Here is a 115,343-nt window from a genome sequence, read left to right as displayed (position 1 = left end):
TATAAGTTTCGAATGTTCGGATTCCACGTTCACAGAGCATGACATTCGGATTGCCGCCGGCAAGAATATACTCCGCTGCATTCAGGAATTCATCATAGGTTGCACTGAAACCTCTTTTCAGCAGAACCGGCTTGCCGCAGGTGCCCAGTTTCCGAAGCAGATCGAAATTTTGCATATTGCGGGTTCCCACTTGCAGGATATCGGCGTACTCCGCACAAATATCCACGTATTCGGGCGTCATAACCTCCGTAATCGTCAACAGGCCATGTTTTTGCCCGGCTTCCGCCATCATGATCAAACCTTCGACGCCAACGCCCTGGAAGCTGTATGGACCCGTGCGAGGCTTAAACGCGCCGCCTCTAAGCACTTGTCCGCCTGCTGCCTTAACCAGCTGTGCAATCTCGTCAATCTGCTGTGCGGATTCCACGGCGCATGGACCACCCATAACGACCAGATTGCCGCCGCCAATCTTGGTGCCTTTAATATCAATGACGGTATCATCCGGATGGAAATCACGACTCGCAAGCTTGTAGGACTTGGAAATTTTAACTACATTCTCTACGCCCTTCATTTGGCGAAGATGCTCCGCAAGCTTCGGGTTTACGCTGCCGATCAGCCCGATCACGGTACGATCCGCCCCCTTGGATACATGAGCCTGGAGTCCTTCCTTCTCAATCTCGCTTACAATATGCTGAACTTGTTCCTCTGATATTTGATTGGATGTAATAACGATCATAATAAAACCTTCTTTCTGAATATATTCCATTTTATTGTTTGATAGTCGCTTTCGCGCTTGTTCGCTTTTAAGCTTTTATGCTTTTAATCAATAAAGTAAATATACAGAAAATATCTCCCCTCGTCAAGCCCATTCTTGAAGCCTGAACGATCGGGAGATATAGACCACCTGTTACATCAATGTTTTGCTGCGTCCTTCGGCTACGGTTCGCTTCACGAGAGGGATCACAATTCTTACCGTCGTCCCAATACCGGCACGGCTGAATAATGTAACCCCGTATTCGCTGCCATAATGAAGTTTGATTCGTTGATCCACATTCCGAATGCCATATCCGGCATTCGTCAGATCCTGGCCGCCTGTATTGTCCAGAACTCTGCCGGGCGGGAACCCGACGCCATTATCGATAATTTTAAATTCCAGAACATTTTCCAGCACTCTGGCGGTAATTCGTACATGTATATAATCCCCGGTCCAGGCATGCTCAAGCACATTCTCAATAAACGGCTGCAAAATCAATTTCACGGTTTCATACCGGACCACTTCCGGCTCATAATCATAAGTAACCTGCATTCGTTCGTCGTATTTAATCTTTTGAATATCTACATAAGCCTGAGCCTGTTCCAATTCATTCTTCACAGAAATGATATTCCGGCCATCATTAAGAGACAGGCGATAAAACTTCGCCAAGTCCATCACCATGCGCTGCAGCTTATCCAGCATTCCAAACCGCGCCAGGCGGCTAATGGAGGATAAGGTGTTGTACAGGAAATGTGGATTAATCTGCGCATGCAGCGATTCCAGTTCCGCTTCTTTTTTCTGAAGGTCGGCCAGATACACCTCATTAATCAGCTTGCCGATATTGCTGCCCATATCATTCAGAGCGGAAGCGATATGTGTAAACTCATCGTTTCCCTTGAACTGAGCCCGTTTATGAAATGCACCTTCCTGAAAAGAATCCAGAACAGAGACGATTTTGGATACGCGTAAGCTGAAGTACTTGGATATCACGATGCTGACTATAAAAAATATAGCAATGCAAATGAGGCAAATAAGCAGGGTGAGGTTCCGGATTTTCACCGTATCTTTCTCCACGATTTCTGCAGGAACGACAGCGATAAGATTCCAGCCGAGCACGGGAATCGGCTTACGAATAAGCAAATCTCCATTATTGCGCAGCTCGTTCTCCTTAAACACGGTTGTCTGTACCCCGCCTGAAGAAAGAATGACTCTGCCTTGCGAATCCGACAAATACAACGCTGTCCCATCACCAATTTTGTTATAATCCATGCTTTCGAACATATCTTCAAGACTGACATTGATTCGCACGAATCCAATCTCCTGCAGCTGTATAGAACTGATATCTATCAGCCTGCGCAAGAGTGAAATGCGACCGTTGCCCGCATCATTTTCAACCTGCTTCCATTCCAGCGTCGATCCATAGTTTTCCTCTTGGGGATAGAGCTTGTACCAGGTCTTATCCACAAGACGCTCATACTGATATATATCAAATAAACGCGTGTTGGATTCAAGCGGATCAGAGTAACTATAATTATTATAAATTTCCCTTAACTCTTCATTCCGTAAATAAATAGACAGCCAAATCTTGGAGTTCGCTGTATTAATCGCCGTTTCCAACTTCGGAATCAGGACATTGACCATCGTATCGTAGCTTACCCATGTACTTTCTGAATAACGCAGTCGGTTATTAAAGGACGAGTCAAAGTAGAGCATGTCGGAAACGCGGACGATGTCTTCCATTTTATACGAAATATTATCACTCATTTGGTGCAGGGTACCCTGAATGTTATTATACGTTTGTTCTCTAATCGATTTGATAAATACCTGGTTTGCGATATTTCCTACAAGCAATACCGGTATTATGATGAATACACAGTAAGAAATCATTAATTTGAAGCCAAATGGTATCTTGACCCGGATACGCTCGAATTTCCCCGCCAAACCTAATCACAACCTCATTACAAGCGGTATAGTAGTGTAGTTAAGAGTGTTTACGCCTATACTCCAATGGTGTCATTCCATACATCTCTTTGAATTGACGACTAAAATAGGGCAAATACTGGTAACCTGTTTGAGAAGCCACTTCATATATTTTAAGTTTCGTGCTGACTAATAGATCTCTGGCTCGCTCCATACGAATCTTGATGACATAATCACTAAAATTATAACCGGTTTCTTCCTTAAACAGAACACCTAGATAGTTTGGAGAAAAGGAAAAACGGTTCGCCATATCCCGGAGCGTAATATTCTCGTGAACCCGCTCTCGTATATTATCAATAATCTCCTCAACAAGGCGTCCATTCTTGGACGATTTGCGAAATTTCAATTGCTCCGATATCTCAAAGACTTTCATTCTTAACCACGAGAAAATATCGTCCATCGTTTCAAATTGCAAGAGTACATCGAGGTTTTTCAGTTCGATTCCCAGCATCCGAAACAGGTCTTCATGCATCGTATGCAAATGCGCGTCCAACTTCAATATAATGTATACTCCAAGATTCCGAACCGTAAATTTGGAGCGGATATTAGATGCTAGCAGTTGTATGGCTTCGATTTCATCGTGGATTTTGACGATCTCATAATTCGTCATAGCGGTAAATAAAGAGTCCAGCCTGATATCGAGGCTTTTGGCGTCCTCCCGGTCCTCCGTCGGCACTTCGTTATAAAGTATCCATTTCCCTTTTCCACGAAACATTTTATAGTCAAGGGCACCCTCTGCCATAACGTAGGACGGATGAAGTTCTTCAAGCCGATTCGCAGTCCCTCCCTCACCTACGGTCACGGTAAGGGGATACTCTTGGCCTAGCGCCGTCAGTAATGACTGAATCTCTTCCTTGCCTTTTGTCGTATCCATGAGTACTGCCATCCGCTGATCTGTCACCTTACATATATGCCTGAATCCGCAACTCTCCAGCTGCTTATGCAAACTCGTGAAGTACTGCTCATTTAATCCACTCGGATTCTCGACCTCGTAATGATTGCTCCGCCAGGAGCTGACATCATCCACTTCAAGTAATATCACTCGCACGGGCCAGTTCATCTCATGAAGTTGGTATTCCCGTTTAATAATACCCAGCATGGCACCGTCATAAGGCTTCTGGAGAATTTGCAGCAGATACTGATTTTTGAGAATCGGTACCATCAATTGATAAGCCCGTTCTGTTTCCTTACGGTCATGGAGCCTGTCCAGCTCAATCCGAACTTTTGTCAACTCTTCAATCAACTCTTGGTCCTCCATGGGCTTCAGCACGTAATTACAAGCGTTTAATGCGATTGCCTGTTTAACATAACTGAAATCCTGGTAACCACTCACAAAAATAACCTGTAATTCATCATGTATCTTCAGCGCTTTTTGCGCTAATTCAATACCAGTCATATTGGGCATGCGTACATCCGTCACGAGAATGTCGATATCCTCTCGTTGCAGGACTTCCCATGCTGCAAATCCATTATTGACCGAATCAACCACGGTCATTCCAAGACTCTCCCATGGAATAAAGCTCCTCATGCCCTCTAGGTCCAATATTTCATCGTCAGCCAGCAGCACTTTATAGATGGGTATCCTCTCCCCTAAATTTCGATAAGGGTATGCTGCAGATGCAGCATACCCTTTCGGTTTACGTTATTCTACTTTTGACCATTCATTTGAGCCAAGTTTTCTTGCCATTTCGTTGTTTTGAATGCAAGAAGTTTATCATATCCAGCTGCTTGAGCATCCGCTTCTGCTTTGTCCAAGACAGCCAGCACTTCTGCATCGTCCTTCGCAAACAGCGCCTTCGCTCTAGCTTCAGTGTAGATATCTTCTACACGCTGACGGATAATACCTTCTTCGCTTTCTGGGGCCGGATCAAGATTGATGAATTCCGTTGCATTTGCTTGAGTTTTCCAAGTTATTTCATACTGCCAACGAGTTGACCAGTTACGCTCTTCTTCTGGCAATGTGCTTTCGTATTTCGCTTTTGCTGTATCAATAAATACCGTGTTTCCGTTCCACTGGAGGTTTGTTGTTTCCGCTTGCAACTTACCAAGACCCGCAGCATCCGTAACATATTTCTCAGTAAACTTAGGCGTTATACCATCTTCTTCATATCCATCCCAATATCCGCCTTCCGGTCCCCACATTAACAGTGTTTGACCTTCAGGACCCGTATACCAGTCCAGGAAAGCAAAGATCGCTTCAGGATTTTTTGCGGCTTTCGTAATAACGCTTACGTTCCAACCAAGTTGAGTATAGGTTCCCGGGAAGATTTTATTCTTGTCCAGACCCTCCTTATGAATCGGCCAGATCATGAAATAACCAGCTTCCGGATCTTTGGCAACGAGTTCCGCATGTGCGTTCATTGCATTTTCAGTCGGGCTGGAAGCTGCATATACAGCAACGCGGCCTGTCATTACTTTTTCCTTGAGTTGGTCAGCAGTTTGAGTTAATGCGTCTTGAGATATCAGTTTATCCCGGAACAGCTTCGCTGCATATTGCATCGATTCGCGATATGTTGGATCCGTAAAGATCGAAGTCAGTTTATCACCGTTAGGCACACCACGAATCGTAATCCAACGTGTCATGGCATCCTCTTTGAAAGCAGAGTACAACACATCAATACCTTGCCCTTCAATACCTGGTTCATAAGGAACTACAGAGTTTCCGTATTTCGCCTTGACTGCTTCCAGGTACTTAGCTAAATCGTCCGTTGTTTCCAGCTTAGGCTCGCCAAGCTCTTTATAAATTTTGCTATTGACTACATAACCTGCATTACCGTTCGGTTGACTCGTGTACCAATTAGGGAATTGGTACAGCTTGCCATCCGGGGAACGAAGCATGTTGATTCCCGCCTCGCCCAACCATTCCTTCAAGTTCGGATATTTATCCAAGTAGTCATCATAAGGTACCAGCATGCCGTTCTCTCTCAATTTTTCAACATCCGGTCCCCGCTCCAGCCAAATAACATCAGGGAGCTCGTCGGAGGCAATCATCGTGTTGAATTTTTGTTGAGCATTACCTTGGGAATTGACCGCTTTTACATCGACTTTTTTATTCTCTTTAATCCATTTCGTTGCGGCATCTTCTCCCCATGTTGGCATGGTGTACCAGTCATAGTGACCATAAAAGCTAAAATCAAGCGGTTGCTCGCCAAGTACAAACTTGTCTGATGCTGCTTCTGTTGGCGGTGTGGTGGTTCCATTGTCGCTAGGAGTCGGGTTAGCTGTCTTAGTACCACCGCTGCATGCTGACAGCATTAAAGCCGCTGCTAACAACGCAGTAACCGATGTGGCCAAAGATTTTTTTCTGAGCCTCATTCTCTAATTTCCCCTTTCATAATTCCCCTTGATATTTATGTCTAAAGCTAAGCTTCAAACAACAGGATTGCTTGCCATGCATGTGCTACTCTTTCAACGATCCCACCAGTACTCCCTTAACAAAATGCTTCTGTACAAAAGGGTATACCATGATGATCGGAACGGTAGCGACAATCATTGTAGCCATGGACAAAGATTTCGTGGTCACACTCTGCATTCGAGATAACGCGGCCTGCGATGCCGAGTCCAAATTACTCATCTGTTCAGACATAATGTTGGAATTCAGTATTTGACGCAATATAGTCTGAATGGGCAGCAGTTCTTCTTTATTGATGTAAATACTCGGTAAGAACCATTCATTCCAATGGGATACTGCCGTGAACAAAGACAATGTTGCAATTACCGGACCGGATAGCGGCAGGATAATCTTAAAGAAGATCCCCCAATTGCCCGCCCCGTCAATTTTTGCCGACTCTTCCAAGCCATTAGGCAACCCTGCAAAGAAGGTACGGAATATAATCATGTTCCATACACTTACCAAACCAGGAATGATGAATACCCAGAACGAATCCATCAAGCCCAGACCACGAATCAGCATGAAGCTTGGTATCAAACCACCACCGAAATACATGGTGACTATACACATAATCATGTAATATTTACGACCCATCAGTTCGCGTTTGGTCATTCCATAAGCGAAGATGGAGGTCACTAGAATCGAAGTTATGGTTCCCACGATCGTACGGGCTACCGATATTCCGAAGCCATTCAGCAGGCGTTTATCCTGAAATACGATACCGTAGTTTTCCAAAGTAAACTCCCTCGGCCAAAATGTGACTCCCCCAAGCGATGTATCGGCTCCTGAGTTAAAGGAAACCACAAGAGCGTTCCAAAAAGGATAAAACGTCACAAAAGCCAAAAATGCTAGAAAGATATAAATCATGATCATCATGAAACGATCACCGAATCCTAAGCGCACCAAGTCTAACCGCTCCCTTCATCACCATGTTCGTTTACCATAGACTGTTACCTGATCTGCGTGCAATCACGTTAGCAATTGTCAGAAGCATCACGCTGATTACCGCTTTGAACAAGCCTACAGCCGTTGCATAGGAGAACCTGGAGTTTTCAATACCGATCCGGTAAACATAAGTATCAATTACGTCGGATACCTCTCTTAACACAGGGTTCTTAGCCAAGAGCAAAATATCCTCAAAACCTGCAGTGAGCAGGTTACCTATTGCAAGAATCATAAATATGATAACAACAGGCATGATCGATGGTAATGTAATCGTGAAAATCTGTCTGAATTTGCTCGCACCATCCATATCTGCCGCTTCGTACATGTGAGGATCCACTCCCGCAACTGCGGCCAAGTAAACGATGGAGGAGAATCCGATTTCTTTCCAAACCCCTGTGGTTACCAGGATCGCCCAGAAGTATTCAGGAATGGATAGGAAATTAATCGGTTCTTTAATCAAATTCATTTTTTCCATCAGAATGTTTATGCTTCCGTTATCGGTAGAAAGCAAGGAAACCACAAACCCTGATACGATAACCCAGGATAAGAAATGGGGTAAATAACTGACGGTCTGCACCAATCTCTTGAAGAACAGATGTCGAACTTCATTCAGCATCAACGCAAGCAGGATCGGAGCTGGAAAGCCAATCAGAAACTTGAGTAAGCTGATAACGATGGTGTTTCGCATCACGTTCATAAACTCTGGAGACTCAAAGAACATCCGGAAATGCTTCATTCCTACCCAAGGACTGTCTCCCATGCCTTTGAAGATATTAAAATCCTGAAACGCCATCAGAATACCGTACATCGGTATATAACTGAAAATAAAAATGAGTACGAGAGCGGGAAGTACCATTAACTGAATATCCCACTGTTTAAAAAAGCGAATAAATCCATTGTCTCTCTTCCGTTTTGGAACAGTTTCCTGTTCTACGGATATTTGCGCCATGTCCAACCCCCCGTGTGTTCTATGCCATGAAGTTTACCTGATGTCTAACATTGTAGAATAAACTATCCCATATAAACATTTGCCTATTCAACGAAAAATGATATTATTCAATCGAAAATTAAAACGCTTACAGCGCATGGGATATTTACGGGGGGATGAGAATCCCCAAAAAAGCTCCTTTAACGGGGCAGGTAGTCTAATTCCACCCTGGCGTCTTAATCCCGGACATAGAAAATCCCCTTGCGTCAATAGTGTCAAGTTCATTTCACATGAACAGTTGTTCCACCATTCACTACAAGGGGAGAGTATCCATAAGCTCTATCAACATTTAGCCGAGTGATCATGAAAAATGATACTAATCAATTAAAAACGGCGGAATACACAATTCCAAGCATATGGCCGTCAAATATGACGATGACTGGATAATATTAAGAACACACCTGTATCAACAAAAATACAACGGTTGCGATATGGTCGCAACCGTTGTATTAAAATTCTTACGATTTGCTTTTCACCCGTACAGGCGGAAGCAATTTATTCATATTCACCGTGCGCTTGATCTCCCAGGTTTCCGGCTGATCATGTTCATACTGTTCCAAATAGGCGATGACTTCCTTGGTAATCGGAGTTGGTGTTGACGCCCCTGATGTCACAGCCACTTTGCCTACGCCTTCAAGCCATTCGCGTTTAAGCTCCGTCACATCGCCAATGCGGTGAGCCGGTACGCCGGCTATCTCTTCGGATACCTGTGCAAGACGGTTTGAGTTATTGCTGCGCGGATCCCCGACCACGATGACCAAATCCGCCTGGCCCGCTTGCTCGGCTACCGCCTCCTGCCGAACTTGCGTTGCAAGGCAGATTTCATTATGAATCTCCGCTCCCGGGAATTTATCGAGCAGACTCTTCATGATATGCTTGATATCCCATTGACTCATCGTTGTCTGGTTCGTAATGATGATTCGGGACGAATTGACCTGAAGCTGTTCGATCTCTTCTTCCTTCTCGATCAGATGCACGTGATCCGGTGCGATCCCGATCGCGCCTTCCGGCTCGGGATGTCCCTTCTTCCCGATATAAATGATTTCATACCCGTCCGCTGCCTTCTCCCGAATCAAATCATGGGTTTTCGTAACATCCGGACAAGTTGCGTCGAGCGTGGTTAACCCTTTATCTCGCGCAAGCTTGCGTACTTCGGGAGAGACCCCGTGGGCAGTAAAAATGACGGTGCCGCTCTCCACCTGACTCAGGATTTCCATCCGATTCGGACCGTCCAGGGTAATGATGCCTTCATCCTCAAAGGATTGCGTGACATGACTGTTATGCACAATCATGCCCAATATATAAATAGGCCGAGGAAGATCCAGATTCTGGGCCGCCTGACGTGCCAAGACCATAGCGTCAACGACACCGTAACAGTAACCTCTCGGTGATATTTTCAAGACTTCGATGATCCTCACCTGCTTTCCGTTGTCATACGTAAAGTATCCAGTCTATTATAACCTATTCCAGCGGAGGAGCAAAGACGACGGGCAGCCAGACGATAAAGGTGCTGCCTTCCCCTCTTCGGGTAACAACCTCGACAGAGCCCTTGTGCTCATCAATAATCCATTTGGCGATGGACAGTCCAAGACCGGTTCCGCTCGTGATGCCTCTCGACTGATCAGCACGGTAGAAGCGCTCGAATATAAACGGAACCTCATCCTTATCCATGCCGATCCCCGTATCCGAAATTCGCAGACCGACCTGACCCTTGTACAGGACGACATCCAAGCTGACTTCACCCTCGGGCGTATACTTGAACGCATTCTCGATAAAGATGAACAGCATCTGCTGCAAGTAGTCCTTATTTCCTTCGACATAAACGCCATTCAGGACAGATAGCTCTCCGACATGCCACTCAGCGGTTTTATCAAGGAAATTAGCGCGCCGTGCGACCTCTTCAACCAATGGCTGCAGAGGAACCGGAGCCAGCTCAAAGGTCTGGCCGGTATCGGCCCGTGCCAGAGATAACATATCGTTCACCAGCCGGCTCATCCGCTTCGCTTCATCGGATATATCTCCCACAGCTTCGAACGAGATTTGCTTGATCGTTTCTTCGTCCATATTCGCTCTCTCGCCAGGGGCTTCCGTCCACATCTTCTGGAGGAGATCCACATTCCCCCGGATGGTGGTCAGCGGCGTTCGGAGTTCATGGGAAGCATCTGATACAAACCGGCGCTGTGCCGCATAGGCATCCTCAAGCTCTTTGTAAAAGCTCTCCGTCCTCTCGAGCATCCCGTTAAACGTACCGATCAGTTGCCCGATCTCGTCCTCTGGCCCATCGTATTCGATTCGTACGCTGAGATCGGTTCCCTTCTGGATCTGCTCCGCTGCCTCCGTGACCTTGCCGATCGGTTTCATGGATTTCCGGGCGAGGAACAAGCCTAAAGTTGAAGCAATGACTAGGGTTGCTGCGGATCCCATGATGAGGATGGATTGAAGTCGGTCCAGAGTTTCGTCGATTAACCTTGTGTTGGAACCAATTTGAAGCCATCCGAATAATTTCCTTGAGTTTGTTTCAACAACTGGGGATTCGTATACAAGGAAGGATACCCCATTAAAAGAAAACCGTTTAAACTCTCCGGGTTTAGTCATACTTAACGCTCTTTCTACAGTTGGATTCTCAAATTGCAAACCACTGAACTCCATATTGCCAGATCTCCAGATGGATCCATTATAGAAAGTATAAAGCTGAACGTATAAATCAGCTGCCTCCATATTAAGCGCGGAGGAACGATCCGGTAGAAGCGCAACAGACGAAGACGTGTAACCGATTTTATTCGCTTCCTGTACTAATCGCTGCTTTAACTCCTCATACGTATACAAATGGACAAAGCCATACACCGCCGAGCTGAAAATCAGCAGTGTCACAAATAAAATGCCGGTATACCATGCTGTCAGTCTTAACCGAATGGACATGCTAGTTATCTCCTCTTAAAATATAGCCGGCTCCGCGGATCGTCTGGATCAGCCGTTTACCTCCATGTTCCTCGGTCTTTTGCCGGAGCATGGCGATGTAAACCTCCAGCACGTTGGACTCCCCGCTGTAGTCATAGCCCCATATTTTATCCATGATCAAATCGCGCGACAGCACCCGCTTCGGATTTTGCATAAACAGATGCAGCAGCTCAAATTCCTTGGCGGTGAGCTCCAGTCTTTGCCCGCTGCGAATGACTTCCCTTGCATCGGTATCCATCACGAGATCCTCGAAGGTCAGTCGGTGGTTAGAGCTATCGTCCCCGGTTTTGCGGCGCAGCAAGGCCCGTACGCGGGCAAGCAGCTCCTCCAGCGCGAAGGGTTTGACTAAGTAATCATCCGCTCCGGTATCCAGTCCCTTGACCCGATTCTCCACCTCATCCTTCGCCGTCAGCATCAGCACCGGTGTCGTGCTTCCGCCTTCCCGGAGTCTGCGCAGCGCTTCAAATCCATCGACTTGAGGCATCATGACATCCAGAATGACAACGTCCGGGTCCTCACTCAAAATTACTTTCAAGCCTTCCGCTCCGTTGGACGCGGTCAGGACGTCATAGCCCTCAAACGCAAGTCCCCTGCGCAGCATCGAAATAATCTTCTCATCATCATCTACAATTAATATCCGGGATCGCATAGCGGCATCTCCTCTATCTTCTAGCGTTAAATTTAGTACGACGTTACAATCCCATTATATCGGTCGCCTCAAGGACAAGACAAGCGGAAGGGAACGGTCCCTTCCGCTTGTTGTCACGCCTATCCAGGGTTACGGTTGCTGTTGTTGCTGCTGTTGTTGGGATAGGTCAAACTTATTACGGTCCCCGATCGTCAGCGGCAGATCAATCTTCTTGCCGTTACGAACCACATTCAGCGTAATTTTGTCTCCAACCTTCTTCGATTGTATGAATTCAGTCAGATCCTTCGAGGTCGGATATTTCGTCCCGTCCACGCCCACAATGATGTCATATTGACGCAGGTCCGCTTCATAGGCCGGCGATCGGAATACGACACCGTCAACATAAGAGCCTTCCGTTACGTCGGTGCCCAGGGACTGGGCAATTTGCGGAGTGACCGTTCCCAAGGTTGCCCCTATAAACGGAACCGGCTCTTTCGGAACTTCCTCATTGTTCTTCAGGTATTCCACAACTTCCTTGATCGTGCTGGACGGAATCGCAAATCCGATCCCTTGCGCTTCCGCGCTGACGGCTACGTTCATCCCGATAACCTCGCCCTTCAGATTGAGAAGCGGTCCACCGGAGTTACCCGGATTAATCGAAGCATCGGTTTGCAGAAGATGCTCGTAATTACGCTCAGCTTCGCCGTTCGTTCCTTGAATATCGATCTCGCGTTCCTTCGAGCTAAGTACGCCTGCGGTTACCGTATGTTCAAAACCGTGCGGGTTACCGATGGCAACAAGCCATTCACCGACCTTCAGCGAGTCAGAGTCACCTAGCTGCACCGATGGAAAATCGGCCCCTTCGATTTTCAGAACGGCTAAATCGAGCTCATAGCTGGAACCAAGCAGCTTCGCTTCATAAGGCTTTTTGGTACCCTGTACCGTTACTTGAATCACATCTGCGCCATGGATCACATGCTCATTCGTCAAAATGTATCCCGACTTCTCAAAGATGAAACCCGAGCCGATGCCTGAAGGCTGAAGCTGGGATTCCTGACCTCCGTTGTTGCTGCTTCCACCGTTTCCGCCATTTCCTTCCTGGCTCGATTGACCACCGCCGAAGAAGTACCAGAACGGATCATTCATGTTCGGATTCGTGCTTTGACGATTGCTGCTGTTTACAAGCGTCTCGATCAGCACGACGGCTGGACTCGCCTGATCCACAACAGCCGATACATCTCCTTGACCCGAAGGAATCATGGCCGATGCCGTAGTAGCTCCGCCGTTATCATCAACGTTAGCTGAGGTTTCCTGTGCTGGCTCCGATGAATACGCCGCATCAGGTGTAAACAGGTTCGTGCGGTCAGCGGCAAACATCAGGCTTGAAATAACAAGGACACCAGCCAAAAAGGACAACAGCACCGTCTTCACGGAATTTTTAGGCTTCTGGCTGTAATTCCATTCTTTGTTTCTTTTCATCGAATCCATAGGCCCGCCGCCCCCTTGGCTTCCGGAGGAATGTGACTGCGAGAAACCGGAGGATGGAATCGGTTTAACCGGCTGCGGAGCGGTAACCTCCACTTCCTGCGATTCCCGGCTCTGATATGGTCGCTCTGTCTGCTGATCATCGCGTTCATTGGGTATGGACTGAAACGGTCCGTAAGAATAGTAATAAGACGAATTCTTCGTGGATGCTTCCTCACGTCTCGGTGCTTCATTGTTATTCGACTCGTTGTTCATTCCCTCATCATCCGGATACCCGTAGCGCTTTCTTTGGTCGTCCATAGGTCTACCTCCTATTTAAAATCACTTGCTTCCAAGTGGTTTAATTGATTAACTGTTCTTATTGTGTACTATAAACCTTAATAGTACCTTAAAAACAATTAAAAGGCAGATAAAAAGAAAGCCGGGCGGCGTCAAGGGAATCTGATCCGAATAGAGTCGCTATATTTTGACCCATCCCTTCCGATGGGCATAAATCGCCAATTGCGTGCGGTCTTCCAGTTCACACTTCATCAGCAGATTGCTGACATGGGTTTTAACCGTTTTAATGCTGATATGCAGCTCTTCGCCGATCTCTTTGTTGCTCTTGCCCTCGGCAATGAGCAGCAGCACTTCTTTCTCGCGCTCGGTAAGCCCGGAATCATCGCCGTTCACCATATGTCGGCGGATCCCGCGGGTGAGTGCTTCCGACACGTCTTTGGTCATGACCGGCATACCCCTGAACGCTCCCTGAAGAGCGTAGATGAGTTCGTCAGCCGAAACGGTTTTCAGTACATAACTGACAGCCCCCGCCTCAATGCACTCAACCACAAGCTCATCTTCAAGAAAGCTGGTCAGAATCACAATCTTCTGATCCGGGAACTCGGACATGACCGCACGCGTGGTCTCCGCCCCGTTCATCACCGGCATCATCAGATCCATAAGAATGAGATCAGGCCGGTCTGCCTCATCCCCATTTCTTAGCATATCAACAACCTCTTGGCCGTTAGCTGCCTCTCCGATCACTTCAAATCCCGGATCCAGCGACAAATACGTTTTCAATCCCATACGAACCATATCATGATCATCCGCCAGCAATATCCGAATCGTACCCATAATGATGTTGTCCCCTCTCTACTCCACTGGCTCAGCCAGCTCTTCCTGTTCCTTGCTCTCTTCCGCAGCCGGTCCCTGATTGCCCTCGGCCTCAAACAGCGGAATATTTACACGAACTGTCGTTCCTGCACCCTTTTTGCTTATGATATCGACCTGGCCACCAAGCTTTTCAGCCCGTTCACGCATCGTGGACAGCCCGTATGAGCCCTGCTTGCCTGCCACCTCGTCAAACCCAATCCCGTCGTCACTGATGCTTAAAATAACACGTTTCTGATCCTCACGAAGCGACATGCTGACAAGGCTTGCACCGGCATGTTTCACAATGTTGGCTACGGCTTCCTGGATAATCAGGAACAGCTGATGCTCAATCGCATCGGATACCCCGCCGTAAAGTTCCACATCCTTCATGCCCTTCAGGCCATTTTGGCGGCAGTAATCCGGAAACCACCGTTCGAGTGCCTCCTCCAGGGTTCTTCCTTCCAGTTCAACAGGCCGAAGCTGTGCAATCAGCGCCCGCATCTGCTTCTGTGCCACGTGAGACATCTCAATCAACTGACCGAGCACTTTATCGCCGTGCTCCGGGTTTCTCTTCAGAACCGCCGGAAGCGATGAAGCCGACATATGAATCGCGAACAACTGCTGGCTGACCGTATCATGCAAATCCCTTGCCATCCGGCGTCGTTCCTCAAGCACCGCGGCTTCCGCGGCGATCTCTTTCTCAATGACATCCTGCTCGCCCAGGCGCTGCAGCAGCTTCATCTTCTTCTCCAGCGCTTCCGTCATTCCGTTAAACTCATCATATACTCTGGCAAAAGAACCGTCTTCCATAGCCGGCAGCCGCACGTTCAGATTTCCTTTGGCAACCTGCAGCATGTTCAGATGGAGCAGGTCCAGCGGTCGCTGAATGCGCTGCCCCGCGATGTATCCCGCAATCCCCGTAAACAGAAGTACACCGACCGTGTAATACACCCACAGCCGGTTATCTTCAATATGTATGTAGCCGGATTGGTTTGCTGTATACAGGAAAACAGCAACCCCGGCTCCAATCAACAGAAAGTAAAACAGTATCACCCATTTGGTATTTTTCAATATTCCCATCATAACGGTTATCCTACCCTATTCACTTTGACATCACCGATAAATACGCTGACGGTGATTCGAATTTTCTTGCCCGCTTCCCTGTAATGCGGGCTTTCAAGGCCCGCATTGCTCATAAAGCCGCTGCGGCTTTCCTCCAGCACCTTCATATCGCCAATGAAGGAGTTGGTCGTGACATGAATGCCAACATCCGAATCATTCGGAACGAATACTTTGACATCCCCGATAAACGCCGAGATGTTGATTTTCGTTTCTCCGTAAGGGATTTGAGCTTTGGTCAGATCCAGCACCGTATCACCGATGAACTGGGAGATATTTGTCGGCTTCAGCTGAAAATAATCTTTTCCCATATGCACGTCCCCGATAAAAGAGGACTTGTTCACCGCATCATGGCTGTGCCAAGATTGATGATGATGGTGTTGATGGTGTTGATGTTGGTGCTGTTCATCCTTATAATCCGATCCGTTGCCGTAGCTTTTGCCGTTATCGTCAAAATCCACATGAACTCTGAACTTGCTGCGATCCTGATGCTCCTGGCGCGGGCGCTCCTGCTGCTGTCCCTGCCAGCGGTAACCCTTGCCCTGCTCATGAAAATCCGGTGATCCTAGTTCGCGATCGGGCAGGGTATTCTCAGACTTGTCAGCCTTGTCTGGCTTGCCAAATCTCCGTTCGAATTCTTCATCCAGGGAAGAATCCAGCGGACGCGCTTCAGGCGGATCGGGAATGTCGTAATGGTTGCTACGATGCGAGCTGAAGTCATCCGGACTTGGCGGTGATGGCGGCGGCGTATGAGGTTTCGGTTTGAAAATGACCTGCAAACCAAACCCAATCAGCATAATTGGAATCGCATACTTGATCAGATCGCCAAATGAGAAGTCAATCAAATTCAGGTTTTTTCCAAGAAAATACGATCCGATAATGATCGGCACGACGGAGCCCCATAGTGCCCCTCCACGGGCATAAATTAAGCTTTGCAGCCCGAACCAGATGATGAATACCGGCCAAAAGGTCGAGAATATATAACCAAGGTCCACATGTATCATATCAAGCTGATTTAGAAGAAACACCACACCAATACCGATGAGCAGCAAACCGTTGCTAAGCTGGCTCCATCCTTTTCTACTCATGGTCATCCCCTTGCCTTCCAGTTCTATTTTTTCTTAACTACAGTGTACAACATATTGCGATGAACAGGTTAGCGGCGGTGGAATGAAGTTGATCTCGGTCTAGAGACTGAGTCCATAGATAAAAATGGTAGGAGTGCCATAATAAAAGACCCCCGCTAAAGCGGAGGTCTTATTTTTGCACGAACGGGCGCTGGCATCTACACCTTAACGGTTTGCAGAATGGTCCCCTGGTGTGTTCAGTTCGCCAAACTCAGCATCAAACTTCTCGTTCGGTTTTTTGTAGTTCTCTTGAACTTTGGAATTCCCTTTTGGGTTGCTGGCTATGCTGGTATCTTCAGCAAACTCAGCGTTAAACTTTTCATTCGGCGTTTTAAAGTTTTCTTGTACCTTGTTCTTTTTAGCCACAGTATTCACCTCCCTGTTCATATGCAATACCATCATCCTCTTCAGGGGTTTGGCCCCCGAAAAGTAGTATGTGATGAACAGGGAGGCATTATTCTTAAATGTTTACTGCCAATCTATGCGCCAAAATCACCCTAAATGGCTTCCTCCAGAACGGATGAAGGCAGGAAACGATAGGTTTCGATCGCGGTATCCAGTGTTCTTAGCATTTCCTCCGTGCATTTGCCGCTTCCGGTTTTAATGACCTGTACCTCGACGTCCTTCTTCCCCCACTCCTTGAACACTTGTTTGGTTGTGGAGAAATAAAGATCGATTTTTTGCCCTTTGATCGCTGATCCGATATCCGCTACGATTCCATAACCATAACCCGGTATATAGAGAATACTGCCAAGCGGAAATACATCCGGATCCGCGGCAATCGTTGATAGCGTATTTCGATCCCGCTTCACCTTCACCCCGGAATAGGTGATTCCATATTGAGGATGTCCCGGCTTCTTCCCGGTCGATTCATAACCCGCCGTATAGCCCGTAGCGGTTACCTTCACCGTATGCAGCACCTGGTCCTCCCTAGGCGCAAGCACGGGCATGGATTCGCGTTTCTTGCCAGGTACGCTGGCCTTAGGCCCCGTATCCGGAACATCCAAGTATCTATTCATATCGCTAAAACCTGCTACTCGAAGCGCATAGAAGCGAGACATTTCCACGTAATCGGAGCCTTGAATTTCCCCGGACGGATCATACACATTTCTTAAGTCTGTTGAATCATAGGATTCGCTTAGAATCAGATTATGGGCATCTACTATTGAAGAACCTGCACTGAACAAGACGGCTGATAAAATAAAACCAGCAAAAAACCTCTGCCATTTTTTCCATTGGATCATGTGAGTACCTCCCCCTTACTAGCGAGGGTTCCCACTTCCCAAATAGAATATACGTGATGGCAGAGGTTTGCATGTCCCTTCGTTACTTAAGCTTTATAGAGGTTGTTCAAAAAGTCCGCTTTTGATAAGAAAACCTCTATCGAGGCCACTTCAAGGATGAGCGACCGCGATGGATAGGTAGGTTTTCTTGCGATATAGAATTTCATCAGCTCCACTGATAACTCATAAATTCTATATCTAACACGAAGCGAATCAGGAAGCAGCTCGGCATCGAATCTTGAATTCAGCCGGGCCTTCCGGTGCTCACGTACCCAAAACGTACGCTCCGCTCCTCACTCCCTAGCTTCATCCAACCTTCTCGGTGCTGAAAATCGACCTTTTTGAACATGCACTTAAAGCTAAACTTAAACGACGTGGGTGTTAATCTCTTCACGAAGCTTGAGGATGATCTCGTCGAGCGGCTGGGCACCGATGTCCCCTTCGCCGCGTTTGCGAACGGAAACCGCGCCCGCATTTTTCTCGTTCTCGCCAACGATGAACATGTAAGGAATCTTCTCGAGCTGCGCTTCCCGAATCTTGTAGCCCAGCTTCTCGTTGCGAAGATCCGGCTCTACAGAGATACCGGCGAATTGAAGCTTCTCGGCCACTTCCTTGGCATAATCTTCAAAGGCATTGGAGACCGGAATCACTTTAACCTGTACCGGTGACAGCCACAGCGGCAGCGCACCCGCAAAATTCTCAAGCAAGAACGCAGTGAAGCGTTCCATGGTTCCCAGAATACCGCGGTGGATAACGACCGGACGATGCTTCTGGCCATCGTCGCCGACATATTCCAGCTCAAAGCGCTCAGGCAGCAGGAAGTCGAGCTGAACGGTTGACAGCGTCTCTTCCTTGCCTAGAGCCGTACGGATCTGAACATCGAGCTTCGGACCGTAGAAGGCAGCTTCGCCTTCGGCCTCATAAAACGGCATATCCAGGCTCTCGACGACTTCGCGCAGCATGCGCTGGGACATTTCCCACATTTCATCATTCTGGAAATACTTCTCGGTATCCTGCGGATCCCTGTAAGAAAGACGGAAGCGGTAGTCATGGATGCCAAAGTCCTTGTAGACGGTCATGATCAGCTGAATGACCCGTGCAAACTCTTCCTTGATCTGATCCGGGCGGCAGAAAATATGCGAGTCGTTCAACGTCATCGCGCGCACCCGATGCAAGCCGGTCAGTGCGCCGGACATTTCATAGCGGTGCTGCATGCCAAGCTCAGCAATACGGATCGGCAGATCCCGGTAGCTGTGCATATCGCTCTTATATACCATCATATGGTGAGGACAATTCATCGGACGAAGAACAAGCTCCTCGTTGTCCATCTCCATTTTCGGGAACATATCTTCCTGATAGTGCTCCCAGTGACCGGAGGTTTTGTACAGCTCCACGTTTCCGAGCACAGGCGTGTACACGTGCTGGTACCCGAGGCGCTCTTCCATGTCCACGATATAACGCTCCAGGGTACGGCGCAATTTCGCTCCGTTTGGCAGCCAGATCGGCAGACCTTGTCCAACAAGCTGAGAGAACGTAAACATTTGCAATTCCTTGCCCAGCTTACGATGATCGCGCTTCTTGGCTTCTTCCAGCAGATGAAGATGCTCATCGAGCTGCGCTTTTTTCACAAAGGCCGTACCGTAAACGCGCTGAAGCATTTTGTTCTTGCTGTCGCCGCGCCAGTATGCGCCTGCCACGTTCATTAGCTTGAAGACTTTGATCTTGCCGGTTGAAGGGACATGCGGTCCACGACAGAGATCAAAGAATTCGCCTTGCTCATAGATCGTAATAACGCTATCCTCAGGCAGGGCATTTATCAGTTCCAGCTTGTACGGATCCCCAAGCTCGCCGAAGATGCGCAGCGCTTCCGCACGGCTTACTTCCTTGCGGACAATCGGAAGATTCTCGCCGATAATGCGTTCCATTTCCTTTTCGATCTTTTGCAGGTCCTCCGGATTCAAAGGCTCCTCCAGATCCATGTCATAATAGAAGCCGTCCTCAATGACCGGACCCACGCCCAGCTTTACTTCTTTCGCTCCATACAAACGCTTGGTTGCTTGAGCCAGCAAATGCGCTGTACTATGGCGCATCACTTCAAGCCCTTCGGGTGTATCCTGCGTTACGATTTCGATCAAAGCTCCGTCCTGAAGCGGTGTCGAGAGATCCACGACAATCCCGTCCATTTTTCCCGCGACCGCATTCTTTCTAAGTCCGCTGCTGATTGAAGCAGCCACATCCTCAATACTGCTGCCCGCCTCATACTCCCGTACGGAGCCGTCAGGCAATTTAATGCTAATAGCCACCTTGTATTCCTCCCAAGAAAAAGAATTTCACGTTTCTTCCATATATGAAGGACGCGTTAGTCTCCCCGCGAAGACAGGCATGGACCCCTGAGGTGCTTCGCCTGGACTCAACGAAAGATACCGGAACATGCAAAAAACACCCGTCCCGCGAAGGGACGAGTGTTATACCCGTGGTTCCACCCTAATTCGATCTCTTCATCACCTTATGTACCGGGTACATAAACGATTAAGATCCTTCATCAGCATTGAGTAACGGTCATGAACCGGTGAAGCCTACTCATCCGCATTCATCATGACGTGCGGGTTCGACGACACAGCTACAAAGGGGTAAATCAATGGTGAACCGGAGGAAATTGCAGCCGAGGTTTCCTCTCTCTGAGCGGTCAAATCCAAAATTGATTCATGTCTTTGTCAGAGCTTTTACGTGAATTTATCAGTAATTATAATCCTGACCGCTTCGATGCGTCAAGTCATCATTCGTCCGCTACCGAGAAGCGCGCTGCATTCGGGACAGCTGCAGCATACTTCGGCGCGGTTATCAAAGATGTGGGCCAATGTCACGATGACGGGAAGCTCAGGCTGCCTCGTGTGGATAATCATGCGGGCCGGAGATACCGAAATCAGCGTACTGACCACCATATCTTCAATCTCCATATCCTGGTCCAGCCTTTCCATAACGAGTCCTTCATCCCGAGGGCGTTCAATCGGGCGAAGATTGCCATCCAGCAGCAGGAACTCTTCCTCCCCCTTATGAATGACGTGAACCAGCGGCATTTTGGGCTCCTGAAAATAAACAAAATATTTCAGCAGGCTGACGAACTCCTCGTACTGCTGATCGAGCATAAATTCATCCACTGCATACTCCGCCATCTCGCGGAGCTCCTGTTCATAGGACTGAAGCCGGAAGGTTATAAACCCATCCAGATTAAGCTCTGGCGCCTCGTTCAGGCATTGATATATGCCTTCGGACAGCTTGCGTCTGCGGCTCTGCCAGAAGTCCCCGGACGGGCCATCCTCTTTTTGCAGGAGCATCAAAAACCACTGCAGAATCCGCCCCGCTTCCTCCTCATCATCAAACTCGAATTCCGAGAACATTAACCGTGCAGCAATCTCCTGCTCTTTCTCTTCCATAATATAAGCAGTGACTGCTTCGGCAGTGAGCCGGCGCAGCGTGTCGGCTGATGCGGTCCAAGAGGACAGCGGAAGCTTGCCGGAGCACGTCCAAATCACGCGGTCATCCGAAGCGCTGAATGTGAATTTCAGCTGCTTGCATTGTTTATGTAGCTCTTTCTGCTTGTCTGACAATATACGGTGAAACGCCTTTTTCTCGTCTTCCGTCCGTGTACCGACAGAAATTCTGAACAGTTCCATGGAATCACTCCTTTCGAGTTCCCTTTTCAGTATATGGGGACCCGCTCGGGGATATACGGAACTCCTGCTTGGAAAAACAAGCAAGTCCGGAGAATATCTAATAAATGGCGTGCATACTAAACTATACTTTCTGATATCTGAATATAAAAAGGCGGACCGAGTTGCTCGGCCCGCCTTGCGGATCTTCATGAAGTATAAAATTAGTTCTGCATGACGAAGTCGCGCTCAACGGTGCTGTTATCTTCGAACACGCGCAGAATATCATACCGGGTGTTGCGTTGAGCCGGAATGTTGCCGGTCTCCCGAATCAATTGAATAATCGATTCAATATTGACCTTATACACGGCTCCTGCGGAGGAAACCACGTTCTCCTCCATCATCGTGCTGCCAAAGTCGTTGCAGCCGTAGCTGAGTGACAGCTTGCCGATTTCAGGTCCCATCGTTACCCAGGACGACTGCAGATTCGGAACGTTATCGATCGCTAAGCGACCGATGGCTACCGTCTTCAAGTACGCCTCCGGCGTTTCGCGCTCGCGCTTAAGGTTCGTATTGTCCGGCTGGAACGTAAATGGAATGAAGGCCAGGAAGCCTTTGGAATCATAACCGTTCTGAATGCATTCATCCTGCGCATCACGTACGCGAAGCATATGTAGCGCACGCTCTTCCATCGTTTCGCCCAGACCGATCACCATGGTAGCCGTCGTGTTCATGCCGACTTTATGGGCCGTTTGCATGACATCCATCCACTGGCGCCATGTGCCTTTCAGACGACTGACCTTTTTGCGGATACGATCATCCAAAATCTCGGCGCCGCCGCCAGGCAATGAGTCCAGACCCGCGCTGTGAAGCTCGCGCATCACCTCTTCGAGCGTAAGCCCGGAAATCTCCACCATTTTCATAATTTCCGCCGGGGAGAAGGAATGCATCGTGATGTTAGGGAACCGCTTCTTAATGTTGCGAAGCAGGTCGGTATAATAATTGAAAGGCAAATCCGGATTGACGCCGCCCTGCATCAGAATTTCAGTACCGTTCACATCCTCGGTTTCCTGAATCTTCTGGAAGATTGTTTCATCGGGCAGTACATAGCCCTCGGAAGAGCCGGGTCTGCGATAAAAAGCGCAAAAACGGCAGAATACATCACATATGTTTGTGTAATTGATATTCCGGCCGATAACAAATGTCGTGATAGGATCCGGATGCAGACGCTTTGTCATCACATCCGCCGCATGACCAATTTTCTCAATCTCATCACTTTCAAAAAGCGTTACGGTATCTTCCAGGTTCAAACGCTCACCGCGTAAAGCTTTATCCAATATACGGTTTACCGCACTCATTCTTGCAGCCTCCCTACTTAGAGCAAAATAACAAATCACCAGCAAAACATTTTCTATCTCATCCTACCACAATCCGGCATTAAAAACGACATCCCGTCCGTGACAGGATGCCGAATTCTATGATTTGGCAAATCTTTAGTAACTGGCAGCAAAAGCCCGATCCAGATCAGCAATCAGATCGTCCACATCCTCGAGTCCGACCGAGAAACGGAGCAAGCCATCCGTAATTCCGCGTTCATGCCGAACCTTGTCGCCCATGGCCGCATGCGACATCATTGTCGGATACGACAGGATGCTCTCCACGGCTCCCAGGCTGACCGCTACCAGCGGCAGCTTCACATGGTTCAGCACCTGCTTGGCGCGTTCGCCTGAGCCGACGTCAAAGGAGATGACCGCGCCATAACCGCTCGATTGCTTCTCATGGACTTCACGTCCCGGATGATTCAAGAGGCCAGGGTAGTACACTTGCTCAATGTCGCTTCTCCCTTGCAGCCAGGCCGCCAGCTTGGCCGCGCTTTGCTCGGAGTGGGCCATACGTGTGCTGAGCGTCTTCATGCCGCGCATAAGGAGCCAGGAATCCTGGACCCCAAGCACCGTGCCCAAACCATTTTGCAGCTGCTTCAATCGGTCTCCAAGCTTCTGGGTTCTGGCTACCGCGAGACCTGCCAGCACATCGCTGTGCCCGCCTAGGAATTTGGTCGCGCTGTGGATGACGATATCCACGCCGAATTCAATCGGACGCTGGTAAAACGGCGTCATGAACGTATTATCCAGCAGGGTAAGGAGGCCATGCTCCTTCGCCCAATCCGTCACCGCACCAATGTCGGTAATTTTCAAGGTCGGGTTCGAAGGGGTCTCCATATAGACGGCTTTCGTATTCGGTTTGAGGGCAGCCTTCACCTGATCCAGATCGGTCATGTCGACGAAGGTGCTCTCGATGCCCATACGGCTTAAAATGCTGGTCAGCAGGCGGTAGGTTCCTCCGTACACATCCTCCGTCACGATCATATGATCCCCTGCACTGAGCAGCATGAACGAGCTGGAGATCGCTGCCATACCGGAAGCATAAGCCAAACCGCGTACGCCTCCCTCCAAGAGGGCGATATAATCCTCCAGCGCCTGCCTCGTCGGATTGCCGGAACGGCTGTAATCGTGTTGCGGCGGGTTAAAGATGTCTTCATGATGAAACGTCGAGGCTTGATAGATCGGAACGCTTGAGGCGCCGGTTGCCCGGTCGATTTCTCCGCCGAAATGCAATAGTTTCGTCTCGAAACGGAGTTCTTCTTCGTGTCCCCGTTTAGCTGCTAACTGCTTGGTTTGCGTTTCCAAGCCGGATGGACCTTTATCGGTGCTCATTCTCCCGTGCTCCCTTCCACTTCAGCCATGGCTGCGCTCAGTGCAGCATCCAAATCCGCGATCAGGTCATCCGCATGCTCGATGCCGACCGAGAACCGGAGCAAGCGGTCATCCACGCCGATCGCTTCCCGAATCTCAAGCGGGATGTCCGCATGGGTCTGGACGGCAGGGTATGTCATCAGGGACTCGACGCCCCCCAGGCTTTCTGCGAACGCAATCAGCTTAATGTGCCGCAGCACGGGCTCCACATAGCGGGCGTCCTTCACCTTAAAGGAGAAGATGCCGGTGTTGCCGCTGGATTGACGATTCTGGACGTCATGTCCCGGATGATCCGGCAGGGCAGGATAATACACCTCGCTGATCGCTGGGTGAGTTGTCAAAAACGTTGCCACTGCGGTTGCATTCGTCTCGTGCCGATCCATGCGCAGCGCTAGCGTCTTCATTCCTCTCATCAGCTGATAGGAATCCGTCGGGCTTAACACCGCGCCGATGGAGTTATGAAGGAAAGCCATCTCCTCCGATAGTTCCTTGCCCTTTGTTACGATGATACCTGCCAGCACATCGTTATGTCCTCCCAAATACTTGGTGGCGCTATGTATAACGATGTCCGCCCCAAGCTCAATGGGTCTTTGGAAATACGGAGTCAAAAGCGTATTATCCACAATGCTGATCAGTTTATGGTGCCTTGCCCACGTACAGACGGCTTCGATATCCGTAATCATCATAAGCGGATTGGTCGGCGTTTCGATAAATACAGCCTTCGTGTTCGGCCTTCTTGCCCCTTCCAGCGCATCCAGGTCATTCGTATCCACGTACGTAGCCGTTACGCCGAACTTGGACATAATCCGCTCCAGCAGCCTATACGTCCCTCCATACAGATCCAGCGATACAATCAGATGATCCCCTTGACCGAACAAAGCAAAAATCGTCTGAAGGGCAGCCATGCCCGAGCTGCAAGCAAAGCCGGCATCGCCGGATTCCAGCTCGGCGCAGGCGTCCTCCAGTACCGACCGGGTCGGATTTTTCGTACGGGCGTAGTCAAACCCCGTGCTCTGGCCTAATTTGGGATGGCGGTATGCTGTAGCCTGATAAATCGGAAAATTCACGGCTCCGGTTACCGGTTCTTGCACCGAGCCGATCTGTGCCAGCCGGCTCTCTATATTAAAAGGTTTCTTCTCCATAGACAAACTCTCCTCCCGTACACTGCTATATTTGCGGACCAATATCGTATGGCGTTTCCTGATATACATAGTAATTGAGCCAATTAGTAAATAATAAGTTTGCATGCGCCCGCCATATGGACGGAGGTGTCCTTGTTGGATCATTATTCGGGTAATAGTTGCGCGGCAGCTCGATGTCCATGCCTTTGGCAACGTCCCGGTCATACTCCCACTTCAGAGAGTCTGCATCATACTCGGAATGCCCTGTGGCAAAAATCTGCTTTCCATCCCGGCTTGATACCAAATAAATGCCTGCTTCCTCGGACTCGGACAGGATGACCAAATCGTCAACGCCTGTAATGTCTTCGCGCCGAACTTCCGTATGACGGGAATGCGGAACAAAGAACATTTCGTCAAATCCGCGGAGCAGCTTGGTACATGTTTCATTGATCGTATGCGGAAATACGCCGAAGCATTTTTGCTCGAGGCTGTATTTCGGCACGCCGTAATGATAATAAAGTCCGGCTTGCGATGCCCAGCAGATATGGAGCGTGGAGGTCACATGCGTCTTGGTCCATTCAAAAATTTCAGTAAGCTCATCCCAGTAATTCACTTCTTCAAACTCCAACTGTTCGACCGGAGCTCCTGTAATGATCATGCCGTCAAAACGACGGTTCTTCACTTCTTCAAAGGTTTTGTAGAATGATTTCAGATGCTCAGCGGACGTATTCTTCGAAACGTGCGAACTCGGGTGAAGAAGGACAACATCCACCTGGAGCGGGGAGTTACCGATCAATCGCAGCAACTGGGTTTCCGTCGTTTCCTTGGTTGGCATCAGGTTCAGAATAGCGATCCGCAATGGGCGGATATCCTGATGAAATGCGTGACTCTCATCCATGACAAAAATGTTTTCTCCAGCCAGAACTTCCTTTGCCGGCAAGGCATCCGGAATTTTAATCGGCATCGTGGCTCACTCCTTCGAAATATGAAATGATACATCCATAAAAGCTGTGAGAAAGAGCGTTAGACTGTATAAACGCAAGAAGACCTTTCTCGAAGTAGAGAAAGGTCATCATATACGTATCACAATGCGCCTCTCTCATCTGTCAGACTATACAACGGCTTCGAAGAAGCGTCGTATCTCCTGCAAGAATTAGCACCGTGCGATGTTGCCGCCGGTTGCCGGGTTTCATAGGGCTAGTCCCTCCACCTGCTCTTGATAAGATTTCGCTTTATTCAGTTGTCTTAAATTGTTCGTAATTGATACTTACTTTAAATCATTCCCAATTTTTCGTCAAGAACCTTTTCATAAAGTCCGTCACACTTCACCGAAGGTTTCCATACCCTGTACAAATGGCCCTTGGCTGCACCGGATTTCAACTTGAAAGGTCCTACACCCGGCGTTATACTAGACAAGTGCTGTTTAAAACCGAGTATGAAAGAGGTGACATGGAAGATGGACGGTGACCCGAGCCAGAAACTGGATGCACAAGACGCACAACCGCATAGGATTAAGATCAGCTTACCGGCAGAGGGCGGCGTTATTTTTCATGCGCTTTTTATCGTATTCTAACCTTCCTTGATTATGCCCGTATACCGGTGGGCTGATATCCTGTGCCTTTACTGCTTAACCAAGCAGCTTGTATTTGAAAAAGGAGTGATATCAGATGAAAATCCGGTTGGTCGATTCGGGCGTATTTACCCCTATTGATGACATCGAAATGACGCTGACACCTCCGGCCAGCGGCTTCTACTGGCTGGATGCGGACGTGGATGATTTAGCCGAACTGCAGCCCCTCTTCTCCCTGCATGATCTTGCGGTTGAGGATTGCCTCAGCGAAGAGGAGCAGCGTCCCAAAATTGAAATATACGAGAGCCACTATTTTATCGTCGTGAACAGCATCCGGTTTGACGACGAAGAGATTTTCCTTCGGGCATTGAATGTTTTCCTGGGCAGACATTTTATTATTACGGTGACCAAGCAAAAGATCCACGAGCTTCGCACCGTTAAACCGCTTCTCTGGGAGGATGAAGTCAGCACGCCTGACCGCTTCCTCTATCTCTTGATCGATCTCGTGACGGACAACTATTTCTCCGTTGGGGACCGCATCGAGGCGCGGATTGAAAAGCTGGAGGAAGACATTCTGATGCATACCAAAAAATCCCACCTAAGCGAGATCATCGGTCTGCGAAGCGAGATTCTTTGGTTGAAAAAGGTGCTTGGACCGCAGAAGGAAGTTATCAATACGCTGAACAAAAAAGATCTCCGGCTAATCGATGACCAGCTGCAAAAATATTTCAGCGATATCTATGAAAATGCTGTGAAAATTTCCGAAACATTCGAGACTTATCGGGATCTCATGGGGAACCTTCGAGAGGCTTACCAATCCAGTATCGCCAATCGGGCCAATGAAATCATGCGCGTGTTTACCGCCATTACAACGATCTTCATTCCACTGACGCTGATTACGGGCATTTACGGCATGAACTTTGACAATATGCCTGAGCTTCACTGGGAATATTCTTATTATGTAGTTATAGGCGTCATGATTTCTGCCGGTGCTCTCATGTTTTATCTGTTCCGTAAGAAAGACTGGATATGAAAATACCGAAAGAATCAGGACGGATCTCCTTGCTTACAAGGGAATCCGTCCTGTTTTCGTTAGCTGGAATTAGCCTGCGTTCGCTTTACCAGGTTCTTCTCGCCGGAAGCGAATCCTTATCAGGCGCAGCCGCTCATACAGCTTCTCCGTTCCGCCAATCTCGTCTATCTCTCCATTTCGGGCTTGTCCTTCTCCATATACCCGTTGTAATACGGGTTTAAGAAACGTATCGCCCAGTTCTTCAAAAGCCTTCCATACCGTCGCCTGCTCTGTAGCCGTCATCGTATTCAGCTCAACCTCCAGCAGCTGCTCCGTATCATACCCTTCCTTCTCAAGGCCCTCCAATTCCTCAACCAAATCTCGACGAGATAACGAAGTGCGTTCTTCCAGCTGGGTCAGCGAAGCTCCCTCAGCTATGCCAAGCAGCATCGTACGGCGGATTCGGAAGCGGTCCAGCTCTTGCTTGTATCGCTGCTCCTTCTGCTTATACAGCCAGGACAAGAACACCTCTTCCTGCAGCTCCTTATCAACCCAATCCAGTGGAAAGGTTGTGGTTCGCTCGATTCCTGTCGTGATCTCCAGCCACTCCGCCCCATGCTCTGAAGACTTGCTGATCCCGATTCCCGGAAGCTGCAGCAGCTCTTCCTCATTCTGAGGGATGAAGGCGCTAATCATGCGCAGCACCCGATTGCTGGCAATGAAATAAGGTGCTTTTCTTCCGGAGGCCGCCTTTCTCCTGCGCCAGGCACACAGCTCCGTGTACAGCTCCTCCGAGCCATACAGCTCACTGTAGCACTGCAGCTTCTGCACACCAAGATTCTTGCCTCCAGTCTCTCCCGGTTCGTGGAATACCCCCTCCACAAGCGGCCGGAACCCCTCTCCAAGCTTCTTCGCTAATTGATGTCGGTACACGTACAATAACTCATTCCATGAGTTTCCTTCATACCACTCATCATCGAATACTTCGCCGTCCGCTTCCATGTTCCGCCAACCGAGCCGCCATCCTCCCTCTTCCTCACCGATCCATACTTGAGCAGAACGGAGGTGACCTGACTCATCCGCTCCGCTCATCTGATTCATGAATACAATTTGCATCCCTCGAATACCTCCCGTTTACGCATTCAGCACAACGATGGAACAACGCAAAAAAAGCACCTCTCCTCCGCCGCAGCGACAAAGAAAGGTGCTTCCCGTTCCATACGTTATACTGTTGAATTCATAATACCATAATCTGTAATAAAATCAAACCCATTTTGGCTCACTCTATATAAGAAATAAAGTTAAGCTTGAACGCTCTTGGCCTCATCTACTGCCAGCTTGGCCAACGCCAATGCGCCGCAGAGACCTGCGTTATCGCCGAGCATCGGCGGAACGATGAATTGATCAATCCCGTCATGAAGGCTTGGATGCTGTACATATCCGGCCAGCAGCTCCTGAAGCTTCGTGCGGATCAGCGGGAACAGCTGCTCCTGCTTCATAACGCCTCCGCCCATCACGATTCGCTGAGGGGACAGAATGAGGACATAATTCATCAGCGCTTGTGCCAGATAATAAGCCTCCATCTCCCAAGCCGGATGATCCGGCGTCAATTCCACACCGGGAACTCCCCAACGTTTGCCAAGAGACGGTCCGGCTGCAAGCCCCTCCAGACAGTCTGCATGATAAGGACAGGTCCCTTCATACCGGTCTTCCGGATGGCGGCGCACATAAATATGCCCCATCTCCGGATGAGACAATCCGTGGATCAATTCACCAGCTACCACGGCGCCTGCTCCTACTCCCGTTCCGATGGTGATATACAGACAGCTATCCAGTCCCTGGGCAGCTCCCCATGTATATTCTCCAAGAGCTGCTCCGTTTACATCGGTATCAAACCCTATCGGAATATGAAAACGCTCTTCCAATGCTTTGACAATATTGTAATTGCTCCAATGCGGCTTCGGTGTGGTTGTAATGCAGCCATAAGTCGGGCTGCCCTTCACCGGATCAATCGGTCCGAAAGAACCGACTCCGATCGACTCTATATCCTTATCAGCAAAAAAGTTAAAGACGTTTGCCATGGTTTCTTCCGGGGTTGTTGTCGGGAAGCTCACTCGCTCCACAACCGTTCCATCCTCCATGCCCACGCCGCAAACGAACTTGGTTCCTCCTGCTTCAATTGCTCCAAGTAAACTCATGCTTCTTCCATCCTCTCCACGATGTGCTGTGCCTTGTTCTCTATATAGTTGCTAACAAGCTCTATTCGAAGCATATGTAAACATTGTGCTCCCGTCAAGTCTGCCCGCCTCTTTCTCTGCTTCTGCCCGTTCCTGACGCGGCCAGTAACAGCCATGAGAACAAAATAATGACCGCCGTCCACGCCCACGCCAGCCCGCTCTCGCCATTGCTTACCGCAACGTAAATCGCTGTGGGCAGCGTTTGCGTAACGCCTGGTATATTGCCTGCAACCATCCAGGTTGCCCCAAATTCCCCTAAACCTCTGGCAAAGGCCAGTATGAACGCCGAAATCCCCGCCCTGCGAACAAGCGGCAGCGTAATCCAGCGAAGCACCTGCCATTCGCCGGCTCCAGCCGATCGCGCCGAATCCTCAAGTTCCGGGTCCACGGACTCAAAGCCCACCCGCATGCTCTGATACACAAGTGGAAACGAAACCACTATTGCCGCTATGACCGCGGCACCCCAACTAAAAATGATGGGCCTGGCAAACAGCCATTCGGCAGCTGAGCCTATCCAGCTGTTTCTGCCCAGCATGACAAGCAGAAGAAAGCCAACTACCGTAGGCGGAAGCACGAGCGGAAGCATCAGCAGCGTTTCTACCGCCGTCTTGCCGACAAACGAGCGCCGGGACATCCAGCGCGCTGCTGCTGATCCCAGTATAAATGCAATGATGCTGGACAGCAGTGATGTTTTTATCGACAGCCATACCGGCATCCAGAACATTTCGGTCGTGGTCACGGCGACGCCTCCGCTACCTCAAATCCAGCCTCCGTGAAGATATCCTTGATCTCGGGTTTCCGCATAAATTCAAGGAGCGCCTCAGCCTCCTGCGGATGCTTGGCATTATCGGGAACCGCTGCAGGATATTCGATTGGTTGGTGCTTGTCCGGATCGACCTCAAGCGCAAGCGCTGCCTTGGTGGAACTCTTCAGATCGGTTTTGTACACAAAACCGGCGTCCGCATTCCCCGACTCTACATAAGCCAGAACTTGCGTCACGTCCTTGGCATACACCGCCTTGGATTCTACATCATCCCAAAGGCCTTCATTCTGAAGAGCCTCCTTGGCATATTCTCCGGCCGGTACAGTATCCGGCTGCCCAATGGCCAGAACGCGCACTTCGGGTTTTAATAAATCCGGTAATTGCTTCACGTTCTGTTTGCCGACAGGCTCAATCAGCACCAATGCATTTCGAAACATCAACTGAACCGCATCGGATTGCACGATCCCCTTCTCGACCAATCGATCCATCGGCTCCGTTGCCGCGGATATAAACAAATCTACGGGCGCCCCTTGCTCAAGCTGTTGTCCAAGAGAGCCCGAACCGCCGAAATTATAACGCAGCGTAACATTCGGAAACTCCGTTTCAAATCGTCGTCCGGTCTCTTCCAGACTGTATTTGAGGCTTGCCGCTGCCGAAACCATAACTTCCACCTTCTTCTCGGCCCCTGAGGGCTGTTTAGAGGTATCGGTTGAAGGAGACTGATCGGAGGCACATGCCGATATAAGAAGCAGTGCCCCGAGCAGTAAGCCGGTCAAGATTGATTTTCTTCCGAAATTAAATCGTCTCCACATGACTAGGAAACCACCGCCACCCCAAAAAGATGACCGAGGCTCTTCATCTCAAGCTCCTCCAGTTTGGTTAATGCACGTTCGTGATCCACGCTTAAGCGGCATAGATCCAATTCGCACTCCATGGGAACCTCGCAATGGATTTCGGCCAAAGCCCGGGACAGATGCAGCATTTCCAGATCCGCCTCGATCTTGGTGCGGACCCCTTTGGTCAGTGAATCCAGATTCGCAAGAATGCCTTCCACGGATTCATACTCCTGAATCAGCTTGACTGCCGTTTTCTCGCCAATCCCGCGTACGCCCGGATAATTATCGCTCGTATCTCCCATCAGGCCTTTCACATCGATAACCTGTCTTGGAGAAAGTCCTTTTTCGGTATACAACGTTTCCGGGGTATAGTGCATATAATTGCCGTGTCCCTTTTTCATAATAATGACGGAAGTCGAATCGTTCACGAGCTGAAGCAGATCGTGGTCCCCCGACAGGATCATGACATTCATGCTATCCCCGTACCGTCTGGCCAGCGTACCGATGCAATCATCGGCCTCATAGCCCACGACGCCCAGGTTCGGAATTCCCAGACATTCCGTCACATCGCGCACCAACGAGAACTGCGGAACCAGATCATCCGGCGCTTCCGGACGATTGCCTTTATACGACGCGAACTGCTCTGTACGAAATGTTTTTGAACCCATATCCCAGCAGCACGCCACATGGGTAGGCTGAAATTTATCGATAGCATCCCACATATACCGCAGGAAGCCGTAAATCGCGTTGGTCGGCACACCCGCTTTGGTTCGACGGATATAGCCGCTTGAGGCGGTTGCATAGTAAGCACGAAATAATAAAGCCATCCCGTCTACAAGCATTAAGGATGGTTGTTGATTGGGTATCACAGTCATGATCGCTCCTAACTTTAACTTCTCTGATATAACCTTAAATATACCTTGTCATTATACCATATCCCTATATACACTTGGGCTTGTCATAAGGTATTTCTTTGAATTTCCTATCATTGGCTGTTCATAAGAAAAACGTCTATCGACGTACTTTCTCAGTAGACAGACCGCATTTAGCGGAAGTTTTTCTTGCGATATAGAATTTCATCAGCGCAGCTAGATAACTTATAAATTCTATATCTATAACAAAAACGTCTATCGACGTACTTTCTCAGTAGACAGACCGCATTTAGCGGAAGTTTTTCTTGCGAGATAAGGATGCTAAGCCTCGGATGTTTATACTTTCTTATCTCTTTAAACAAAAGAGCATCCCGGCGGTCGAAAGACCTTGGGATGCTCTACCTTCATCAGCAGAAGAATGTGTAAATGCCGGATATTTGCTTTCAACAATCGGGGTACATCAGCTCTTTTAACCGGCCTTTATTGTGCCTGTCTTTGCCTCCGGCCAAAAAAAGGCCATTCTACTTCTGCCATGAATCCTGATATTGTTCCGCCTTGAAGCCGACGGTCACTTTACTCCCGTCCGTCACGATCGGACGCTTAATCAATCTACCGTTGGACGACAACAGTTCGATCTTCTCCTCATCGGAGAGCCCAGGCAGCTTGTCCTTCAGATTCATTTCCTTGTAGACCTCGCCGCTCGTATTGAAAAATTTCTTCAGCTCCAGGCCGCTCTTGGCGATAAGGTCGGCTAATTCTTCCTTCTGTGGCGGTTGTTCAAAAATATTTTGAAGTTCCAGCTCATGCCCTTCGTTCTGCAGCCATTTGACCGCGTTACGGCATGTCCCGCATTTCGGGTATTGATATACTTTCAGTTTGCTCATTCGATACGTTCTCCTTCTGGTGTTGTAAATGTTAAGTAGATTAGGTGGCAGCTTCTTCCCCAAGCACTGATCTTAGAGACTTCATATCCTCAGGAAGCGGAGCCGTGAATACCATCGTTTCCCCCTCAATCGGGTGAACCAATGTCAGGCTTGCGGCATGCAGCGCCTGCCTGCCCATATAGCGGTCCAGCCCCATGATCGTTGCGGTTTCCAGATCTACTGGCCCGGCGCACACATCGGAAGCAGCCTCCGTCCCGTCTGATAGTAACTCCCGATCGCTGTAAACCGGATGCCTGTACATCTGGTCTCCAATCAATGGACAACCGATGCTAAGCATATGCACCCGAATTTGATGGGTACGGCCCGTTTCCAGCTTTAATTCCACCAAGGATGCCGAAGGGTAAGTCTCGCATACCTTAAACCGCGTAAGCGAAGGATATCCTTCGGGAGTTACGATGCGGCGGTGGGGCTCTAAAGGGTCCCGATCAATCGGACCGTCAATATCGCCCGAGGGCAAAGCAGGCTTGCCATGAACCAATGCTACATACCTCTTGTCAACCGTGCCGGCTATCATTTGTTCGGAAACATGCTGGTGAATATATGCATTCTTCGCGACCACCAACACGCCGGAAGTCTCCTGGTCCAGCCTGTGAACCGCTCTGAACCGGTATTTCCAGCCCTTCTCCTGCCAATAGTGAACGACGCCGTTCGCCAGCGTGTCCGTATAATGCCCATGCGTCGGATGGACAATGATCCCCGCCGGCTTGTTCAGAACAAGCAAATGTTCATCCTCGTACAGAATATGAAGGTTCATCGGCTGGGGCAGCATATCGTCCGATCGTTCCTGCTCCATCCGGATTTCGATCAGATCTCCGGCATGCACGTTAACGCTAATGTATACACGGGTCCCGTTCAGCATGATGCCCTGCTCAGTCAACTTGAGGCGCGACAGCAGCTTACGGGATACCCCCATACGTTTTTGCAAAATGGTCTTAAGCTGCATGCCGTCTTCCTGTGGGGACACGACATAACTGATTGGTGGATAATACAAACTCATGAATTACCGAAACACCTTTCCGCTTCGCTCATATTCGACATCCGGAATCCCGGCGTGCACATTGGCTGCCCGTGCAGTCACAAAAAAATAGTCGGACAATCGGTTCAAATACCGGCGGACCTCCGGATTGATTTCCGTGGTTCGCTGCAGCGAAACGGTCAACCGCTCGGCGCGACGGCATACGGTCCGACATACATGAAGCAGCGAAGACAACGCGCTTCCGCCTGGCAAGATGAAACGCTCAAGCGGAGGGTTCTTCTCCTCGAAAGCATCCAGCCATACCTCCAGATTGTCCACAAGCTCGGCGCTTACCTTGAGTTTATCCTCTCGAGGTCTCGCATAGGCCAGATCCGAGCCGCAATCGAACAGTTCATGCTGGATTCGAACGAGCTGAAGATGCAGCTCCTCAAAGTCGGCTTCCTTGGCCAAAAACACGGCCTGACCGACAAAGCTGTTCAATTCATCAATCGTGCCATACGCTTCTATGCGCGGATCATCCTTGGGCACACGACCGCCAATAATTGAAGTTTCCCCTGCATCTCCCGTTCTCGTATATACCTTCATCACATTATCCTCCATTTCATCGTCCGATCCTTATTCATGAACTCCATATTTCTTAAGATTATAGAATTTATAGTTTCAGCGAAGCTGAGCAATTCTATAATCGCAAGAAAAACTTCCTTTAACCGCGGTCTGTCTTCTGAGAAAGTACGTCGATAGACGTTTTTCTTATTATGCTCAACTATAGCATAATTTCGAATCAGGGTCCCTCTCCGCCGGAATAAGCCCAGGCCAATCATGATTCCGGGACGTTTTTTTTCGTCAGAGAGAATCATTTAAACGCAAACAAGGCTGATCCGTGAGGCATCTAGCCCCAGGAACAGCCTTGTATTATTCAATCAGATCGTATTTTATAGTTTCTTTTTGGGATGGGCCTTCATATATTCGTTGATCTTCAAATCGAGCAAACTGCTGATCTCGATGACAATCTCCGACGTGAAGGACTGCTCTTCCAAAAAAATTTGTTCCATCTTTCGGCGAAGCATGTGAATTTCGTCTTCCAGGGTAATTTCCTGAGGAGTGGATTTGGCTGATTTAATTGACCATTTACCGTGATCATTGTCTTCGGCCGTATAGTCACCACGGTAGTTTGACAATTCATAATCACAAAACACTGGTGATCCCTCCTTGGAAAGTAAAATTCTGCCCCCAAAATAAAATTATAACATATATTTTGCCAATGGAAAGTGATTTTTTTGTTAATTCAAGGAAAAAGTCCAACGATTTCCTTGCCTACTTTATTTTTTCCACAAAATTGCCCATTCTCTCCAAAGCCTCATTCAGTTGGGCAATGGATGTAGCATAAGAGCAGCGGATGAATCCTTCCCCGCCAAGACCGAATGCGGTGCCCGGTACGGCAGCCACCTTCGCCTCGGTCAGCAAGCGCTGGGCAAATTCGTCCGAGCCGAGTCCCGTTGACTTGATGCTCGGGAATGCGTAGAACGCTCCCTGCGGTTCGTGGCAATCCAAACCAATCTCCCGCAGCCCTTGAACCACGAGTCTGCGCCGCTGGTTGTAGGATTCAACCATTCGATCCTTTTCCCCCATGCCGTTGCGCAATGCTTCGAGTGCGGCGACTTGCCCCATTGCGGGTGCACACATGACCGTATACTGGTGGATTTTCAGCATGGCGCCGATCAGATCCGAATGGGCACACACATACCCCATACGCCAACCGGTCATAGCAAACGCCTTCGAGAAGCCGCTCACCAGGATGGTGCGGTCCATCATGCCTGGCATCGAGGCAAAGCTGACGTGCTTGCCTTCATACGTGAGCTCGGCATAGATTTCATCGGAGATCACAATCAGATCGTGTTTTTCTACCACTTCTGCAATGGGCAGCCAATCCTCGTAGGTCATGATCGCTCCTGTCGGATTGCTTGGGTAGCACAGGATCAGAATCTTCGATTTGGGGGTGATCTGCGCTTCGAGCGCCTCGGCCGTCAGTTTGAAATGATGCTCTGCCGTCGTTTCAATACCAACGGGCACCCCACCACCGATTGAAGCAATCGGCGAGTATGAAATGTAACACGGCTCGGGAATCAGAATTTCATCTCCGGGAACAATCAAGGCACGCAGTGCCAGATCAATCGCTTCACTGCCGCCTACGGTTACGATCATTTCATTGGCAGGATTATAGGTCACGTGGAAACTGTCGTTCAAATATTCCGCGATCGCCTCCCGCAGTTCCGGCATACCGGCATTGGACGTATATCCTGTAAACCCGCGCTCCAATGAATACACGCAGGCTTCTCGTACATGCCACGGCGTTACAAAATCAGGCTCACCCACACCAAGTGTGATAATATCCTTATTTCCACTGACAAGATCAAAAAACTTCCGAATTCCGGAGGGTTGAATGTCCCTGACCCTAGGCGCCAAATAGGAGCTCATCGATTTCCTGTTATTTTCTGCAAGCTGCTGTTCGTTCACAATCATAGCACACGCTTCCTTTACGGCGAGATCAGGAGACGATTGTCTTCTTGACGTTCTTCAAAAATAATCCCGTCTTGTTTATATTTTTTTAGAATAAAATTCGTTTTGGTCGATAATACAGAATCGATAGGTGACAGCTTCTCCGAAACAAAGTTGGCCACCTCACGCAAGTTTCCGCCTTCCACTTCAACCAGCAAGTCGTAGGCGCCAGACATAAGATAGACCGACTTCACCTGCGGGAATAAATAAATCCGTTCCGCAATTCCTTCAAAGCCTCTTCCGCGCTCAGGTGTAATTTGAACCTCGATCAGCGCCGTAACCTTCTCATCTTCCACCTTGCCCCAGTTGACAACGGTCGCATACTTGACAATGACGTGATCTCGTTCAAGCTCCGCAATGGAGGTCTTTACTTCTTCCTCATCTACGCCGAGTAGAGTAGAGAGTAGAGCCGGCGATCTTCTCGCGTCTTCTTTCAGCAGGTCAAGCACCTTCAGTTTCAATTCGCTAAGCTCTTCCATATACGTATCCTCCAGCACTTATTCCGAATAACCGCTCTTCATACATGATATTTCGGAACAGAGATTAATACTTATATTACAATAACTTACACGGGATGTGCAAAAAAAAATACCGATGCATCTCCGAAGCAACGGCTGCGGGTGTCATCGGCGTATCGATTGAGTTAACCATGGGATCATTGGGTTACATTATTAGAAGTAGGCGCGACATTGGTGGCATGCGGTGCGACATTCGGATGATGCGCGAACGCGCCCATGCTGGAAGTTTTTTGATTAATGGTTTCCCGCGTTTTTTGCAGCGACTGCTGCGCTTGCTTAAACTGCTTGTCCACATCGTATTTCAATGCATGCCGAGGCGTAGTATACATGTTCTGCTGCTTTAGCATATTAAAAAACTCGCCTTGCAGTCTCAGTGTATCCGCAGTCAGATCCGTAAACATTTGACGCACCTCAGGGCAAGAGGCTTCCGTTGTGGCTGTCGTATACTCTCGAACGGCACGTTTCAGCTCTCCCAGAATAGGGCTAAGCATATCCTCTTCGGGCAGGTATGAAGATCCATTAGGGGTTACCATAAGTCGTTCCTCCTTAACAATTTTGCTTCCTGGTCTATAAATCTCCTCTTATTGAGGCTGCGTCGGCGCGATATTGCTGTGAATCTGCAGAGCGTTCACCAAGGTGTCCAGATGCTGCTCATGGCGTTTTACGAATCCCAGCAGCGCCTGCTGGATTGCTGGATTCTGACTGGCTGCGGCTGTCGCGGCACAATGCTTGGCCAGCATGGTTTCGTTGGAGATGCAATCTGCAATATAGTCCAGTTCTTTTGAGGTTAGAGGCTGTAATTGCTGATTAGGTATCATCTTTGCGTTTGTTCCCCTTTCCATTTAGGTTGCACAGGAGCTAGTATGCCACCTATATAAAAATCTATGTCGTGAGATGTCATTAAAAACGAATGGAACGTCCAAACTAATAACGATGTGACAATGAGGGGGTGAGGGACATGTTACTGACCGGCGGAATAACGCCCTGGAAATATTTAAACACTGAACCTGTAAAAAAATACCCCGGTCTATCAGAACAGCTCAGCTGTGATGTGCTCATAGTCGGCGGCGGCATAAGCGGGGCGCTGATGGCCTATGTGCTGACCATGCAAGGCGTGGATACCGTCCTACTGGAGAAAAAACGCGTATGCGAAGGCAGCACATCCGCCAATTCGGGGCTGTTGCAATTCTCTAACGATTGCCCTCTATCTGATCTGATCCAACAATTTAACGAACAACGGGGCTCCTCCTTCTACATGATGTGCAGACATGCGGTACGTCGGATCACCGAAATCGCAAATCATCTGTCCAGGGATTCCGGCCTGATCACGCGAAGCAGCCTCTACTATGCCAGTACCCCCCAAGATGTGGGCATGATTCGGCATGAGTATGACCTGCTCAAACGGAAGGGCTTCGATGTGGAATACTGGGGCCGCGAGCATGTGAAGGCTAACTTCCCGTTCTCAAAAGAAGCGGCCATCTATGCCCGCGGCGATGCCGAAGTCGATCCGTATCGTTTCGGGCATAATCTTCTCCAAGATGCCAGCGATCGTGGGCTGCGAGTTTACGAACATAGCGAAGTGAAGGAAACACGGTATACCGACAGCGACGTCACCGTCTTAACCGATCAAGGAAGCGTTCTGGCCAGGAACGTCATCTGGGCCACCGGGTATAGCACCCAAGAATGGAAGCCTGATTATCAAGCGGAGCTGCTCAACACCTATGCCATCCTGACGGAGCCGGTATCCGATCTGTCTTCATGGTATGAGCGCGCATTCATATGGGAAACAAACCGCCCTTATCTCTATTTCCGGACAACGCCGGATCAGCGAATCATAGCCGGAGGGCTGGATGAGCCCCTGCCTCCTTCCGGCAAACCAGAAGAGTACGCTGAACCAAGAAGCCGGAGATTGCTAAATGAAATTCATCAGCTGTTCCCCCATATGACGGATTTGAAGATCGCTTGCAGTTGGGCCGGCGTATTTGCCACAACCAAAGACGGCATCCCGCTGATCGGCAGACACCCGAAATATCCGCACAGCTACTTTATCGAGGTGTATGGCGGAAACGGGACCGTATACAGCATGATCGCTGCGGATCTGCTGGCCGAGACGATTGCAGGACGTGAGCCCGAAGAACTGAAATGGTTCTCCCTGACACGCCCAATGGACCTTAAGATGTCATAAAATAATAGAAGGTATCTCCAAGCAGGCCATGCAGCCTTGGAGATACCTTCTTTGCGTGTGTACGGATTGCGATCTAACGCAGTCGTTTGTTTATCAGCAAACCGTTCGTCACTAGAGGAACGCTTTTGATCCGCGGGATATGATTAGGCTTTAGGTGACTTGACCTTTGGAAGGAAACAGCTTTCGTATAAACAGCCACGATCCGATAGGGGACGCCCCCAGGAACAACAGCAGCAACGTCACCGTTAACGTGTCCTGTCTAAATGACAGGACAAGAATAAACACAAGCAGACCCGTAATTCGGCCTATGGTTAGACTGAGCTCCCGCAGCACGACCAGTTCCACCCGCTTCTCCACGTTTTCCTGATTCACTCCCATAAGATCAAAGCTGGCCGATATAGCCGGCATCATATACAGCGGAATGAACAGCGACGTCCCGATTCCCAGCACCAGCAGCGTCGTATAGTTGACGGCAAACAGCAGCGGCAAAATGACCAGCAGCATCAATATCGAACCTACCAGCATGCCGGTTTTTCGAAATTTGGGCTTGAACCACTTCCCGCAGGCCCAGTAGCTGACCAGCGAAACCGCCGAAGTAATCAATGCATATTGCCCCAGCTTCGATTCCTGGTCCGTCGCCACAAATACAAGGAGCGTAATGAGAAAGGAAAACACACCTTCTCTGATACCCTGAACGGCCAAGCCGAATACCGCGTATTTCCAAACGCCGCCCTCTTTGAGCCGGCTTAACCCCTCCAGCCAATGGTAGTCGCTCTGGACCGGCCGTTTTCGCAGAAAAAAGCTCAGCACCACCGTCGCGGCGAAGATGACCATCGATACGGTAAAAATAAACCGGTAGCCTTGATCCCCATGCATCATCGTGATGATCCAGCCCGCCAGCCACGGACCGATAATCCCCGTGATGGAGCCCAGGAGTCCGATCCAGCCATTAAACCAGTCCCGATTCTCCGCGCTCGAAATCTCAAAATAGACCACATTAAAGGCTAACCAGAACAATCCTAATGACACGCCGAACAGCAAGCCGAGAGGCCAAATATAATGGACGGCGTCCCGCCCTGCCCACAGAACGCATAAATAAAACAGGCCTGACACCGCAATTCCCAGGCGAAGCGCATTCATTTTGTTATGCTCCTTCACCCATTTGCCGGCGGCCCAGAACGTCAAGCCCAATGCGACCTGCTGAGCAATCGTGAACCAACCGAGCATCGTATAATCCTGACGGCTTTTCCATAGGTATACATTAAGGAACGTGCCCGACAATGCACTCGATAAGATAAACAACCCATGAACTGATAACAGAAGTATAGCCTGGGGGTCCTTTGTCAACTTCATATACAGTTCCTCCCTCGCCCTCACACTTGAAGTCCACGGTATTTTACCCCTCTAATCCCCACTTCATGAACAAAAAAAAGGAAACCGCCGATAGCAGTTTCCTTAAATTCGCGCGGATCGGCACACAGCGCCTTTCCGTAAACTCTATTCCTTTTTTTGGATAAAGCTCTTGATCATCCGAAGCCGGTCATTCTCTGCCAGATTATACTGTACATGGAAGCATCCAGGGCACACATATACGTTTAAATCATATGGCGGCTGAAGGATAGGGCCTTGAATCAAGGCTGCGTTAACCGGCTGAAAGCCTTCCCCGCTCACGTGCTGCGTTCCGGCATGAAGCATATACTCCCTGCAATGCAAGCACTCGGGAACTTCCTCTTGCTGGTCCAGAATCCCCTCTACGGTCTCCTCAAATGCAAATAGGTCGTGATCCTCCCCGTACTTGTCCACGGTTCGAAGCGAGGACAGCGATTCATGGTCGGATCCCCAAATACGTTGAAGATCACCTGCCTCCTCATCGGAAGCCTCATAATCCTCTTCATATTCCTCCGGATCGTCCTGTGTTTCCTCGTCTTCCAATGCGATATTCAATGTACGGTAGCCTTTCAGTTCGTTCGCACAATGAGGACAAGTATCTTCGGGACCTATCTCTTCATCCCACACAATCTCACTTTGGCACCATGGGCAAACCGTCGGTTCCATCGATCATTCATCCCTTTCTTATTCAAACGGCCATGGGTGGCCCTGTTAACTTTATTTTTATTGAGACATCAAGTATACAATACCCGCCACAAAAAAAATCAAGGCGGCCGCAAACAATATCCGCGGTAAATATTTCATCGTCCTTTTCCTCCCGAAGCCCCTAAATGATGCTCGCTCCAATAATGTAAGATAAAGATACGGTGATAAGAAGTACGATCAAGCCCACTGCTCGATTATCCTTGCCAATCTCTTCATCGACCGAAAAAACGGGCGTCAAGAACTCAAGCAACCAATAAGCCAATAAAAGCAGTATAAACCCGAAGAACGACCATTTAATCATGCCATAAATGGACGTATTGGCCGTTATGCTGTACCGCATCACGTTACAAATGCCAAAGATTTTCCCGCCGGTCGCCATGGCCGCCGCAACATTTCCTTTGCGTATTTCATCCCAGCAATTGTACTTGGTAACCAATTCAAAGCAATACAAGTAAACAATAAGTGCAAGTATCGCAACCGAGAAATAGCCGACGAGCACCCCGAGTGGATGGGTCAGCAAATGATCAATCGCTTCCGTCATTACCTTATTTCCTCCCTGATATAAACGGGATGCGGCACCTTTCGCATCCCGTCGTTCTGAACCCTATGATGATATGTTATACGATTGAAGGAGAAAACGGTTCCTGATTTCTTACTTTCCTTACTTCAACTCGGCAATGGTAACGCCATTGCCGCCTTCGCCGTAATTACCTAAACGATGACTCTTAACATGCTTGTGCTTGCGCAAATAATCCTGAATTCCGGTTCGCAAGATCCCGGTGCCTTTGCCATGAATGATGTAAATCTGACCCAAGTTCCCCAGAAATGCCTCATCAATGAACCGATCCACCTCAATCAGCGCCTCTTCCAGATTCGCGCCTCTTAAATCCAGCTCATTCCGGATGTTGGTATCGCGAGTCCGTTTCAAGACGGTCGCATGCTGTTTCGGCGCCTGTTTAGCGTTTGCTGCCGGATTCGACAGCAGCTCCAAATCATCCAGCGACACCTTCATCTTCATGATGCCGAGCTGAACAACCGCTTCCTTCGAGCCGGCCATTTCCACGACATGCCCTTTCTGATTCAGGCTGAATACCCGAACCTCGTCTCCAGGCTCAATGCTGCGCTGCTGCTTCGCTGAACGCTGGCCAGCCGTCTTCTTGCCTTGCTGCGGTTCGGCATCATCCAAACGCTTTCTGGCAGCAATCAGCTTATGCTCCTTAACGGAAGCCCCTTCTTCTTGGGCAATCTTGCGCAGATCCGCGATGATTTCCTCGGCCTCACTCCGAGCCTTGTCCACGATCTGTCTCGCCTCTGCACGAGCTTTATCCACCAGCTTGTCCTTCTGCTCTTCCAGCTTCTGAAGCTCGTGCTGGTGACGAAGACGCAGGTCCTCCATTTCCTTCCGAACCTGCTCCGCCTTCTCACGTTCTACTTCCGCGGTGTGACGGTTCTCTTCGAGGGATGCAATCATATGCTCCACCCGTTGATCCTCTTCCTTGACTTCGCCACGGGCAAATTCCAGAATGGATCCCGGCAATCCCAAACGTTCTGCAATGGCAAACGCATTACTGCGTCCAGGTACGCCTACCAGCAGCCGGTAGGTCGGGCTTAGGGTATTGATATCGAACTCCATGCTGGCGTTAATCACGCCTTTGCGTTCATATGCATAAGCCTTCAATTCAGAATAGTGCGTCGTCGCAATCATGCGGCAGCCCATGCGGTGGATATGCTCCAGGATGGAAATCGCCAGAGCTGAACCCTCCGCAGGGTCGGTCCCCGCTCCAACCTCATCAAGCAGCACCAGACTCTTCGGCGTCATCTGGCTTAATATTCGGATGATGTTCGTCATATGGCTGGAGAAGGTACTGAGGCTCTGTTCAATGCTTTGCTCATCACCAATGTCCGCATAGATCGCATCAAACACGCACATCTGGCTGCCTTCTTCAGCTGGAATAAAGAGTCCGGACATCGCCATCAGATTCAACAACCCGATCGTTTTGAGCGTAACCGTCTTACCGCCGGTATTCGGACCCGTGACGATGATGGATGTATAGGAATTGCCCAGTTCCACATCAAGCGGCACAACCTGATCCGCCGGAATCAGCGGATGTCGGCCTTTACGCAGCTTAATATAGCCTCTGTCATTCATTCTTGGCAGTGAAGCCTTCATTACATGGGCCAAACGAGCCTTGGCAAAAATAAAGTCGAGCTGGCCGATCAGATCCAAGTCAATGGACAGCAGCTCAGCCTGCTCGCCGACCTGGGCGGTCAGCTTCTGCAAAATCACTTCGATCTCCCGCTCTTCCCGCATTCGCGTCTCGCGCAGCTTGTTGTTCATGGCTACGATGGATTCCGGCTCAATAAACAGCGTCGCGCCTGACCCGGACTGGTCGTGCACAATACCGCCAAAATGCGAGCGATATTCCGCTTTAACGGGGATGACAAAACGGTCGCCGCGTATCGTAATTAACTGGTCCTGCAGCATCTTCGCCACGGATTGCGATCGAATCATGGACTCCAGTTTCTCGCGAATGCGAACTTCTCCGCCCCGCAGCTCCCTCCGGATCTGGGAAAGCTCAGCGCTTGCGGAGTCAAGGACCTCAGCAGCATCATCAATACACAGCCGAATGGCATCTTCCAGGGACTTTTGCTCCGAAATAAGATCACTCAGATTATAGAGAATCTCAATCTTCTCGTCCTCATGAATCGCCGCAATAAACCGCTTGATTCGGCGTGATCCATGGATCGTATTCGACGTAGCCAGCAATTCATGGGGGCTGAGCGTCCCTCCGATTCTGGCCCGCTTCAAAGCATCGTTGATATCGGTAATCCCGCGGAACGACGGATTGCCCTTGAGTCTGTCAACGGTGTAGGCCTGATCGGTAGCCGCAAGCAGATCCTTTACAGCCTCCAGGTCGGTTTCAGGCATTAACTTTTCAGCTCTTGTACTTCCCATGGAGGTTTGCGTGTATTGTGTTAATGTATTTAAAATTTTCCGGTATTCTAAAGTTTGCAAAATCTTGTCATTCAAGAAGTTCACAACTCCTCTCAATCAATGCATATATTATATCGAAAGTGATGGGAAATCGCCAAGGAATCCAAAATCCTTCCACACATAACCGACGGTCCTATTGAACAAAATAAATTCTGCGTAACATTCCAGTCTTATTCTAAGGAGGCAGGTACCATGCAATTTCTCGGGCACGTTGTTCGATTTATCGTTGCCGCGCTCGTTCTTATGGTTGTCGGATGGATTGTCCCTCAATTTACCGTCGGCGGATTCGGAAGCGCCCTGTTGCTTGCACTCGTTATCGCCCTGATTGGTTGGGCTATTGAGGGCATCTTCGGCAAAAAAGTCACGCCCTTTGGACGTGGCATCGTGGGCTTCCTTGTGAGCGCACTCGTGATTTACCTTGCCCAATTCATCGTTGGAGGCGTTAGCGTCTCCGTATTGGGCGCCTTGCTTGCTGCACTGGTCATCGGGATCATCGATCTGTTCATTCCGATTTCCACCCCTTTTGAAGCAGGCAAAACCCGCAAATAGAAGAACGCCGCTTCTGTTAGAGGATTCCTCTGGAACCCTCTTCCTGAACGAACCGATCGGCTGCTGCATTACTCCACATTAACCCTCTGTTGCAATTTGCGCAGGGGGTTTTCATTTTGGGCAAAACTCCATTCTTCTATTTCCATCTTCCCCTATATTATAAAGTAAATCCGTATCATCGTTTGAAACCGTTCACGTTCACCAATTTTTCATAACACATATGTGCATCCACTCTTTTTCTGCGCTATCATAAAGATTGGAAATTATATTTCACAATTATTTCATAGTCAGGAGAGGTTATAGTGAAAAAAGGCATAGCTTTACTTGTTTCATGTATGCTCCTTTTTGTATTGGCTGCCTGCGGCGGAGACCAGAAAGAGTCCCAAGGAGGTTCCGGGATCTCGGATACTGGCGTAGCACCGGAAGCTGAACTCGTCATTAAGGGCACCAATTTTCAATTTGACCAAGAGGAATATCGGCTCAAGAAAGGTGTGCCCGTCAAGATCACTTACGAGAACGAAGACGGCAACCACGGCGTTATGATTCCTGCTCTTGGCCTGCAGCTGGACCGTAAAAACAACTCCACTGTCGTTACGCCTGATGAGGCGGGAGAATTCGAAGTTTCGTGTTCCATTATGTGTGGAGCGGGTCACAGCAAAATGATCTCCAAACTTATCGTCGAAGAATAGTAGATTTGCTCACCAAAATAAACCTCCGGATCGCCAGAGTATCCTCTGTCTAGTCCGGAGGTTTTTTCAGGTTCACATCTTCACCATGGCCTAACGCTGATCCTGCTCAATCAACTCGATCCACTCATTATATTCAACTTGGAGCTTCGCATATTCTTCCTTCAGCTTACGGTGTTCTTCTTCAAGCTGCGCAGATTTCTCCGCCTTCAATTCCTGTTCTGCCTGAAGCAGACGATACTGGTGCATAACCAGCTCATACTGTTCACCTAAATCGGAATACTGCTGTGCCGCTTCATTTTTCTCGTCTTCCAGACGCTCACAAGCTTGGCGTGCGGATGCAATTTCCTGCTGCCAGGACTGGAGCTCTTCTTCGAGAGCAAGCTTGGTTCGTTTCCACTCATCGCGCTCGGCGGCCAGCTTCTTGCTGTCCTCGGCAAGCTGCTCCCGTTCCGCCATCCATTGCTGATATTGTTCCTGCCACTGAACGGCCCGTTCCTCTGAATCTCTCAGCTGCTCGGCGAGTTCATGTGCGCGCTCTTCACTGGCAGCTGCCTTCTTGCGAAGCTCATCCAGCTGATTCGACACCGTATCGTATTCTTCTTCCAGCATGGCGTACAGTTTGCTGGTCTCTTCCTCTCGGGTACCAGCTTCCTTCGTGAGCTTCTCCAATTCTTCATGGCGAAGCTGCAGTTCCTTCAATTCCTCTTGGGCACTTCGGCGCTCGGACATGCTCCGGTCAGCTTCGTCCTTCATGACCTGGATCTCATCCTGAAGTCCCTTCATTCCTTCTTCCAGGCTCTCGTTCGCTTCCATAAGCTCGACAATTCGCATCTCCAGCTCGCCGGTTTCCTCTTTGCGCTGATCAGCCAGCGTACGCCAGGATTGAAGCTCGCTGCTTAGACGCTGAAGCTCTTCCTGCTGTTTGCGGGAGGTCTGATTCGCATCCACCACAAGTTTCTGCAGACGACGGCGCTCTTCCTCCGACTTGGCGGATTCCTGCTTCAGTCCTTCGAGCTCCCTCGTCAGTCCTTCCACCTTCGTACGGAAGGAACGCAATTCCTGCGAAGAGGCTTCCGCTTGCTGTCTGGACGATTGGAGCGCTTCCTTCAGCTTGTCCGATTCCGCTTTTACAGTACCCAGTTCCTTCTCCGCGGACGACAAACGTGATTGGAGCTGCCCGCCGCGCGTTCGCTGCTCGGCTAGCTGCTTCTCCAGATCCTGGACGGTCCTCGTATGCTTTTGTTCCATATCCTGCACGGTTTTCGTATTCTTCTGTTCCAGATCCTGCACCGTCTTCGTGTATTTCTGCTCCATATCCTGCACGGTCTTCGAGTGCTGCTGCTCCTTTAGGAGTGCCTCTTGTTTATAGGCGCTCTCCTGTTTCTTCAATTGCTCAGCCAGCTTCTCTTCAGCCTGCTTCGCAGAGGTCCGTTGACTCTGTTCCAGCTTCTCGATGGCCTGCTTATGAGTGAGCGTCAGCTGTGAAATTTGCCCTTCATAGCGGCGCTTCATATCTTCAATAGACTGCTTATGGCCGCTCTCCAGCTTCTCACGCTGCTCCTTAAGGCGCGCCTCAAGCTGCTGCTTCTCCTTCAGCAGTTCCGCCACGCGTTCCGATTCCTTCTGGAGCAATTCCTTCGTCCGCTCTGACTCCGCGGTTAGATTCTCCTTGGACTTCCTGTATTCCTCAGCCAGCGTTGTCTGCTCAGCCAGCTTGCGCTCCAGCTGCTCCAGCTGCTGACGATGTCTCTCCTGCTGCTCGATTTGAAGTCCCTGCACCTTGGCAAGCTCCGTGCGCAGTTCATTCCGCTCGGCCGTCATCTGCTTGGCCTCATTTTGAAACTCCAGCTTCTGCAAAGCTTCTTCAGCCATATGTACTGCAGCTAGGACGGCAATGCGCGGGGTATCCAATCGAGAGTGCGCCTTGGATATGGTACGCATGCGGTCATCTACATAATTCGCTACCTGTCTGGTATAATCACTGCTACTGCCAACGAGTTTATAGGAAGTTCCGTAGATGTCTACGGTAACGCTTTTACGGTCCGATGTAGTCAAAATTGTGCCCTCCTTCTATTATGTGTAGATTCTACGATGTCTGAAATGGTCTATTCTCTACATTCATTATATATGAGATAACATCTGTAGACGAACCTCAAGAAAACAGACCGAAGTTTGGTATATGATAACACAGTTTTGTGCTTATAATTATGTACCCTGCGGGCGTCCTGATGCAAATCCCAGTTCAATTTAGAGCAAAAAAGCCCGCATCGAATCCCTGATGTAATGGATTCGATGCGGGCGTTCACAATTCCTGCTATTTTCTTAATTCTGCGTCAAAAGTTTGCTGAAGGGCAGCAACCGCTTTTTCCGTGACGCCGGCAACCTCTTCATCGGTCAACGTCCGTTCCTGATGACGGTACGTCATGGAGATAGCAACACTCTTCTTGCCCTCTCCAAGCTTGCTGCCCGTGAAGACGTCAAATACCTGAATCTGCTGCAGAAGCTCACCGGCATTCTCCTTGATCACTTGAATCAGGGAGCCGGCTTCAACCTCCTCATTCACCACGATGGCAAGATCGCGTTCCATGCCCGGGAATCTAGGCAAATCGCGGTAAACAACGCGGGCGTTGGTCAGATCATACAGCGGCTCAAGCAGAATCTCGGCGGCATAGGTATCTTCCAAATCCAGCTCCTGCTGGGTCTTCGGGTGAATTTGTCCAAGTACACCTAGCAGCTGCTTATTCTCGCCTTGACCCGCATATACGGAAGCGGAGCGTCCCGGATGGAAGCCAACCGGTCCGTTCGCCTCGTAAGTCATATCTTCCGCGCGAATTCCTAGGTAGTCGAGCACCGTTTCGAGCGCACCCTTCAAGTCGAAGAAATCCACTTTTACAGGCTGGACATTCCATTGCTTGCTGCCTTTGCGTCCCGACAGCAGCAAACCGAGAACCGGACGCTCCAGCGGCTGCTTCGTCAACGTCTTCTCATGCGTATGGAACAGGTTCCCTATTTCAAACAGGGCCAGGTCCGGCTGCTTGCGGTTATGGTTGTATACCGCGATATCCAGCAGCTGCGGAAGCATGCTGGTGCGAAGGACGCTGCGGTCCTCGCTCATCGGCATAGCCAGCTTAACCGCCGTGCCATCGGAGGACAGGGAAGTGAACATTTCCGCTTGCTGCGGATGGATGAAGGAATAACCCAGAACCTCCTGGAATCCGCTATGCGTCAGCAAACGGCGAAGCGAGCGGCGGATGGCCTGAGCGATGGTCAATGAACCCGGTGTCGTCGGACCTTCAATCGCCGTTGTTGGAATATTGTCGTATCCATACAGACGGGCCACCTCTTCAATGAGGTCTACGTCAAGCACGATATCGCCGCGGCGGGACGGCACTTGAACATCCACCAATCCTTGGCCCGCATCTCCGCAAGGGAAATGCAACCGGGCAAAGATCGTTTTTACCTCAAGCAGGGACAACTCCGTTCCCAGATAACGATTGAGCTTCTCCAGGGATAAAGTAATCACGGTAGGCTCGGTGTCCGCACTGCCTGCTTCGACGATTCCATGATGGACAGCGCCGCCGGCATATTTCGCCATCAGTGCCGCTGCACGGTTCAGTGCAGGAATAACTGCGGCGGGATCCACTTCTTTCTCGAAGCGGGAGCTTGCCTCCGAACGCAGTCCGAGCTGACGGGATGTTTTGCGGACGGTACCGCCATCGAACTTCGCCGATTCCAGGAATATATTCACCGTGCTGTCCGTTACTTCGGATTCCAGGCCGCCCATAACGCCAGCCAAGGCCACTGGCTTGCCGCCTGCTGTAATCACCAGCATATGCGGCTCCAGGCGACGCTCCGTGCCGTCCAGCGTCACCATCGTTTCGCCAACTTCAGCCATACGCACGTGAACCGCGCCATCCTTCAGCTGATCGGCATCAAAAGCATGCAGCGGCTGGCCATATTCCAGCATCACATAGTTCGTAATATCCACGATATTACTGATCGGGCGTACGCCTGCTGCCATCAAGCGGTTCTGCATCCACAGCGGAGAAGGACCGATCTTTACACCGGTAATGTAGCGTGCCGCGTAATGGCTGCACTGCTCGTCAGCGCCAATCGTAACCGAGATATGATCCGCTGCTGCATCTTGAACCTCCAGCATTTCCTTCTCCGGGTTCGGAAGACTGAGCTCACGTCCCAGTATGGCGCTCACTTCGTAAGCTGCTCCCAGCATGCTGAGACAGTCGGAGCGGTTCGGTGTCAGATCCAGCTCCAAAATTTCATCGTGCAGACCCAGCACATCCACAATCGGTTTGCCGATTTCCGTATCAGTCGGAAGTACCAGAATCCCTTCCTGCAGCTCTTTGGGCAGCAGTTTGTCATTCATGCCCAGTTCCTTCGCCGAGCAGATCATGCCTTGGGAGAGCACGCCGCGCAGCTTGGCCTTCTTGATATCCATACCGCCAGGCAGCTTCGCGCCCACAAGCGCCACCGGCACCTTCTGGCCCGCATCCACATTTTTGGCTCCGCACACAATCTGGAGATCTTCCTCCTGACCCGCATCCACGATACATACATTCAGCTTGTCTGCATCAGGATGCTTCTCCTTGCTCTTAACGTAGCCGACGACCACTTTATTAATGCCTTGATTCCGTTTCTCGATTACATCGATTTCAATACCAGCCGAAGTAATGCGGCTCGCCAAATCCTCTGAGGTTACACCTTCGAGCGAAATATAATCGGACAACCAATCGGTTGAAACTCTCATTGTCTATTCACTTCCCTTTATCGTTAAAATTAGATCCGCGTGAACTGATTCAAGAATGCTGTATCGTTGTTGAAGAAGTGACGGATGTCATCCACGCCGTATTTCAGCATCGCAATCCGCTCAACCCCCATACCGAAAGCAAAACCGCTGTACTTCTCAGGGTCATAACCGCCCATTTCAAGCACCTTCGGATGAACCATGCCGCAGCCTAAAATCTCAAGCCAGCCTGTTTGCTTGCATACGCGGCAGCCGCTGCCGTCGCATCTTACACAGGATACGTCCACTTCCGCGCTCGGCTCCGTGAACGGGAAGAAGCTTGGACGCAGACGGATCTGCGTGTTATCGCCGAACATCTCCTGCACGAATTGCAGCAGCGTTCCTTTCAGGTCACTCATGCGAATGTTCTCGCCGATGACCAGGCCCTCGATTTGGTGGAACTGGAACGAATGTGTCGCATCATCGTCATCCCGGCGGAATACGCGTCCCGGGCAGATGATTTTGACAGGCGCTTTTCCTTGCATCGACAGCATGGTCCGGGCTTGCACCGGGGATGTCTGAGTACGCATCAGCAGATCTTCCGTCAAATAGAAGGAATCCTGCATGTCACGTGCCGGGTGATTCTTTGGCAGATTCAGCGCTTCGAAGTTGAAATAGTCCGTTTCCACCTCGGGTCCTTCCGCTACCTGGTAACCCATCCCGATAAAAATATCCTCGATATCCTGGATCACCTTGCTCAAAGGATGAACCGCGCCTTGGCTGAGCTTGCGGCCCGGAAGAGTTACGTCCACCTTCTCTGCACGCAGGCGCTCTTGCGTTTCCTGCTGCAGGAATGCTTCCTGCTTGCCGGAAATAACCTCCTCGATCGCGCCTCGAACGTCATTGGCCACCTGGCCGATAACAGGACGCTCTTCTGCGCTCAGGGCTCCCATTCCGCGCAGGATTTCCGTCAAGGCCCCTTTTTTGCCAAGGTATTTCACCCGCAGATCATTCAGCTGCTGCGGATCGGTAACATCCTGCAATTGCGCCAATGCTTCCTGCTTTAATGCTTCTAATTTTTCCTTCATGGCTATTCGCACACCCCTTTGTAAACTCCATCATAGTACTGAAAACAAAAAAGACTGAAAACAAAAAAGGCCTCTCCTCCCGAAAAGGGACGAAGAGACCGTGGTACCACCCTTGTTAACATGTTTCATACCCTAACCAAGGCGGTAAAAGCCTTAGCCCCGAGTATGCCTCATCATGCTCACTTGACCGACGTAACGAATCGGACCCGTTACCCCCTACTGACCGGCAGCATGCCGTGTTCAGGGAACTGCTCCGGAGCGAACTTCACTAGCCTGTTTCTATTAGGGACACTCTCAATCCATGGTATCCCTTCCCTGTAAAGAGGCACTAGCTACTTTTCTCCATCCACGCATTTGTTACATATGCAAATATATAGGGTTTATTATATGCAACCTTTCGGGATATGGCAAGTTTCATTTCCCCATTTTAACCCCATCCTGCAGATTTTAATCGCGATCCCTGATTTTATTCCGACTGAAGCCTAGCCAGCTCAGCCCGGAGCTCCCTGATCTCGGCAAGCCAGCTTCCCCCGTCCCCGGGTTCAAGATCTTCGGCTGACAAGCCCAGTAATTCCTGAATCCGGTATTCAAGCTCCATCCGCCGATTATCCTTCTCTGTATCTCCCTTGATCACGCCTGTCCGCGAGGCCTGTTCTTCCTCCTCGTCCATACTTCCCTCGAACCAAACCGGAGCTTCCCCGGGCGTCAGCGTAAGCAGTCGGTTCGCGATTTTGCGCACGAGATACCGGTCATGGGATACAAGCGCAATCGCACCGGGAAAACTCACGAGCACTTGTTCAATCACCTCGCGGGTATCCACATCCAGGTAATTCGAAGGTTCATCCAACACGAGCAGATGCGCCCCGCTGAAGTACAGCTTGAGAAAAGCCGTTCTGCACTTCTCCCCCATGCTCAGCTGTCCCATTTTCTTAAACACATCGTCCCGCCTGAAGAGGAATGAGCCCAGCAAAGTACGGGCACGACTCTCCGTCATTCCCGGAATGACAAGCAGACTGTCCAGCAGCGTGGTTTCGGGTTCCAGCCCCTCAAGCTCCTGTGAGAAATAACCGATCTTGACGGAAGGACTTCGGGTAATCCGGCCTTCATGAGGTTCGATTTCGCCCAGAAGCAGCTTAAGCAGTGTCGTTTTCCCGCTCCCGTTAGGGCCTCTTACGGCCAACCGATCGCCGCGGTTCAGATAGAAGGTAAGCTTATTAAAAAGCTGTTGATCTCCGTAGCCAAAACAGATATCCTTCACTTGGACGAGGGTACGGCCGCCGAAAGCCTCTCCTTCCAGCTCCATGTTCAGCTTGGGACCGTTTCGCGGTTTATCCACCCGCTCTGCTTCCAGCCGTTCCAGCGCTTTTTCCTTGGCATGATATCTTGAGATGTTCTTCTTGGCCTTGGCCTTGTAAAAGCTGGCGGTGATCTTGACGTCATTAACGTCCCCGGCCGCGTTATGCGCTTTATGGAACCATTCCTCATATCTTCGGATCGATTCCTCCAGCGCTTTGCGGGCCAGCTCCTGCTTCCGGTAAAGCGTCTCCTGCTCGCGCAGCTCCCTTTCCTTTTCGCGGCGGTAATCCGTATATCCTCCCCGGTAACGCCGGAGTTCCTCCGAGGTCAGCTCACATACGGAGGTTGCTACCCGGTCGATGAATTCCCTGTCATGGGATACAAACAACACGGTGCCTTTATAGGATGATACCAGCCACTGCTCCAGCCAGACCAAGCTGTCACTGTCCAGATGGTTCGTGGGCTCGTCAAGCAGTAAAAATTTCGGTGCCGATACAAGGAGTCCTGACAGCATGACCTTCGTCTTCTGGCCTCCGCTCAGCTCGCGGTAAGACACAGGCCATACCTCCGGTCCGATGCCCAGCATCGTCATCGCTTTCTCCACCTCGGTCTCCCACTGGAAACCGTTCTGGGACTCGTAACGCTCCAGCAGATTGCCATATTCCTCAAGCAATGATTCCATCTCTGCAGCGCTGCCGCCATTCATCTGCTGCTCAACGCCGGAAAGCTGAAGCTTCAGCTGCCATAACGAAGGGTGGCTGCGGCTGCGCACCGTATCGATGGCACTCCTCTCGGTTTCGTCCGGCTCATCCTGCTGCCTGAGCCAGCCCCAGCGCTCTCGTGGGAGAATCGTCTCCACAACGCCTGAGGCAGGTTCCAGCTCGCCGGCCAGAATCGAGAGGAGCGTGGTTTTACCAGTGCCGTTGCGCCCGTACAGCGCAATCCGCTCTCCTTCTGCCACCTCCAGCTGGATACCTTCAAACAACGGCCTTCCTTGGAGTTCCATACTTATATCTTTCGCTTTTAGAATCATGGTCATATCGCCTCATCCTCTCTCTTTGGAAAAACTAAAAAACCGCAAGCGATGGCCTGCGGCGGATATCATGAGAGAGGATTGGTTCTGATCTGAATAACGGGACGAACGCGCGCCACAGCACACTTCCTTCGGCTGTTCATTCCAGGCCAGCCCTGACGGTATTGAGATGTTAGGCTCTATACCCTCGGCGTGTCAGCGAAAGCTGCAATCCGTTCCATATATGTGATTGTTTTGCATAAGGGTAGCCGTTTCGACATAACAAAAAGAGGTACCCCAGTCACATTGTTCAGACACACCAAATCTCTCCCTCTACCGCCGTAGAGAAACGCCTGCAAACCACATGCAGTTGTTTTTAGAGAAAAGGGTGTCTTACTTCATTGGACTAGGTTACCTCGCATTCTTGGAATGAAATTATGGCCATTATAACAGATATCCTTACGATGTAAAAGGGTTATTAGCGGAATCTATATATTTGATTGCCTTCACATTTCGAAAAAAAAGAAACAAAAAACCCTTGTCACCAAGGGTTTCCGGTTCTAACGTAAGCGGGTGATGGGAATCGAACCCACGCTACCAGCTTGGAAGGCTGGAGTTCTACCATTGAACTACACCCGCATATCAACCCACAAAAGTGGTTTTTATGCTTTGAAGCATATTCCGATTACTTTTGCGAGGCATAAGCGAATCGGGACGACACGATTTGAACATGCGACCCCCTGGTCCCAAACCAGGTGCTCTACCAAGCTGAGCTACGTCCCGATAGTGAAGATGCTGTCTTTTGAAGACAAAAATAAATATACCACGCTGAACACGTAATTTCAACATGTATTTTATGGAAAATGGATCACCCGGATAAAAAAGCAAACAGCATCCTTCCAAGGAGGGAAAGATGCTGACATTACCTTGACCTGATACGAGCAGCGCTGCAAAAGGACATTGCCTATTTTTTGTCGAAAGTCACTTCCGGTGTCGTCAATTTATCATAAAAATCCACAATTTTGTCTTTATCGTCCGAAGCACGGAGGGCCATGGCGGAGCGTGGATGTTCGTCCAGGGTGCCTGTAATCATGTAAGGCATGATATAACCCCACTCTTCTTTTTCACGAAGTGGAATCATGTAGCGCTCGATAATATCCAGTACCGGACGCAGCTCATACTTGGTGCCTTTCAGATGGGTAACCAGAAGCTCGGTCGGGCAGTTGCCGGCCGCACGTCCCATCCCGTATACGGATGCATCCAGAAGCTCAACGCCAAGGTCTGCAGCGACCAGCGTGTTGGAGAACGCCAGCTGCATGTTGTTATGGGTATGAACGCCCAGGCGTTTGTTCGGCAGATGCGTTTTGAACTTATTTACAAGGTATTCCATATCTTTATGATCAAGGCTTCCGTAAGAATCGACGATATACACCACATCCACGACGCTCTCCCTGATCAGCTCAAAAGCTTCCAGCAGCTCGTTCTCCATTACGTTGGAGAGGGCCATAATGTTGAGCGTCGTCTCGTAACCACGATCATGGAAGGTCTGTACCAGCGCAAGCGCCTTATCCACGTCTTTAATGTAACAAGCGACACGGATGAGATCCAGCAAGCTTTCCTCACGCGGCAAAATATCGTCTTCATCCACACGGCCGATATCTACAAGTGCGGACAGTTTGGTTTTACCTTTATGAGGAATGACTTCTCTGAGGAATTCATCATCCAGAAAACGCCAAGGGCCCGCCTGATCAGCGCCTTTCAGCAGTTTAGGCGAATTTTTATAACCGATTTCCATATAGTCCACGCCAGCCTCATTTAGGCCCGCATATAAATTTTGTACAAATTCTACACTAAAATCCCAGTTATTTACCAGTCCGCCATCGCGAATGGTACAGTCTACAATCTTTGTCTGACTACTCTTAATCATCTAAGCTAAACTCCTCTCGGCAATTTTTCTCTTCATCATACTTGAATGCCGGTTGAAAAGTAAAGCAAAAACGTCCGAAGGACGGACGTTATTCAAAGGGATATGGGACTGCCGCTGCTTCTTCAATTCATAACAAACGCTTCAATTGACGACCTGGGCCTGCTTGAGGATCCAGTCGGTGATGGTGCGGACGAGCACGCCGGTTGCCCCTTTGGGATCCACGCCCCGCTCCTTGGATAGGTATGCCGTACCTGCTATGTCAAAATGCACCCAAGGCAGCCCCTCAGCAAATGTCCCCACAAAAAGACCGCCCGTTATCGTCCCGCCTTCTCGGCCCGTTTGATTTCGTAAATCCGCCACCTCACTCTTCAGTTTATCCCAGAACTCCGGATAGGATGGCAGCGGCCATATTTTTTCGCCGGCCCTCCGGCTGGAGGCAATAAGTTCCTGCAAAAAAGTCTCATCATTGGTTACGGCCCCAGTGGCGATATCCCCAAGAGCCGAAACGACAGCCCCCGTCAATGTGGCCACATCAATTAATCGCGAAGCCCCGAGCTGCTTGGCGTAGGTAATTCCGTCCGCTAGCACGATACGGCCCTCGGCATCCGTATTCAATACTTCGATGGTGCGACCGCTCAGTGTCGTGACGATATCGCCGGGTTTAAAGGCACTACCACTCATCACATTCTCCGCTGTCGGAATCACCATTACTACATTTACTCTGGGGCGAATCCGTCCTAATGCTTCCATAACGCCCAGCACGGTGGCCGCCCCGCCCATATCACTGATCATATCCTCCATCCCAGATGCCCGCTTCAGCGACACGCCACCGGTATCAAACGTAACCCCCTTGCCAACAAGGCCGACAACATCCTCCCACGTCTCCCGTCCCTGATAACGGATCGCGATCATGCGCGGTGGATGGATGCTGCCTTTGCCTACGGCCAGGAGGCCACCCATACCCTTCTCGTCTATGGCGTCCTCGTCCAGTACCTGGGCTTCGAAGCCATACCGTTTCGCCAACTGAAGCGCCTTCTGGGCCAGGTCTTCCGGCAGCAGCATATTGCCGGGCAGATTCGTCAGGTCTCGTGCCAGGCAGGTTGCTTCTCCAATCGCTGCGCCTAATGACATTCCCTTCGTCCACCCTGCTTCAAATTCTGCATCCATATCGCCTTCTATATAATAGAGGATTTCTTCTAAATTCGTTGGCTCGGAAGCATCACGCTTATAATGCGGTTTCCGATAGCTTCCGAGGATAAACCCTTCAGTTAAAGCCTGAGCAGCATCTTGCGGAGTCTGTTCGGCGGTAAAGTTAACCATCGTATTTGGCATTTGAATGGCGGCACTGCGTACACCCGATCTCCCGACGGCTTTTACTGCCTGTGCTGCAAGCAGCCGCAGCTGCTCGGATGTCAGAATTCCTTCGGGACGTCCCAGCCATATTAACAAGCGTTCTCCGCCTTCGATGCTCTCGGGCCATACGAATGACCGATTCGGAGTGCCATCAAATAACCGATTCTCGACCAACTGTTTGAGCAGTGGATCCCAAGACTCGGAAACACCGCCTTCCGCCGCTTGTTTTTTCGTTACGGGGACAATGATGGCATCGGTATGCACTTGCCCGGATGATAAACTGCCCTGTAATGTCCACTTCATGCGTTCATCTCCTCCTAAAAAAGAAAAAGCCATTCCATCGGAACAGCTGCTCTCGTATTCATTTCAGGCACGTATCGTACAATCTTAGACTTCCGAAACGTCCAGCTTGGGAAAAGTAATCACAAACTCCGTTCCGGCACCAACCTGACTATCCACGGCAATCGAACCGCCATGGTTTCTGATAATACTGTAACTTACGGATAATCCAAGCCCCGTTCCACTCTCCTTCGTTGTGAAGAACGGGTTGAACAGATGGTTCAGTGTATTCTGATCCATGCCGCCACCGTTATCCGATATGCAGATGTTGATATGTTTCCCCGTATCACGGGCTGAAATATCAATCACGCCGGTGATATTCTCATCATGATGCTCATTAATCGCATCCAGGGCATTTTTAATAATATTCAGAATCACCTGTTTGATCTGCTTCACATCCACGGATATAAACGCAGGCGGGGTCTTATCGGTATGCAGATTAATCTGGCATCCCTTCATTAAGGCTTCACTTTCAGTTAGCAGAACAACTTCTTTCAATAAAGAGGATACAGACACAATCTTGGTTTCTGGAGCCGAGGGTTTGGAGGAATTTAGAAATTCATATATAATATCATTCGCACGATCGATCTCCGTAAGTATAATTCTGGCATACTCGTCCTTACCTAAACTTACGAGATGCGGACGAAGCAGTTGGATGAAGCCACGGATGGAGGTGAGCGGGTTGCGTATCTCATGGGCAATGGAGGCCGAGATCTTTCCCAGCATGGCCAGCTTATCATTCTGATAAGCGGTTTGCTCAATTCGTTTGAAGTCGGAGACATCCTTCACACTGATCAAAAAATCGCCTTCCATCTGGTCCCCATAGGTCATCGTGATCAGCCACGATCGGCCATATTCATCAACCAATTCATGAAATCTCTTGCGGTGGAATACCGTTTCCCGAAAAATGCGAAGTATTTTTCTCTTCTTAAATCTGGAGAGCTGGGGATGTCGCAATAGTTGGGTCAGAGTACAGCCAGTCAGCGATTTACGGGATACACCTAACAATTTTGCCATCTGTACATTAACAAATGCCAACACACCGTCACTATCAAAGAGGATGATCCCGCTGTCGAGATTCTCCAGTATGTTCTCATACTTGTTCCTAATAAGCTGGCTGGAATGAAAAGAACGAATTGCCTGCAGCTCAGATTCACGGATTTGACTCAACAAGATGGCTCCCCCTTTTCATGAAAAGTTGAACTCACCAAACCGACAAAAAAACCTTGCAAACATCAGCTTGTCCGTCTTTGAATCAGAAGCAGCCCGAATCTGCTTCCTTCCATGATAGTCATCGAGACAAAGAAACGTCAATCAGAAATCCTGTCGAAAAATGGGAAATTGCATAAAAATACCATCCATGGTGCTTATGTATTTCTGCTTATGTAATGTATTTAACACCTATTTCCAAACAACAAAACAACTAATATAAACATTACCCCCTTTTGTTTGATTTGAAACATTAAAAAAGCCCCGGTTACTCACGAGGCTTTTTTAATTCCTGGATTAAGGCTGCTTCTGGAGCCGGAGCCTGCGCTGACTCATTACGGCAAGCCGTCTTTTCAGTTCGCCCTGCCACTTCTCATCCTCCATCCATTTGGCAACCACCAGGAGATCTAACGACATATCAATCTGACTCTGAACCACCGTTAGCGGATCCTCCGACTCCCGGTTGACAACATTCTCAAAAATCGCATCCTCATCTTCCATCACATAATCCTGAAAATCCACCTGGGATGCTCCGTCACCATGGGCATATTCAGCTAATATCTCATACTCATTCTCAACCCGATGATGTACCTCCACGCGATGGCAGACCGGACAAGACAGCAGGGGAACATTATGTACTTGAGTGCGATAATGCTTCAGTGTACCCTTTGTACCCATCATACTAGCCCCACAGCAAAAACTCATATCGTTCACCCTCCTTTTGTGGATTCTCAACCGTTTCAAAATATTGTATTCGCTTTCACTCCCGCTAATTCCTTCATGAAAAGAACCTCGATTAAAATTTTAGGCACGATTCCCTAAACAAAAGTCCGTAAGCCTATATTTAAATTATATATCAACGCAAGAGCGGTTCACTAAACAAGAGTCTTCCCCTATTTCATCCAATAAAATCAGAGGTGAAAAAACCCCCACTACCTGCACATAATGTCAGATAATGAGGGTTGCCTTAACTTTAACGAAATGGAATTACAGGTTGCTGTCGCCTGGTTTCCAGTTCATAGCGCACAATCCGCCGGATTGAAGTGCTTGAAGAACGCGAAGCGTTTCTTCTACGCTGCGGCCTACGTCGTTATGGTTAACAACTTGATATTTCAATTCGCCTTCTGGATCGATGATGTACAAGCCGCGCAGAGCAACGCCTTCTTCTTCGATCAGAACACCGTAGTCTCTTGCTACGTTTTTGGTGATGTCGGAAGCCAGCGGGAAGTTCAATGCTCCCAGACCATTAGCTTCTTTAGCGGTGTTGATCCAAGCTTTGTGGCTGTGGATAGAGTCAACACTTACACCCAGAATTTCAGTATCCAATGCTTTGAATTGATCATAAGCATCGCTGAGAGCCGTGATTTCAGTTGGGCATACAAAAGTGAAATCAAGTGGATAGAAGAAGAATACGAGCCATTTGCCGCGGTAGTCGGACAGGCTTACTTTACCAAAATCTTTACCGTCTCCTGATACAGTTTCCATTGTAAAATCAGGAGCCGCTTTACCAACCAAACGTTCTGCCATGATTGAATTCCTCCTTAACATATGTAAGAAAATACGTGTATTTCCTACATGCTATGTTCCTATGAACATTTAATAGAAATGTTATCATTGAGGCTAATCAAAGTCAAGATTGTAGATGTTACTTTATTATAATTATTATAAATAAGGATTTTCTTTGAACGAATGCTTCCTCTATTAACGGATAGCCGCAGCGATCAAATCGCCCATTTCTGTCGTACTGAGCGCTTTGCTCTTGTCCACAGCAATGTCTGCTGTACGATGTCCGGCATCAAGCACCTCGGCAACTGCGCGTTCAATTGCGTCTGCCGCATCCTCGTAGCCGAACGTGAGGCGGTACATCAGCGCTACGGACAGAATCGTTGCGATCGGGTTTGCCAAGCCTTGACCGGCAATGTCCGGTGCCGAACCGTGTACCGGCTCGTACAGGCCGAAAGCACCCTCGCCCATGGATGCGGATGCCAGCATGCCGATGGAACCTGTCAGCATGGCTGCTTCATCGCTTAGAATGTCGCCGAACATGTTCTCGGTTACGATCACGTCAAAGCTGGACGGGCGGCGCAGAAGCTGCATCGCGCAATTGTCTACCAGCACATGCTCCAGCTCCACGTCCGGATATTCAGGGGCGATGCGGTTTACCGTTTCGCGCCACAAGCGGGACGTTTCCAGCACGTTCGCTTTATCGACGGAAGCCAGCTTCTTCCGGCGCTTCTGTGCAATCTCGAAGGCTTGATGAACGATTCGCTCTACCTCCGCCGTATTGTATACGCAGGTATCGACCGCTTCTTCTCCACCGGCGCCTTCACGTCTGAATTTCTCGCCGAAGTATATGCCTCCTGTCAGCTCACGAACAACCATCAAGTCAGTGCCTTCCAGAACTTCAGGCTTCAATGTGGATGCATCCTTCAAGCAATCGAAAATGACAGCCGGACGCAGGTTGGAAAACAGGCCAAGCTCTTTACGGATGCCAAGCAATCCGGTTTCCGGGCGAAGCTCCTTCGAATTGTTGTCCCATTTCGGTCCGCCTACCGCACCAAGCAATACAGCATCGGCGCTTTTACATACGCTCAGCGTTTCCTCCGGGAGCGGCGTTCCTTTCTCGTCAATCGCAATGCCGCCAAATAATGCATGTTCCGTTGTGAATGAATATCCGAACACCTCTTCGGTACGTTTAATGATCTTCTCCGCTTCCGCTACTACCTCAGGACCGATGCCGTCTCCGGCGATTACCGCGATTTTTTTCGTTTCTGCCATTCTTCGTCACTCCTTCATTTATATATACACTGGTCGTATTTAATCATCTAGTTACTGTTGTAACATACTTCCCCCTTGATTGACCAAGATATAGAAACTATGAACTTAATTCGTTTTGCCTATAAGTAGGGGGAATGTGATCAGGGAGATGGCAGCGCCGAAGAGTTGTGCAGAAGCTTCGATGAGGTAATATCGTTGAGAGCGACTTAAAACGAGTGAGGCTTAATTCGAGAGCAGCTTATGCGAGAGCTTCGAAGAGTTAATGTGGTTGGCTCCGATTACGTATCGTTCCTCCAATCGCTGTTGTCGCCGAATTTCTGGATTGTATGTTAAGGGTTGAAATTCGGCTCCAAAGGCGACCGCTCCGCTTTTCCGGAATCGATTCGTCCTCTCCGCTGCTTCGAAGCTAATGGATTGGCAAGTCACTGGAGAAGAGAGCACATCTCCCTGATCACAAGGGTGGTGGGAGTTGGAAGAGCCGCCCTATGCATAAAGCATGGGGCGGCTCTTGAAAGTAACATCTTGAAGGGAGTTTCGGTTACTCCTGGGCTTTTTTTGCTGTGTGCTTTGCTCCTACACTTGTCCTTACTCACTTCTTACTCCTTGCCCCTACTCCTTACCTCTTCATCCTTGACCCTACTCCTTGCCTCTGCTTCTTGCTGCTCCCCCCCCCCCACACTCTCTGCTTTCTGCTCTTGCTCTTTAAATTTGGCGAATGAATTAAACAGATCACTCGCAAGTCGGCTTTCAGTACAACCATATTAACGTTTCCGTAACGCCGTTAGTTACATTTTTCTTCCAGTACGCTACAATAGGGGTGAATTTGTCTTATACCCTAAACGACCAAGGAGTGATCATCGATTATGAAGTACGCAGCTCTAGGTAAATCCGGTATGAAAGTAAGTCGTCTGTGTTTGGGGACAATGAATTTCGGTCCTGCTACGGATGAAAAGGAAGCCTTCCGCATCATGGATGCAGCGCTTGACGCCGGCGTCAATTTCTTCGATACGGCGAACATCTACGGCTGGGGCGAGAATTCCGGCCTGACCGAAACCATCATCGGACGCTGGTTCAACCAAGGCGGAGGTCGCCGCGAGAAAGTCGTTTTGGCTACCAAATTCTACGGCTCCATGAGTGATCCTCTGGATGGCCCCAACAATGAAGCCGGGCTGTCGAGCTATAAACTTCGCCGTCATCTCGAAGCGTCGCTGAAGCGTCTGCAGACAGACCATATCGAGCTGTACCAAATGCATCACATCGATCCTTCCGTCACCTGGGACGAGCTGTGGGGCGCTTTTGAGGTTGCGGTTCACCAAGGAAAAATCGGGTATGTCGGATCCAGCAACTTTGCCGGCTGGCAGATTGCGGTTGCGCAGGCCGCGGCCCAGAGCCGTCACTTCCTCGGTCTCGTTTCCGAACAGCACAAATACAGCCTGACCTGCCGATTGCCGGAACTCGAAGTGCTTCCCGCTTCGCAGCAGCTTGGGCTCGGCGTCATTCCATGGAGCCCGCTGGACGGTGGACTGCTGGGACGCAATGCGCTTAAAAAAATTGAGGGCTCTCGCAGTGGGGGCAATGCGGAGCGCGTGGAGAAACACCGGTCGCAGCTGGAACAGTTCGCCGCACTCTGTCAGGAGCTCGGCGAACCACAGGATAACGTCGCCCTTGCCTGGGTGCTTAAGAACCCGGCGGTTACGGGACCGATTATCGGGCCGCGCACGCTGGAACAATTCGAAAGCTCTCTGCGCTCGCTTGAGATTGAACTCGATGAATCCGTTATGAAGCGTCTGGATGAAATTTTCCCGGGTCCGGGCGGAGCCGCTCCGCAGGCCTATGCCTGGTAAAATAATAAAGATACCAATTTCAACGCCTTCAACGCCCAAACGAAACGCTGTCTGATCTCGTTGATCAGCTGCATCAAGCCGGTATCGGCAGACTGCTATAAGAGTTAACGGTTAGGTGCTAGTGTTTGATACCAGCATTCATGACCGGCCAACAGCATCATAAAATAAATAAAGAGGAGCCGCTTTAACAGCGGCCCCTCTTTTTCTTTGGATATTTCCTGCAGCGCAAAACGATGCGATTCAGAGCTACCATGTACTCTAAGTATGGATTACAGCGTAGCGCGCTCGCGCCGGCTAAACGTTTTGCGTTTCTCGATCAGGACGTTAACCGCATCGACGTAGGCTCGTGCGCTCGCTTCCAGAATGTCGGTGCTCAAGCCGCGGCCTTGCGCAGCCACGTCGTTTTGCGACAGCACGACATGCACTTCACCTTGAGCATCCTTGCCGTGCGTTACCGATTTGATGGAATAATCCGCAAGCGTAACTTCTTCGCCGGTCACCTTGTCGATCGCGTTATAGATCGCGTCGACGGAACCGTTGCCCTCGGCCTCTTCCTCAATCGTCTGCTCCGCAGTCGCAATACGAACCCGCGCCGTCGGTGTGGATTCATTGCCGTAAGCAACAAAGATCGTTTCCAGCTTGAACACTTCCGGTGTATCGATCAGTTTCTCTTCCAGCAGAGCCAGCAGATCCTCATCGGATACTTCCTTCTTCTTGTCGGCGAGCACCTTGAATTTGGCGAATGCGTCATTCACCTGTTCTTCGCTCAGCTCATAGCCCAAATCCAGCAGCTTCTCCCGGAAAGCATGACGGCCGGAGTGTTTGCCTAACACCAGCTTGCTTTCTTTGAGCCCGATAGACTCCGGCGTCATAATTTCGTAGGTCGTCTTCTCTTTCAGCATGCCGTCCTGATGAATACCGGATTCATGAGCGAACGCGTTCGCGCCGACTATCGCTTTGTTGCCCGGTACGACCATACCGGTCAGCTTGCTTACAAGGCGGCTCGTGCGGGCGATTTCCGTTAGTGCCAGCCCCGTCTTCGCTCCAAAAAACTCGGAACGCGTCTCCAGCGCCATCGCAATTTCCTCAATCGCGGTATTGCCTGCACGTTCACCGATTCCGTTGATCGTGCCTTCGATCTGATCGGCCCCGTTCAGAATGGCGGCAAGAGTATTCGCCGTCGCCATGCCCAGATCGTTATGGCAATGCGCGCTCAGTTGCACCTTCTCGATATCCGGAACATTTTCCTTCAAGTATTTGAAGATAGCCCCGTACTCCGAAGGATTCAAATAACCCACGGTATCCGGAATGTTAACGACATTGGCGCCTTCCCTTACAGCCATGCCAACGACCTCAGCCATGAAATCCAGCTCCGTCCGGCCGGCATCCTCCAGGGAAAACTCCACCTTGGAAAAGTATTTCTTTGCGTAACGGATCGAGGCCTGCGCCGTTTCCAGCACCTGCTGCTTCTCCATCCGCAGCTTGAACTTGCGGTGAATCGGGGAAGTCGCCAGGAATACGTGTATGCATGGATCCTGTGCTCCCTGAAGCGCTTCGCGAACCGCATCGATGTCACTCTCTCTTGAACGTGACAATCCAATGACCGTGACGTCTTTAACCGCGCGTGCCACTGCGTTCACAGCAGCAAGGTCACCGGGTGACGCCGCTGGAAACCCTGCTTCCATGCGGTCGATTTTCAACTTTTCGAGTTGAAGGGCGATTTCCACCTTTTCCCGAGTGTTCAAATTCACGCCAGGAGACTGTTCTCCATCTCTCAGCGTTGTATCAAAAACATAAATCTTTCGCATGTCGGCACCTCCTTGAAGTTTATCGCTTGACGTAAACATCCGGCGGCAGGTTGACTTAATCCCCTGCCGCCGGCTGCTTTAATCTAACGGGTCCCATGCAGCAGCACCATCCATCTCATGCTTGACTGCTCCATACCCGGAAGAATTCCTTATGAATTCTATATATTCTTATTTCTTGATCCAATGCATCATTTCGCGTAGCTCCGCACCAACCACTTCAATCGGATGCTCGGACTCATTGCGGCGGGTAGCTGTCAGGAAAGCGCGTCCCGATTGATTCTCAAGGATAAAGTCGCGAGCGAATTTACCTTGTTGAATATCGGAGAGGACTTCTTTCATTGCCTTCTTCGTATCTTCGGTTACCACACGCGGGCCTGTTACATAGTCGCCGTACTCCGCCGTGTTACTGATGGAGTCGCGCATGCTTGCAAGACCACCCTCATAGATCATGTCCACGATCAATTTCAACTCATGCAGACACTCGAAGTATGCCATTTCCGGTGCGTATCCAGCTTCAGTCAATGTTTCGAAACCGGCTTTAACCAATGCGGATACACCGCCGCACAATACCGCTTGCTCACCGAACAAGTCTGTTTCGGTTTCTTCGCGGAAGGAAGTTTCGATAACGCCTGCACGGGTACAACCGATACCTTTTGCATAAGCAAGTCCGATCGCCTTGGCTTGTCCAGTTGCGTCTTTCTCGATTGCAATCAATCCAGGTACGCCAAAACCTTCAACATACGTACGGCGAACCATGTGGCCCGGGGATTTAGGAGCAACCAGAAGGACATCGTTGTCTTTAGGAGCTACGATTTGACCAAAATGAACGTTGAAACCATGGGAGAACATCAGTGCCGCGCCTTTTTTCAGGTTTGGCTCGATATCGTTCTTGTACACCGCTGCTTGCGTTTCGTCCGGCATCAGAATTTGTACTACATCCGCACGGCTAACGGCTTCCGCTACAGGGAGTACTTCGAAACCATCGTTTTTCGCTTTGTCGAACGACTTGCCTTCACGAAGACCAATGACAACCTGAAGTCCGCTGTCGCGCAGGTTTTGCGCTTGAGCATGACCTTGGCTTCCATAACCGATAACCGCGATTGTTTTGTCTTTTAACACGCTGAGTTCTGCATCTTGTTCATAATAAGTAGTAATTGCCATTTGTATAAGTCCTCCTTTGATTTTAAAGACCCTTCATGATGAGCGGGTATCTCAATAGACCGCTTTCCCGATCTGCTGAGACACCCGCTCATGCCATGCAGGTGTCTAACGCTTATATTGCAATAACTTTGTCATCCGGATAAAAGAAAAACGTAAAATCATTACGCGTTACCGCGAATCATCGCGGTAACCCCGGTACGGGAAAGCTCCTGGATGCCATACGGCTTAAGCAGCTCGATCATGGCATCGATTTTGACGGTATCGCCAACCACCTGAACCATCAGGTTGGCTGTGCCGATATCCACGACGGATGCGCGGAACGTCTCGACAACGCCCATAATTTCCGGTCTGGCCGATGGCTCGGCTTTTACTTTGATCAGGGCGAGCTCTCTGGCTACCATCGGTTTCGAGCTCAGATTAATGACTTTAATGACATCGATCAGCTTGTAAAGCTGCTTCTCCACCTGTTCCAGCGTCGTTTCATCACCCGTGGTTACGATAACCATCCGGGACAAGCCGGATTCCTCCGACTGCCCCACGGTAATGCTCTCGATGTTAAAGCCCCTGCGTCCGAATAACCCGGAAACGCGCTGCAGGACACCCGGCTGGTCGTTCACTAGTACGGCAATGGTATGTTTTGTACTCATCTTACGCATCCCCCATCAGCATTTGATCGATTGTCGACCCTTGCGTCACCATCGGATACACGTTCTCGCCTTTCTCAACAACGAATTCAACGAGGACGGGTCCCGGTGTTTCCATCGCTTCCGCCCAAGCACGCTGTGCTTCTTCTTTCGTCGTGGCGCGAAGTCCTTTGACACCGTACGCTTCGGCCAGCTTAACGAAATCAGGGCTGCCTGCCAGATCGATGTGGCTGTAACGGTTATCGTAAATGAGCTCCTGCCATTGACGAACCATGCCGAGCACTTGGTTGTTGATGACAACGATTTTCACCGGAATGTTGTTGATGGCGCAGATGGCCAGTTCTTGCGAACACATCTGCATGCCGCCGTCTCCGTTGATCGAAATGACCAGGCGGTCCGGATGCGCCATCTGAGCACCGATCGCGGACGGGAATCCGAAGCCCATCGTTCCGAGTCCGCCGGAGGTGATCCAGGAACGCGGCTGGTTGAACTTGTAATACTGCGCGGCCCACATTTGGTGCTGGCCAACGTCAGTCGTTACAATGGCTTCGCCCTTCGTAGTATCGTTCAGCATTTCGATAACCCATTGCGGCTTCAGCACCGTATCCGAATCGACGTAACGGAATGGGTATTCGGCTTTCCATTTTCTGATCTGGTCTCTCCAGGCATCTGCTTTCGCAGCGTATGGAACGAGCGGATTCAGCATCTCAAGCACGGTCTTCACGTCTCCGACAATCGGGATATCGGTTGGCACGTTCTTGCCGATCTCAGCCGGGTCAATATCGATATGAACAATCTTCGCATGTGGCGCAAAACCATCAAGCTTGCCTGTAACCCTGTCATCGAATCTTGCCCCGATGTTGATCAACAGGTCCGACTGCTGAATACCATGGTTCGAGGTGTAGGTTCCGTGCATACCCGGCATTCCTGTCCACAGATCATGGCCGCTTGGGAAGGCACCCAGACCAAGAAGCGTTGTCGTGATCGGAATCCCGGATTTGTTCACGAATTCGTACAGCCCCTCATGAGCTCCGGAGTAAATCACGCCGCCGCCAGCTAGAATCATAGGACGCTCGGCTTCCTCAATCGCGCGGGCTAATTTATCCAACTGAAGTTTGTTAGGTACCGTCCGAGGATTATATCCTCTCAGTTGAATTCGTTCTTCCGGCTGGAACAACGTCGTTGCCGCGGATACATCCTTTGGAATATCGATCAGTACCGGACCTTTGCGGCCGGTAGAAGCGATATGGAAGGCTTCGTGTATTACCCTTGGCAGATCCTTTACATCTCTTACCAGATAGCTGTGTTTCGTAATCGGCATCGTGATGCCTGTAATGTCCGCTTCCTGGAATGCGTCCGTACCGATCAGGGTTGTTGCAACGTTACCGGTTATCACAACGAGTGGAACGGAATCCATGTAAGCTGTTGCGATACCGGTCACAAGGTTCGTTGCCCCCGGTCCTGAAGTCGCTATGCACACACCGACTTTGCCGCTTGCGCGAGCGTAACCGTCAGCTGCATGAATGGCGCCTTGTTCATGACGGGTCAAGACGTGATTGAAGTCCTCAAAACCATACATGGCATCGTAGATGTACAGGACCGCTCCGCCCGGATACCCGAAGACGCATTCGACACCTTCGAGCAGAAGACTCCGAAGCAAGATTTCCGATCCGGTAATCACTTCAGGCTTCAACCATTTCTCTCGTAATTGTTCTGTAGACCGCACTTCTGGAGTTTGCGCGCTCATCAGTCATCCTCCTCTCAAATATTGGCACTCTTCATTCAAGCAACAAAAAAACCTTCCGTCGCCACACCCGGAGTATCTCCGTGTGAGGGACGAAAGGTTTAGCTTCCGTGGTACCACCCATGTTTGCCCTACACTTCGCAGTGTAAAGCCTCAGCAGGTATGAAGAACACAATGAACACAGCTCTTCAATATCTGCAGTCCGTAACGTGGACTAAGACGATTCCCCCTAATAAACGCTGTCACGACTTAATGCGATAAAGTCATAGCGTAGCATCTTTCAGGGAAACAGCTCCGAGGTGAGCTCGTATAAAAGGGGTTTTGGTGGTGGTTTCAGCTGATCCATCCACTCTCTGAGCAAAAGAGCCCTTTAAACTTCGTCCTCATCATTGCCGATTGGATATATTCGTTAAAATGTTTAGAAACATTATATGATTCATTCATTCCAGAAGTCAACACATTTATTTTACTTCCGATGAAAGGTTTTCATTCACAAATGGAGCAATCCCTTCCCTTCCTTGGTGCAAAACACGCTCTTAAACCCTGCTACATATGATAAATAGAGCTATCCTTAATAGCGGTGAAGGGAGGAAACAACACGATGATCCGCTATCGAAAACCGGAGCAGGATGATCCGATGATTCTACAACTCATTGAGTCCCAACTCGTCCCGCTTTCCCATATGACCAAAAAAGAGCTGGACATCATCCGCAAGGATATTCCCTCGCGATTACGACGCGGCGTGACCCTTGTAGCTTCGCCTCAGGATAACGATAAAATCATTGCTTTTATCCACTTTATGATGCACGGCGAACTGCTGTATATTGATATGCTGGCCGTCGCATCCACCGCACAGCGAAGACGGTGGGGTGTCCGATTAATGGAGCATGCCGAACGTTTCGCTGTATCCCGCGGATGCAAACGGGCCAAGGTTATGGTGGATATTGGAAACCAGACCGGCCTTAACTTTTACCGAAAGCTCGGCTACACGGTTACAAGAATCATCGAACCGAGCCGCTGTTATGAGCTAGAGAAGATTTGGTTCCTCTAATTACCAAAAGAAACCTGGCCCAAAGCCTGGCCCGAATGCGCCATACCCCGGCCCGAATCCGCCGTATCCCCCATGGTAGCCTGCCGGATATCCACCGAATCCGCCACCATAGCCTCCACCGAACGCATAAGGTGCCGTCCCAATGGCAAGAAGGTCAAACAATGCGAGCGGAAGAAACGCCTTGGTTCTCACCTTTTTCCCCTTGGTTGCCGGTTCTACAAAAAGGCGGTTGCCGGAAACGCGTACCAGCTTGCCTGTCACCATCGTCCCGTCCTTCTTATACGCAACGATCTGTTTGCCCACATATGATTTCACTTTTGCCTTGCTGACAGGCTTGTGCATAAGATCCCTCCTCAGGTAATATACATTTCAATCTATTCCGGAAGGAGTTCCCTTGCTTGTTTCATGGCCCTTACGATGGCTAAAGATAGGTGAAAAAGCTCGTCCTGCCAGCATTCAACGTTTACGATTCTTATGTATGACGGACAGGAGCGGAAAATAAAAAAACCGCCGTAATATTACGGCGGTTTCTTCATACACGTATAATTAAGCGTTCACTTTTTCTTTAGCTACAGTAGCCAAAGAATTGAACGCGTTCAGATCATTAACAGCCAGATCAGCCAGCATTTTACGGTTAATGTCCACACCAGCAAGCTTCAGACCATGCATCAATTTGCTGTAAGACAGACCGTTTTGACGAGCAGCCGCGTTGATACGAACGATCCACAATTTACGGAAATTACGTTTCGTAGTACGACGATCCCGGTATGCATAAACGAGGGATTTCATTACCTGCTCGTTCGCTGTTTTAAAAATGCGGTGTTTGGAACCGAAATAACCTTTCGCAAGCTTCAATACTTTTTTATGTCGACGACGAACGACAAATCCGCCTTTAACTCGTGCCATATCAAAAGACCTCCCAATAATTGTTGTTTACTATTTCAAGTTAGCCAGACCTTGCTTCAAACGTTTAACATCTCCAGGCGCCATAACTGGGCTATTGGACAATACGCGCTTCGCACGCTTGGATTTGTGGGAAAGCAAGTGGTTTTTGTAAGCTTTATAACGTTTAACTTTACCAGTACCAGTAATCTTGAAGCGGCCTTTCAGGCTGCTATGTGTTTTCATTTTAGGCATTGTAGTACTTCCTCCTCTAATTTCTCTTAGGCTTTTGGAGCCAAAATCATAATCATGCTGCGGCCTTCCAATTTCGGTTGACGTTCAATGACGCAGAGATCCGCCACTTCCACCTTCACGCGCTCCAAAATCTTCTGACCAATGTTAGCATGGGTGATTTCACGACCACGGAAACGCACGGAGCATTTCACTTTATCGCCGTCTTTCAAAAACTTAACGACATTGCGAAGCTTGGTTTGATAATCATGCTCCTCAATGTTGGCTCGGAACCATACTTCTTTGATATCCACAATTTTCTGGTTCTTACGTGCTTCCTTCTCTTTCTTCTGCTGCTCATAGCGGAATTTACCGTAGTCCATGATGCGGCATACCGGCGGTTTCGCCTGAGGGGCCACGTTCACCAGATCCAGATTGAGATCAATTGCCATTTGCAGTGCTTCACGAATCGGCTTGATCCCGATTTGCTCACCTTCGGCACCAACCAAACGTACTTCCTTGGCCCGAATCTCGTCATTGATCATATGTTCCTTACTGATAGTCCTCCACCTCCAAATTACTTGTTGTTCCTGTTTGCAAAAAAAATAAAGGGATGACGGGTTAATCACCGACATCCCTATTTGATACTCATCTCACAAATGAAGTTAAATCCATTCATTGATTTCGTGATCAAACCAGCCAACACATGTCGGTCAGGTGAGAAGCGGCGCTTCTGCTTGCAATCAGATATTCTGTTTAACAGACTACGATAGTATAACAGGTCATCCTATCTTCTGTCAACACAGATTGAATATAAATATTGGATTAGCCTTGTTTGCTTTGAACTTCTTCAAGGCGTACAACCCGGGTATGCTCCGTATGGCTCCACTGCTTGTTGTTCTGCGTGAAGAACGCATATACCGTGATAGGGTACCACGACAGCAGGTAAATCGGAAACAGCACCAGATACATATACACCTTCTTGTATTTCACCTTCTCCAGAACCATCGCGATCATGAACGTGAACACATTCGCCGCGATCGCTGTAAAACTAAGCCAGAGCGGTAAATAACCGTACAGGTTCGCGATATTCGGACCATCGAAGAATGAGCTGTCAACCCAGATGATGGCCGTCAACAAGAAAGTCAGCAGTACGATATAAACGTTGACTCCGTACAATGCCAAGTCCAGCTTCACGAGGCTGCGTTCTTTAATGGCACGCCACAGCAGCGGGAAGAAATAACGGCGGGCAACCGTAAAGTGACCCTGCATCCAGCGCAGACGTTGTCTGGCGGAAGCCTTAAACGTAAGCGGCTTTTCGTCAAATACCTTCGCATCATAGTTGAACTTCGGATATACGCCGCGCATAACGCTGCGCATCGTGAACTCCAAGTCCTCAACCAGACTGGTTGCGCCCCAGCCGATCTCCTTCAAGAGATTGGTCTCAAAGCACATTCCTGTACCGCCGAGGAAGTTCGCCATGTTCAGATTGCTGCGGGACAGCTGCCACAAGCGGTTGATATACCAGTAAGACACCCCATAAGAGGCAGTGATCCAGGAATCCTCAGGATTCTTGGTATCGATATATCCCTGGATAACTCTTGCTCCAGAGCAGAGATCATTGTTCATTTCGTTCAAGAAATTCGGAGCGGCCAGATTATCCGCGTCAAACATGACAACCGCATCATACTGGCGCGGCATTGCCCAGAGCTCTTTCAGCATCCACTCGATGGCATAACCTTTGCCTCGCAGATTCTGATTCGTACGCACGCATGCGTTCATCCCGTGGGCACGGACGATCTCTGCTGTACGATCCGTACAGTTGTCGCAGATGACAAATACGTCGTACAGATGTTTCGGATAATCAAGCTGTTTCAGGTTCTCCATTAATGCACCGACAACCTGTTCTTCGTTGTGCGCAGCAACTAACACTGCAAATGATTTATTGGGTTCAAACTGTTGTTTCTTTTTTCTTTTGACCAGACCAAACAAAGAGAATACGAACTGGTACACACCCACCGCGGCCAAGAATAGTTGGAGCGCGATAAAGATGGCGTCTGTCATGATTCTCCGTTACCCCCTTTTTATAACCCGAGAATGTTTGTTATTTTTTTCTCTCTAAGTTTTTCGCTTTTTTTATTGTTGCTATGACCCTGTGACTTGTGTCTGTCCTTCTAGTAGCCTCGGTGCCGCGGGGCAACTTCGCACGTCATACACGATTTTCCACACTTTTGAATCTTTTGTCAAAACCGTGGAATGCTCTAATTTACGGAAAAACTTCGTAAAAGAGCTCAGCTTGCAATGTCGTTTGCCAGCAAGCTTCGTTTCAAACGGCTTTAGTTCTTATTTTCATCCGTTTCCTTGCTTTTTATTTCTCTTGGCTGCCCATTTTTTCTTTTTCGACTTGTCCGCCAATAAATAAACGCAACAGACACCCAAAAAGTTTTCTTTTTTTAATGCTCTTTCTCTAATAAACTTTTTGATGTCCGTTTGAATCATTGTAGCGGCATCTCATACTCAAGTCAAAAGACCACGGACCCTGATTTTCTACAAAATGCGCGCAGCTGACTAACTCCTTAAGTAGCAAGGCGCCAGCGAGAAGCTTGCCGAATAAAGTTTCCGTTTCCGGGACCAAAGTCCCTGGAACACAAGTGGAGAATGGTTGATTTCTTTTCCCAAAGTCGATATGTTAAAGTTAAAGAATAACGCTGCAGAACGGGTGAAAAGTAGTGGCTAAAAAAAGAGTCTTGCTGTTATCTGAAGGGTTCGGTGCAGGCCATACACAGGCCGCTCATGCACTCTCCAGCAGCCTGCGCCAGTTATCGCCTAGCGTACAGACCAAAGTTCTCGAGCTCGGGAGCTTCTTGAACCCTAAAATCGCTCCACTGATCATTTCGGCCTACAGAAAGACGATTACAACTCGCCCGAGATTGGTCGGGTACATGTATCGCCATCAAAAGTCCTTTAACCGCTTTACGGCTTTAGCACTTCACCGAATGTTCTATACAAGCACCAAAAACGTGGTTAGACAGCTCAAACCCGACATCATTGTGTGTACCCATTTTATACCAAGTGCGGTCATATCGCGTTTGAAACGGCTGGGCATTGATGTGCCTCTGTGTACCGTTATTACCGATTATGATGCTCACGATACATGGATCAGTCCAGAGGTCGACCGATATTTCGTGTCTACGCCGGAGGTGAGGCGAAAGCTGCTCAATCGCGGGGTGTCCCAAGCCAAAATTCAGGTTACCGGCATTCCGATCCATCCCAACTTCTGGACGCATCCGAGCAAGAAGGAAATCAGGGAACGATTTAATCTGTCCGATATGCCTACCGTGCTTGTAATGGGCGGAGGCTGGGGCATTATGAATGACGAAGTGGTACATGAATTTCTGACCCGATGGCGCGGCGAAGTCCAGATCATATTTTGCCTCGGCAATAACGACAAGGGACGCGAGGAGATGGAGAACAACCCCCGGTTCCAGCATCCGAACATCCGGATTTTGGGCTTTACGCGTGAGATCGACAAGCTGATGGAGGTGTCGGATCTGCTCGTTACGAAGCCTGGCGGGATGACATGCACCGAAGGCCTTGCCAAAGGAATCCCGATGCTGTTCCACCAGCCTCTTCCGGGGCAGGAAGAAGAGAACTGCCAATACTTTACGGCGCAAGGATTGGGTGAGCCTATCCACTCACTGGAGGTTATTGGCAACTGGATGAACAAACTGCTTCATCAATACGATTTGATCCAACAGCAACGGGCGAAGAATTTGCGAGACATCGAACGATTCCATCCGATGCAAAGTGCCCGCAGCATCATCGACATGCTGGAAAACGAAAAGGTGTACTCCTAAAGAGGGAGCACACCTTTTTTTTCGCCGTTTTCCGCGAACACGTCATCGAATTGATAGATTTCCTACTATTATAATGCAAGCAAGCGCTATCATTGAAGAAACTCTACCATATAGACATTATTTACCGTATTTTTCAAGACGATTCTTATGATAGAAAGCAAGTGCTTCCTTACCAACAATGGCCTCGCAGCGATGAATCTGCATACCTTGACCGACGAATTTCGTCTCGTATTCGGTCATCACGTGTTCTTCGTTCAGTCCGTCCCGATGCAGATCCAGCGAAATGTTCGTCATTTGCAAACCATAGTCGGCAAATGCGTTCAGGGAGAACTCAAAAAGCGTAACCGAATCGGTCTTGAAATGAATTTCCCCGCGCTCGTTCAGGATCTGGGAATACTTGTCCAAAAAACGCGGGTGCGTCAAACGACGGCGGGCATGTTTGGATTTTGGCCACGGATCGCTGAAGTTCAAATATAAACGTTCGATCTCGCCGGGTTCAAAAACCTGCTCAACGTTCTCGATATTAAACAGCGCCAGCTTCAAATTCGGCGGGGTATCGACACCCTCCTGAGCCCAGACATTGCGTCCCTTTTCGCTTGCACGGCGAATCAGCTCGTCGTACATGTCCACCCCGATAAAGTTCACATTCTGATGCTTGTAACTCATCTGGCTTATAAATTGACCTTTGCCCATGCCGAATTCGACATGGATCGGAAGGTCATTGCCAAATAATGAAGCCCATTTCCCTCTATATTGACCGGGGTCCAAAACGACCAGGTCTTCCTGCTGCTCCAGATTTTCCCGTATACCTTTTCTTCCGCGTAAACGCATGTCATACCTCCGAAACTTTCCAAGTAAATTTAGAATGATATCCCGATACTGCATTTATTGTGACGAAGTTAATCCCAAAAGTAAAGAGCCCCATAGAAAAAGGAACCTATGCTCTGCTTAACGCAAAGGCTTTAGGTTCCTCTTTCTTATATTTGGAATTGGGGTTCCGCGATGGTTAAACTGTGAATAGTCTACCTTTCATTCGACGTAAAATCAAACGTCTTCTCAAAGGCCGCCCGAATCTTGCGACGTGCCGAAGCCTTCACGTCCTGGTTGGAGTTAAACTCCACGCCGGTAAGGGCTAAAGCTTCGTTCGGGGTAAGCTCCACAGCGATTTTGTCTCTACTGTCATTCTTTACTGTCGACGAATTCATTCGTAATCACCTCACGGTATTATTGTATCCATGACGTCACACAAATATGAATCCTATCCGATATATACCCATGCCAAAATTGCTTGAATCATATTTTTATTTTTCTATTTTAAATATACCAATTATATGCAATTCATTCAAGTAACAACATCTTAATTAGGCTTGAAGACCTGTATATAACGCAAAGTTTTATTTTTTGTTACAATGGACATATCTGCTTAAGTAAAAGTTAAGTAAAACATGTATACTTTGAGGCACGGCTATACCTGTCTCTATTCATCTTATGCGGCTATAAAAGGAGCACACATGAGTACATCCCTTAGACCCGCCCCAACATTATGGGGCGACAAACGATTTCATACATGGAATTACGAGATGCGCAGCCAATTCCAGGAAAAAGTATTCAAGGTAATGCTGGATGCGGGCTTTACCTGCCCGAACCGCGACGGCACGATTGCCAAGGGCGGGTGCACCTTCTGCAGTGCCCGCGGCTCCGGTGATTTTGCCGGACGACGGCGGGACGATCTTGTTACCCAGTTCAACACCATCCGGGACCGGCAGCACCAGAAGTGGCCGAACGCCAAATACATCGGTTATTTCCAAGCCTATACCAACACTTATGCTCCGGTAGAGGAGCTTCGGGAGTATTATGAAGTCATTCTGCAGCAGCCGGGCGTTGTCGGTTTATCGATCGCTACACGCCCGGATTGCCTCCCAGACGACGTCGTGGAATACTTGGCGGAGCTGAATGAGCGAACCTATCTCTGGGTGGAAATGGGCCTGCAAACGATCCATGATTCCACCTCCGAGCTGATCAACCGGGCCCATGATACCGAATGTTATCTGGAAGCGGTCGAAAAGCTGCGCAAGCATAACATCCGTGTCTGCACACACATCATTTATGGCCTTCCGCAAGAGGACCATGAGATGATGCTAGCCACCGGCCGAGCGGTCTCCAAGATGGATGTGCAGGGAATCAAGATCCATCTGCTGCACCTCATGCGCAAGACGCCAATGGTGAAGCAATATAAAGCTGGGCTGCTGCGGTTCCTGGAACAGGACGAATATATCAGCCTTATCGTAGATAGCCTCGAATTTTTACCTCCCGAAATGATCGTCCACCGTCTGACCGGAGACGCTCCACGGGATCTCTTGATCGGGCCGACGTGGAGTCTCAAGAAGTGGGAAGTGCTTAACGGCATTGACGCCGAGCTCAAGCGCCGGGATACATGGCAGGGTAAATTGTGGGGGGGATCCTGATGGGCTTCCTCTCGGTTTTGAGTTTTGCTCACAAGCTCGTGTCCGAAAGGCTGCGGCTTGGAGAGATTGCGCTGGATGCGACGGCCGGAACCGGGGCCGATACGCTGTATCTAGCCAAATGCACAGGACCAAAGGGCAAGGTGTACGCTTTTGATATTCAGGAACAGGCGCTGCAGCTCACTCGTGATCGGCTGGACAAGGAGCCGCCCGGCACCCTTGCGGAGGTTACCCTTCACCATCAGAGCCATGCCCTTATGGGAGAATGCGTGCCTAAATACGAGCATGGCCGTATGGGTGCCATCATGTTCAATCTCGGTTACCTTCCGGCAGATTCATCAGACAAACGGATCATGACGGAAACCGCCAGCACACTGACGGCTCTGGAGGCTGCCATCGAGCTGCTCCGTCCCGGCGGCATTATCACCATCGTGCTGTACCCTGGCCACAAGGGCGGCGATGCCGAAGCGGACGCCGTGCAGGCCTGGGCAGCGGAATTGCCCCAGGACAAAGTGCAAACGATATTATATCGTGGTCTTCAGCGTTCCGAAGCGCCATATCTCATTGCACTGGAACGGAAGAAGCCGATATGATATAAGTTCTAGGAGAGGTGCCGCACTTTACAACATCCATAGAATATTCCAAACATGATGAAAGGTAGATGATTACAATGACAAAACCATATCCATTGTTGTTCCAACCCGAATTTAAAGAACGTGTGTGGGGTGGCCGTGCCTTGGAGCAATTCGGCTTGGATATTCCTGAAGGACATATCGGAGAAGGCTGGATGATCGCCGACCATCCGAACGGTACGACCAGCATTGTGAACGGTGAACTTGCCGGTCGCGGCCTGGATCAGATTCGGGAGCAATTTGGACGGGAGTGGTTTGGCAGCAAAGGATTCTCCGAGGTTAACGGACGTTTCCCCCTGCTGATCAAGCTGCTTGACTGCAATGACAACCTCTCCGTTCAGGTGCATCCGACCGATGACTACAAGGGGCTTCCGAAAGGTGAGCTGGGCAAGACTGAAATGTGGTATGTGCTGGATGCGAAGCCGGACGCCAAAATCATATACGGTCTGAAAGAAGGCGTCAGCCGCGAGACTTTGAAAGAAGCCATGGAAAACGGCACGGTTATGGACCAGCTGCAAGAAGTGTCCGTAAAAGCCGGAGACACGTTCTACATACCTGCCGGTACGGTACATGCCCTGTGTGCGGGCGTTGTAGTGGCGGAAATTCAGCAAAATTCGGATACAACCTACCGGATTTTCGATTATAATCGACCAGGCCTTGACGGTAAGCCGCGTGAGCTTCATATCGAGGACTCCTTGAACGTGACGGCCTATGAAGGATCCGGCGCGACCACTATGAGCACGGAAGGAACCGCGCCTGGAGAATGGCTTGAGCTTGCCCAATCTCCTTATTTTGTCGTTGAGAAAGGCGTTGTTAACGGTGCCTGGTCCTTGTCCACTTCCGCGGAAAGCTTCACGATCGTCGTGATATGCGATGGTCAAGGAACCCTTAGCTGGGATAACGGCTCCATTGATTATACGTCCGGACAATGCTTCCTGTTGCCAGCTAACCTGGGTGCATATACGCTGGACGGGCAATCTACGGTTCTTCGTTCATATCTTCCATAAACAGGGTATAAAGTATTGAAATAAACCATTCGTTTTTGTGGAGGTGTTAGGCCTGAGATGCAAACCGACACGTTTACGATGCTGAATACGCAGGGCATGCATGTTTTTGTATATCAATGGCTGCCGGAGCCGGATCATCCCGTTCGAGCCATCGTGCAAATTGCGCATGGCATGTGCGAAACCGGCATACGATACGAGGAGCTTGCCGAGCTGCTTACAGCGCACGGTTACGCTGTGTACTGCAACGACCATCGGGGTCATGGACAAACGTCCGGCCTTACGCTTCTCGGCGACGCCGGGGAAGACGGATTCGAAGGGATGATTGAAGACCTGCTGCTTCTTGCTTCCGAGCTTAAAAAGCGCCATGCCGGTGTTCCACATTACTTAATGGGCCACAGCATGGGGTCTTTTTTGACTCAAAAGATCATGTGTTCGAACGGCGGATTATTCGACGGATTCATTCTGTCCGGCACCAATGGTCCTCAGCGACTGCTAGCGTTCGGTTTGAATCTGGCAGCGGCACAAATGCGCCTTCAAGGAAACACGCACCGGAGTTTGATGCTGAACGCCATCGTGTTCGGCCCTTACAACAAAGGTTTCGGCCCGATTCGCACGCCATTCGATTGGTTATCCCGGGATGAAACGGAAGTGGATAAATATATCAACGACCCCTACTGTGGTCAGGTATGCAGCGCTCGTTTCTTCCGTGATTTCTTTAAGCTGCTGTCCCAGATCCATAAACCTCAATTGATGGAATGCTTGCTAAAGGATAAGCCGGTCTATATTTTCTCGGGCGAGGATGATCCGGTCGGACACCGCGGCAAAGGCGTACGGCGGTTGATCGAATTGTACCGGCAACATGGCATTCAGGATCTTGAATACCGTTTGTATCCCGGCGGCCGCCACGAAATGCTGCATGAAATCAACAGGGATGAAGTAGCGGCACATGTTCTCGACTGGCTCGAGCGGCACTCATCGGGATCGCATGAGACACCGCAAGAATCGAAACGGATAATGTAAAAGAATGATGCAGGACGAATTAAAAGGGGGTGTCCCAAAAGGTTAATTGACCTTTTGGGACACCCCCTTTGTCTGTTGTATAACGCTGCGCGTACGAAGCATTCTTTCCAATCGCTGGTGCCCCCAATTAATCTGGCGAGCTCCGTCAAGTAAGTTAAACTACTTATGGGAAAGCCCAATCCCTTACTCTTCCTCGTTCGGCGTTCGGTCGATGATCAGCTGCGTAACCTCGGTGTACTCGCCGTGGTCTACTTCATCCTCCGTAGCCTCTTCGCGCAGATCATCATTGGTTTCCATACCCGGCGCAATGGTGGGCTCATCGTGCGGATGCTGTTCCCGCCCCATCTGTTTCCCGTTCATAAACATCCCCTCCTCATCGGTTGATGCGATTAGAATACCGATCCCCAGGGTGTTTTATTCCGGGACGCCCCAGGATACAGTCCGTTACGGCAACGCAGGGATTCATCTTCACAGCTCCAGTACCTGCCAACCTCCTATAAGAAAGGTATTTCGCCCAAACGGCCAAGCCGCTCGCATCCAGTTCCGGTAAGGAGTGTCCTTCGTTAACTCTACTTTGCCTGCTTCGCGAACTCCACAGGCATCGTGTAGTACTGCGGCTGTCCTGTTTCGTTCTGCTGGTACAATACCAATAGCATCGTTGCATGGTCCGCGCTGTCCGGGAATCCGGTGCCACCCTGGATGGCATCGCTGAGGTTAAATGGCAGCACCTCGATCATCGCATGTTTCTGCAGATCGCGCTCCGTAATCCCCAGATCGGCAAATCCGGGGGATAGAGCCGCAGGTTCCTCAACGATTTTGCTAACATTGGCGGTCCACTGCGCTTTATCCTGGGTGTGATCCCACCATATTTTCCGCGGTTTATACTTATGGCCCAGGAAATAATCAAACTTCATCAGACCGGAGACAACGTCCATATGCGAGGTCTTCCGATCTTCAAGGAAAGCCGTTAAACGCGTGAACAGGTCCTCGAGCTGATGGCCGATTTTTTGCCAGCCTTGTCCTTCCCAGTAGTCGCCAAACTCTTGAAAGAAATCAAACGGCGACGTAAACTCATGCTTCATCAAATAATTCAGGGTGTGGTCCATCCGGTGCGCATTCCAATACTTCTCCAGCACATCCTCCAGTCTCTTCAATCGGACGATATCCGAGAACGGAAGCACATCGCTGCCGAGGATCTCATACGGAGCATGATCCATGTAGGTGTAATTATACTTGTCCGCATCGATCCGCAGACCGGTTCCCCGCAGCATCTTCAAGAAACCTAGCTGCAGCTCCTCCGGCCCAAGCGCAAATACGTCGTTAAACGTTTTGCGGAACGTATCGTAGTCCTCTTCCGGAAGACCTGCGATCAAATCCAAATGCTGGTCGATCTTGCGGCTGTCCTTGATCATGGTCACCGTGCGCGACAGCTTGGTGAAATTCTGGCGACGCTTCACCAGCTCGTTTGTCGGATCGTTGGTCGATTGCACTCCGATTTCAAACCGGAAAATGCCGGGAGGCGCATTTTTCGCCAAATAATCCAGCACCTCGGGACGCATGATATCCGCCGTGATCTCAAACTGGAATACGCAGCCGCCATGATTCTCAATCAGAAACTCGAACATTTCAAGCGCGTAATCCCGCTTAATGTTAAAGGTGCGGTCTACAAACTTGATCAATTTCGCTCCGTTCTCGATCAAATAGAGAATATCCGCCTTGGTCCGTTCAATATCGTAGTAGCGAACCCCCACCTCAATGCTCGACAGGCAGAACTGGCAGCTGAAGGGACAGCCCCGGCTGGTCTCAAAATAGACAACCCGCTTCCCGAGATGCGGGATATCCTCCGGAAAACGATGCGGGGAAGGCAGCTCCGCCAGAATGCTCTTCGGTCTTCCGGGATTTACAATGACTTCGTCCTGCTTGCGGTAAGCCACGCCATAAACGAAATGATACTTCCGGTCCCCTTCAATCGTTTGCAGCAAATGGTGGAAGGTCTCCTCGCCTTCACCCATGACGATAAAGTCGACATTGCGCAGCCGTTTCATCCAATACTCCGTATCGTAGGATACTTCAGGTCCGCCCAATATGATCGTGACCTCCGGCATAATCTTCTTCACGATATCGATCACTTTAATCGTTTCTTCAATATTCCATATATAACAGGAGAATCCGATCACATCCGGCTTGCGCTGGAACAGGTCGGAGACGATATTCATCACAGGGTCCTTAATCGTGTACTCCGTCAGTTCGATATCGAAATCCTTCTCGCTGTATGCCTTCAGGCAGCGAATGGCTAAAGAGGTATGAATGTACTTGGCATTCAATGTTGATAGTATGACTTTCATGGTAGGGTCCACTTTCCTTCTAAATTAGTTTCTGCCGGTTATGCCAGCCTATTACTCATAGTCGTACAAGTCGTCACCGTCACTCGATGCGCCCTGACCATTCAGGAAGAATTCCAGGAACGGACGGCCGTATTTACGGAATTTCACTTCCCCGACCCCTTTGACATTCAGCATCTCATCCTCGCTCTGCGGGCAAACCACACTCATCTCACGCAATGTTGCGTCATTAAAAATGATGTAGGACGGCACATGCTCTTTGCTTGCCAGCTCACGCCGAATCAAACGCAGCTGCTCGAACACCGTCTCGTTGACGGCTGACGGCGAATAATCGCGGCGGCTGCCGCTCCGCTGGCTGCCTGCGGCTTTGGAAGGACGAGGAACGCGCTGCATCACTTCGCGCTGGCCTTTTAACACATCGGCGGCCTCGCTCTGCAGTTTCACGACAGGGTATTGGCCTTCCGTCAGCGCCAGGAACCCTTCCGAGATGAGCACATTGATCGTCTCGGATATCTCCTTCTCGGTCCGATTCGACATCACGCCATAGGTAGGAAGGCGGTCAAAGCCGTATTCCAGTACCTTTTTCGCACGTGAGCCCTTCAGCACGGAGGCGACCATGGACACGCCAAAGCGTTCGCGCATCCGGTGGATGCATGAGAAAATTTTCTGCGCATCCACCGTGATATCGACAAGCTCCCGGTCATCCGTGCAGGAGCTGCACGTACCGCAGGGCTTATCTTCGTGCTCTTCCCCGAAATAATCCAGCATCGCGCTGCGCAGGCACCTTGTGGTGTAGCAGTAATCGATCATCTGCTGCAGCTTCCGGTAGTCATTCTGCTTGCGCTCGCCCTCTTGGGGATTCTGTTCAATCAGGAATTTCTGGGTCATGATGTCTTGGGCGCTAAACAGCAATATGCACTGGCTCGGCTCGCCATCCCGTCCGGCGCGACCCGCTTCCTGCACGTAGGACTCCATATTTTTCGGCATATTGTAATGAATGACATACCGGACGTTGGATTTATCGATCCCCATGCCAAACGCGTTCGTTGCTACAATTACGCGAATATCGTCATAGAGGAAGGCTTCTTGGCTCTCCGCTCGCTCCGCGTCACTCATGCCGGCATGGTATCGACCCGCTAGAAGCCCCTTAGCTTGAAGTCGCTGGCATAAATCATCGACTTCCTTGCGAGTGGCGGCATAGATGATTCCTGGCTGATGGGTATGCGAGGCCGCATAGTCCAGAACGAACTCCCGCTTGTTCTCACCGCGAAGCACCGACATCTCCAGATTGTCGCGTCCAAGGCCCGTTACAAACACCTGCGGCTGTTCCAGTCGAAGCAGACGCTGCATGTCCTCCATAACTTCAGGCGTGGCCGTGGCCGTGAAGGCCGCCACAATCGGACGGTTCGGGAGCCCTTTTACAAAAGGAGCTACCGAGAGATAGCTGGTCCGGAAATCATGCCCCCACTGGGATACGCAGTGCGCTTCATCGACAGCCACAATCGAAATATCGAGACTTGCCATTTCCTCCCGGAACCAATCCAGTTCAAGCCGTTCCGGGGCGACATATAACAGCTTCAGTTCTCCGCGCTTGGCCGCACGTATGCGCTCGTTCACTTCCTTGCCGCTGAGCGTGCTGTTGATATAGGCTGCCGCCACGCCCGCTGTCGTAAGGGCATCCACCTGATCCTTCATTAGGGAGATCAAAGGCGATATAACCAACGTGAGACCCGGACACAGGAGCGCCGGGATCTGATAACAGATCGATTTGCCTCCGCCCGTCGGCATAATCCCGAGCGTATCCTGACCCGCCAGTAGACTGGCGACGATTTTTTTCTGGCCCTCCCGAAAATCAGGATAGCCGTAATATTTCTGCAGATAATCCCGCGCTGTATTCATATTCATCGATTCTCTATCATTTGTTTCCACATTCATGGATAAAAACTCCTTAATTCACCTTGGTTTTCCGTTTCGAAAAGCCCGTATCTTCTAAGTTTAACGGCCTTTCCATGAATGGGCAACCGGATCGGGGAAGGAAATTGCATTCGACGAAGAGAACTTCATAAATGTGGAAAAAGGCATGCTATCATGTAGAGCCCAAAAAGTGAAGTTGGTGATCCTAATGAATGACGCACATACCGAAGCCGTAAATCAAACCATTCAATATATGAAGGAGCATCTGGACGAGCCCATGACGACCGAGCAGCTCGCCGATCTTGCGGGATACAGTCCCTACCATTTCTCCAGAGTATTCAAGCGAGTAACCGGCATATCGCTCAGGCAATACCTGTCCGCGCTCCGGGTTGAATCCGGCAAAATCGAGCTCCTTCAAGGTCCTTCCCTGCTTGTAAAAATCGGAATGAGCATCGGTTTGGCAAGTCCCGGCACCTTCAATACCCGCTTCAAGCAGCTTGTCGGTCTGTCTCCGAAAAGGTTCCGCTCCACCACCGAGTCCCTGCATCGTTACGTGAATCAATATGAGCACAAGCCATTAACCTGGGCAGAGGAAGAAAGACATGCGCTGCCCCGGATTCATTGCCGGATCGAAGCTCCCGAGGCGTTCCGCGGCATGATTTACGTTGGTCTGTTCCCAAGACCCGTGCCTGATCAGAAGCCTGTCTCCGGTACGGCGGTCAACCTCAAGAACCGGACCTGTACTTTAACCGGCATACCAACCGGAACGTATTATGTGCTGGCAGCGGGTATCCCCTGGAGCCTTAATCCCCGGAATTATTTTCTGCTGAGCAAATCCTTGCGCGGCAAGCGGGAGGAGCCTGTCCATATCGACGAAGAAACCGATCTCGCCGTAAACATCACCTTGCGCGAGCCTCTGCCCTACGACCCTCCGATTGTTGTTAATCTACCTCTGCTCTTGTTCGAGAAGGATCGGAAATAACAGCGCAAGGTAGAAGAATTTTTGAATCGCATGTCCCTTTATAATGGAATTGCTGGAAGTGTTATTACAGAACAATAAGCACGATATGTTTGGAGGAATAGACATGACCATTATTCAAGAAACCATAATTCAGGCTGACGTGCAACTCCTCTGGCGCGCATGGACGGAGTCTGCGAGGATAACCGAGTGGTTTGCGCCGGCTGCTGAAATTGAACCGAAGGCGGGCGGGAAATTCGAGCTTTATTTTAACCCGGCTAATCGTGAATCGATGTGCACCGCGGGCTGTACCATTTTGCAGTATGATGAGCCGCATACCCTCGTTTTTGAGTGGAAAGGACCCGATCCCTTTGCAGAAACGATGAATCAGGGGGAATTGACCACGGTCAAGGTGTCTTTTAGGCCGGAACAGGACGGCGGTACAAGAATCACCTTGCAGCATACAGGCTGGATGGATACCGAGGCGTCACTGCAAGCCCGGGAATGGCATGTGGATGCATGGAAAGGCATGCTGGCCAGCTTAAAATCCAGCATCGAATCCGGTGAAGGCATTCTATGCTGCCAGTAAGACAAGCCATGGATTAGAGGAGAAGAGGAACTATGCCCAATCTTTGTGTTCTATCGATTAATGTAAGTGATATGGATCAAGCGACGCGATTTTATTGTGATATTCTGGGATTCGAAATTTCCAAGGTGTATGATGATCAGATCATCAGTTTGAAACATGAAGGCGTTTCCCTTGTTCTGCAAAAATGCGACCGTCCTACGAAAACCGATTACCCGCATGAAGCTCAGGTTATTATCGGACTTGAGACGGCTGATGTAAGCGCGGCGATTGCGAACTACAAATCGCAGGGTGTAGAGGTCATCTTTGATACACCGCAGCCGTGCCCTCCCGGTCTATACAGCGCAATCCGGGACCCTTTTGGCAATGTAATTGAACTGCTGGAATTTACGGAGTAATCATCCCGTTTGAGAAGGATCATGGTATCGGCAATACGAAGTGAAGTCCATATACACGCTCGAAGGATATGCTGCATGTAGCAGGTGTCCTTCTCGTCTGAAGGTCAGCCGGGGATTACCGGTTGGCCTTTTTTGAGTTTTTGAGCAGCCGATACTTGTCTCTATCACCTCGACCCTCTGTTAATGTTAAACCCGATCCGGGTAAGAACATATTAATGTTAATTCCGAAGGCAACGCGTGGGCAGATTAGGAATCGCCGGTTTCGGAAATAATAGGTACTCGAACTGATATATTAACTACACAAGGGGAAATTCATATGGATATGACACCAGAACAACGCGTTACCCTGCATGGGTTCAACAACCTAACGAAATCGCTCAGCTTTAATATGTACGATGTCTGCTATACGAAAACCCGGGAAGAACGAGAGGCGTATCTTGAATATATTGATGAGCAGTATAACGCGGATCGACTAACAAAAATATTGAGCCATGTGGCCGAAATCATCGGAGCCCATGTCCTGAACATTGCCAAGCAGGATTATATCCCGCAAGGCGCGAGCGTAACGGTGCTTGTATCCGAGGGCCCGGTCGTGGAGGTTCCGGAGGAATCCTATGACGAATCGCCGGGGCCGCTGCCGGAGAACATAAACCTTCAGCTCGACAAGAGCCATATTACCGTCCATACATATCCGGAATTCCATCCGGATGAGGGGATCAGCACCTTCCGGGCGGATATCGACGTGTCGACCTGCGGGGAGATTTCACCGCTGAAAGCCCTAAATTACCTGATCCACTCCTTTGATACGGATATTATGACGATCGACTATAAAATTCGGGGCTTCACGCGGGATATTCACGGGCACAAGCTGTTTATCGACCATGAGATCAGCTCCATTCAGAACTACATTCCGGACGAGGCCAAGGAGCTGTTCGATATGATTGACGTCAACGTATACAAGGAGAACATCTTCCACACCAAGTGCAAGCTGAAGCAGTTTGATCTGGACAACTATCTGTTCGGTTACACGAAGGATAAGTTGTCCGACGCCGAGCAGCAGAAAATTACCGAGCGCATCAAGCTGGAGATGGACGAAATTTATTACGGTAAAAATATGGACCGCAGTTACTGATGATGGACTCCTGATGTGCTGCCATCAACATATGCTTCTATACTGGGAACATAAATGAAACAAAACCAGGCTGGGCTCATATGAGTCCGGCCTGGTTTGCAACTTCTATCGCTTCGTCCCGGTTGCGGACGCCCAGCTTGGCATACAAGGTTGAGGCATAATTCCGTACAGTCCCGTCTGAAAGATACAATTTCATCGCAATCGCCTTGTACCGCAATCCTTGGGAGAGATACTTCAGAACCTCAATCTCCCTTGGTGTCAGATCATATAACTTCAGAAGTGGAGGCGACGCTGGATCGGCTTCGATTACGGATGCTGAGCCACCCTCTTCCTTCATGATGCCGCCCGCTTCCCGATCGAAGAGCTTCGCCGAAATCGCCGGATCCATCAAAGTTCCCCCTCGATACACGATTCGTATGTTCTCGGCTAGTTCACGCGGCTCCATCGACTTCAGTAAGTAACCGTCCGCTCCGCCTCGCATGGCTTCCACAGCTTTGCCCCTCTGTTCAAATGTGGTGAATATGATAACCTTCACTAACGGCCAACGTTGTTTGATCAGCCGTGTCGCTGTAATGCCATCCATCACGGGCATCTCCAGATCCATCAGCACCAGCTGGGGGTTAAGCTTCTCACACATGTCCAAAGCATGTTCCCCATGTTCTGCACGTCCTACCACCTCAAGGTCCTTCTCCGATTCCAGAATGATGCCGAGACTCTCCCTGATAAAAGGTTCATTATCCACCAATAAAAGCCGGATGACTTCATCTGCAGGCTCCGAAATTCTAGGCAAGCTGCAGGTCACAACGGTTCCTGCCTCAGGAGTCGAATAAACCGATACTTGGCCTTGAAGGCGGTAGGCCCTTTCCTTCATGGCGCTTAAACCGAAACCTTCCTGGATTTGCACGCTTCCACTGCCGTTATCCCGAATTTCAAGCCGGGTCTGCTGCAATTCGAATTGAAGCACGGCGTCAATCCTCGTCGCATTACCGTGCCGCACACTATTCGTTAAGGACTCCTGAAGACAACGGATGAAGGTCATTTTGGCCTGCCGGGATACCGGGTACTCTTCACCAAGCACTCTAAGTCCTGCCTTTACCCCGGTATTGCGCTCGAAATCCTCCGTTACCTGTCTCAGTGACTGCACCAAGGGAATCTGCTCTAGCGGTGAATCCAGCTCATGCAAATACCCTCTGACCTCATCCAGACTTCTCCGCGTCAGTTCCAGCAGATTGGACAGCTTACGCTGAGCTGATGCATCTGTTTCCGTAGAACGAAGCCTTTCCAAACCCATAATGACCGCAGTATACGTATGGCCCATCGTATCATGCAGTTCCTTGGACACGCGTTCCCGTTCTTCCAACAGCGTGACCCGCTCGACCTGAGATAAATACTGCTCCAATATCGTATTGTGTGTCCGAATAATTTCGTTCTGGCTGTAGTTGGCCATCAACAAATGAAAGGCAAATCCTAATGCAAACGCTAAAGCAACATGCTCTATCATCAGTAACAAATCCGTTGACGGGGCATACAGCTTGATCAGTATTGGAACCAAGATAGCCGTAAGGGGGGCTGTCCATCTGTATGTGGTTCCATAGCTGTTCGCAGCCATCAGAAAGGCCGGAATGATAAATGACAAGTAAGCCCCCGGGAATAAGGAAGTCAAATAAACGGCGATTCCGCCTGATAATAAAATCTCGGTGAACAAATATGCTTTACGATTCAGAAGCAGACACAGCCAGGGTATCGAGAAGGCTGCCAATTCCCACATGACGACGATCCATAACGCTGCGGTAAGCTGGTGCCTGAACTCTATACATGTGATGATCAGGGAGATGCAGCCCATCATGCGAATAAAGAGCATCGCCCAGTCGTACCATTTCCATTGTTTCACTATATCAAACAAAAACTTTCACTCCCTGCAGTTCCTTCACGGTTCCTCCTTAATATGACACGGCCCCAACAATGTGTCTACCTCCAAACCGAAAACATCCACTGCGTGTACCGGGCCGTCCATCTCGCCGCTCCCTTAGCCGCCCATACCCCTGCAAAAGCAAAGAGAAGGCCGATTACCATCATAAGCAGAGACTTGGGTAAGGTGTCAACGCGAATTGGCCCCATGTTGATATTTGCAAAGGAACTGATCCATGGTGCCAAAATCCATAGAATAGGAACGATAAAAAAGATAACGGCACTGAACAAACTAATAATGCCAATGATAATCTTCAGCATGAGCACCGATACGGCCTTCCAATTTCGGATGTCCGACAGCTCCACTTTAGCCTGATTCCAGTAGGAGCCAGATGATGTTCTCTTCATAACAGGTTCGATCGTTATGTCCATATAGAACTTTGCCTGAATCCGATCGTAATTCATGAAGGTCCGTGACGTTCGCATTACAAAGGTAAGAACAGGTATCCCGATCAGGGTAAAACTCATGCTGAAGCCAAATACAAGGCCCACAAGATAGTAACAAAAGTAAAACACTCCACTTCCAAAAGTAAACATCAAATAACAAAAGTTTAACAGGTACTCCCTCAGCCATTTCTTCATAGATTAGGCTCCTTTCATGTCTTCATGACCTTGATATGTCTGTATCCTACTGCACTCGTTGTCATGTGCAACAGTGTCAAAATGTCATATGACACGCCTTCCCAAAGTAAGTGCCCTAAGGAAAATCAACGACTTGCTGTTCCAGGACGAGCTGGGGAACAAGGTCACCTTCAAAAAAGGAGCAAACGGACAGATTCAATATTTTTACTACACCAGCCAAATCGGTCTCGGCGTCGTAGCGGAATCCCAGAAAATGGAGGCTGCTTCTCCTTTTACCGACGTACCTGCAAGCAGTAAGTATAGAGCTCACATCGATAACCTGCATGCTTTGGGCTTGATCCAAGGGATAGGAGGAAACCGCTTTGATCCTCAAGGAACGATGACCCAGGGGCAGTTCGCTGACCTGCTGATCCGCTCCCATGGTTGGTACATGTTCCCTGACATGATAGATGCGAATCAACAGCAGATGATCAAAGGCATTCCCGGATATAGCCGTTCGAAACCTCTCACGAGGCAAGTCGCCGCTGTTATGATCCAAAATTTAAAACAACTGCAAGTGGATACCCGGGTTACCTTAACCGATCCAACAGATCTGTGGGCCGTAGAAGCCATTCAAGCGCTTATCGGAAGCGGAGTCGTTGATCCGGACACCCGTATCCAAAAAGACGGCTCCGTCCATTTCCGTTCCAAGCAGCTGCTGCTTCGTCAAGAGGCCTGTGCTCTGCTGGATAAGGCTTTTAACTACTACACCCTTCCGCTAGCCTCGAAATAAATCATGGATCAAAAAAAGCCCTGCACCCCTCGGTGCAAGGCTTTTCGATCTTCCTAAGCTGGCGCTTGCTTGCGGAGGAGTAACCGGATAACGGTGCTAAAATTGAACCGAAAATCCGTTGAACTGGTGAATGCCCGTTCCAAATCGGACAAGGTCTTTTTCCCGCAGCTCTTGAACCGCCTCTTTCACCACGAGCAACCATACCGGATCCAGTCCAAGTGTATTGTGAGAACCATAGATGCGTTTTACACCATCAAGATTCGCGATCCGCTCCAGCGAGTTAACGAGATCCTCCGGACTTGTCGTTGGATAAAAAGCATATACCGGCGTCTCATCATACAATAAATCCCCTGTGAACAAGTAACCCCGGTGTATATCAAATACCGCGATATGTCCGGGAGAATGGCCTGGCGTGTGGTAAATAACCAAAGCCCGACCGCCAAGCTCGATGACATCTCGATCCCTTAGAATACCGGTCGGCTGCCCCTGATAAGGGGTATAGGTTGCCGGATCGAAGGAAGCCGGTACCGGCCTCGTGATATCACGTGAAATGTCCTTGCGGATTTGTTCAATGGAAAGCTTCTTAATCCCGCTGACGAGCCAGTCCTCCTCAGCCTCATGCACATAAATCTCTCCGTACTGCCCATGACTGCCGATATGATCCGCGTGAACATGCGTGGTTAGCACCATAACAGGTAAATCCGTCAGCTGATCGGTCATCCGCCTCATGTTGTCGATGCCAAGTCCCGTATCGATCAATGCGGCACGCTCGCTTCCGATCAACAGAAACGAATGCACCTTCTCCCAATGTCCGTATTCACTGATCGCGAACGTGGTCTCGTCCAGCTGCGATACGGTAAACCATGCATCATCGATAACGACGTTATGTTGATAATTCTCCATATGTAATGACTCCCCCATCAAGGATTATCGAATGGTGATATCCTCCTGATCATCTTGAAATGCAATCAACGACATATAGTAATTTTTCTCTTCCGTAGACATAGGAGTACTGTCTGTTTCGGCCGTCTCCATCCTGAAGTGTTTATTCATGAGCTGCTTGAACTCGTCCACAAAAGCATGGAAGCTCTCCTTTGTTGCATGAAAGCGGTAAGTTCCCGCAATGTTTTTCCTGTGGTGTTCGCTCGCGCTGTCCAAGGCAAAAGAAGAAGCCGGTGCGCTTTCGATTTTCGTCCGGGTAACATCGAGCGTCTCCATAAATACCTGTCTGGACGTTTCCACCAAATCCAGGCTTGGCAGCAAATGATCCTCCGGTATGAAGCGGCTTGCGACGGCGCGATAGTATTTCTGCACGATACCGTTCTTCTCTTCCTTCCGAACCACATGAATGATGCCGTGCTTCTCCAGTTCCTTCAGATGAAAATAAATATTGTTCCGTGTAATGTCCAGTATCTCCGCTAGCTGCTGTCCAGTGTAGGCATCCTTCACGAGATTCATCAGGATCTTAGTACGCAGGGGATCGGCAATCGCTTTGAGCTGTTCGTGGGTTTTAATTTTATAGATACCAGTCATTTTAATTTTAACACCTCCATATATTTTACCGGTAAATTTATTTTTACTGTTATTCGCGTTTCATCCTATCATAACTTTTACACGTGGGTCAATCTTGCTGCTCCTAGGAAATTTCGGTTACACGCAAATTGGAAACCGAGCGCGGGTCAATGATGATACCATTTGGCAATACTGTTATAATACGAAGGAAATCACGCGGAGAGGTCGCGGCTTGTCAATATTATATTCAAAGGATGTGCCCCATGTTTGACCCGACGATATTCGAAAATTTAAAGGTTGGCATCGAAAATGCGGTCTACGACCTCGACAACCTCGATGAAATCATTCGTGTTACCGATCGAAAGGATCTCCTGGATATGGCGACTTTGTCCAGAAGTTTTAGCCTCCGGTTCGAGCTGGCTGCACCATCCTCAACTTCAGCCGAATTTTGCCTGGAGACCGGCCTCCGGGATTTGGCGGCCGAGATCTTAGAAATTCCGGAAGGTCAGCCAGCCTGCGAGTTGAAGCTCCGCTTTCATAAAAACATCGCTGATGCCTCCATAGCTTGTCCGGCTATCGCCCAGATCATGAAGGAGATATGGAATCCGGAGCTTCCGCCGCTGCAAACGATACGGTACACCTACAGCCATGTTCCGGTACCGCTCCACAACACGATCGAGCTTCGCTTTCCACGCAGGATCAACGAAGAACAGATGGGAGATATCCCGAATATCTTGGAGTTCATGCTTCGTACGCTGGAGGAATTAGACCGGATATAGCTTCCCTGATAAAGATAACGGGTATCTCATAAAAATAGCCTGACCGCTAACATAGCGGACAGGCCTCTTCGACTTATATTATTTAAGCAACAACCAACCGGATCCAGATATCCGAGGGATCTTGAACGGCCCAGACGCCATCGCGCTGCTCCAGGCGCAGCCCTGCCTCACGGATACGGCCGGTTACCGCCTCAAGCTCCTCATGGCTCGGAAGCTCAATCGTATAATCTTCCATCCCCGCAGCGCTCCGTGGAGCGTTCGGTACACCGAGTCCTGCCCAAACATTGAGCCCGATATGGTGATGGTATCCTCCTGCGGATATAAACAACGCAGCGCCGCCATAATGGGCTGTCAGCTCAAAACCCAGAACATCGCAATAAAATACGCGAGCATCGTGCAGGTTGGACACATGGAAGTGTACATGCCCGATAACGGTCCCTTCAGGAAGTCCACACCATTCCTTGTCCTTGGAATGAGCCAGCAGTCCCTCAACATCAACAGGATCTGTGGTCATCACATATTCCCCTTTGGCATCACGCTTCCAGGTATCCCTTGATCGGTCGGCATAAATCTCGATTCCGTTTCCGTCCGGATCATTAATGTATAATGCTTCGCTGACCAGATGATCGCCTTGGCCGACAGGAATGTTATGCGCGATCAGATTAGCAAGCGCAAGCCCGAGCGATTCCCGATTCGGAACCAGGATTGCAAAATGGTACAGACCTGCCGTCCGGGTCTGCGGTCTTACCAGATCTTGAATCTCCTCTACAATCAGCAGCGGCTGCTTCCCGTCTGCCGTCAATTCGGCAACACGGCCATGCTGGCGAAGCATTTTCAAACCGACGACTTCCGTATAAAAGCGTACGGATTGTGCCAGATTACTGATCCGCAGAGAGACCGGTCCAAGCTTTGTGGATGGATGTATAATAGCTGTCATATTCTCACTCCTTGAATGTTGTTGTTTGTTCATAACATATATTCAGGTCAACGCTAGCTTAACTTGTAATCAAATCAGTTACATCTTACTTGTAATCATTATAGTTACAGGACATCCTTGTTGTCAAACCCAGTAAATTACAAGTGAATCGAAGGGTCACCAACGGTTAGTCAAAAGAAAACGCCCATCCTACATAAGGATCGAGCGTGTGATTTTCGCTTATTCACTTGATGTTCCATTCGCAGAGGCATCAATTTTCCGGACGATCTCTTCCAGATTCACCTCATGCAGCGAGTTCTCCATGGCCTTCTGGGCGGCTGAAAAAACCGGGACAATCGCCGTTTGAATATGTTTGCCAACAGGACATTTTGTGTCCGAATTCTCATGAATACCAAACAGGGAATCCACCTGCACGACATGAACGGCATGATAAATATCCAGCAGCGTAATCTCGGACGGATGCTTCGCCAGCTTCGCTCCCGCTACGCCAGGTTTAACCTCCACAAGGCCCGCTTTGCTCAGCATGCCTACTATACGCCGGATAACCACAGGATTCGTGTTCACACTCCCTGCGATATAATCTGAGGTGCTGACGCCAGTCTTATTCATCTCCAGCACGGAGAGAATATGAATGGCCACTGCAAATCGGCTGCTTATGTTCATGCGACCCCTCCTGACGGACCAAATCTTCAGATGACTATCATGTAACCATCATAGTTACATCAACCCCTAAAGTCAACGGTGAAGCCGCCGCCCCTTAAGCCAAAATCAGGCATTTGATATACAAATTTCAAAATTTATATGGAATATAATGTAATTTTATGTTGATTTTCCCGAGTTTTTCACTATAATTATCACAACATGATTGGTAAAATCATCCTATTCAAACATAATCCAGGCATCCCTGCATGATCCAAAACATTCAAGGAGGAAATCCATGGATCCCAGCCAAAATCGAAATGAAACGTATTCTATCAGACGTCCTCGAAAGCCCAAACGCCGCCTCAAACTCAAAAAATGGATAGGAGTATCCTTATTTATACTGATTCTCTTAGGCGGATTAAGCTATATTTTCAGAAAAGAATTGTCCTGGATAGCGTTTCAGGCTTTTTTCGCGAAAGATATCAAACATACGCTCGAGCAATCCTACAAGCCTGTTGGTCCTTCTGTTTCGCCCAAGCCTGCTTCGGAGGCAACGAAGCCATTCTCGGTTTTGCTTCTCGGAGTTGATCAACGCGAGGACGAGCCTGCCCGTTCTGACACCATCATCTTCTCTGTCATCCGACCTGATCTTAATAAAATATTGCTCGTCTCCATTCCAAGAGATACATACACCGAAGTCATCGGCAGGGGAGTCACCTCCCGAATCAACTCAGCTTACGCCCACGGCGGCGCGAAAATGGCCATGGATACGGTTGAGCATTTGTTCCAGCACCCCGTCGATTATTATGCAGCCATCAATTTCCACGGATTAACGGATATCGTCAATGCATTGGATGGGATTAAACTCCCCATCGATAAAGTCATCGAGAACAAGAGCGCCCGTCATATTAAATTGCGGATCGAGCCGAACAAGCCTATTTACGATGGCACAGATGCATTAAACTATGTCAGGTACCGGGAAGATTCGGATTTCAACCGTACCATGCGCCAGCGCATATTCCTCAGTTCCTTAATGGATCGGGTATTTGAATTGAAAAATATAGGCAAAATCCCGGAGCTGATGCGTATCGGAGGCAGCAATCTCACGATGGACTTAAACTCCGATTTCATTCTCAAGCTGGCCGAAAACCTATTTTTTAATGACTCCCCACCGTCATTTGAGAATTACATGCTTAAGGGAAAAGATCTTGTGATCCGCGGCGATTACTTCTATGATCCGGACGATTCAGACATCCGGTATATTCAAGCACTGCTTGCCAACTGGTCTGATGAGGAGACCAAGCTGGAAGATTTGATGATCCCAGCTGCGAAGTAAATCTGATCACACGAGGTTGGATGAATCGCCTGACTAGGTAAAGCTTGTTATGAAAAAAAAAGCCGATCCATGAGAAAAAAACCTCTCTTTCGCGTATCACGAAAGGGAGGTTTTTTAACGAATACCATCTGCTCCATCTAGAACATCGGAAATACGTATTTAATAAGGAAATACAAAAATCCAAAGAAGATAATCAGATAAGCAACATACTTTATTAGCGTAGATGCTACCCTGCTGGAGTCATTCCGCTCCTCGATATTGCGGGTCTCGATCTCCACGTCTCGGTCTCGCTGCCTGCTCATAGTCTCCACCTCCATCCGATTCTTTAGTTGCAGATGATGGTTATTTCTTGACGCTTACTACTCTTTACACACACGTCTTGAGATTGAACCAAGCTCCAGGTCAGGAGATGGCAAGCTTATTAGAGAAAGCCGATCATGGCAGGCAGAACGATAAAGGAAGCCAACGTGGTCCACAGTATGCACCTGGATACCAGCTTGGGCGCGGCATCGTATTGTTCAGCAAGGATTACCGCGTTCACGGCTGCCGGCATCGCCGACAAAATCAGGATAACCGCAAACAAGGTTCCCTCTATGGATAAAATCGCAAGCAATCCCCAAGCCACCAATGGGCCCACCAGCATTCGCATCGCCATGCCCGACCAGAATCCGCGCTTGGAGACGGCAGAAGCTCCGCCGTCCCGAACCCCAACCATCTGGGCTCCCAGTATGACAAGAGCGAGCGGCGCATAAGCCGCGGACAGCATGGAAACGCCGGTATTCAAACCTTCCGGAAGCTGAAAGTCCGTCAACCGGAAGAGCACGGCGAGTCCCGCCGCGTAGACCGAGGGGAGCGTAAACACCGATTTGATCGCCTTTGCGGCCGAAAAATGAGATCTCGCCGCCAGATACACCCCTAATGTATTCATAATGATAATCTGCACAATGACATACACAGAAGCTTTATCCAGTCCTGCTTGCCCGAAGGCAAGCAGGACGAGGGGAAGCCCGTAATTCACGCTGTTGGTAAAAATGGTGGTCAAGGCGAGTCCCGATTTCTCTGTCTGGGACAAGCCCAGCATTTTACCGGCAAAGGCACTCAGCGCCCAAAGCGCGATCACATTCAACAAGCAAAACGCAACCGTTACCGTGACCTCATTCGAGGTAATCGAAGCCTTCTCCAGCGTTTCGAAGATCAGAGCCGGGCTCAGCACATATAAAGACAGGGCCGAAAGACCCTTGGTTTCAATGCCCTTGAACCGCTTGAGCAGTGCTCCGCCGATGACGGGCAGCGATATGGGTAGGAATACGCTATAAATCGTAGCTAAGAAAGAAGAGATCATGAGGTCCACCTTTATGCAAAGTAAAGAGTCTTGGTCCGCCGCTGTTGTCATTTCAACTAAAGTAACCCGTTGGTTGAGCCATAAATCATCGATTATTTTCACTTTGGGAAACTAGATATCCTCTGACGGATTTATAATCGCCAGAACCTGATGATCCACCCACTTTCCGTTGATCATTGCGTTGCTTCGAGAGATGGCTACTTTGTCATAAGATCGACAGCCATCCAAGTTTGCCCCGGACCACCACCGAGCGCACAGGCCAGCAGTGCCCAAGGTGCACAGGCAGCAGCGCGCTCGGTGCACAGTCAGCAGGCGCTCGGTGCACAGGCATTAGACCAACTCCGTGCGGACCGTGATTCCGCTATTTGCAAACAAAAGTACTAAAATTATGATTAAGCGGACACTTGTTCCGCTATTGCCAACATATCACAGCAAAAAACAGGAAAACGCCGAGAATAACGGATTAGGTGTCCGCAAAGCCTTAAATTTGGCACTGTTGTTGGTAAATAGCGGACCTCCTGTCCGCATACATCAGCGCATATTGTCCATCATTAGTGCATATTGCCATCATCAGCGCATATCGCACATCATCAGCGCATACTGCACATCATCCGTGCACATTGCACATCATCCGTGCACATTGCACATCATCAGCGCATTCTGCACAGTCATCAGCGCATTCTGCACAGTCATCAGCGCATATTGCCCATCATCAGCGCATATTGCACATCATCAGCGCATATTGCACATCATCAGCGCATATTGCACATCATCAGTGCATATTGCCCATCGATTGTCCGACGATTATATTATTGAATCGGTACTGCCATTTCCCCTCTTTCGGGAAAATGGTGATATTTATGGGTAACAAAGAGCGGCGGTTGATCCGGCTTCAAGACCGGGAATTCGGTTACGTAAAGCATTAATGTTTGCCATCAACTAACTTCGTCTCCGTATTTTCCCTAATAACAATGTACATGGATCATTATCTCTACATCCTAACCCATACCCCAAGCATTCGTCCAAGATTCAAAGACTATAGGTTTAATAGGCTTAGGCTCTCATTATGCCATCTTCCTGATGACAAACGACACGGTGGTTCCTCTGCCCCTTGTGCTGTCAATCATGAGCCCTTGCCCATAGACTTGCTTCAAACGCCGATCCGTGTTCATAAGGCCGACTCCCTTGCCGATACGCTGTCCGCTTCCCAGCATCAAGCGGAGCTTCTCGGGATCCATCCCGGCACCATCATCCGCAATAATGACTTTGGCGGATTCAGCTTCACTTACGATGCGAATCGTCACGGTTCCTCCCTGGGTTCGAGCCAATACCCCGTGAACGACAGCATTCTCCACAATCGTCTGCATGGTCAAAGGGGGGAGCTTCCACTGCTGAACTGCGACTTCCTCGGAAATATGCCAACGGACACGCAGGCGTTCCCCAAACCGCTCCCCTTCGATATACAGATATGAGCGAACCAAGCCGAGCTCCTGCTCCAGCGGGATAAAACGCTCCAAGTTGCTGATATCATAGCTGGCTCTCAGATAGTGGCTGAATTCTCCAATCAGTGCAACCATCCGGGAAGGATCAATTTCACTAAGAGACGCGATCGAATTTAAAGTATTGTGCAGAAAATGCGGCTGAATTTGAGCCTGGAGCCAAGCCGCCTCCATATGCAGCCTTTCCTTAATGGAGCGCTTCAGCTCCAGCAGCGCGCGTACTCTTGTTTTTAATTCCAGATGATCCACCGGTTTTATCAAATAATCGTTAGCTCCGGAAATGAAGCCCATATGAATATCTTCAGGCCGATTTCTTGCAGTCAGCAGCAGAATTGGAAGCTCCGATATCATATACCTCTGCCGAATCGTCCTGGACAATTCATATCCTGACATCTGGGGCATCATCACATCAGATATGATGAGATCCCATTCTCCCTGCTCCAATAATTGAAGGGCTTCCTCAGCCCGGGTAACGGTCACGATCTGATACCCTTCGTCTTCAAGCAAATGATGGATAACTTTTAGGTTAACTGGATCGTCATCTACGATGAGCAGCCTGCCATCGGTTTGACGAGAACGCTTCTTAGCCTCGGATTCGGCATCATCCTGTTCGTGCTTATCTGACATGTTAGATAGCCTCTCCTTCTCTTTCTCTGAATTTGAAACCAAGGAGCCGGCAATAAACTCCTGTTTATCCGTATTCTCCTGCCTCATCATATGGTCCACTTTCAACGTAAACGTAAAGGAACTTCCCTGCCCCGGAGCGGATGACACGGAGAGTTCCCCGCCATGCAGCTCAACCAGCTGCTTGCAAATGCTGAGTCCAAGCCCCAAGCCGCCTCCCGTCGCAGCAAAGCTGGAGTCTCCCTGCTCGTAGGGGAGGAATATCCGCCTTAATGTCTCTTCGTCCATTCCCATGCCCGTATCAAGAACGTGGACGCAGGCCCTTTCATCAACAACCTCGGCAGTCACCGCGATTCGGCCTGACTCCGTATATTTGATTGCATTGTGAACCAGATTGAATATAATCTGAACCAACCGGCTTTCATCTGCCCATACCTTGGGATAGTCATCCTCGATCTCGCATACGAGCTCGATTCGCTTGCCCTCCGCCATCGGACGGAGCATATCCAACACGCCTTGGACAGCCGAACCGAGATGGATGCTCTGCACAATCAGCCGGATCCGCTTGTCCTTCAATAACGAAACATCCAGCAAGTCATCCAACAGCAGCGACATCCGCCTGCCAATGCCGGTAATCAGCTCCAGGTGATTGCGATCCTCTTGCTGAAGTAAACTCCCTTTGCGTTCCAGCAGCGTTTGCGCCATATTAATCATGCCATACAGCGGATTTCGCAGCTCATGGGACGTATTGGCCAGAAATTCATCCTTCATCTTGTCTGCCCGCTGCAGCTCCTCTGCCTGTTCCCTCAGCACCACAGTGTTTCGGGCAAACCGGATAAACCAGAAGGAAGCAAATCCGAGAAACGCAACGATCAGGTCAATCGGGTAATACGGCAGCTCCTTAAAATACCGAAACCTTAAAATTCCGCTTAGGATAATATTGCAGGAAACCGCAACCGCCGACAGCAAGATAAATATGGCCGCTTCCGCCCGCTCGCTGACCGCCTTCCTGGCAATCGAAGGCAGGAAGAGCACGGAGCTTATTAATACTAATGATAAATAAGTAGAGAGATGCACCATCAGATGAAACGGCAGCAGCAAATAGGCGACGGCATACGAAACCACAAAGATCGTATAGGCCCGGTAAAATCCTTCTTTGATTCTCGGCCGGAGCAAGTGCTTGGTGCACAGAATCAAACATAAGGATATAGCCACATAAGCAACAACCTTAAGCTTCACTGACCATTCGAAACGGATAGCCGGCTGCCAAACGAGCAGGAGCTTATCGTCGTCAACCAGCGTAGCCAGCAGCGTAAACAGGATAAGAGCCGCAAAATAAAACAGGCCTTTATTCCGATAGCCGATTAGATATAGAATTAAGACATACATGACATGAAGAATTAGCACAATGCACACCAGCAGCTGCATGTTCTCCGAGAACGCTTTCCCGTTCATCACCGCTTCAGCTGTCCCAAATTTGATCGGCAGCTTGATGCCGCCTGAATCGGCATACTGATAATTGCTCACTTCCAGGATGATATCCAGCTCTTCATCGGCAGCCGGAGGGATGAGTTCGACATGGGGTACGATCCTTGCCACATGGGTCTCCGGCATATCGGACGGATGCCCGGATTCGTACAATAACTCGCCATTTACATACAAACGATAGGCTGTACGGATATCGGTAATCCAGAGGCCATAAGCTACGTTACGGTCCGGTACGAGCAGCTTGAGACGATAAGTTCCGAAGCCCAATTGGTTCCCATTCTCGTTTTCGCCTTCCCATGGACCGGGAACCTGTATCCAGCGCGGATCGGCGGCAGGCTGCCGCTCCCCTTGAGATAATCTATCCGGGCCCATCGACTGGTTCGGATAAAAGGCCCATTCCCCGTTCAGCGCGACCGTATTGCGGTCATTCGCCCGCCAATCCCGAAGATCCAGAACTCCTTGCTGAAACTGAACTTCCTCAGGGATCATGATGATTTTAAAATACGCCAACCGCACGGAGAGTAAGATGACAATAAACAGAAAAGTAATCCCCAGCAGCCTTCTGCCGGAGATCGGTTTCGATTTCGAGTTCGAGTTGGAATAGGTCGACAATACTAACAGTCCCTTTTAACAAATTGTAAAAAATCAACAACACTAATCAACCGTCCATTATTTTACATCGTTACGGAGCTGTTGTCTGTTCCTTTTCCATACAGTCCAATAAATAAGCGGGCTGGGTCAGGCCGCTATACAAACGATAATGTCTTGCCCGGACGCTGCAGCGGCTGATACGGACATAATTCCGCAGCGGATACGTACTTCACCGTATAGTAAGAGTAGAATCTTTTTCTCCCGGATGCTTCATAGATCCACGAAAAAAAGTCAAAAATCGAATCATCCACCCATTTTCCGTTGTACTCGATCAACGACCGCAAATAAGGAATTTGGAGTTTCACTCCCCCGTCCCACATAAAGATAAATGTGTTAACCTCGGCATTTTTTTGCAATAAAAAATGAACGGTACGCTCATCCAGCAAGTACTTTTCCTGACCACACAGAAATACCGGACCCTCATCCGTAGCAACGATGCCAATCCGCTTGCCGTTGAAGTGAGCATAGAAGCCTCTGCAATGCTGGAGGTCTTTCTCCGCATCAAGCTCGAACTCCCGGAACGTTCCAAGCTCCAATCCCATGGCCTTATGCAGCGAAGATTCCTTAAATTTCCGAATGAATTTCATAACCGAATAATGTACCTCCCGTTGTTATGGTTCACTCCACAGTATAGGAGACCGTCCTCTACAATTTCTGAACAACACCGGGAGGACCTCAGATTCGGGCAGCAATATACAAAAAATCACCGGTCGAACGACCGGTGATTTCATCTCGAATGCGTGCTTTGGCTATTTCATCTATTTCATATTGGTGACTTGGATACCATTGCTCCATTCGTCGTACCATTTCACAATGTAAGGACTTGGCTCCTCGCCCATCTCATCTTCTAACACCTGACACAGAAGACTGAATTGACGGTGCACCTGGGCCGGATTATCCTGCAAAGCATATATTTTCATCAATGAAAAATAAGCTTTCTCCTCCAGGGGATGCTGCCTCTGGATCGAGAAGTAGCATAATACGGCTTCATCGATGCGTTCCTGATCCACATACCATTCCGCCATGGATAAAGAAACGCTAAGCCACAGCTCCTTCAGCCTTTGACGCTCTCCTTCTGCCCACCAGTAGTCATGCTCCTGCAGGTAGTCCCCCGTGTACAACTTCATCATTTCAATATGTCCCTCAATGGATTCGGCCGACACGGAGGGATTGGACATGAACCAATTCTCCCACTCCTCAATGTCCAGCTGCACGCCTTCGATATTCAGCACATAGCCTTCCGTCGTGTTGGTGATTTGGAATCGGGTATCATAAGGCTCCAATGTTTTTCGGATATGATAAATGGCCGTGTACAACTGGGGATAAGCTTTATCCATATCAAACTCCGGCCATAACATATCGATCAATGCAGACTTTCGTACAAGCTGTCCTCTATGCTGAAGCAAATATATGAAGATCTCCTGTGCCCGGGTTGTCCGCCAATGAAGCAGAGCAAATTGCCCCTGCTCATTCGGCTGCTCGATCATAACCTGGCGGAACATCGTCATCCGAAGGTTACGATTGGACTCCATGACCTCTTCCGGCCTGGACGCAATGCGGCTTCGCAAACGCTCCATCGTTTTGGCGACTCGATCAATCTGGACAGGTTTAACAATATAGTCGACGGCATTCAATTCAAAGGCAGTGACAGCATATTCGTGATACCCCGTCACAAATACAATACAGAGATGAGGCTTCTGCTCAAGCAGCTGCTCTGCCAACTCAATGCCGTTTAATTCCGGTAAGCTGATATCCAAAAACACGATATCGACGTCCCTTGCAAGAATTTCGTTGCGTCCTTCAAAGGGATTCGTATATGTACCGATTACATCTATAGACATGGTATCCAGTTTTAACAGCTGACGTTCTAAATACTTCAAGGCCAACGGTTCGTCATCTACGAGAATTACCTTCATTCATATTACTCCTTGGATTGGAAAAATACGGTCACATTTAACTATATTGATTCCTTCGCATTGTTGCAACAAGCGAAAGCATGTTTATCACAATATACTCGTTATTTTTTCTCTTGAAAAACTCATAATTCCAAGTATAATACTTGGTATAAAGATGATTAGGAGTTTGCTAAGGGGGCTTTCAACTTGGATCAATGCGATAAAGAACCGACATCTCTGACCCTCGATGATTATCTGGATCTTCTCAGTTTGGCTATTCGCTTGGAAGATTGGAAGTGGCAAGCAGACATTGTTCGTACACTTCGTCACATGTTGGAACCGCAGAGCGAGAAGGAAGCGAAGTCGGAGGAATGCACGGAACAAGAACTGTGGCAATGCGTGAACCAAATCAATGACCGGATGTTTGCCCTTTACAATGAACTGAAAGCAACGGATGATAAAGATATGCAGCGGAAGCTGCTGGACCAGATGTGGGAACTTAAAATTGCCCGGGTTGAGGTTTTTCGTAAAATACGCTCGATATATCAATAGCAGACAAAGACGATAACTCCTTCTGGAGTATCGTCTTTGTCTGCTATCGTGACTCTTCGTTATGATAAATCCAAATAATAATAGGCAAATTCTTCATCCTGCACATACCCTGCGGATTCATACAAATGCTGAGCTGCCACGTTATGAAGCTGCGTGGACAGGGTCAGCCCCATGGCTCCGGTCTGAAGGGCGTGCGCTTTGGCTTGATTCAGCAGTTTCCTTCCGATACCAAGCCCGCGATATTCGGAGTCCACGAACAGATCATTCAAGATCCACAATCTGGACATCGATAACGATGAGAAGGATGGATATAACTGGAGAAAGCCAGCCGTAACCAGGTTTTCTCCACTATTGCAATCCGCTAAATACATAACGGAATCGCCCAGGGTCAGCCTCTCCCTGATATATTCCTCTGCCCCGTTCAAATCATCTTCCCGCATATAGAATTGCCGATACTGATTAAAAAGAGCGGCTGCCTTGCCCAGATCCTTCTGTTCCGCTTGATATATACGAATCTCTGCTTTCAAATCACGCACATCCTTTACATCCGACGTTACCCCAAGTGTACTGGATGTCGGTCAGGGTTTGGAATGCAGAAAACCACGAATGGTTTGCACGCAGCTTCATCTTCAAGCAGCCAGGACGATTTCATGATTTCCGGATTAAACAGCATTTGAAAAACTCAGCGGCATCCTCTTTTCCAAAGGGACGCAAGTAGATCCGCTCGTCTTCCAGAAATCGTACCGGCTTCGTATTTGTTATGGTTGAGTTCACACCATGAAAAAGCTGTCCTCTCATTTACCTAAAGGGACAGCTTTTTGATATATTAGTCTAAACGTATCGACACTTAAACTGCACGACCTACAATGACCAAATCCCGCTTGATGCCGTCAAGCTCCGCAACCCCGGGGAGAAGCCCCCATTGATCAAAGCCAAACTTCATCAGCAGCTTAAGGCTCGGTTCATTATGGCCGAATACAAATCCGACCAAATTACTGACGCGAAGGCGCGGACACTCCTCAATTGCCTTCTGAATCAGTATGCTTCCGGCACCGATGCCGCGATATTTCTCGTTTACGTATATGCTGATCTCAGCTGTGCCGTTATAGGCCGGACGGCCATAAAAGGATTGAAGGCTCATCCATGCAACCATTCCGTCATCGGACCGCATGACCCACAGCGGACGAAAATCGTTGCTGTGCTCTTCAAACCAGCGTATACGGCTCTCCACCGTGACCGGCTCCAGATCGGCGGTTACTTTTCTGCCTGAGATCGTCGAATTGTAAATGTCCACAATGGCCGGCAAATCCTCTTTGACGGCATAATCGATACGGTATTGAAACGTCACGATGTCCTACCTCCAAATAGATGCGTAAACTTTTTGTACGAGATCTATTGTACAAGAGGCAGAGGAAAAACGCTTCTTTTTTTTCAAGCGGCATTAATTCACGAAGGTGTTTCGCACACGCTTGGAGCGAATGAAATACGGGATCCAGATACAGGCGTACAAACATGCACGGACAATTTCGCGTATAAACTGGCCATTATCTTCTTCCACCAAGATCTCTACCTGATTGACCAAAACATAGTCCAGCACACTTGCCAACAGGCTAAACAAAATATAGCCGATCATCAATCTCGGGAAGGCACTCTTCTTTTTATACATAAGATATAGTGCTATTCCTAGAAGGATAACAAATGCTACGTTCATTATAATCTCAAATACGATCAACGGGACAAACATCGAGTCATAATACGGTGATGCTTGATCCGCAAACACATTCCATATCTCCGGATCAAATATCGGTAATACACTGTTAAACATAAAAATTGTGATCGTAATCAATGAAAAATAAATAGAGATCTGGACCAAGACCAGCCAGCCTCCGAGTCCTTCAACACTCGGCTTTAACAAATATTGAGGTGCCTGGCCTTGTGCTGAAGTATTGTTGTTCTCCTGAACTTGATTCGGATCCATTCGAGTGTAATTCCTCCCGTATAACATGTAATTTATTAACTCCAAAACATTATATAGGAAGATCAAGCTCATAATAAAGGAAAACTTTACTTACGTGATTGAACGCGATAACCTAACATTAATAGCGTGAAAACCGTCTTCTGATTATGAAAGGAATGAGCAGAATGAACGAACGATTGCAAAGTTTGCTACAATCCATGAATAAACAGGGCTGGGATCATGTCCTTGTGACAGACCCCAAGCATGTTTACTATTTGACCGGATTTGCGAGTGATCCCCATGAGCGTTTCCTGGGCCTGCTCCTCTCATCTGCGAATGATCCGGTGCTGATTGTCCCCGCATTGGATGCCGACGCGGCAGCGGCCGCTTCAACGGTTAAGCATATTGTCACGCATCAGGATACCGATAATCCGTATCTCTTGCTCAAGCAGCAGTTTCAAGGTACAGTCGGTACGCTGGCCGTTGAGAAGGAGCAGCTTACGGTCTCCCGTTATGAGCAGCTGCAGCAGCATCTGAACGCGAGCCGGGTCGAAGATGTTGGCGCTGTGCTCCGGGAGCTCCGCATTCGAAAGTCGGCCGATGAAGTGAAGATCATCAAACATGCAGTAAGACTAATTGAGGATGTTCTGACGCAAGGCCTGGCCCAGATCAAAATCGGCGTCAGCGAGATTGAGGTTGTGGCAGAGCTGGAGTACTTAATGAAAAAAATGGGTGCCGATGCTCCATCCTTCGCCACAATGGTATTATCCGGCCCTAATACCGCCTTGCCTCACGGTGTTCCCGGTACGCGCCGGATTGAAGCAGGAGATCTGCTCATGTTCGATATGGGAGTTTATGCGGGTGGTTATGCGTCGGATATTACTCGTACCTTTGCCGTAGGCGAGCTGAAGCCTGAAGCCGTCAACATCTATGAGACGGTTCTCGCAGCGAACCTGGCAGGCATTCAGGCCGTAAAACCCGGCGTAACCTATGGCTCGATTGACCAAGCGGCTCGCCAAGTGATTGACGACGCAGGGTACGGCCATGCTTTTGTACATCGCTTGGGGCACGGGCTTGGCATGGATGTTCATGAATATCCATCCATCCACGGTTTGAACCAGGACATTTTACAGCCCGGGGCGGTATTCACGATCGAGCCCGGCATTTATCTGCAAGGCATAGGCGGCGTGCGGATCGAGGACGATGTGATCGTAACCGAGGATGGCGTCGAGGTGCTGACCTCCTTCCCGAAAGAACTGACTAGCATCGGATAATTCAATTTTCAGTATGAGAAAAAAAGCCCGGATTACCGTTTCTTTACGGCATTCGGGCTTTCTCTATGTACCAGAAGAACCATCCTCCGGCAGAAACAATGCCTTCAAGATGGCTCCCATGGTTACGTTCTTATGCCTGAACCATATCCAGTTCAATGTTGTCGTCGTTGTACACGTCTTTATCCACTTCATTCATGACTTTCCCGGTAATCACGCCAGCTGTCATGGAGTCATTCACGTTCAGTGCCGTCCGTCCCATATCGATCAGCGGCTCGACGGAAATTAACAGGCCCGCCAAGGCAACCGGAAGGTTCATCGTGGAGAGCACGATGAGCGAGGCGAAGGTAGCCCCGCCTCCGACACCCGCCACGCCGAAGGAACTGATCATAACAACGACGATCAAGGTAAGGATGAACGACCATGAGGTCGGGTCCACGCCGGCTGTCGGCGCAATCATGACGGCCAGCATGGCAGGATAAATGCCCGCGCAGCCGTTCTGTCCAATCGTGGCGCCAAACGATGCCGAGAGATTCGCGATGCCTTCCGAGACACCCAGCTTTTTGTTCTGGGTCTGCACGTTAAGCGGAATCGTAGCCGCGCTGGAACGCGACGTAAAGGCGAAGGTCAGCGTCGGGAATACCTTTTTCACATATTTAAGCGGGTTGAACCCGAATATCGCCAGCAGCACCAGATGGATAATGAACATGGCGATCAAAGCAACGTACGAAGCAAGGACGAAATCGATCAAATTCATGATGACCGCAAGGTCGGTAGTGGCAATCGTTTTGGCCATAAGCGCCAGAATCCCGTAAGGGGTCAGACGAAGCACCAGCGTCACGATGCGCATGACCACGCCATACACCGCAGAGATCATGTTGCGGAACGTTTCCGCCTGCTCCTTGTTTTTGCGGTCTAACCCGAGAACCGCGATCCCGATGAATGCCGAGAAAATAACGACGGCAATCGTCGAAGTTCTTCGTGCCCCCGTCATGTCGGCAAACGGATTGCTCGGAATGAAATCCAGGATCTGCTGTGGGAGCGTACGGCCCTCAACATCCCCGAGCCGTTCTTGCAGCAGTGCACCCTGCTGCTCTTCCGCAGCACCGCCTTGGATATTGACGGCGGACAAATCGAACGCCAGCGCGGTCGTAATCCCGACTGCAGCGGCTACGGCTGTCGTCAGAAGCAGCACCGTAATGATAAGTCCGCTCATTTTGCCCAGATTCTTTCCGCCCTTCAGCTTCATGATGGCCGATATGATCGACACCATGATCAGCGGAATGACCATCATTTGCAGCAGCCTTACGTAGCCGTATCCTATCAAATTAAACCAATCGGTGGATTTCACCACCACATCGGAGGTCGAAGTGTAGATGAGCTGCAGTGCCACTCCGAACAACACACCCAGTCCGAGTCCGGCAAACACGCGTTTGGTAAACGAGATATGCTTTCTCTGCATCCAGTACAAAATACCGACCAGCAGAATCAGAACAAGGACATTGATGATAACCCAAAGCGTTTCCATCCTAATGATTCCTCCCATTCTTTAAATAAGGATATATGTGCTCCATCCTCATGTCATAAGTGCGCTAGTATGTATTCATCTCCATTACAGCCCACTCTAAACATATCATTACCCGATTGAGAAAATTCCTGTCAAAAATCGTTAGGTTCCCATCGATGCGGATTATGTCGACTATGTTGATCGGATTACCACTGATATCACTCTACTATCATATCATGTAAACTTCAAAAGGAGAACTACAAATATTAGCAAAACCGTTTCAATCAGTTCGTTGAGCGCTCCATATGTATCCCCCGTCAGTCCTCCAAGTCTTCGGCTCATCCGTTCAGCCGTTAAACTTCCCGCTGCCCAGGCTATGAATGGGATGACAAGGATTCCTCCGACTGCAATCGTCCAAAGATTAGTCTCGCCTGCCGTGATCCATAGGAAGCCTACAATAACTAGCGTTAACAGAGCAGCCATTACGCCCGCCAGCGATCTCCTTCCGGCCGTCAATCCGTGAAATAGAGCGGCAAGCCCCTCACTTCCCCGTGCCATCGGCCAGCGATACATCGCATGGACCATAAACCAGCGGCTCCAAACCGGAGCGAGCACCAGCAGCCATGCCTCTTGTTTCCATGCCCCGGCTGACAAATCCCATACAGACATGATCAAGGAAGCCTTCAGAAGGAGCAGCAGCATACACGCCATGACGCCCATCGCACCTACACGGCTATCCTTCATGATTTCAAGCATCCGTTCGCGCGACCGATGGCTGAGCAGCGCATCCGCGCTGTCCATCCAGCCATCGAGATGAAGCCCTCCGGTCAGCGTTACCCATACAATCAGCAGGATGACGGCAGCAGGAAAGGAAGGCAGCACAAAGCTTAAGCCCAGTCCCAATCCGGCAACGATAAAGCCTATGACCGCCCCTACCAAAGGATAAAAAACGACGCTCCGTTGTTGCACTTCCGGCGTAAAAGGAATTTCTCTCCGCACCGGCAGCCTCGATAGAAATTGAAAAGCGGCCGCAGCCGCTTCGATCATCTTGCTCATATGAGATACTCCTTGCTCTTGATTTCCATCGGAATTCCCGCAGTCACCAAAAATACCTCATCGCATATCTGAGCCAGCCTCTGATTCATGATCCCTGCCCAGTCGCGATATATTCGGCCTAGCTGATATTCCGGAACAATACCCGACCCCACTTCATTTGTTACCAGAATGACCATTCCCGGGTAACCCTGTACCGCTCTTGCGAGTCTGCCGATTTGAAGTCCTAACCGTTCTTCCATTACAGCACTTCCTTCAGGCTCAGCTTGCAGCAGCACATTCGTAAGCCACAGCGTCAGGCAGTCCACTACCACCGCAGGGGCATCCGAGGCGGACTGGCCGAGCGTTTCTAGCAATTCGGGCAGTGCGACAGGCTCCTCCACCGTCTCCCAACCATAGGCTGAATCCTGCCTGCGGTCTTGATGAATCCGGATCCGTTCCCTCATCTCTTCGTCGTAGGCTTGCGCAGTCGCCACGTACGTTCCCGACTCCGATCGCTTCATGCACAGCTTCTCCGCGAATGAGCTCTTTCCGCTTCTGGCCCCGCCTGTTACCAACACGCTTCCACGATGGCTCATACGGCCCCTCCGCTGATTCCAGCGCTCTCAAACGTCGCCATCTCGTTCACGATCCTGCACGCCGCCTCGACCAGATGAAGGCACAGCACCCCGCCCGTCCCCTCGCCAAGACGCATGTCCATTTGCAGCATCGGCTGGAGTCCCAGCTCTTTCAGCAGAAGAACATGCGCCTGCTCATGCGAAACATGAGAGGCAATCATATAGGAGAGAGCGTCCGGGCAGATGCATTTGGCAACCAACGCCGCCGCACTGGATATGAAGCCGTCAATGATAACTGGACAACCGTGAGCAGCCGCACCCAGGATCAGTCCAGCCAACCCGCCGATTTCATATCCTCCAACTTTGGCGAGCACGTCGAGGGGATCATCGGCATGAGGTCTATTAACTTGTATAGCCTGTTCCACCACTCGAATCTTATGCAGCAGCCGTTCATCCGTTACGCCAGTCCCCCTCCCCACGACTTCAGCAGGCTGATTGCCGGACAGAACGGAGAAGATCGCCGCACTCGGTGTCGTGTTCCCAATCCCCATCTCTCCGGTCACGAACATTTGCGTTCCTCGCGATACCAATTCGGCAGCTACCTCCGCACCGGCTACAATGGACTGCAGTGCCGCTTCCTTTGTCATCGCAGGCCCTTTGGCCATATTGGCTGTTCCTCTGCCAACGTTCCGCGACATCAGCTTCTCATGGTTCAGCTCGATCGCGACCCCGATGTCCACACAATGAACGTCTGCTCCCGCCTGACGGGCCAGCACATTCACAGCCGCCCCTCCATTCAGGAAGTTCATGACCATTTGGGGCGTTACCTCAGCCGGAAAGGCGCTGACTCCTTCTTCACAGACACCATGATCACCAGCCATGACAACGACGGATTTTTTGGTGAACGACGGTTTCATATTCCCTGTAATGCCCGCTAATTGGATCGCTAGCGACTCCAGCTTGCCCAGACTGCCCGGAGGCTTCGTCAGCGTATCCAAATAAGCGGCTGTTTCGTTCTGCACCTCGACACTCAGCGGTTTTATGTTAGCAATGAAACGATTTAAACGATTCACGATGGTATCCGTCAATGAAACGACCTCCTCATATCTTGTTCCTAAATCTTACATCCCCGTCGGAACATGCGGCAACATCGGTCAGGACCACGTGCTATTTGCCGTTAACAGCACCTGCGGAGCACCATTCTCAGGATGGGCCACAATCGAGGGCTCCACCCGGAAGATTTGGCGTATATACGCCGCTGTCAAAACTTCCTCCGGCTTGCCAACCCCCGCGATCTTTCCCTGATCAAGCACCAGCAGTTTATCGCAAAATTGAGCCGCCAGATTCAGATCATGCAGTACACTGATCACCGTAATCCCGGACGAGTTCCGCCACTCCGCCACCATATCCATGAACTGAAGCTGATAGCGGATATCCAGATAGGTCGTCGGTTCATCCAGCATCAGCAGTGAAGGCTCCTGGACCATTACCTTGCCAAGTGCTACACGCTGGCGTTGACCGCCGCTTAACTCGGTAAGCCGCCGTTCTTCCAGACCGTTCAGATCCAGCTTTCGGATAATGGTGTTAATGAGCGGCGCTGCATCCTTATCCTCACGGCCAAGCCAGTTCAGGAAGGGGAATCTTCCCATCTCCAGCACTTCCCGGACCGTAAAATCGGTAGGATCAAGCCCTTCCTGCTGAAGCACCGCCACGATCCGTGCCAGCGCCTTTCGGGTATATTGTCCAAGCTCCTTGCCCCGAAGGGTCACGCTTCCTGTCGTAGGACTCTCCACACCGGATAACAGCTGCATGAGGGTGGATTTACCACTTCCGTTCGGACCGATGATCCCCCACCATTCCCCTTCGGCAATGTGAAGGTCCACATCTTCAAGAATCGGCACCTTGCCATAGGCTTTGCCAAGTCCTTGAGCTGTAATCATGATAAACCCTCCCTGCGCCTTTTTTTGTTCCGGTATAGCAAATACGCAAAGAACGGAGCGCCTATGAATGCCGTAACCACACCGAGCGGTATTTCCGTTGGTGCCAGCACGGACCGTGCCGCCGTATCGCACCAGACCATGAACATCGCGCCGCCCAGAGCCGACAGTGGAACAATGACGCGGTAATCGGAGCCGGTGATCAGCCGGATCATATGCGGTACCACAAGTCCCACGAATCCAATCACGCCGGAGACCGACACGGCTGCGGCGGCGAGCAGGGTAGCAACGATGAGCACGCTGGTCTTCAGCCGATCCACATTCAAGCCCATATGGGCGGCCTGCCGTTCCCCCAGCGACAAAATATTAAGCGCTCGCGACCTGCTCCATAAGTATATAAAACCTGCGATAAAATACGGGAAAAGGATGGCCGTATACGACCATCCACGCATGCTCAGGCTCCCCATCGTCCAGTACAGGATCTGGTTTACCGTATCTTTGGACATGACCGTCAGAAAGGAAACGACGGCGCCCAGAAACGACTGCATCACCACGCCGGACAGAATGAGCCCGTGGATCGGCAGTTTTCCTTGATCCCTTGCCAGCAGCAGAACGACCCATAGGGTCCCTGCTCCGGTCAGAAACGCTACAAGCGGGAGCGTGTAACCTCCGGCAAAGGAATATTCCATCCCGAAAAAAATCAGGGATGCTGCGCCAAGCGCAGCACCCGAGGATACACCGAGCGTAAACGGATCCGCCAGCGGATTGCGCAATACTCCTTGAAAGGCGGCTCCGGCGACGGCCAGGGATGCTCCTACGAGCATCCCCAGCAATATGCGCGGCAATCTCACCTTCATTAAGATTTGCTCGGATGAAGCTTCCCAGCCCGGAACGATGGAATCACCGATTCCCGGCAGCCGGTGCAGCAGCATCGCCCCAATCTCTCTCACAGGCAGGTGCACGGAGCCGATTCCGAGACTGACAACCAAGGTTAACAGTAATAGGATAATGCCGGCCGCACCGAATCCTGCAAGTTTTCTACTCATGGATTCATCAGTTCCGGATAAACGGCCTTCGCCACTTCAATCAACCCTTGCGTCACACGGGGACCCGGACGGCTGAGCAGATTCGCATCCACGGATATGACCTGATCGTTCTTGATGGCTTCGATTTGATCCCAGCCGCCGCGCTCCTTAATCAGCTGATCCAATGTTTTCTTGGTTGCTTCGTCAACGACATCGTCCGTGTACAGAATAACGTCGGGGTTTGCAGCGATAATATTTTCCTCGCTGATTTCGAACCAGCCTTCCGCATCGCCGGCTGCGTTAACGCCGCCAGCTAAGGTAATGATCTCATCCATAAACTCGCCCTTGCCGACGGTCCATCCTGGAGAGAATTCCACATACACTTTCTTCTTGTCTTCATCCTTCACGGATTTCACAGCTTCCGTAACGGTAGCCAATTCCTGCTTCATCTGATCCACGACGGCTTTCGCCTCCGCTTGACGGTCCGTAATTTGACCGATCAGCTCGATGTTCTCCATCACGGCATCAATGGTTTTCGGATCATTGACGAACAGGGTAACGCCAAGCTCACGCAATTTCTCGGCATTCTCGGCATTCATCGAAGCGGCAAATACCACATCGGCATCGGCGGCAATAATAGCCTCTTCATTCACTTGGAACCCGCCCAATTTAGGCTTGGATTTGGCCGCTTCCGGATAATCGTCATTATCGGACACGCCCACAATTTCCTCATCCAGGCCCAAAGCGAACAGTTTTTCCGTCTCGGACGGTGTCAGGGATGCAATTTTGGCCGGAGCCTTCTCAAACGTCATTTCAACCCCGGTTGAATCCTTGACGGTCAACGGATACGTCGTTTTAAGCTCTTCGCCGGAATCCGCAGGCGCTTCGTTATTTTGCTCTTCCTGCTGTGCCGGCGGCGTTGTATCCTTCGGCGCCGCTTCTTCGCCTCCACAGCCGATCAAGGCCAGAGCCATCAGTATGGCTACCAGAAGTACGGACCATGTTTTGTTCAATGCTTTCATCTCTTGAAATCCCCCTATACATAATTGAGAACCTGGCGCTGCGAGTTTACATTCCTTCGACCGATCCTTACCGGAAGAAAAGCATCCATCATCATACTCCAAAGAAGCAAAAATCCCTGACTCCTCGTAAACAAGGACTCAGGGATTACGTTTTAACATAAGGACATCTGGACAACCGTTCACAGATAGCGCCTTAAACTTCCGCCCACACATGCTGCATGGGTCCGGCAAACGTAATCCTCTCCTCGAAGGACCGTCATTCATTCGCCGAGGGCAGGTCTCCTGACTTGCAGGCTGTAACGACTTCTCCGCCTTCCCAAGCGCTTTTGACTCAGTGGCATATGGAGAAGTCCCTGCTTCACAGTGGCGGGACCGTGCCGGACTTGCACCGGCTTCCCTATTAACCCGGCAGATGACATAAATGCCCTCTGTCCGGGACCCTCGCAAATAATATGAATTTATGTATGTTAGGCCAAGCATGGTTTCTCTGCCCAAGATTATAGGCGATAAACCTTCCTCTTACAACCGAAAGTTTCGTTCATTTCAAAAGCCTTATGATACGGATTTATCCCGTTATCGCCCATTCCGCACCCATATCATACAATTTCATTTATTCGCTTAACCGTACGCCTTGCCAGCGTTCTCCATCCCATGCCAATTGCAGCCTGAGCTCTTCGCCCGGCGACACCTGCGTCTCCCAGAATTCCGTATACGGAAGGGTTGCTGCCGTGATCTGCCGGATGACGCCCCCATGGGTGACCACAAGCACATCACGCTCCGCCCTCTGTGCTCCAAGGACATAATCAACTGCCTCTGCCTCTGCCTCTGCCTCTGCCTCTGCCTCTGCCTCTGCCTCTGCCTCTGCCTCTGCCTCTGCCTCTGCCTCTGCCTCTGCCTCTGCCTCTGCCTG

Annotated in this window: 105 protein-coding genes, 2 tRNA genes and 2 riboswitches (1 of these 109 only partly in view); of the genes, 20 read left to right on the top strand and 87 right to left on the bottom strand. The window is 49.7% G+C overall.

Going from position 1 to position 115,343, the window contains the following annotated elements; translation table 11 throughout:
• The 21 genes from aroF to metA all read right to left on the bottom strand — a co-directional run.
• Positions 1 to 736, bottom strand: partial view of a 3-deoxy-7-phosphoheptulonate synthase gene (gene aroF / locus ACQKPA_RS23485; protein WP_326097283.1) — the 5' portion only. 320 nt of this gene lie to the left of the window's left edge; 736 of the gene's 1,056 nt are visible here — the first part of the coding sequence; the start codon lies at positions 734 to 736; its stop codon lies beyond the left edge, outside the window.
• A gap of 171 nt (positions 737 to 907) precedes the next feature.
• Positions 908 to 2,641, bottom strand: coding sequence for a sensor histidine kinase (locus ACQKPA_RS23480; RefSeq protein WP_427495051.1), 1,734 nt, complete (start codon positions 2,639 to 2,641; stop codon positions 908 to 910).
• Between the two features lie 94 nt (positions 2,642 to 2,735).
• On the bottom strand, positions 2,736 to 4,301 hold the full coding sequence (locus ACQKPA_RS23475) for a helix-turn-helix domain-containing protein (RefSeq protein WP_427494915.1): 1,566 nt from the start codon (positions 4,299 to 4,301) through the stop codon (positions 2,736 to 2,738).
• Between the two features lie 80 nt (positions 4,302 to 4,381).
• Positions 4,382 to 6,049, bottom strand: a complete 1,668-nt coding sequence (locus ACQKPA_RS23470; RefSeq protein ID WP_427494913.1) for an extracellular solute-binding protein — start codon at positions 6,047 to 6,049, stop codon at positions 4,382 to 4,384.
• A gap of 85 nt (positions 6,050 to 6,134) precedes the next feature.
• Positions 6,135 to 7,031, bottom strand: coding sequence for a carbohydrate ABC transporter permease (locus tag ACQKPA_RS23465; RefSeq protein WP_427494912.1), 897 nt, complete (start codon positions 7,029 to 7,031; stop codon positions 6,135 to 6,137).
• Positions 7,032 to 7,062: 31 nt separating this feature from the next.
• Positions 7,063 to 8,019, bottom strand: a complete 957-nt coding sequence (locus tag ACQKPA_RS23460; protein ID WP_127594955.1) for an ABC transporter permease — start codon at positions 8,017 to 8,019, stop codon at positions 7,063 to 7,065.
• A gap of 497 nt (positions 8,020 to 8,516) precedes the next feature.
• On the bottom strand, positions 8,517 to 9,467 hold the full coding sequence (locus ACQKPA_RS23455; RefSeq protein WP_216530872.1) for a 4-hydroxy-3-methylbut-2-enyl diphosphate reductase: 951 nt from the start codon (positions 9,465 to 9,467) through the stop codon (positions 8,517 to 8,519).
• Between the two features lie 52 nt (positions 9,468 to 9,519).
• Positions 9,520 to 10,977: a sensor histidine kinase gene (locus ACQKPA_RS23450; protein ID WP_427494911.1), complete on the bottom strand. Its 1,458-nt coding sequence runs from the start codon at positions 10,975 to 10,977 to the stop codon at positions 9,520 to 9,522.
• A gap of 1 nt (position 10,978) precedes the next feature.
• On the bottom strand, positions 10,979 to 11,665 hold the full coding sequence (locus ACQKPA_RS23445; protein ID WP_427494910.1) for a response regulator transcription factor: 687 nt from the start codon (positions 11,663 to 11,665) through the stop codon (positions 10,979 to 10,981).
• A 129-nt stretch (positions 11,666 to 11,794) separates the two neighbouring features.
• Positions 11,795 to 13,429 carry a S1C family serine protease gene (locus ACQKPA_RS23440; protein ID WP_427494909.1) on the bottom strand — a complete coding sequence of 545 codons (1,635 nt, stop codon included), beginning with the start codon at positions 13,427 to 13,429 and terminating at the stop codon, positions 11,795 to 11,797.
• Positions 13,430 to 13,588: 159 nt separating this feature from the next.
• Entirely contained in the window at positions 13,589 to 14,242 is a 654-nt protein-coding gene (locus ACQKPA_RS23435; RefSeq protein WP_071217857.1) for a response regulator, read from the bottom strand.
• An 18-nt stretch (positions 14,243 to 14,260) separates the two neighbouring features.
• Positions 14,261 to 15,343 (bottom strand): sensor histidine kinase, encoded by a 1,083-nt coding sequence (locus ACQKPA_RS23430; RefSeq protein ID WP_071217856.1) that lies wholly within the window; start codon positions 15,341 to 15,343, stop codon positions 14,261 to 14,263.
• Positions 15,344 to 15,348: 5 nt separating this feature from the next.
• Positions 15,349 to 16,473, bottom strand: coding sequence for a cell wall-active antibiotics response protein LiaF (gene liaF, locus ACQKPA_RS23425; protein ID WP_427494908.1), 1,125 nt, complete (start codon positions 16,471 to 16,473; stop codon positions 15,349 to 15,351).
• A gap of 198 nt (positions 16,474 to 16,671) precedes the next feature.
• Positions 16,672 to 16,872, bottom strand: a complete 201-nt coding sequence (locus tag ACQKPA_RS23420) for a hypothetical protein (protein WP_071222739.1) — start codon at positions 16,870 to 16,872, stop codon at positions 16,672 to 16,674.
• A gap of 131 nt (positions 16,873 to 17,003) precedes the next feature.
• Complete coding sequence (locus ACQKPA_RS23415; protein WP_427495049.1) at positions 17,004 to 17,525, bottom strand: 3D domain-containing protein; 522 nt, start codon at positions 17,523 to 17,525, stop codon at positions 17,004 to 17,006.
• 629 nt (positions 17,526 to 18,154) lie between these two features.
• Complete coding sequence (thrS, locus tag ACQKPA_RS23410) at positions 18,155 to 20,092, bottom strand: threonine--tRNA ligase (RefSeq protein ID WP_194544311.1); 1,938 nt, start codon at positions 20,090 to 20,092, stop codon at positions 18,155 to 18,157.
• A 465-nt stretch (positions 20,093 to 20,557) separates the two neighbouring features.
• On the bottom strand, positions 20,558 to 21,463 hold the full coding sequence (locus tag ACQKPA_RS23405; protein ID WP_427494907.1) for a putative sporulation protein YtxC: 906 nt from the start codon (positions 21,461 to 21,463) through the stop codon (positions 20,558 to 20,560).
• 200 nt (positions 21,464 to 21,663) lie between these two features.
• The gene (mqnC, locus tag ACQKPA_RS23400) at positions 21,664 to 22,797 is read right to left on the bottom strand and encodes a cyclic dehypoxanthinyl futalosine synthase (protein WP_015737124.1); all 1,134 of its coding nucleotides are present in this window, start codon (positions 22,795 to 22,797) and stop codon (positions 21,664 to 21,666) included.
• A 135-nt stretch (positions 22,798 to 22,932) separates the two neighbouring features.
• Positions 22,933 to 24,153, bottom strand: a complete 1,221-nt coding sequence (locus ACQKPA_RS23395) for an aminotransferase class I/II-fold pyridoxal phosphate-dependent enzyme (RefSeq protein WP_427494906.1) — start codon at positions 24,151 to 24,153, stop codon at positions 22,933 to 22,935.
• A complete protein-coding gene (locus ACQKPA_RS23390; protein WP_427494905.1) occupies positions 24,150 to 25,334 on the bottom strand; it encodes a PLP-dependent transferase in 1,185 nt (394 codons plus the stop codon). The genes ACQKPA_RS23395 and ACQKPA_RS23390 overlap by 4 nt, the downstream gene beginning before the upstream one ends.
• Before the next feature lie 25 nt (positions 25,335 to 25,359).
• Entirely contained in the window at positions 25,360 to 26,277 is a 918-nt protein-coding gene (metA, locus tag ACQKPA_RS23385) for a homoserine O-acetyltransferase MetA (protein ID WP_427494904.1), read from the bottom strand.
• Between the two features lie 132 nt (positions 26,278 to 26,409).
• Positions 26,410 to 26,539, bottom strand: a riboswitch (SAM riboswitch).
• 441 nt (positions 26,540 to 26,980) lie between these two features.
• Between metA and corA the strand changes: the two genes are divergently transcribed.
• A complete protein-coding gene (gene corA / locus ACQKPA_RS23380) occupies positions 26,981 to 27,916 on the top strand; it encodes a magnesium/cobalt transporter CorA (protein ID WP_427494903.1) in 936 nt (311 codons plus the stop codon).
• 69 nt (positions 27,917 to 27,985) lie between these two features.
• On the opposite strand, the gene ACQKPA_RS23375 is transcribed toward corA, so the two are convergent.
• From ACQKPA_RS23375 to ACQKPA_RS23315, 13 genes are all read right to left on the bottom strand, one after another.
• Positions 27,986 to 29,011 carry an HRDC domain-containing protein gene (locus ACQKPA_RS23375; RefSeq protein ID WP_427494902.1) on the bottom strand — a complete coding sequence of 342 codons (1,026 nt, stop codon included), beginning with the start codon at positions 29,009 to 29,011 and terminating at the stop codon, positions 27,986 to 27,988.
• A 185-nt stretch (positions 29,012 to 29,196) separates the two neighbouring features.
• Positions 29,197 to 30,093, bottom strand: a complete 897-nt coding sequence (locus tag ACQKPA_RS23370; RefSeq protein ID WP_427494901.1) for an ROK family protein — start codon at positions 30,091 to 30,093, stop codon at positions 29,197 to 29,199.
• Positions 30,094 to 30,187: 94 nt separating this feature from the next.
• On the bottom strand, positions 30,188 to 30,871 hold the full coding sequence (modB, locus tag ACQKPA_RS23365; protein ID WP_260068152.1) for a molybdate ABC transporter permease subunit: 684 nt from the start codon (positions 30,869 to 30,871) through the stop codon (positions 30,188 to 30,190).
• Positions 30,868 to 31,707: a molybdate ABC transporter substrate-binding protein gene (gene modA / locus ACQKPA_RS23360; RefSeq protein WP_427494900.1), complete on the bottom strand. Its 840-nt coding sequence runs from the start codon at positions 31,705 to 31,707 to the stop codon at positions 30,868 to 30,870. The genes modB and modA overlap by 4 nt, the downstream gene beginning before the upstream one ends.
• Positions 31,708 to 31,709: 2 nt before the next feature.
• Positions 31,710 to 32,606: a 5'-3' exonuclease gene (locus ACQKPA_RS23355; RefSeq protein WP_427494899.1), complete on the bottom strand. Its 897-nt coding sequence runs from the start codon at positions 32,604 to 32,606 to the stop codon at positions 31,710 to 31,712.
• A 518-nt stretch (positions 32,607 to 33,124) separates the two neighbouring features.
• Positions 33,125 to 33,487 (bottom strand): arsenate reductase family protein, encoded by a 363-nt coding sequence (locus ACQKPA_RS23350; RefSeq protein WP_326117116.1) that lies wholly within the window; start codon positions 33,485 to 33,487, stop codon positions 33,125 to 33,127.
• Positions 33,488 to 33,527: 40 nt separating this feature from the next.
• Positions 33,528 to 34,544, bottom strand: a complete 1,017-nt coding sequence (locus ACQKPA_RS23345) for an RluA family pseudouridine synthase (RefSeq protein WP_427494898.1) — start codon at positions 34,542 to 34,544, stop codon at positions 33,528 to 33,530.
• A gap of 3 nt (positions 34,545 to 34,547) precedes the next feature.
• Positions 34,548 to 35,108 carry a cob(I)yrinic acid a,c-diamide adenosyltransferase gene (locus ACQKPA_RS23340; protein WP_071222697.1) on the bottom strand — a complete coding sequence of 187 codons (561 nt, stop codon included), beginning with the start codon at positions 35,106 to 35,108 and terminating at the stop codon, positions 34,548 to 34,550.
• Between the two features lie 347 nt (positions 35,109 to 35,455).
• Positions 35,456 to 35,719 carry an aspartyl-phosphate phosphatase Spo0E family protein gene (locus tag ACQKPA_RS23335; RefSeq protein ID WP_427494897.1) on the bottom strand — a complete coding sequence of 88 codons (264 nt, stop codon included), beginning with the start codon at positions 35,717 to 35,719 and terminating at the stop codon, positions 35,456 to 35,458.
• A 118-nt stretch (positions 35,720 to 35,837) separates the two neighbouring features.
• Positions 35,838 to 37,043 carry an aminotransferase class I/II-fold pyridoxal phosphate-dependent enzyme gene (locus ACQKPA_RS23330; RefSeq protein WP_427494896.1) on the bottom strand — a complete coding sequence of 402 codons (1,206 nt, stop codon included), beginning with the start codon at positions 37,041 to 37,043 and terminating at the stop codon, positions 35,838 to 35,840.
• A gap of 14 nt (positions 37,044 to 37,057) precedes the next feature.
• Positions 37,058 to 37,558: an Lrp/AsnC family transcriptional regulator gene (locus ACQKPA_RS23325; RefSeq protein ID WP_071222693.1), complete on the bottom strand. Its 501-nt coding sequence runs from the start codon at positions 37,556 to 37,558 to the stop codon at positions 37,058 to 37,060.
• 176 nt (positions 37,559 to 37,734) lie between these two features.
• On the bottom strand, positions 37,735 to 38,130 hold the full coding sequence (locus ACQKPA_RS23320; protein WP_427494895.1) for a spore coat protein: 396 nt from the start codon (positions 38,128 to 38,130) through the stop codon (positions 37,735 to 37,737).
• A gap of 48 nt (positions 38,131 to 38,178) precedes the next feature.
• Positions 38,179 to 38,415, bottom strand: a complete 237-nt coding sequence (locus ACQKPA_RS23315) for a hypothetical protein (RefSeq protein ID WP_427494894.1) — start codon at positions 38,413 to 38,415, stop codon at positions 38,179 to 38,181.
• A 140-nt stretch (positions 38,416 to 38,555) separates the two neighbouring features.
• Here ACQKPA_RS23315 and ACQKPA_RS23310 point away from each other — a divergent pair, with 140 nt between their 5' ends.
• On the top strand, positions 38,556 to 39,782 hold the full coding sequence (locus ACQKPA_RS23310) for an NAD(P)/FAD-dependent oxidoreductase (protein WP_427494893.1): 1,227 nt from the start codon (positions 38,556 to 38,558) through the stop codon (positions 39,780 to 39,782).
• 150 nt (positions 39,783 to 39,932) lie between these two features.
• Here ACQKPA_RS23310 and ACQKPA_RS23305 read toward each other — a convergent pair whose 3' ends face one another.
• The 4 genes from ACQKPA_RS23305 to ACQKPA_RS23290 form a co-directional block, all read right to left on the bottom strand.
• Complete coding sequence (locus ACQKPA_RS23305) at positions 39,933 to 41,159, bottom strand: MFS transporter (RefSeq protein ID WP_427494892.1); 1,227 nt, start codon at positions 41,157 to 41,159, stop codon at positions 39,933 to 39,935.
• A 120-nt stretch (positions 41,160 to 41,279) separates the two neighbouring features.
• The gene (locus ACQKPA_RS23300) at positions 41,280 to 41,837 is read right to left on the bottom strand and encodes a hypothetical protein (RefSeq protein ID WP_427494891.1); all 558 of its coding nucleotides are present in this window, start codon (positions 41,835 to 41,837) and stop codon (positions 41,280 to 41,282) included.
• 160 nt (positions 41,838 to 41,997) lie between these two features.
• Positions 41,998 to 42,417: a DUF350 domain-containing protein gene (locus tag ACQKPA_RS23295; protein WP_427494890.1), complete on the bottom strand. Its 420-nt coding sequence runs from the start codon at positions 42,415 to 42,417 to the stop codon at positions 41,998 to 42,000.
• A 120-nt stretch (positions 42,418 to 42,537) separates the two neighbouring features.
• Complete coding sequence (locus tag ACQKPA_RS23290; protein ID WP_427494889.1) at positions 42,538 to 44,907, bottom strand: endonuclease MutS2; 2,370 nt, start codon at positions 44,905 to 44,907, stop codon at positions 42,538 to 42,540.
• Between the two features lie 156 nt (positions 44,908 to 45,063).
• Here ACQKPA_RS23290 and ACQKPA_RS23285 point away from each other — a divergent pair, with 156 nt between their 5' ends.
• Together ACQKPA_RS23285 and ACQKPA_RS23280 are read left to right on the top strand one after the other, a co-directional pair.
• Entirely contained in the window at positions 45,064 to 45,420 is a 357-nt protein-coding gene (locus tag ACQKPA_RS23285; protein ID WP_071222686.1) for a phage holin family protein, read from the top strand.
• 302 nt (positions 45,421 to 45,722) lie between these two features.
• Entirely contained in the window at positions 45,723 to 46,109 is a 387-nt protein-coding gene (locus ACQKPA_RS23280; RefSeq protein WP_216530609.1) for a cytochrome C oxidase subunit II, read from the top strand.
• 90 nt (positions 46,110 to 46,199) lie between these two features.
• On the opposite strand, the gene zapA is transcribed toward ACQKPA_RS23280, so the two are convergent.
• From zapA to leuB, 12 genes are all read right to left on the bottom strand, one after another.
• Entirely contained in the window at positions 46,200 to 48,164 is a 1,965-nt protein-coding gene (zapA, locus tag ACQKPA_RS23275) for a cell division protein ZapA (protein WP_427494887.1), read from the bottom strand.
• A 259-nt stretch (positions 48,165 to 48,423) separates the two neighbouring features.
• Positions 48,424 to 50,874: a phenylalanine--tRNA ligase subunit beta gene (gene pheT / locus ACQKPA_RS23270; RefSeq protein WP_427494886.1), complete on the bottom strand. Its 2,451-nt coding sequence runs from the start codon at positions 50,872 to 50,874 to the stop codon at positions 48,424 to 48,426.
• 29 nt (positions 50,875 to 50,903) lie between these two features.
• On the bottom strand, positions 50,904 to 51,938 hold the full coding sequence (gene pheS, locus ACQKPA_RS23265; RefSeq protein ID WP_427494885.1) for a phenylalanine--tRNA ligase subunit alpha: 1,035 nt from the start codon (positions 51,936 to 51,938) through the stop codon (positions 50,904 to 50,906).
• A gap of 466 nt (positions 51,939 to 52,404) precedes the next feature.
• The gene (abc-f, locus tag ACQKPA_RS23260) at positions 52,405 to 54,273 is read right to left on the bottom strand and encodes a ribosomal protection-like ABC-F family protein (protein WP_427494884.1); all 1,869 of its coding nucleotides are present in this window, start codon (positions 54,271 to 54,273) and stop codon (positions 52,405 to 52,407) included.
• A gap of 541 nt (positions 54,274 to 54,814) precedes the next feature.
• A tRNA-Gly gene (locus ACQKPA_RS23255) sits at positions 54,815 to 54,885 on the bottom strand.
• Positions 54,886 to 54,955: 70 nt separating this feature from the next.
• A tRNA-Pro gene (locus tag ACQKPA_RS23250) sits at positions 54,956 to 55,029 on the bottom strand.
• A gap of 181 nt (positions 55,030 to 55,210) precedes the next feature.
• Entirely contained in the window at positions 55,211 to 56,173 is a 963-nt protein-coding gene (locus tag ACQKPA_RS23245) for an aldolase catalytic domain-containing protein (protein WP_071222679.1), read from the bottom strand.
• A 141-nt stretch (positions 56,174 to 56,314) separates the two neighbouring features.
• The gene (locus ACQKPA_RS23240) at positions 56,315 to 57,829 is read right to left on the bottom strand and encodes a leucyl aminopeptidase (protein WP_427494882.1); all 1,515 of its coding nucleotides are present in this window, start codon (positions 57,827 to 57,829) and stop codon (positions 56,315 to 56,317) included.
• An 84-nt stretch (positions 57,830 to 57,913) separates the two neighbouring features.
• Complete coding sequence (locus tag ACQKPA_RS23235; protein WP_194544328.1) at positions 57,914 to 59,038, bottom strand: ATP-binding protein; 1,125 nt, start codon at positions 59,036 to 59,038, stop codon at positions 57,914 to 57,916.
• Between the two features lie 333 nt (positions 59,039 to 59,371).
• Positions 59,372 to 59,779, bottom strand: coding sequence for a hypothetical protein (locus ACQKPA_RS23230; RefSeq protein ID WP_015737147.1), 408 nt, complete (start codon positions 59,777 to 59,779; stop codon positions 59,372 to 59,374).
• Positions 59,780 to 60,061: 282 nt separating this feature from the next.
• On the bottom strand, positions 60,062 to 60,601 hold the full coding sequence (locus tag ACQKPA_RS23225; protein ID WP_009593058.1) for a peroxiredoxin: 540 nt from the start codon (positions 60,599 to 60,601) through the stop codon (positions 60,062 to 60,064).
• A gap of 174 nt (positions 60,602 to 60,775) precedes the next feature.
• Positions 60,776 to 61,852, bottom strand: coding sequence for a 3-isopropylmalate dehydrogenase (leuB, locus tag ACQKPA_RS23220; RefSeq protein WP_427494880.1), 1,077 nt, complete (start codon positions 61,850 to 61,852; stop codon positions 60,776 to 60,778).
• An 863-nt stretch (positions 61,853 to 62,715) separates the two neighbouring features.
• On the opposite strand from leuB, the gene ACQKPA_RS23215 reads away from it, so the two are divergent.
• Complete coding sequence (locus tag ACQKPA_RS23215; RefSeq protein WP_427494878.1) at positions 62,716 to 63,696, top strand: aldo/keto reductase; 981 nt, start codon at positions 62,716 to 62,718, stop codon at positions 63,694 to 63,696.
• A gap of 269 nt (positions 63,697 to 63,965) precedes the next feature.
• Here the strand turns inward: ACQKPA_RS23215 and ACQKPA_RS23210 are convergent, their stop codons facing one another.
• From ACQKPA_RS23210 to ilvB, 4 genes are all read right to left on the bottom strand, one after another.
• Positions 63,966 to 65,504: a 2-isopropylmalate synthase gene (locus ACQKPA_RS23210; protein WP_071222674.1), complete on the bottom strand. Its 1,539-nt coding sequence runs from the start codon at positions 65,502 to 65,504 to the stop codon at positions 63,966 to 63,968.
• Positions 65,505 to 65,672: 168 nt separating this feature from the next.
• A complete protein-coding gene (ilvC, locus tag ACQKPA_RS23205; RefSeq protein WP_009589347.1) occupies positions 65,673 to 66,665 on the bottom strand; it encodes a ketol-acid reductoisomerase in 993 nt (330 codons plus the stop codon).
• A gap of 161 nt (positions 66,666 to 66,826) precedes the next feature.
• Positions 66,827 to 67,312, bottom strand: a complete 486-nt coding sequence (ilvN, locus tag ACQKPA_RS23200; protein ID WP_071222673.1) for an acetolactate synthase small subunit — start codon at positions 67,310 to 67,312, stop codon at positions 66,827 to 66,829.
• Between the two features lies 1 nt (position 67,313).
• Positions 67,314 to 69,056, bottom strand: a complete 1,743-nt coding sequence (gene ilvB, locus ACQKPA_RS23195) for a biosynthetic-type acetolactate synthase large subunit (RefSeq protein WP_427494877.1) — start codon at positions 69,054 to 69,056, stop codon at positions 67,314 to 67,316.
• Between the two features lie 598 nt (positions 69,057 to 69,654).
• Here ilvB and ACQKPA_RS23190 point away from each other — a divergent pair.
• On the top strand, positions 69,655 to 70,104 hold the full coding sequence (locus ACQKPA_RS23190) for a GNAT family N-acetyltransferase (protein WP_071222671.1): 450 nt from the start codon (positions 69,655 to 69,657) through the stop codon (positions 70,102 to 70,104).
• Here ACQKPA_RS23190 and ACQKPA_RS23185 read toward each other — a convergent pair whose 3' ends face one another.
• The 6 genes from ACQKPA_RS23185 to ACQKPA_RS23160 form a co-directional block, all read right to left on the bottom strand.
• Positions 70,105 to 70,446 carry a hypothetical protein gene (locus ACQKPA_RS23185; protein WP_427494876.1) on the bottom strand — a complete coding sequence of 114 codons (342 nt, stop codon included), beginning with the start codon at positions 70,444 to 70,446 and terminating at the stop codon, positions 70,105 to 70,107.
• Positions 70,447 to 70,650: 204 nt separating this feature from the next.
• Positions 70,651 to 71,010, bottom strand: a complete 360-nt coding sequence (rplT, locus tag ACQKPA_RS23180; RefSeq protein WP_071222669.1) for a 50S ribosomal protein L20 — start codon at positions 71,008 to 71,010, stop codon at positions 70,651 to 70,653.
• Positions 71,011 to 71,040: 30 nt separating this feature from the next.
• Entirely contained in the window at positions 71,041 to 71,241 is a 201-nt protein-coding gene (gene rpmI / locus ACQKPA_RS23175) for a 50S ribosomal protein L35 (RefSeq protein ID WP_007127239.1), read from the bottom strand.
• A 26-nt stretch (positions 71,242 to 71,267) separates the two neighbouring features.
• The gene (gene infC, locus ACQKPA_RS23170) at positions 71,268 to 71,762 is read right to left on the bottom strand and encodes a translation initiation factor IF-3 (protein WP_071222668.1); all 495 of its coding nucleotides are present in this window, start codon (positions 71,760 to 71,762) and stop codon (positions 71,268 to 71,270) included.
• Between the two features lie 280 nt (positions 71,763 to 72,042).
• A complete protein-coding gene (locus ACQKPA_RS23165; RefSeq protein WP_427494875.1) occupies positions 72,043 to 73,281 on the bottom strand; it encodes a glycosyltransferase family 2 protein in 1,239 nt (412 codons plus the stop codon).
• Between the two features lie 285 nt (positions 73,282 to 73,566).
• On the bottom strand, positions 73,567 to 73,716 hold the full coding sequence (locus ACQKPA_RS23160; protein WP_427494874.1) for a hypothetical protein: 150 nt from the start codon (positions 73,714 to 73,716) through the stop codon (positions 73,567 to 73,569).
• 230 nt (positions 73,717 to 73,946) lie between these two features.
• Between ACQKPA_RS23160 and ACQKPA_RS23155 the strand changes: the two genes are divergently transcribed.
• Positions 73,947 to 75,074, top strand: coding sequence for an MGDG synthase family glycosyltransferase (locus tag ACQKPA_RS23155; RefSeq protein ID WP_427494873.1), 1,128 nt, complete (start codon positions 73,947 to 73,949; stop codon positions 75,072 to 75,074).
• 117 nt (positions 75,075 to 75,191) lie between these two features.
• Here ACQKPA_RS23155 and trmB read toward each other — a convergent pair whose 3' ends face one another.
• Positions 75,192 to 75,905, bottom strand: a complete 714-nt coding sequence (trmB, locus tag ACQKPA_RS23150) for a tRNA (guanosine(46)-N7)-methyltransferase TrmB (protein WP_427494872.1) — start codon at positions 75,903 to 75,905, stop codon at positions 75,192 to 75,194.
• A 191-nt stretch (positions 75,906 to 76,096) separates the two neighbouring features.
• Positions 76,097 to 76,279 carry a hypothetical protein gene (locus ACQKPA_RS23145; RefSeq protein WP_427494871.1) on the bottom strand — a complete coding sequence of 61 codons (183 nt, stop codon included), beginning with the start codon at positions 76,277 to 76,279 and terminating at the stop codon, positions 76,097 to 76,099.
• Positions 76,280 to 76,585: 306 nt separating this feature from the next.
• On the opposite strand from ACQKPA_RS23145, the gene ACQKPA_RS23140 reads away from it, so the two are divergent.
• From ACQKPA_RS23140 to ACQKPA_RS23125, 4 genes are all read left to right on the top strand, one after another.
• Positions 76,586 to 77,539: a TIGR01212 family radical SAM protein gene (locus ACQKPA_RS23140; RefSeq protein ID WP_427494869.1), complete on the top strand. Its 954-nt coding sequence runs from the start codon at positions 76,586 to 76,588 to the stop codon at positions 77,537 to 77,539.
• Positions 77,539 to 78,129 (top strand): class I SAM-dependent methyltransferase, encoded by a 591-nt coding sequence (locus tag ACQKPA_RS23135; RefSeq protein WP_427494868.1) that lies wholly within the window; start codon positions 77,539 to 77,541, stop codon positions 78,127 to 78,129. Before ACQKPA_RS23140 ends, ACQKPA_RS23135 begins: the two co-directional genes overlap by 1 nt.
• A 77-nt stretch (positions 78,130 to 78,206) precedes the next feature.
• Positions 78,207 to 79,175 carry a type I phosphomannose isomerase catalytic subunit gene (locus ACQKPA_RS23130; RefSeq protein ID WP_427494867.1) on the top strand — a complete coding sequence of 323 codons (969 nt, stop codon included), beginning with the start codon at positions 78,207 to 78,209 and terminating at the stop codon, positions 79,173 to 79,175.
• 57 nt (positions 79,176 to 79,232) lie between these two features.
• Positions 79,233 to 80,195: a lysophospholipase gene (locus tag ACQKPA_RS23125; RefSeq protein WP_427494865.1), complete on the top strand. Its 963-nt coding sequence runs from the start codon at positions 79,233 to 79,235 to the stop codon at positions 80,193 to 80,195.
• Between the two features lie 183 nt (positions 80,196 to 80,378).
• On the opposite strand, the gene ACQKPA_RS23120 is transcribed toward ACQKPA_RS23125, so the two are convergent.
• The 3 genes from ACQKPA_RS23120 to recQ form a co-directional block, all read right to left on the bottom strand.
• Positions 80,379 to 80,555: a hypothetical protein gene (locus ACQKPA_RS23120; RefSeq protein WP_427494864.1), complete on the bottom strand. Its 177-nt coding sequence runs from the start codon at positions 80,553 to 80,555 to the stop codon at positions 80,379 to 80,381.
• Positions 80,556 to 80,764: 209 nt separating this feature from the next.
• The gene (locus ACQKPA_RS23115; RefSeq protein ID WP_427494862.1) at positions 80,765 to 82,540 is read right to left on the bottom strand and encodes a B12-binding domain-containing radical SAM protein; all 1,776 of its coding nucleotides are present in this window, start codon (positions 82,538 to 82,540) and stop codon (positions 80,765 to 80,767) included.
• A gap of 51 nt (positions 82,541 to 82,591) precedes the next feature.
• Entirely contained in the window at positions 82,592 to 84,472 is a 1,881-nt protein-coding gene (gene recQ, locus ACQKPA_RS23110; protein WP_427494861.1) for a DNA helicase RecQ, read from the bottom strand.
• A 187-nt stretch (positions 84,473 to 84,659) separates the two neighbouring features.
• Between recQ and ACQKPA_RS23105 the strand changes: the two genes are divergently transcribed.
• From ACQKPA_RS23105 to speD, 4 genes are all read left to right on the top strand, one after another.
• The gene (locus ACQKPA_RS23105) at positions 84,660 to 85,433 is read left to right on the top strand and encodes an AraC family transcriptional regulator (protein WP_427494860.1); all 774 of its coding nucleotides are present in this window, start codon (positions 84,660 to 84,662) and stop codon (positions 85,431 to 85,433) included.
• Positions 85,434 to 85,536: 103 nt separating this feature from the next.
• Complete coding sequence (locus ACQKPA_RS23100; protein ID WP_427494859.1) at positions 85,537 to 85,998, top strand: SRPBCC family protein; 462 nt, start codon at positions 85,537 to 85,539, stop codon at positions 85,996 to 85,998.
• Between the two features lie 32 nt (positions 85,999 to 86,030).
• Positions 86,031 to 86,393 (top strand): VOC family protein, encoded by a 363-nt coding sequence (locus tag ACQKPA_RS23095; RefSeq protein ID WP_427494857.1) that lies wholly within the window; start codon positions 86,031 to 86,033, stop codon positions 86,391 to 86,393.
• A 316-nt stretch (positions 86,394 to 86,709) separates the two neighbouring features.
• A complete protein-coding gene (gene speD, locus ACQKPA_RS23090; protein WP_427494856.1) occupies positions 86,710 to 87,525 on the top strand; it encodes an adenosylmethionine decarboxylase in 816 nt (271 codons plus the stop codon).
• Between the two features lie 76 nt (positions 87,526 to 87,601).
• Here the strand turns inward: speD and ACQKPA_RS23085 are convergent, their stop codons facing one another.
• Both ACQKPA_RS23085 and ACQKPA_RS23080 read right to left on the bottom strand, forming a co-directional pair.
• Positions 87,602 to 89,428: a response regulator gene (locus ACQKPA_RS23085; RefSeq protein ID WP_427494855.1), complete on the bottom strand. Its 1,827-nt coding sequence runs from the start codon at positions 89,426 to 89,428 to the stop codon at positions 87,602 to 87,604.
• 65 nt (positions 89,429 to 89,493) lie between these two features.
• Positions 89,494 to 90,075: a sensor domain-containing protein gene (locus ACQKPA_RS23080; protein WP_427494854.1), complete on the bottom strand. Its 582-nt coding sequence runs from the start codon at positions 90,073 to 90,075 to the stop codon at positions 89,494 to 89,496.
• Between the two features lie 133 nt (positions 90,076 to 90,208).
• On the opposite strand from ACQKPA_RS23080, the gene ACQKPA_RS23075 reads away from it, so the two are divergent.
• The gene (locus ACQKPA_RS23075; protein WP_427494853.1) at positions 90,209 to 90,847 is read left to right on the top strand and encodes an S-layer homology domain-containing protein; all 639 of its coding nucleotides are present in this window, start codon (positions 90,209 to 90,211) and stop codon (positions 90,845 to 90,847) included.
• A 96-nt stretch (positions 90,848 to 90,943) separates the two neighbouring features.
• Here ACQKPA_RS23075 and ACQKPA_RS23070 read toward each other — a convergent pair whose 3' ends face one another.
• Positions 90,944 to 91,750, bottom strand: a complete 807-nt coding sequence (locus tag ACQKPA_RS23070; protein ID WP_427494852.1) for an MBL fold metallo-hydrolase — start codon at positions 91,748 to 91,750, stop codon at positions 90,944 to 90,946.
• A gap of 24 nt (positions 91,751 to 91,774) precedes the next feature.
• The gene (locus ACQKPA_RS23065) at positions 91,775 to 92,380 is read right to left on the bottom strand and encodes a helix-turn-helix domain-containing protein (protein WP_427494851.1); all 606 of its coding nucleotides are present in this window, start codon (positions 92,378 to 92,380) and stop codon (positions 91,775 to 91,777) included.
• Between the two features lie 242 nt (positions 92,381 to 92,622).
• Between ACQKPA_RS23065 and ACQKPA_RS23060 the strand changes: the two genes are divergently transcribed.
• Complete coding sequence (locus ACQKPA_RS23060; protein ID WP_427494850.1) at positions 92,623 to 93,138, top strand: hypothetical protein; 516 nt, start codon at positions 92,623 to 92,625, stop codon at positions 93,136 to 93,138.
• A gap of 82 nt (positions 93,139 to 93,220) precedes the next feature.
• Here ACQKPA_RS23060 and ACQKPA_RS23055 read toward each other — a convergent pair whose 3' ends face one another.
• Together ACQKPA_RS23055 and ACQKPA_RS23050 are read right to left on the bottom strand one after the other, a co-directional pair.
• Entirely contained in the window at positions 93,221 to 94,075 is an 855-nt protein-coding gene (locus ACQKPA_RS23055) for a VOC family protein (protein WP_427494848.1), read from the bottom strand.
• A gap of 219 nt (positions 94,076 to 94,294) precedes the next feature.
• Positions 94,295 to 94,738: an Rrf2 family transcriptional regulator gene (locus ACQKPA_RS23050; protein WP_427494847.1), complete on the bottom strand. Its 444-nt coding sequence runs from the start codon at positions 94,736 to 94,738 to the stop codon at positions 94,295 to 94,297.
• A gap of 274 nt (positions 94,739 to 95,012) precedes the next feature.
• Between ACQKPA_RS23050 and ACQKPA_RS23045 the strand changes: the two genes are divergently transcribed.
• Positions 95,013 to 96,053 (top strand): LCP family protein, encoded by a 1,041-nt coding sequence (locus ACQKPA_RS23045; protein ID WP_427494845.1) that lies wholly within the window; start codon positions 95,013 to 95,015, stop codon positions 96,051 to 96,053.
• A 137-nt stretch (positions 96,054 to 96,190) separates the two neighbouring features.
• Here ACQKPA_RS23045 and ACQKPA_RS23040 read toward each other — a convergent pair whose 3' ends face one another.
• The 5 genes from ACQKPA_RS23040 to ACQKPA_RS23020 form a co-directional block, all read right to left on the bottom strand.
• The gene (locus ACQKPA_RS23040; protein ID WP_164817510.1) at positions 96,191 to 96,355 is read right to left on the bottom strand and encodes a hypothetical protein; all 165 of its coding nucleotides are present in this window, start codon (positions 96,353 to 96,355) and stop codon (positions 96,191 to 96,193) included.
• A 119-nt stretch (positions 96,356 to 96,474) separates the two neighbouring features.
• The gene (locus ACQKPA_RS23035; protein ID WP_427494843.1) at positions 96,475 to 97,395 is read right to left on the bottom strand and encodes an AEC family transporter; all 921 of its coding nucleotides are present in this window, start codon (positions 97,393 to 97,395) and stop codon (positions 96,475 to 96,477) included.
• A gap of 1,064 nt (positions 97,396 to 98,459) precedes the next feature.
• The gene (locus ACQKPA_RS23030) at positions 98,460 to 101,618 is read right to left on the bottom strand and encodes a hybrid sensor histidine kinase/response regulator (protein ID WP_427494842.1); all 3,159 of its coding nucleotides are present in this window, start codon (positions 101,616 to 101,618) and stop codon (positions 98,460 to 98,462) included.
• 134 nt (positions 101,619 to 101,752) lie between these two features.
• Positions 101,753 to 102,244 (bottom strand): hypothetical protein, encoded by a 492-nt coding sequence (locus ACQKPA_RS23025; RefSeq protein ID WP_071222647.1) that lies wholly within the window; start codon positions 102,242 to 102,244, stop codon positions 101,753 to 101,755.
• A 171-nt stretch (positions 102,245 to 102,415) separates the two neighbouring features.
• Entirely contained in the window at positions 102,416 to 103,573 is a 1,158-nt protein-coding gene (locus tag ACQKPA_RS23020) for a response regulator (RefSeq protein WP_427494841.1), read from the bottom strand.
• Positions 103,574 to 103,759: 186 nt separating this feature from the next.
• Between ACQKPA_RS23020 and ACQKPA_RS23015 the strand changes: the two genes are divergently transcribed.
• Entirely contained in the window at positions 103,760 to 104,104 is a 345-nt protein-coding gene (locus tag ACQKPA_RS23015) for a hypothetical protein (RefSeq protein WP_427494840.1), read from the top strand.
• A 59-nt stretch (positions 104,105 to 104,163) separates the two neighbouring features.
• Here ACQKPA_RS23015 and ACQKPA_RS23010 read toward each other — a convergent pair whose 3' ends face one another.
• From ACQKPA_RS23010 to ACQKPA_RS23000, 3 genes are all read right to left on the bottom strand, one after another.
• Entirely contained in the window at positions 104,164 to 104,640 is a 477-nt protein-coding gene (locus tag ACQKPA_RS23010) for a GNAT family N-acetyltransferase (protein ID WP_427494839.1), read from the bottom strand.
• A 311-nt stretch (positions 104,641 to 104,951) separates the two neighbouring features.
• Positions 104,952 to 105,452, bottom strand: coding sequence for an N-acetyltransferase family protein (locus ACQKPA_RS23005; RefSeq protein WP_427494838.1), 501 nt, complete (start codon positions 105,450 to 105,452; stop codon positions 104,952 to 104,954).
• A 93-nt stretch (positions 105,453 to 105,545) separates the two neighbouring features.
• A complete protein-coding gene (locus ACQKPA_RS23000) occupies positions 105,546 to 106,082 on the bottom strand; it encodes a DUF2569 domain-containing protein (protein ID WP_427494837.1) in 537 nt (178 codons plus the stop codon).
• Between the two features lie 164 nt (positions 106,083 to 106,246).
• On the opposite strand from ACQKPA_RS23000, the gene ACQKPA_RS22995 reads away from it, so the two are divergent.
• On the top strand, positions 106,247 to 107,335 hold the full coding sequence (locus ACQKPA_RS22995; RefSeq protein ID WP_427494836.1) for a M24 family metallopeptidase: 1,089 nt from the start codon (positions 106,247 to 106,249) through the stop codon (positions 107,333 to 107,335).
• Between the two features lie 130 nt (positions 107,336 to 107,465).
• On the opposite strand, the gene ACQKPA_RS22990 is transcribed toward ACQKPA_RS22995, so the two are convergent.
• From ACQKPA_RS22990 to ACQKPA_RS22955, 8 genes are all read right to left on the bottom strand, one after another.
• Complete coding sequence (locus ACQKPA_RS22990) at positions 107,466 to 108,860, bottom strand: L-cystine transporter (RefSeq protein ID WP_071222641.1); 1,395 nt, start codon at positions 108,858 to 108,860, stop codon at positions 107,466 to 107,468.
• A 213-nt stretch (positions 108,861 to 109,073) separates the two neighbouring features.
• Positions 109,074 to 109,895 carry an adenosylcobinamide-GDP ribazoletransferase gene (gene cobS / locus ACQKPA_RS22985; protein WP_427494834.1) on the bottom strand — a complete coding sequence of 274 codons (822 nt, stop codon included), beginning with the start codon at positions 109,893 to 109,895 and terminating at the stop codon, positions 109,074 to 109,076.
• Positions 109,892 to 110,470, bottom strand: a complete 579-nt coding sequence (cobU, locus tag ACQKPA_RS22980) for a bifunctional adenosylcobinamide kinase/adenosylcobinamide-phosphate guanylyltransferase (protein WP_427494833.1) — start codon at positions 110,468 to 110,470, stop codon at positions 109,892 to 109,894. The genes cobS and cobU overlap by 4 nt, the downstream gene beginning before the upstream one ends.
• Positions 110,467 to 111,537 carry a nicotinate-nucleotide--dimethylbenzimidazole phosphoribosyltransferase gene (cobT, locus tag ACQKPA_RS22975; RefSeq protein WP_427494832.1) on the bottom strand — a complete coding sequence of 357 codons (1,071 nt, stop codon included), beginning with the start codon at positions 111,535 to 111,537 and terminating at the stop codon, positions 110,467 to 110,469. The genes cobU and cobT overlap by 4 nt, the downstream gene beginning before the upstream one ends.
• Positions 111,538 to 111,603: 66 nt before the next feature.
• On the bottom strand, positions 111,604 to 112,389 hold the full coding sequence (locus ACQKPA_RS22970) for an ABC transporter ATP-binding protein (protein ID WP_427494831.1): 786 nt from the start codon (positions 112,387 to 112,389) through the stop codon (positions 111,604 to 111,606).
• Complete coding sequence (locus tag ACQKPA_RS22965) at positions 112,386 to 113,432, bottom strand: FecCD family ABC transporter permease (RefSeq protein ID WP_427494830.1); 1,047 nt, start codon at positions 113,430 to 113,432, stop codon at positions 112,386 to 112,388. Before ACQKPA_RS22965 ends, ACQKPA_RS22970 begins: the two co-directional genes overlap by 4 nt.
• Positions 113,429 to 114,433, bottom strand: a complete 1,005-nt coding sequence (locus ACQKPA_RS22960) for an ABC transporter substrate-binding protein (protein ID WP_427494829.1) — start codon at positions 114,431 to 114,433, stop codon at positions 113,429 to 113,431. Before ACQKPA_RS22960 ends, ACQKPA_RS22965 begins: the two co-directional genes overlap by 4 nt.
• Before the next feature lie 255 nt (positions 114,434 to 114,688).
• Positions 114,689 to 114,891, bottom strand: a riboswitch (cobalamin riboswitch).
• 152 nt (positions 114,892 to 115,043) lie between these two features.
• Positions 115,044 to 115,343, bottom strand: a 300-nt coding sequence (locus ACQKPA_RS22955) for a histidine phosphatase family protein (RefSeq protein ID WP_427494828.1), incomplete at its 5' end; no start/stop codon positions are given.

The sequence above is a fragment of the Paenibacillus sp. NPDC093718 genome, assembly GCF_050279985.1.
Lineage (GTDB): Bacteria > Bacillota > Bacilli > Paenibacillales > Paenibacillaceae > Paenibacillus_AQ.
Note: the sequence above shows the minus strand (reverse complement) of the source record. Positions and strands in the feature narration are given on the sequence as shown.

Excerpts from the sequence above, each read along its gene's own strand:
- ACQKPA_RS23480 (WP_427495051.1), bottom strand. The coding sequence starts at position 2,641 with ATGATTTCTTACTGTGTATTCATCATAATACCGGTATTGCTTGTAGGA.
- ACQKPA_RS23470 (WP_427494913.1), bottom strand. The coding sequence starts at position 6,049 with ATGAGGCTCAGAAAAAAATCTTTGGCCACATCGGTTACTGCGTTGTTA.
- ACQKPA_RS23460 (WP_127594955.1), bottom strand. The coding sequence starts at position 8,019 with ATGGCGCAAATATCCGTAGAACAGGAAACTGTTCCAAAACGGAAGAGA.
- ACQKPA_RS23450 (WP_427494911.1), bottom strand. The coding sequence starts at position 10,977 with ATGTCCATTCGGTTAAGACTGACAGCATGGTATACCGGCATTTTATTT.
- ACQKPA_RS23445 (WP_427494910.1), bottom strand. The coding sequence starts at position 11,665 with ATGCGATCCCGGATATTAATTGTAGATGATGATGAGAAGATTATTTCG.
- ACQKPA_RS23440 (WP_427494909.1), bottom strand. The coding sequence starts at position 13,429 with ATGGACGACCAAAGAAAGCGCTACGGGTATCCGGATGATGAGGGAATG.
- ACQKPA_RS23435 (WP_071217857.1), bottom strand. The coding sequence starts at position 14,242 with ATGGGTACGATTCGGATATTGCTGGCGGATGATCATGATATGGTTCGT.
- ACQKPA_RS23430 (WP_071217856.1), bottom strand. The coding sequence starts at position 15,343 with ATGATGGGAATATTGAAAAATACCAAATGGGTGATACTGTTTTACTTT.
- liaF (WP_427494908.1), bottom strand. The coding sequence starts at position 16,473 with ATGACCATGAGTAGAAAAGGATGGAGCCAGCTTAGCAACGGTTTGCTG.
- ACQKPA_RS23415 (WP_427495049.1), bottom strand. The coding sequence starts at position 17,525 with ATGAATAGATACTTGGATGTTCCGGATACGGGGCCTAAGGCCAGCGTA.
- ACQKPA_RS23405 (WP_427494907.1), bottom strand. The coding sequence starts at position 21,463 with ATGGAACTGTTCAGAATTTCTGTCGGTACACGGACGGAAGACGAGAAA.
- mqnC (WP_015737124.1), bottom strand. The coding sequence starts at position 22,797 with ATGAGTGCGGTAAACCGTATATTGGATAAAGCTTTACGCGGTGAGCGT.
- ACQKPA_RS23395 (WP_427494906.1), bottom strand. The coding sequence starts at position 24,153 with ATGAGCACCGATAAAGGTCCATCCGGCTTGGAAACGCAAACCAAGCAG.
- ACQKPA_RS23390 (WP_427494905.1), bottom strand. The coding sequence starts at position 25,334 with ATGGAGAAGAAACCTTTTAATATAGAGAGCCGGCTGGCACAGATCGGC.
- metA (WP_427494904.1), bottom strand. The coding sequence starts at position 26,277 with ATGCCGATTAAAATTCCGGATGCCTTGCCGGCAAAGGAAGTTCTGGCT.
- corA (WP_427494903.1), top strand. The coding sequence starts at position 26,981 with ATGAAAATCCGGTTGGTCGATTCGGGCGTATTTACCCCTATTGATGAC.
- ACQKPA_RS23375 (WP_427494902.1), bottom strand. The coding sequence starts at position 29,011 with ATGCAAATTGTATTCATGAATCAGATGAGCGGAGCGGATGAGTCAGGT.
- ACQKPA_RS23370 (WP_427494901.1), bottom strand. The coding sequence starts at position 30,093 with ATGAGTTTACTTGGAGCAATTGAAGCAGGAGGAACCAAGTTCGTTTGC.
- modA (WP_427494900.1), bottom strand. The coding sequence starts at position 31,707 with ATGTGGAGACGATTTAATTTCGGAAGAAAATCAATCTTGACCGGCTTA.
- ACQKPA_RS23355 (WP_427494899.1), bottom strand. The coding sequence starts at position 32,606 with ATGACTGTGATACCCAATCAACAACCATCCTTAATGCTTGTAGACGGG.
- ACQKPA_RS23350 (WP_326117116.1), bottom strand. The coding sequence starts at position 33,487 with ATGAGCAAACTGAAAGTATATCAATACCCGAAATGCGGGACATGCCGT.
- ACQKPA_RS23345 (WP_427494898.1), bottom strand. The coding sequence starts at position 34,544 with ATGAGTTTGTATTATCCACCAATCAGTTATGTCGTGTCCCCACAGGAA.
- ACQKPA_RS23340 (WP_071222697.1), bottom strand. The coding sequence starts at position 35,108 with ATGAAGGTATATACGAGAACGGGAGATGCAGGGGAAACTTCAATTATT.
- ACQKPA_RS23330 (WP_427494896.1), bottom strand. The coding sequence starts at position 37,043 with ATGATTGTGAACGAACAGCAGCTTGCAGAAAATAACAGGAAATCGATG.
- ACQKPA_RS23325 (WP_071222693.1), bottom strand. The coding sequence starts at position 37,558 with ATGGAAGAGCTTAGCGAATTGAAACTGAAGGTGCTTGACCTGCTGAAA.
- ACQKPA_RS23320 (WP_427494895.1), bottom strand. The coding sequence starts at position 38,130 with ATGGTAACCCCTAATGGATCTTCATACCTGCCCGAAGAGGATATGCTT.
- ACQKPA_RS23315 (WP_427494894.1), bottom strand. The coding sequence starts at position 38,415 with ATGATACCTAATCAGCAATTACAGCCTCTAACCTCAAAAGAACTGGAC.
- ACQKPA_RS23310 (WP_427494893.1), top strand. The coding sequence starts at position 38,556 with ATGTTACTGACCGGCGGAATAACGCCCTGGAAATATTTAAACACTGAA.
- ACQKPA_RS23300 (WP_427494891.1), bottom strand. The coding sequence starts at position 41,837 with ATGGAACCGACGGTTTGCCCATGGTGCCAAAGTGAGATTGTGTGGGAT.
- ACQKPA_RS23295 (WP_427494890.1), bottom strand. The coding sequence starts at position 42,417 with ATGACGGAAGCGATTGATCATTTGCTGACCCATCCACTCGGGGTGCTC.
- ACQKPA_RS23285 (WP_071222686.1), top strand. The coding sequence starts at position 45,064 with ATGCAATTTCTCGGGCACGTTGTTCGATTTATCGTTGCCGCGCTCGTT.
- pheT (WP_427494886.1), bottom strand. The coding sequence starts at position 50,874 with ATGAGAGTTTCAACCGATTGGTTGTCCGATTATATTTCGCTCGAAGGT.
- pheS (WP_427494885.1), bottom strand. The coding sequence starts at position 51,938 with ATGAAGGAAAAATTAGAAGCATTAAAGCAGGAAGCATTGGCGCAATTG.
- abc-f (WP_427494884.1), bottom strand. The coding sequence starts at position 54,273 with ATGACCATGATTCTAAAAGCGAAAGATATAAGTATGGAACTCCAAGGA.
- ACQKPA_RS23245 (WP_071222679.1), bottom strand. The coding sequence starts at position 56,173 with ATGATTAAGAGTAGTCAGACAAAGATTGTAGACTGTACCATTCGCGAT.
- ACQKPA_RS23240 (WP_427494882.1), bottom strand. The coding sequence starts at position 57,829 with ATGAAGTGGACATTACAGGGCAGTTTATCATCCGGGCAAGTGCATACC.
- ACQKPA_RS23230 (WP_015737147.1), bottom strand. The coding sequence starts at position 59,779 with ATGAGTTTTTGCTGTGGGGCTAGTATGATGGGTACAAAGGGTACACTG.
- ACQKPA_RS23225 (WP_009593058.1), bottom strand. The coding sequence starts at position 60,601 with ATGGCAGAACGTTTGGTTGGTAAAGCGGCTCCTGATTTTACAATGGAA.
- leuB (WP_427494880.1), bottom strand. The coding sequence starts at position 61,852 with ATGGCAGAAACGAAAAAAATCGCGGTAATCGCCGGAGACGGCATCGGT.
- ACQKPA_RS23215 (WP_427494878.1), top strand. The coding sequence starts at position 62,716 with ATGAAGTACGCAGCTCTAGGTAAATCCGGTATGAAAGTAAGTCGTCTG.
- ACQKPA_RS23210 (WP_071222674.1), bottom strand. The coding sequence starts at position 65,504 with ATGCGAAAGATTTATGTTTTTGATACAACGCTGAGAGATGGAGAACAG.
- ilvC (WP_009589347.1), bottom strand. The coding sequence starts at position 66,665 with ATGGCAATTACTACTTATTATGAACAAGATGCAGAACTCAGCGTGTTA.
- ilvN (WP_071222673.1), bottom strand. The coding sequence starts at position 67,312 with ATGAGTACAAAACATACCATTGCCGTACTAGTGAACGACCAGCCGGGT.
- ilvB (WP_427494877.1), bottom strand. The coding sequence starts at position 69,056 with ATGAGCGCGCAAACTCCAGAAGTGCGGTCTACAGAACAATTACGAGAG.
- ACQKPA_RS23190 (WP_071222671.1), top strand. The coding sequence starts at position 69,655 with ATGATCCGCTATCGAAAACCGGAGCAGGATGATCCGATGATTCTACAA.
- ACQKPA_RS23185 (WP_427494876.1), bottom strand. The coding sequence starts at position 70,446 with ATGCACAAGCCTGTCAGCAAGGCAAAAGTGAAATCATATGTGGGCAAA.
- rplT (WP_071222669.1), bottom strand. The coding sequence starts at position 71,010 with ATGGCACGAGTTAAAGGCGGATTTGTCGTTCGTCGTCGACATAAAAAA.
- rpmI (WP_007127239.1), bottom strand. The coding sequence starts at position 71,241 with ATGCCTAAAATGAAAACACATAGCAGCCTGAAAGGCCGCTTCAAGATT.
- infC (WP_071222668.1), bottom strand. The coding sequence starts at position 71,762 with ATGATCAATGACGAGATTCGGGCCAAGGAAGTACGTTTGGTTGGTGCC.
- ACQKPA_RS23165 (WP_427494875.1), bottom strand. The coding sequence starts at position 73,281 with ATGACAGACGCCATCTTTATCGCGCTCCAACTATTCTTGGCCGCGGTG.
- ACQKPA_RS23160 (WP_427494874.1), bottom strand. The coding sequence starts at position 73,716 with ATGATTCAAACGGACATCAAAAAGTTTATTAGAGAAAGAGCATTAAAA.
- trmB (WP_427494872.1), bottom strand. The coding sequence starts at position 75,905 with ATGCGTTTACGCGGAAGAAAAGGTATACGGGAAAATCTGGAGCAGCAG.
- ACQKPA_RS23145 (WP_427494871.1), bottom strand. The coding sequence starts at position 76,279 with ATGAATTCGTCGACAGTAAAGAATGACAGTAGAGACAAAATCGCTGTG.
- ACQKPA_RS23140 (WP_427494869.1), top strand. The coding sequence starts at position 76,586 with ATGAGTACATCCCTTAGACCCGCCCCAACATTATGGGGCGACAAACGA.
- ACQKPA_RS23135 (WP_427494868.1), top strand. The coding sequence starts at position 77,539 with ATGGGCTTCCTCTCGGTTTTGAGTTTTGCTCACAAGCTCGTGTCCGAA.
- ACQKPA_RS23130 (WP_427494867.1), top strand. The coding sequence starts at position 78,207 with ATGACAAAACCATATCCATTGTTGTTCCAACCCGAATTTAAAGAACGT.
- ACQKPA_RS23125 (WP_427494865.1), top strand. The coding sequence starts at position 79,233 with ATGCAAACCGACACGTTTACGATGCTGAATACGCAGGGCATGCATGTT.
- ACQKPA_RS23120 (WP_427494864.1), bottom strand. The coding sequence starts at position 80,555 with ATGAACGGGAAACAGATGGGGCGGGAACAGCATCCGCACGATGAGCCC.
- ACQKPA_RS23115 (WP_427494862.1), bottom strand. The coding sequence starts at position 82,540 with ATGAAAGTCATACTATCAACATTGAATGCCAAGTACATTCATACCTCT.
- recQ (WP_427494861.1), bottom strand. The coding sequence starts at position 84,472 with ATGAATGTGGAAACAAATGATAGAGAATCGATGAATATGAATACAGCG.
- ACQKPA_RS23105 (WP_427494860.1), top strand. The coding sequence starts at position 84,660 with ATGAATGACGCACATACCGAAGCCGTAAATCAAACCATTCAATATATG.
- ACQKPA_RS23100 (WP_427494859.1), top strand. The coding sequence starts at position 85,537 with ATGACCATTATTCAAGAAACCATAATTCAGGCTGACGTGCAACTCCTC.
- ACQKPA_RS23095 (WP_427494857.1), top strand. The coding sequence starts at position 86,031 with ATGCCCAATCTTTGTGTTCTATCGATTAATGTAAGTGATATGGATCAA.
- speD (WP_427494856.1), top strand. The coding sequence starts at position 86,710 with ATGGATATGACACCAGAACAACGCGTTACCCTGCATGGGTTCAACAAC.
- ACQKPA_RS23080 (WP_427494854.1), bottom strand. The coding sequence starts at position 90,075 with ATGAAGAAATGGCTGAGGGAGTACCTGTTAAACTTTTGTTATTTGATG.
- ACQKPA_RS23070 (WP_427494852.1), bottom strand. The coding sequence starts at position 91,750 with ATGGAGAATTATCAACATAACGTCGTTATCGATGATGCATGGTTTACC.
- ACQKPA_RS23065 (WP_427494851.1), bottom strand. The coding sequence starts at position 92,380 with ATGACTGGTATCTATAAAATTAAAACCCACGAACAGCTCAAAGCGATT.
- ACQKPA_RS23060 (WP_427494850.1), top strand. The coding sequence starts at position 92,623 with ATGTTTGACCCGACGATATTCGAAAATTTAAAGGTTGGCATCGAAAAT.
- ACQKPA_RS23055 (WP_427494848.1), bottom strand. The coding sequence starts at position 94,075 with ATGACAGCTATTATACATCCATCCACAAAGCTTGGACCGGTCTCTCTG.
- ACQKPA_RS23050 (WP_427494847.1), bottom strand. The coding sequence starts at position 94,738 with ATGAACATAAGCAGCCGATTTGCAGTGGCCATTCATATTCTCTCCGTG.
- ACQKPA_RS23045 (WP_427494845.1), top strand. The coding sequence starts at position 95,013 with ATGGATCCCAGCCAAAATCGAAATGAAACGTATTCTATCAGACGTCCT.
- ACQKPA_RS23040 (WP_164817510.1), bottom strand. The coding sequence starts at position 96,355 with ATGAGCAGGCAGCGAGACCGAGACGTGGAGATCGAGACCCGCAATATC.
- ACQKPA_RS23035 (WP_427494843.1), bottom strand. The coding sequence starts at position 97,395 with ATGATCTCTTCTTTCTTAGCTACGATTTATAGCGTATTCCTACCCATA.
- ACQKPA_RS23025 (WP_071222647.1), bottom strand. The coding sequence starts at position 102,244 with ATGAAATTCATTCGGAAATTTAAGGAATCTTCGCTGCATAAGGCCATG.
- ACQKPA_RS23020 (WP_427494841.1), bottom strand. The coding sequence starts at position 103,573 with ATGAAGGTAATTCTCGTAGATGACGAACCGTTGGCCTTGAAGTATTTA.
- ACQKPA_RS23000 (WP_427494837.1), bottom strand. The coding sequence starts at position 106,082 with ATGGATCCGAATCAAGTTCAGGAGAACAACAATACTTCAGCACAAGGC.
- ACQKPA_RS22995 (WP_427494836.1), top strand. The coding sequence starts at position 106,247 with ATGAACGAACGATTGCAAAGTTTGCTACAATCCATGAATAAACAGGGC.
- ACQKPA_RS22990 (WP_071222641.1), bottom strand. The coding sequence starts at position 108,860 with ATGGAAACGCTTTGGGTTATCATCAATGTCCTTGTTCTGATTCTGCTG.
- cobS (WP_427494834.1), bottom strand. The coding sequence starts at position 109,895 with ATGAGCAAGATGATCGAAGCGGCTGCGGCCGCTTTTCAATTTCTATCG.
- cobU (WP_427494833.1), bottom strand. The coding sequence starts at position 110,470 with ATGAGCCATCGTGGAAGCGTGTTGGTAACAGGCGGGGCCAGAAGCGGA.
- ACQKPA_RS22970 (WP_427494831.1), bottom strand. The coding sequence starts at position 112,389 with ATGATTACAGCTCAAGGACTTGGCAAAGCCTATGGCAAGGTGCCGATT.
- ACQKPA_RS22965 (WP_427494830.1), bottom strand. The coding sequence starts at position 113,432 with ATGAGTAGAAAACTTGCAGGATTCGGTGCGGCCGGCATTATCCTATTA.
- ACQKPA_RS22960 (WP_427494829.1), bottom strand. The coding sequence starts at position 114,433 with ATGAAAGCATTGAACAAAACATGGTCCGTACTTCTGGTAGCCATACTG.